At 49.5% G+C, this 115,343-nt stretch carries 107 protein-coding genes, 9 tRNA genes, 3 rRNA genes, 1 other RNA gene and 4 pseudogenes (2 of these 124 only partly in view); 39 read left to right on the top strand and 85 right to left on the bottom strand.

The window, feature by feature from the left end; genetic code table 11:
- The 3 genes from LA360_RS19745 to LA360_RS19735 form a co-directional block, all read left to right on the top strand.
- A protein-coding gene (locus LA360_RS19745) for an alpha-amylase family glycosyl hydrolase (RefSeq protein ID WP_089775519.1) crosses the window boundary here: on the top strand, positions 1 to 428 show its 3' portion. The gene continues 913 nt to the left of window position 1, outside the view; only the last 428 of its 1,341 coding nucleotides appear in the window; its start codon lies beyond the left edge, outside the window; it ends in the stop codon at positions 426 to 428.
- A 1-nt stretch (position 429) separates the two neighbouring features.
- Positions 430 to 2,358 (top strand): 1,4-alpha-glucan branching protein GlgB, encoded by a 1,929-nt coding sequence (glgB, locus tag LA360_RS19740; protein ID WP_022202826.1) that lies wholly within the window; start codon positions 430 to 432, stop codon positions 2,356 to 2,358.
- A 160-nt stretch (positions 2,359 to 2,518) separates the two neighbouring features.
- Entirely contained in the window at positions 2,519 to 3,268 is a 750-nt protein-coding gene (locus LA360_RS19735) for a phosphotransferase (RefSeq protein ID WP_112481501.1), read from the top strand.
- A 58-nt stretch (positions 3,269 to 3,326) separates the two neighbouring features.
- Here the strand turns inward: LA360_RS19735 and LA360_RS19730 are convergent, their stop codons facing one another.
- Both LA360_RS19730 and LA360_RS31500 read right to left on the bottom strand, forming a co-directional pair.
- Positions 3,327 to 3,482 carry a hypothetical protein gene (locus LA360_RS19730; protein ID WP_225537624.1) on the bottom strand — a complete coding sequence of 52 codons (156 nt, stop codon included), beginning with the start codon at positions 3,480 to 3,482 and terminating at the stop codon, positions 3,327 to 3,329.
- A 206-nt stretch (positions 3,483 to 3,688) separates the two neighbouring features.
- A pseudogene (locus tag LA360_RS31500) lies at positions 3,689 to 3,839 on the bottom strand (IS110 family RNA-guided transposase); the annotation flags it as partial.
- A 245-nt stretch (positions 3,840 to 4,084) separates the two neighbouring features.
- On the opposite strand from LA360_RS31500, the gene LA360_RS19720 reads away from it, so the two are divergent.
- The 9 genes from LA360_RS19720 to LA360_RS19680 all read left to right on the top strand — a co-directional run bounded on the left by LA360_RS19720 (position 4,085) and on the right by LA360_RS19680 (position 12,511).
- Complete coding sequence (locus tag LA360_RS19720) at positions 4,085 to 4,579, top strand: helix-turn-helix domain-containing protein (protein WP_089776580.1); 495 nt, start codon at positions 4,085 to 4,087, stop codon at positions 4,577 to 4,579.
- Positions 4,549 to 5,334 (top strand): transposase, encoded by a 786-nt coding sequence (locus tag LA360_RS19715; protein ID WP_112481403.1) that lies wholly within the window; start codon positions 4,549 to 4,551, stop codon positions 5,332 to 5,334. Before LA360_RS19720 ends, LA360_RS19715 begins: the two co-directional genes overlap by 31 nt.
- 146 nt (positions 5,335 to 5,480) lie before the next feature.
- Positions 5,481 to 6,209 carry a BglG family transcription antiterminator gene (locus LA360_RS19710; RefSeq protein WP_089775513.1) on the top strand — a complete coding sequence of 243 codons (729 nt, stop codon included), beginning with the start codon at positions 5,481 to 5,483 and terminating at the stop codon, positions 6,207 to 6,209.
- A gap of 91 nt (positions 6,210 to 6,300) precedes the next feature.
- Positions 6,301 to 7,392, top strand: coding sequence for a BglG family transcription antiterminator (locus LA360_RS19705; RefSeq protein WP_225537623.1), 1,092 nt, complete (start codon positions 6,301 to 6,303; stop codon positions 7,390 to 7,392).
- A gap of 151 nt (positions 7,393 to 7,543) precedes the next feature.
- Complete coding sequence (locus tag LA360_RS19700; RefSeq protein WP_022202829.1) at positions 7,544 to 7,855, top strand: PTS sugar transporter subunit IIB; 312 nt, start codon at positions 7,544 to 7,546, stop codon at positions 7,853 to 7,855.
- Positions 7,856 to 7,883: 28 nt separating this feature from the next.
- Complete coding sequence (locus tag LA360_RS19695; RefSeq protein ID WP_112481499.1) at positions 7,884 to 9,215, top strand: PTS sugar transporter subunit IIC; 1,332 nt, start codon at positions 7,884 to 7,886, stop codon at positions 9,213 to 9,215.
- A 32-nt stretch (positions 9,216 to 9,247) separates the two neighbouring features.
- Positions 9,248 to 9,562 carry a PTS sugar transporter subunit IIA gene (locus tag LA360_RS19690; protein ID WP_027643786.1) on the top strand — a complete coding sequence of 105 codons (315 nt, stop codon included), beginning with the start codon at positions 9,248 to 9,250 and terminating at the stop codon, positions 9,560 to 9,562.
- A gap of 56 nt (positions 9,563 to 9,618) precedes the next feature.
- Positions 9,619 to 11,007 carry a 6-phospho-beta-glucosidase gene (locus LA360_RS19685; protein ID WP_112481498.1) on the top strand — a complete coding sequence of 463 codons (1,389 nt, stop codon included), beginning with the start codon at positions 9,619 to 9,621 and terminating at the stop codon, positions 11,005 to 11,007.
- A gap of 67 nt (positions 11,008 to 11,074) precedes the next feature.
- Positions 11,075 to 12,511, top strand: a complete 1,437-nt coding sequence (locus LA360_RS19680; protein WP_057571284.1) for a 6-phospho-beta-glucosidase — start codon at positions 11,075 to 11,077, stop codon at positions 12,509 to 12,511.
- A 45-nt stretch (positions 12,512 to 12,556) separates the two neighbouring features.
- Here the strand turns inward: LA360_RS19680 and LA360_RS29790 are convergent, their stop codons facing one another.
- The 7 genes and pseudogenes from LA360_RS29790 to LA360_RS19650 all read right to left on the bottom strand — a co-directional run bounded on the left by LA360_RS29790 (position 12,557) and on the right by LA360_RS19650 (position 17,633).
- Positions 12,557 to 12,685, bottom strand: a complete 129-nt coding sequence (locus LA360_RS29790) for a hypothetical protein (RefSeq protein ID WP_263870329.1) — start codon at positions 12,683 to 12,685, stop codon at positions 12,557 to 12,559.
- A gap of 112 nt (positions 12,686 to 12,797) precedes the next feature.
- Positions 12,798 to 12,959 (bottom strand): annotated as a pseudogene (locus tag LA360_RS31960) (tyrosine-type recombinase/integrase); the annotation flags it as partial.
- Positions 12,960 to 12,994: 35 nt separating this feature from the next.
- Positions 12,995 to 13,633 carry an SGNH/GDSL hydrolase family protein gene (locus tag LA360_RS19670; RefSeq protein ID WP_057571283.1) on the bottom strand — a complete coding sequence of 213 codons (639 nt, stop codon included), beginning with the start codon at positions 13,631 to 13,633 and terminating at the stop codon, positions 12,995 to 12,997.
- Positions 13,633 to 14,937 (bottom strand): TRAP transporter large permease, encoded by a 1,305-nt coding sequence (locus tag LA360_RS19665; protein WP_112481497.1) that lies wholly within the window; start codon positions 14,935 to 14,937, stop codon positions 13,633 to 13,635. The genes LA360_RS19670 and LA360_RS19665 overlap by 1 nt, the downstream gene beginning before the upstream one ends.
- Positions 14,930 to 15,433, bottom strand: a complete 504-nt coding sequence (locus LA360_RS19660; protein ID WP_089775502.1) for a TRAP transporter small permease — start codon at positions 15,431 to 15,433, stop codon at positions 14,930 to 14,932. Before LA360_RS19660 ends, LA360_RS19665 begins: the two co-directional genes overlap by 8 nt.
- Before the next feature lie 39 nt (positions 15,434 to 15,472).
- Positions 15,473 to 16,543 (bottom strand): TRAP transporter substrate-binding protein, encoded by a 1,071-nt coding sequence (locus LA360_RS19655; protein WP_027641297.1) that lies wholly within the window; start codon positions 16,541 to 16,543, stop codon positions 15,473 to 15,475.
- Between the two features lie 13 nt (positions 16,544 to 16,556).
- A complete protein-coding gene (locus LA360_RS19650; protein WP_057571280.1) occupies positions 16,557 to 17,633 on the bottom strand; it encodes a substrate-binding domain-containing protein in 1,077 nt (358 codons plus the stop codon).
- Positions 17,634 to 17,917: 284 nt separating this feature from the next.
- Here LA360_RS19650 and nagA point away from each other — a divergent pair, with 284 nt between their 5' ends.
- Both nagA and LA360_RS19640 read left to right on the top strand, forming a co-directional pair.
- Positions 17,918 to 19,102 (top strand): N-acetylglucosamine-6-phosphate deacetylase, encoded by a 1,185-nt coding sequence (gene nagA, locus LA360_RS19645; RefSeq protein WP_057571279.1) that lies wholly within the window; start codon positions 17,918 to 17,920, stop codon positions 19,100 to 19,102.
- Between the two features lie 22 nt (positions 19,103 to 19,124).
- Positions 19,125 to 19,865 (top strand): glucosamine-6-phosphate deaminase, encoded by a 741-nt coding sequence (locus tag LA360_RS19640; RefSeq protein WP_057571278.1) that lies wholly within the window; start codon positions 19,125 to 19,127, stop codon positions 19,863 to 19,865.
- A gap of 516 nt (positions 19,866 to 20,381) precedes the next feature.
- On the opposite strand, the gene LA360_RS19635 is transcribed toward LA360_RS19640, so the two are convergent.
- The 7 genes from LA360_RS19635 to LA360_RS19605 form a co-directional block, all read right to left on the bottom strand.
- Positions 20,382 to 22,760: a sensor histidine kinase gene (locus LA360_RS19635; protein ID WP_002585434.1), complete on the bottom strand. Its 2,379-nt coding sequence runs from the start codon at positions 22,758 to 22,760 to the stop codon at positions 20,382 to 20,384.
- An 8-nt stretch (positions 22,761 to 22,768) separates the two neighbouring features.
- Positions 22,769 to 23,464: a response regulator transcription factor gene (locus LA360_RS19630; protein WP_002566379.1), complete on the bottom strand. Its 696-nt coding sequence runs from the start codon at positions 23,462 to 23,464 to the stop codon at positions 22,769 to 22,771.
- A gap of 43 nt (positions 23,465 to 23,507) precedes the next feature.
- Positions 23,508 to 25,109: a C40 family peptidase gene (locus LA360_RS19625; protein WP_022203442.1), complete on the bottom strand. Its 1,602-nt coding sequence runs from the start codon at positions 25,107 to 25,109 to the stop codon at positions 23,508 to 23,510.
- A 227-nt stretch (positions 25,110 to 25,336) separates the two neighbouring features.
- Positions 25,337 to 26,005: a MerR family transcriptional regulator gene (locus LA360_RS19620; RefSeq protein WP_002585432.1), complete on the bottom strand. Its 669-nt coding sequence runs from the start codon at positions 26,003 to 26,005 to the stop codon at positions 25,337 to 25,339.
- A gap of 93 nt (positions 26,006 to 26,098) precedes the next feature.
- Positions 26,099 to 27,457, bottom strand: coding sequence for a replicative DNA helicase (dnaB, locus tag LA360_RS19615; protein WP_002585431.1), 1,359 nt, complete (start codon positions 27,455 to 27,457; stop codon positions 26,099 to 26,101).
- Between the two features lie 71 nt (positions 27,458 to 27,528).
- On the bottom strand, positions 27,529 to 27,975 hold the full coding sequence (gene rplI, locus LA360_RS19610) for a 50S ribosomal protein L9 (protein WP_002585430.1): 447 nt from the start codon (positions 27,973 to 27,975) through the stop codon (positions 27,529 to 27,531).
- Between the two features lie 44 nt (positions 27,976 to 28,019).
- Positions 28,020 to 30,068: a DHH family phosphoesterase gene (locus tag LA360_RS19605; RefSeq protein WP_002585429.1), complete on the bottom strand. Its 2,049-nt coding sequence runs from the start codon at positions 30,066 to 30,068 to the stop codon at positions 28,020 to 28,022.
- Between the two features lie 273 nt (positions 30,069 to 30,341).
- On the opposite strand from LA360_RS19605, the gene LA360_RS19600 reads away from it, so the two are divergent.
- Together LA360_RS19600 and LA360_RS19595 are read left to right on the top strand one after the other, a co-directional pair.
- Positions 30,342 to 30,686 (top strand): DUF4234 domain-containing protein, encoded by a 345-nt coding sequence (locus LA360_RS19600; protein ID WP_002585428.1) that lies wholly within the window; start codon positions 30,342 to 30,344, stop codon positions 30,684 to 30,686.
- Entirely contained in the window at positions 30,679 to 31,074 is a 396-nt protein-coding gene (locus LA360_RS19595; RefSeq protein ID WP_002585427.1) for a DUF2752 domain-containing protein, read from the top strand. Before LA360_RS19600 ends, LA360_RS19595 begins: the two co-directional genes overlap by 8 nt.
- 10 nt (positions 31,075 to 31,084) lie before the next feature.
- On the opposite strand, the gene LA360_RS19590 is transcribed toward LA360_RS19595, so the two are convergent.
- The 9 genes from LA360_RS19590 to LA360_RS19550 form a co-directional block, all read right to left on the bottom strand.
- The gene (locus tag LA360_RS19590; RefSeq protein ID WP_022203443.1) at positions 31,085 to 31,918 is read right to left on the bottom strand and encodes a carbohydrate ABC transporter permease; all 834 of its coding nucleotides are present in this window, start codon (positions 31,916 to 31,918) and stop codon (positions 31,085 to 31,087) included.
- Positions 31,915 to 32,808 carry a carbohydrate ABC transporter permease gene (locus tag LA360_RS19585; RefSeq protein ID WP_022203444.1) on the bottom strand — a complete coding sequence of 298 codons (894 nt, stop codon included), beginning with the start codon at positions 32,806 to 32,808 and terminating at the stop codon, positions 31,915 to 31,917. The genes LA360_RS19590 and LA360_RS19585 overlap by 4 nt, the downstream gene beginning before the upstream one ends.
- Positions 32,809 to 32,865: 57 nt before the next feature.
- Positions 32,866 to 33,666: an extracellular solute-binding protein gene (locus LA360_RS19580; RefSeq protein ID WP_225537622.1), complete on the bottom strand. Its 801-nt coding sequence runs from the start codon at positions 33,664 to 33,666 to the stop codon at positions 32,866 to 32,868.
- Positions 33,667 to 33,674: 8 nt separating this feature from the next.
- Positions 33,675 to 34,055 carry an extracellular solute-binding protein gene (locus LA360_RS19575; protein ID WP_225537621.1) on the bottom strand — a complete coding sequence of 127 codons (381 nt, stop codon included), beginning with the start codon at positions 34,053 to 34,055 and terminating at the stop codon, positions 33,675 to 33,677.
- Positions 34,056 to 34,076: 21 nt separating this feature from the next.
- Complete coding sequence (locus LA360_RS19570; protein ID WP_022203446.1) at positions 34,077 to 34,808, bottom strand: 6-phosphogluconolactonase; 732 nt, start codon at positions 34,806 to 34,808, stop codon at positions 34,077 to 34,079.
- A gap of 6 nt (positions 34,809 to 34,814) precedes the next feature.
- Positions 34,815 to 35,018 (bottom strand): substrate-binding domain-containing protein, encoded by a 204-nt coding sequence (locus tag LA360_RS31495; protein ID WP_225537620.1) that lies wholly within the window; start codon positions 35,016 to 35,018, stop codon positions 34,815 to 34,817.
- Positions 35,019 to 35,577: 559 nt separating this feature from the next.
- Positions 35,578 to 36,066 (bottom strand): SMI1/KNR4 family protein, encoded by a 489-nt coding sequence (locus LA360_RS19560; protein ID WP_160116308.1) that lies wholly within the window; start codon positions 36,064 to 36,066, stop codon positions 35,578 to 35,580.
- Positions 36,067 to 36,099: 33 nt separating this feature from the next.
- Positions 36,100 to 36,900 carry a helix-turn-helix domain-containing protein gene (locus tag LA360_RS19555; protein ID WP_112481495.1) on the bottom strand — a complete coding sequence of 267 codons (801 nt, stop codon included), beginning with the start codon at positions 36,898 to 36,900 and terminating at the stop codon, positions 36,100 to 36,102.
- A 23-nt stretch (positions 36,901 to 36,923) separates the two neighbouring features.
- A complete protein-coding gene (locus LA360_RS19550) occupies positions 36,924 to 37,229 on the bottom strand; it encodes a hypothetical protein (protein ID WP_112481494.1) in 306 nt (101 codons plus the stop codon).
- A 319-nt stretch (positions 37,230 to 37,548) separates the two neighbouring features.
- Between LA360_RS19550 and LA360_RS19545 the strand changes: the two genes are divergently transcribed.
- The 3 genes from LA360_RS19545 to mobV all read left to right on the top strand — a co-directional run bounded on the left by LA360_RS19545 (position 37,549) and on the right by mobV (position 39,594).
- Positions 37,549 to 37,962 (top strand): cysteine-rich VLP domain-containing protein, encoded by a 414-nt coding sequence (locus LA360_RS19545; protein ID WP_112481493.1) that lies wholly within the window; start codon positions 37,549 to 37,551, stop codon positions 37,960 to 37,962.
- A 111-nt stretch (positions 37,963 to 38,073) separates the two neighbouring features.
- Positions 38,074 to 38,469, top strand: a complete 396-nt coding sequence (locus tag LA360_RS19540) for a replication initiator protein A (protein ID WP_112481492.1) — start codon at positions 38,074 to 38,076, stop codon at positions 38,467 to 38,469.
- Between the two features lie 183 nt (positions 38,470 to 38,652).
- Positions 38,653 to 39,594 carry a MobV family relaxase gene (gene mobV, locus LA360_RS19535; RefSeq protein ID WP_112481491.1) on the top strand — a complete coding sequence of 314 codons (942 nt, stop codon included), beginning with the start codon at positions 38,653 to 38,655 and terminating at the stop codon, positions 39,592 to 39,594.
- Between the two features lie 176 nt (positions 39,595 to 39,770).
- On the opposite strand, the gene LA360_RS19530 is transcribed toward mobV, so the two are convergent.
- Entirely contained in the window at positions 39,771 to 41,009 is a 1,239-nt protein-coding gene (locus tag LA360_RS19530; RefSeq protein WP_112481490.1) for an IS110 family RNA-guided transposase, read from the bottom strand.
- 291 nt (positions 41,010 to 41,300) lie between these two features.
- On the opposite strand from LA360_RS19530, the gene LA360_RS19525 reads away from it, so the two are divergent.
- Together LA360_RS19525 and LA360_RS19520 are read left to right on the top strand one after the other, a co-directional pair.
- Positions 41,301 to 41,492 (top strand): hypothetical protein, encoded by a 192-nt coding sequence (locus LA360_RS19525; RefSeq protein ID WP_112481489.1) that lies wholly within the window; start codon positions 41,301 to 41,303, stop codon positions 41,490 to 41,492.
- Between the two features lie 94 nt (positions 41,493 to 41,586).
- Complete coding sequence (locus LA360_RS19520; RefSeq protein ID WP_112481488.1) at positions 41,587 to 43,098, top strand: recombinase family protein; 1,512 nt, start codon at positions 41,587 to 41,589, stop codon at positions 43,096 to 43,098.
- On the opposite strand, the gene LA360_RS19515 is transcribed toward LA360_RS19520, so the two are convergent.
- Positions 43,082 to 44,005 (bottom strand): LacI family DNA-binding transcriptional regulator, encoded by a 924-nt coding sequence (locus tag LA360_RS19515; protein WP_225537619.1) that lies wholly within the window; start codon positions 44,003 to 44,005, stop codon positions 43,082 to 43,084. The genes LA360_RS19520 and LA360_RS19515 overlap by 17 nt on opposite strands.
- Before the next feature lie 366 nt (positions 44,006 to 44,371).
- Here LA360_RS19515 and LA360_RS19510 point away from each other — a divergent pair.
- Both LA360_RS19510 and LA360_RS19505 read left to right on the top strand, forming a co-directional pair.
- Positions 44,372 to 44,453, top strand: a tRNA-Tyr gene (locus LA360_RS19510).
- A gap of 102 nt (positions 44,454 to 44,555) precedes the next feature.
- A tRNA-Leu gene (locus tag LA360_RS19505) sits at positions 44,556 to 44,639 on the top strand.
- A 178-nt stretch (positions 44,640 to 44,817) separates the two neighbouring features.
- Here LA360_RS19505 and LA360_RS19500 read toward each other — a convergent pair.
- The 21 genes from LA360_RS19500 to LA360_RS19400 all read right to left on the bottom strand — a co-directional run bounded on the left by LA360_RS19500 (position 44,818) and on the right by LA360_RS19400 (position 64,516).
- The gene (locus LA360_RS19500; RefSeq protein ID WP_112481487.1) at positions 44,818 to 46,944 is read right to left on the bottom strand and encodes a glycoside hydrolase family 13 protein; all 2,127 of its coding nucleotides are present in this window, start codon (positions 46,942 to 46,944) and stop codon (positions 44,818 to 44,820) included.
- A gap of 397 nt (positions 46,945 to 47,341) precedes the next feature.
- A complete protein-coding gene (gene ftsH / locus LA360_RS19495; RefSeq protein WP_022203447.1) occupies positions 47,342 to 49,156 on the bottom strand; it encodes an ATP-dependent zinc metalloprotease FtsH in 1,815 nt (604 codons plus the stop codon).
- A 22-nt stretch (positions 49,157 to 49,178) separates the two neighbouring features.
- Positions 49,179 to 49,712 carry a hypoxanthine phosphoribosyltransferase gene (gene hpt, locus LA360_RS19490; RefSeq protein WP_002566394.1) on the bottom strand — a complete coding sequence of 178 codons (534 nt, stop codon included), beginning with the start codon at positions 49,710 to 49,712 and terminating at the stop codon, positions 49,179 to 49,181.
- 20 nt (positions 49,713 to 49,732) lie between these two features.
- Entirely contained in the window at positions 49,733 to 51,142 is a 1,410-nt protein-coding gene (tilS, locus tag LA360_RS19485; protein ID WP_089774592.1) for a tRNA lysidine(34) synthetase TilS, read from the bottom strand.
- A gap of 90 nt (positions 51,143 to 51,232) precedes the next feature.
- Complete coding sequence (locus tag LA360_RS19480) at positions 51,233 to 52,651, bottom strand: SpoIIE family protein phosphatase (protein WP_112481486.1); 1,419 nt, start codon at positions 52,649 to 52,651, stop codon at positions 51,233 to 51,235.
- A 104-nt stretch (positions 52,652 to 52,755) separates the two neighbouring features.
- The gene (locus tag LA360_RS19475) at positions 52,756 to 53,073 is read right to left on the bottom strand and encodes a septum formation initiator family protein (protein WP_112481583.1); all 318 of its coding nucleotides are present in this window, start codon (positions 53,071 to 53,073) and stop codon (positions 52,756 to 52,758) included.
- Positions 53,074 to 53,077: 4 nt separating this feature from the next.
- Entirely contained in the window at positions 53,078 to 53,458 is a 381-nt protein-coding gene (gene yabQ, locus LA360_RS19470) for a spore cortex biosynthesis protein YabQ (protein WP_112481485.1), read from the bottom strand.
- A 7-nt stretch (positions 53,459 to 53,465) separates the two neighbouring features.
- Entirely contained in the window at positions 53,466 to 53,753 is a 288-nt protein-coding gene (yabP, locus tag LA360_RS19465; protein ID WP_002585412.1) for a sporulation protein YabP, read from the bottom strand.
- A 71-nt stretch (positions 53,754 to 53,824) separates the two neighbouring features.
- Positions 53,825 to 54,064, bottom strand: coding sequence for an RNA-binding S4 domain-containing protein (locus tag LA360_RS19460; protein WP_002566400.1), 240 nt, complete (start codon positions 54,062 to 54,064; stop codon positions 53,825 to 53,827).
- A gap of 3 nt (positions 54,065 to 54,067) precedes the next feature.
- Entirely contained in the window at positions 54,068 to 54,343 is a 276-nt protein-coding gene (locus LA360_RS19455) for an HU family DNA-binding protein (protein WP_002566401.1), read from the bottom strand.
- Between the two features lie 100 nt (positions 54,344 to 54,443).
- On the bottom strand, positions 54,444 to 54,824 hold the full coding sequence (locus tag LA360_RS19450) for a MazG family protein (protein WP_022203452.1): 381 nt from the start codon (positions 54,822 to 54,824) through the stop codon (positions 54,444 to 54,446).
- A 9-nt stretch (positions 54,825 to 54,833) separates the two neighbouring features.
- Positions 54,834 to 55,454, bottom strand: coding sequence for a V-type ATP synthase subunit D (locus LA360_RS19445; protein WP_022203453.1), 621 nt, complete (start codon positions 55,452 to 55,454; stop codon positions 54,834 to 54,836).
- A gap of 5 nt (positions 55,455 to 55,459) precedes the next feature.
- On the bottom strand, positions 55,460 to 56,851 hold the full coding sequence (locus tag LA360_RS19440; RefSeq protein ID WP_022203454.1) for a V-type ATP synthase subunit B: 1,392 nt from the start codon (positions 56,849 to 56,851) through the stop codon (positions 55,460 to 55,462).
- Positions 56,852 to 56,866: 15 nt separating this feature from the next.
- Positions 56,867 to 58,633, bottom strand: a complete 1,767-nt coding sequence (locus tag LA360_RS19435) for a V-type ATP synthase subunit A (RefSeq protein WP_022203455.1) — start codon at positions 58,631 to 58,633, stop codon at positions 56,867 to 56,869.
- Positions 58,626 to 59,219, bottom strand: a complete 594-nt coding sequence (locus tag LA360_RS19430) for a V-type ATP synthase subunit E (protein ID WP_002593845.1) — start codon at positions 59,217 to 59,219, stop codon at positions 58,626 to 58,628. The genes LA360_RS19435 and LA360_RS19430 overlap by 8 nt, the downstream gene beginning before the upstream one ends.
- A 26-nt stretch (positions 59,220 to 59,245) precedes the next feature.
- Entirely contained in the window at positions 59,246 to 59,554 is a 309-nt protein-coding gene (locus LA360_RS19425; protein WP_022203456.1) for a V-type ATP synthase subunit F, read from the bottom strand.
- A 4-nt stretch (positions 59,555 to 59,558) separates the two neighbouring features.
- Positions 59,559 to 59,993, bottom strand: a complete 435-nt coding sequence (locus LA360_RS19420; RefSeq protein ID WP_002585405.1) for an ATP synthase subunit C — start codon at positions 59,991 to 59,993, stop codon at positions 59,559 to 59,561.
- Positions 59,994 to 60,024: 31 nt separating this feature from the next.
- Positions 60,025 to 61,965, bottom strand: coding sequence for a V-type ATP synthase subunit I (locus LA360_RS19415; RefSeq protein WP_057571276.1), 1,941 nt, complete (start codon positions 61,963 to 61,965; stop codon positions 60,025 to 60,027).
- 17 nt (positions 61,966 to 61,982) lie between these two features.
- Complete coding sequence (locus LA360_RS19410; protein ID WP_022203458.1) at positions 61,983 to 63,002, bottom strand: V0D/AC39 family V-type ATPase subunit; 1,020 nt, start codon at positions 63,000 to 63,002, stop codon at positions 61,983 to 61,985.
- Positions 63,003 to 63,006: 4 nt separating this feature from the next.
- Positions 63,007 to 63,318, bottom strand: coding sequence for an SPFH domain-containing protein (locus tag LA360_RS19405; protein ID WP_022203459.1), 312 nt, complete (start codon positions 63,316 to 63,318; stop codon positions 63,007 to 63,009).
- A gap of 202 nt (positions 63,319 to 63,520) precedes the next feature.
- Entirely contained in the window at positions 63,521 to 64,516 is a 996-nt protein-coding gene (locus LA360_RS19400; RefSeq protein WP_022203460.1) for an SH3 domain-containing protein, read from the bottom strand.
- Between the two features lie 184 nt (positions 64,517 to 64,700).
- Here LA360_RS19400 and trmB point away from each other — a divergent pair, with 184 nt between their 5' ends.
- The 3 genes from trmB (at position 64,701) to LA360_RS19385 (ending at position 65,854) form a co-directional block, all read left to right on the top strand.
- A complete protein-coding gene (gene trmB, locus LA360_RS19395) occupies positions 64,701 to 65,363 on the top strand; it encodes a tRNA (guanosine(46)-N7)-methyltransferase TrmB (RefSeq protein WP_022203461.1) in 663 nt (220 codons plus the stop codon).
- 36 nt (positions 65,364 to 65,399) lie between these two features.
- Complete coding sequence (locus LA360_RS19390; RefSeq protein WP_002566414.1) at positions 65,400 to 65,561, top strand: hypothetical protein; 162 nt, start codon at positions 65,400 to 65,402, stop codon at positions 65,559 to 65,561.
- Between the two features lie 220 nt (positions 65,562 to 65,781).
- Positions 65,782 to 65,854, top strand: a tRNA-Lys gene (locus LA360_RS19385).
- On the opposite strand, the gene LA360_RS19380 is transcribed toward LA360_RS19385, so the two are convergent.
- Positions 65,855 to 66,007 (bottom strand): hypothetical protein, encoded by a 153-nt coding sequence (locus LA360_RS19380; RefSeq protein ID WP_166433692.1) that lies wholly within the window; start codon positions 66,005 to 66,007, stop codon positions 65,855 to 65,857.
- On the opposite strand from LA360_RS19380, the gene LA360_RS19375 reads away from it, so the two are divergent.
- From LA360_RS19375 to LA360_RS19350, 6 genes are all read left to right on the top strand, one after another.
- The gene (locus LA360_RS19375; RefSeq protein ID WP_225537618.1) at positions 65,994 to 66,581 is read left to right on the top strand and encodes an ABC transporter permease subunit; all 588 of its coding nucleotides are present in this window, start codon (positions 65,994 to 65,996) and stop codon (positions 66,579 to 66,581) included. The genes LA360_RS19380 and LA360_RS19375 overlap by 14 nt on opposite strands.
- 90 nt (positions 66,582 to 66,671) lie before the next feature.
- Positions 66,672 to 66,744 (top strand) — tRNA-Lys (locus LA360_RS19370).
- Positions 66,745 to 66,838: 94 nt separating this feature from the next.
- Positions 66,839 to 67,534: a TIGR01906 family membrane protein gene (locus tag LA360_RS19365; RefSeq protein ID WP_112481484.1), complete on the top strand. Its 696-nt coding sequence runs from the start codon at positions 66,839 to 66,841 to the stop codon at positions 67,532 to 67,534.
- A gap of 101 nt (positions 67,535 to 67,635) precedes the next feature.
- Positions 67,636 to 69,270: a D-alanyl-D-alanine carboxypeptidase family protein gene (locus tag LA360_RS19360; protein WP_022203464.1), complete on the top strand. Its 1,635-nt coding sequence runs from the start codon at positions 67,636 to 67,638 to the stop codon at positions 69,268 to 69,270.
- An 85-nt stretch (positions 69,271 to 69,355) separates the two neighbouring features.
- Positions 69,356 to 70,465, top strand: coding sequence for a sensor histidine kinase (locus LA360_RS19355; protein ID WP_170321115.1), 1,110 nt, complete (start codon positions 69,356 to 69,358; stop codon positions 70,463 to 70,465).
- Positions 70,466 to 70,468: 3 nt separating this feature from the next.
- Positions 70,469 to 71,161, top strand: coding sequence for a response regulator (locus LA360_RS19350; RefSeq protein ID WP_022203465.1), 693 nt, complete (start codon positions 70,469 to 70,471; stop codon positions 71,159 to 71,161).
- A 49-nt stretch (positions 71,162 to 71,210) separates the two neighbouring features.
- On the opposite strand, the gene LA360_RS19345 is transcribed toward LA360_RS19350, so the two are convergent.
- The 9 genes from LA360_RS19345 to LA360_RS19305 all read right to left on the bottom strand — a co-directional run bounded on the left by LA360_RS19345 (position 71,211) and on the right by LA360_RS19305 (position 80,318).
- Entirely contained in the window at positions 71,211 to 71,858 is a 648-nt protein-coding gene (locus LA360_RS19345; protein WP_022203466.1) for a dihydroxyacetone kinase subunit L, read from the bottom strand.
- A 38-nt stretch (positions 71,859 to 71,896) separates the two neighbouring features.
- Positions 71,897 to 72,892, bottom strand: coding sequence for a dihydroxyacetone kinase subunit DhaK (locus tag LA360_RS19340; protein ID WP_022203467.1), 996 nt, complete (start codon positions 72,890 to 72,892; stop codon positions 71,897 to 71,899).
- Between the two features lie 12 nt (positions 72,893 to 72,904).
- Complete coding sequence (locus tag LA360_RS19335) at positions 72,905 to 73,558, bottom strand: class II aldolase/adducin family protein (protein ID WP_002593851.1); 654 nt, start codon at positions 73,556 to 73,558, stop codon at positions 72,905 to 72,907.
- Between the two features lie 22 nt (positions 73,559 to 73,580).
- Positions 73,581 to 74,024: an RbsD/FucU family protein gene (locus LA360_RS19330; protein ID WP_022203468.1), complete on the bottom strand. Its 444-nt coding sequence runs from the start codon at positions 74,022 to 74,024 to the stop codon at positions 73,581 to 73,583.
- Between the two features lie 4 nt (positions 74,025 to 74,028).
- On the bottom strand, positions 74,029 to 75,129 hold the full coding sequence (gene mtnA / locus LA360_RS19325) for an S-methyl-5-thioribose-1-phosphate isomerase (protein WP_022203469.1): 1,101 nt from the start codon (positions 75,127 to 75,129) through the stop codon (positions 74,029 to 74,031).
- A gap of 57 nt (positions 75,130 to 75,186) precedes the next feature.
- Positions 75,187 to 76,410, bottom strand: coding sequence for an S-methyl-5-thioribose kinase (gene mtnK / locus LA360_RS19320; protein WP_022203470.1), 1,224 nt, complete (start codon positions 76,408 to 76,410; stop codon positions 75,187 to 75,189).
- Between the two features lie 17 nt (positions 76,411 to 76,427).
- Positions 76,428 to 77,405: an ABC transporter permease gene (locus LA360_RS19315; RefSeq protein ID WP_022203471.1), complete on the bottom strand. Its 978-nt coding sequence runs from the start codon at positions 77,403 to 77,405 to the stop codon at positions 76,428 to 76,430.
- 23 nt (positions 77,406 to 77,428) lie between these two features.
- Entirely contained in the window at positions 77,429 to 78,964 is a 1,536-nt protein-coding gene (locus LA360_RS19310; RefSeq protein WP_022203472.1) for a sugar ABC transporter ATP-binding protein, read from the bottom strand.
- A gap of 127 nt (positions 78,965 to 79,091) precedes the next feature.
- Positions 79,092 to 80,318 carry a substrate-binding domain-containing protein gene (locus tag LA360_RS19305; protein WP_112481483.1) on the bottom strand — a complete coding sequence of 409 codons (1,227 nt, stop codon included), beginning with the start codon at positions 80,316 to 80,318 and terminating at the stop codon, positions 79,092 to 79,094.
- Positions 80,319 to 80,642: 324 nt separating this feature from the next.
- Here LA360_RS19305 and LA360_RS19300 point away from each other — a divergent pair, with 324 nt between their 5' ends.
- Positions 80,643 to 81,689, top strand: a complete 1,047-nt coding sequence (locus LA360_RS19300) for a LacI family DNA-binding transcriptional regulator (protein ID WP_002585385.1) — start codon at positions 80,643 to 80,645, stop codon at positions 81,687 to 81,689.
- Positions 81,690 to 81,757: 68 nt separating this feature from the next.
- Here LA360_RS19300 and LA360_RS19295 read toward each other — a convergent pair whose 3' ends face one another.
- A complete protein-coding gene (locus LA360_RS19295; protein WP_022203474.1) occupies positions 81,758 to 82,771 on the bottom strand; it encodes a 3'-5' exonuclease in 1,014 nt (337 codons plus the stop codon).
- Between the two features lie 298 nt (positions 82,772 to 83,069).
- On the opposite strand from LA360_RS19295, the gene LA360_RS19290 reads away from it, so the two are divergent.
- From LA360_RS19290 to LA360_RS19275, 4 genes are read left to right on the top strand one after another with little or no spacing between them, the layout of a single operon-like run.
- Positions 83,070 to 83,633 (top strand): hotdog family protein, encoded by a 564-nt coding sequence (locus LA360_RS19290; protein ID WP_057571273.1) that lies wholly within the window; start codon positions 83,070 to 83,072, stop codon positions 83,631 to 83,633.
- 14 nt (positions 83,634 to 83,647) lie between these two features.
- Complete coding sequence (locus tag LA360_RS19285; RefSeq protein WP_022203475.1) at positions 83,648 to 84,199, top strand: biotin transporter BioY; 552 nt, start codon at positions 83,648 to 83,650, stop codon at positions 84,197 to 84,199.
- 9 nt (positions 84,200 to 84,208) lie between these two features.
- Positions 84,209 to 85,423 carry an acetyl-CoA C-acyltransferase gene (locus tag LA360_RS19280; protein WP_022203476.1) on the top strand — a complete coding sequence of 405 codons (1,215 nt, stop codon included), beginning with the start codon at positions 84,209 to 84,211 and terminating at the stop codon, positions 85,421 to 85,423.
- Positions 85,424 to 85,467: 44 nt separating this feature from the next.
- Entirely contained in the window at positions 85,468 to 86,733 is a 1,266-nt protein-coding gene (locus tag LA360_RS19275) for an AMP-binding protein (RefSeq protein WP_022203477.1), read from the top strand.
- Positions 86,734 to 86,756: 23 nt separating this feature from the next.
- Here LA360_RS19275 and LA360_RS30055 read toward each other — a convergent pair whose 3' ends face one another.
- From LA360_RS30055 to LA360_RS31485, 26 genes and pseudogenes are all read right to left on the bottom strand, one after another.
- A complete protein-coding gene (locus LA360_RS30055; RefSeq protein WP_057571272.1) occupies positions 86,757 to 87,149 on the bottom strand; it encodes a linear amide C-N hydrolase in 393 nt (130 codons plus the stop codon).
- A gap of 231 nt (positions 87,150 to 87,380) precedes the next feature.
- Positions 87,381 to 87,451: transfer RNA gene (locus tag LA360_RS19265), tRNA-Cys, on the bottom strand.
- Between the two features lie 15 nt (positions 87,452 to 87,466).
- Positions 87,467 to 87,538 (bottom strand) — tRNA-Glu (locus tag LA360_RS19260).
- A 21-nt stretch (positions 87,539 to 87,559) separates the two neighbouring features.
- A tRNA-Asn gene (locus LA360_RS19255) sits at positions 87,560 to 87,632 on the bottom strand.
- A 170-nt stretch (positions 87,633 to 87,802) separates the two neighbouring features.
- A 23S ribosomal RNA gene (locus LA360_RS19250) occupies positions 87,803 to 90,692 on the bottom strand.
- Between the two features lie 269 nt (positions 90,693 to 90,961).
- Positions 90,962 to 91,034 (bottom strand) — tRNA-Ala (locus LA360_RS19245).
- Positions 91,035 to 91,108: 74 nt separating this feature from the next.
- Positions 91,109 to 91,182, bottom strand: a tRNA-Ile gene (locus LA360_RS19240).
- 7 nt (positions 91,183 to 91,189) lie between these two features.
- Positions 91,190 to 91,307: ribosomal RNA gene (gene rrf, locus LA360_RS19235) — 5S ribosomal RNA — on the bottom strand.
- A 65-nt stretch (positions 91,308 to 91,372) separates the two neighbouring features.
- Positions 91,373 to 92,904, bottom strand: a 16S ribosomal RNA gene (locus LA360_RS19230).
- Together the 16S, 23S and 5S rRNA genes with 5 tRNA genes alongside form the textbook arrangement of a ribosomal RNA operon.
- A gap of 581 nt (positions 92,905 to 93,485) precedes the next feature.
- Positions 93,486 to 94,208: a CvpA family protein gene (locus tag LA360_RS19225; RefSeq protein ID WP_022201084.1), complete on the bottom strand. Its 723-nt coding sequence runs from the start codon at positions 94,206 to 94,208 to the stop codon at positions 93,486 to 93,488.
- An 18-nt stretch (positions 94,209 to 94,226) separates the two neighbouring features.
- Positions 94,227 to 95,054, bottom strand: a complete 828-nt coding sequence (locus LA360_RS19220) for a Cof-type HAD-IIB family hydrolase (protein ID WP_022201085.1) — start codon at positions 95,052 to 95,054, stop codon at positions 94,227 to 94,229.
- Complete coding sequence (locus LA360_RS19215) at positions 95,051 to 97,444, bottom strand: hypothetical protein (protein ID WP_022201086.1); 2,394 nt, start codon at positions 97,442 to 97,444, stop codon at positions 95,051 to 95,053. Before LA360_RS19215 ends, LA360_RS19220 begins: the two co-directional genes overlap by 4 nt.
- A 46-nt stretch (positions 97,445 to 97,490) precedes the next feature.
- A complete protein-coding gene (gene recR / locus LA360_RS19210) occupies positions 97,491 to 98,087 on the bottom strand; it encodes a recombination mediator RecR (RefSeq protein WP_002584483.1) in 597 nt (198 codons plus the stop codon).
- Entirely contained in the window at positions 98,087 to 98,443 is a 357-nt protein-coding gene (locus LA360_RS19205; protein WP_002584484.1) for a YbaB/EbfC family nucleoid-associated protein, read from the bottom strand. The genes recR and LA360_RS19205 overlap by 1 nt, the downstream gene beginning before the upstream one ends.
- A gap of 42 nt (positions 98,444 to 98,485) precedes the next feature.
- Positions 98,486 to 100,168: a DNA polymerase III subunit gamma/tau gene (gene dnaX / locus LA360_RS19200; RefSeq protein ID WP_022201087.1), complete on the bottom strand. Its 1,683-nt coding sequence runs from the start codon at positions 100,166 to 100,168 to the stop codon at positions 98,486 to 98,488.
- A gap of 77 nt (positions 100,169 to 100,245) precedes the next feature.
- Positions 100,246 to 101,325, bottom strand: a complete 1,080-nt coding sequence (locus LA360_RS19195) for a 6-phosphofructokinase (RefSeq protein ID WP_002584486.1) — start codon at positions 101,323 to 101,325, stop codon at positions 100,246 to 100,248.
- Between the two features lie 246 nt (positions 101,326 to 101,571).
- Positions 101,572 to 101,833, bottom strand: an RNA gene (ffs, locus tag LA360_RS19190) — signal recognition particle sRNA large type.
- Between the two features lie 108 nt (positions 101,834 to 101,941).
- Positions 101,942 to 104,125, bottom strand: a complete 2,184-nt coding sequence (locus LA360_RS19185; protein WP_057572347.1) for an alpha-galactosidase — start codon at positions 104,123 to 104,125, stop codon at positions 101,942 to 101,944.
- 17 nt (positions 104,126 to 104,142) lie between these two features.
- Positions 104,143 to 104,579, bottom strand: a pseudogene (locus tag LA360_RS31490) (alpha-amylase family glycosyl hydrolase); the annotation flags it as partial.
- 41 nt (positions 104,580 to 104,620) lie between these two features.
- Positions 104,621 to 107,647 (bottom strand): alpha-mannosidase, encoded by a 3,027-nt coding sequence (locus LA360_RS19175; RefSeq protein WP_225537617.1) that lies wholly within the window; start codon positions 107,645 to 107,647, stop codon positions 104,621 to 104,623.
- 232 nt (positions 107,648 to 107,879) lie between these two features.
- The gene (locus LA360_RS19170) at positions 107,880 to 108,722 is read right to left on the bottom strand and encodes a carbohydrate ABC transporter permease (protein ID WP_022201092.1); all 843 of its coding nucleotides are present in this window, start codon (positions 108,720 to 108,722) and stop codon (positions 107,880 to 107,882) included.
- Positions 108,723 to 108,726: 4 nt separating this feature from the next.
- Complete coding sequence (locus LA360_RS19165) at positions 108,727 to 109,632, bottom strand: carbohydrate ABC transporter permease (protein ID WP_022201093.1); 906 nt, start codon at positions 109,630 to 109,632, stop codon at positions 108,727 to 108,729.
- Positions 109,633 to 109,782: 150 nt separating this feature from the next.
- Positions 109,783 to 111,180: an ABC transporter substrate-binding protein gene (locus LA360_RS19160; protein WP_112481482.1), complete on the bottom strand. Its 1,398-nt coding sequence runs from the start codon at positions 111,178 to 111,180 to the stop codon at positions 109,783 to 109,785.
- Between the two features lie 61 nt (positions 111,181 to 111,241).
- Positions 111,242 to 112,426 carry a trans-sulfuration enzyme family protein gene (locus LA360_RS19155; protein ID WP_112481481.1) on the bottom strand — a complete coding sequence of 395 codons (1,185 nt, stop codon included), beginning with the start codon at positions 112,424 to 112,426 and terminating at the stop codon, positions 111,242 to 111,244.
- A gap of 93 nt (positions 112,427 to 112,519) precedes the next feature.
- Positions 112,520 to 113,203, bottom strand: coding sequence for a FadR/GntR family transcriptional regulator (locus tag LA360_RS19150; RefSeq protein WP_174713905.1), 684 nt, complete (start codon positions 113,201 to 113,203; stop codon positions 112,520 to 112,522).
- Between the two features lie 128 nt (positions 113,204 to 113,331).
- A pseudogene (locus LA360_RS31485) lies at positions 113,332 to 113,855 on the bottom strand (nucleoside deaminase).
- Between the two features lie 171 nt (positions 113,856 to 114,026).
- Between LA360_RS31485 and LA360_RS19140 the strand changes: the two are divergent.
- A complete protein-coding gene (locus LA360_RS19140) occupies positions 114,027 to 114,698 on the top strand; it encodes a Crp/Fnr family transcriptional regulator (protein WP_022200260.1) in 672 nt (223 codons plus the stop codon).
- A gap of 273 nt (positions 114,699 to 114,971) precedes the next feature.
- Positions 114,972 to 115,343, top strand: partial view of a YfcC family protein gene (locus tag LA360_RS19135; RefSeq protein WP_022200259.1) — the 5' portion only. The gene runs 1,035 nt beyond the window's last position; the window shows 372 of its 1,407 coding nt (coding positions 1-372); its start codon is at positions 114,972 to 114,974; its stop codon lies off the right edge, out of view.

The following is a 115,343-nucleotide window of genomic DNA, read 5'->3' as shown; positions in this document are numbered from 1 at the left end:
TCCCATCCGTCTATTACGGCGGCGAATGGGGCATTGAGGGAAAACGCACCAACACCAGCGATGAGGCGCTGCGTCCCGCCATCTCCATAGACCAGGAAGGTGAACTTCACTGTGAGCTTACGGACCTGATTGCACAGCTGGGACAGATTCACAGGCGGCAGGAGGCGCTTCACACGGGCCGTTACCAGGAACTGCTGCTGACCAACCGCCAGTATGCATTTGCCAGACACGGTGAGGACTCTGTCATTATCGCCGCGGTAAACAATGACGATGAGCCGGCCTCGCTGGCCATCCCTGTTCCGATTCAGGCCAGCGAGGCAGTCAATCTTCTGGAACCCGGAGACCGCCTCCCCATTTCAGACGGGAAGGTCCACATAAAATTAAAGGGCAACTGGGGAGCTGTCCTGAAACTCAAGGGAGAGAACTGATATGGTAGCTAAAAAACGCATTGCAGCATCTTCAAAGAAAAAGGCTTCTGCCACAGGCTTCATATCTGACCTGGACTGCTATCTGTTCGGGGCAGGCACACACTATGATATTTACCAGAAATTAGGGGCGCATCCCAAGACATACAAGGGAAAGGAAGGCATCTACTTCGCTGTTTGGGCCCCCCATGCAAAAGAGGTCCATCTGGTAGGTGATTTTAACAACTGGAATCCGGAGGCCAACCCCATGGAACGCATCTCCGAATCCGGCATCTGGGAGATTTTCAATCCGGACATGAAGCTGGGAGAGCTCTATAAATTTGCCATTACCACCCAGTCCGGCAGGATTCTCTACAAGGCAGATCCCTTTGCCTTCAGCGCGGAATACCGTCCGGGCACAGCCTCTGTCACAGCCGATATCCAGGGCTTTTCCTGGACTGACAGCGCATGGATTGAAAAAAGGACCCAGGCGGATGTACAGAAGCTGCCCATGAGCATTTACGAAGTGCATCTGGGTTCGTGGCGCAAACGGGACAGGCCTGAAAAGGACGGCTTTTATACATACACAGAGGCTGCCCATGAACTGGCAGCTTATGTAAAGGAGATGGGCTATACCCATGTGGAGCTTATGGGCATTGCAGAACACCCCTTCGACGGCTCCTGGGGATATCAGGTTACGGGGTACTTTGCTCCCACCTCCCGCTATGGCACACCGGCGGAGTTCATGTATTTTGTCAACTACCTGCATAAGAACGGCATAGGCGTCATACTGGACTGGGTTCCGGCCCACTTCCCCAAGGATGCCCATGGCCTGGCTGACTTTGACGGCGAACCCCTTTTTGAATATGCGGACCCCAGGAAGGGGGAACACCCGGACTGGGGCACCAAGGTATTTGATTACGGCAAGAACGAGGTCAAGGACTTCCTCATCAGCAATGCACTCTACTGGGTGGAGCAGTACCATGTGGACGGCCTCAGGGTGGACGCTGTGGCGTCCATGCTGTACCTGGATTACGGACGTCAGGAGGGCCAGTGGGTCCCCAACATACATGGCGGCAACCAGAACCTGGAAGCCATAGAGTTCTTCAAGCACCTGAACACAGTGGTCCAGGGGCGCAACCACGGAGCCCTTGTCATCGCTGAGGAATCCACCGCCTGGCCAAAGGTGACGGAGCATCCCGAACAGGACGGACTGGGCTTTACCTTCAAGTGGAACATGGGGTGGATGCATGATTTCCTGGAATACATGAAGTTAGACCCCTATTTCCGCAAGTATAACCATCACCGCATGACCTTCGGACTCACCTATTTTACAAGTGAGAACTATATCCTGGTCCTTTCCCACGATGAGGTGGTTCACCTGAAATGCTCCATGATTAACAAAATGCCCGGCCTTGGCAAGGACAAGTTTTCCAATCTGAAGGCCGGTTACACCTTCATGATGGGCCATCCCGGCAAGAAGCTCCTGTTCATGGGTCAGGATTTCGGCCAGCTCCATGAATGGGATGAAAAGGTTTCCCTGGACTGGTATCTCACGGACGAGGATGACCACAGAGAGCTTCAGAACTATGTGAAGGACCTGCTCCATCTGTACAAAAGGTATCCTTCCCTTTACCGCCAGGACAATGACTGGAACGGTTTCCAGTGGATTAATGCCAATGACGGCGACAGAAGTATCTTCAGCTTCATCCGGCGGGATGAGACGGGTAAGAAAAACCTGATGTTCATTATAAGCTTTACTCCGGTGGAGAGACCGGATTACCGGGTAGGTGTTCCAAAGCGCGGCAGGTACACCCTGCTCCTGGATAATCACGGCGCTTATAAGGCAGCAGAAGCTCCGTGCTTCTCATCCTCTAAAAGCGAATGCGACGGACAGCCCTACTCCTTCTCCTATCCTCTTCCTGCATACGGAACAGCCATCTTCCGTTTTTAAACATGTTTTTAAGAAATATGATTCTTTTAGGGCCTAAAAGTACGTTAAAAATTTATCAAATTAGGTATGTACTTTTCAGTCATGTTGTAGTAGAATAAAGGCAGTGCGATGGATTACCTGTCGCAGCACCGTTTATAATGTGTGGAAGGAGAGTATAATTATGGCAAAACAATTAATTTCCAGTAGCGAAACAAAATCCGTATACCGTGACGGAAGCACTGCCATCAAGGAATTCTGCGAAGACTTCCCAAAAGCCGAGGTTCTGAATGAAGCCCTGTGCAACGCACGTGTGGAAACCATTGAAGCCCTGAATGTTCCTAAGGTTCTGGGGGTATCTGTAATCGATGGCAAATGGTCTATTACCAGGGAATTTGTGGAGGGCAAGACCCTTCAGCAGCTGATGGAAGAAAATCCTGACAAGACAGGGGAGTATCTGGAGCAGATGGTTGATTTACACCTGTTGATTTTTGCCCAGGCCTGCCCACTGTTAAACAAGCTGAAGGAAAAGACCATCCGCGCCCTTAAATCCGAGGAACAGCTGGATGAAAACCTGCGCTACGAGCTGCTTACAAGGCTGGACGGCATGCCAAAGCACACCAAGCTGTGCCACGGCGATTTCTGCCCTTCCAATATCATCGTAGGCGACGACGGCAAATGGTATCTGGTTGACTGGGTACATGCTTCCCAGGGCAACGCAAGTGCCGATGTGGCCAGAACCTATCTGCTTCTGAGCCTGAAGGATAAGAAGACAGCTGATATGTACATGGATCTGTTCTGTGTTAAAACGGGCACAGAAAAGCGCTATGTACAGGGCTGGCTCCCCATCGTGGCAGCTGCCCAGCTGGCTTACAAACGTCCCGAGGAAAAGGAACTGCTGGAAAGCTGGATTAACGTATTTGATTATCAGTAAAATCCGCCTGCACATGGAAAAAAGAGGCGCCGGAAGATATCTTCCGGCGCCTGTGACTTTAGCAAATTAATACGACGTTTCTCACAGTCAAGGTATCATATTTTACGATATTTGTGATACCGGGTGAGAGACTGCTTATCTGCTCCACAAACAAAGCCATCAAGCTCTTGATAGCAGTGGTCAGCTCCATGTCCTGTATATCTTCACAGAACATGAAAAACAGCTCTCCATAAGTTTTCTGGCCGTTCTGGTTCCGGCGAGCCATCATAAGTGGTTGCAAAGAGTCTTTGAATGGTATATACTGTTTTCTATAAGACATCATCCTTTGTAGGTTATTTGTTTCTTGACAAAAACAGTATTCTGCTCATTTTATGAGTCGTTGACCTAAGCAACCTGGTCCGGGATTATTATTATTTGCATCTTTTTTGAATCGAATTTGTCATTATGTAGTTTCCTTATATTCATATTTGTGCTATCGGCTTTCGAGAGAATACGTCTCTTGTGCTTCTTTTATTTTTGAGACAGCGAGGTTTCTCGACAGAGGGTCGGCATGGATGATCTTGAAAGGCTTCCAGCCAAAACATAAATCACCGCCGAATGGATTGACAGACTTTCTAAGAGGTTTTGCCATCTGGAGCTTGTTCCCAAGGAGGAAACGTCAATGAGATCGGACTTTGTAACTATTAACCTGTAGTCCCTATCGACTACACCATTATTATACTAGTACAGCATTGCCAAAATAATAATGAATAGACGTTGCTTTTTTATTGTAGTCGGTGCATAATAATTCTATCACTAAAGAATGGATGTGTTATTATGCGAAGGAAAACAATTGATACTATCCCGGTTTTATCTGATGCCATGAAAAACATATTATCTGCTTTTTCAAAAAGCCGCTCCCTTCCGTCAGGACTGGTCAAAAGAGCCAGCATTGTCCTGCTTGCGTCACAGGGGGAACTCAACCAGAATATTGCACCACAGGTCGGGCTTCATTATAATAATGTTGCCACCTGGCGCAGTCGGTTCCTCGCGGCGCTCCCAGCCTTGCGGAGGATTGAAATGGACGACCCGAAAAAGCTTGAAGATGAGATACGGGCAGTCCTGTCCGATAAAAAACGCCCCGGTGCCCCGTCTGTTTTTACGCCGGACCAGATCATGCGGATCATCGACCTTGCCTGCAGCAGCCCAAATGATTTTGGGTACGAAGTAAGCCAGTGGAGTCTCCCGCTGTTAGTGGCAGAAATTAAAAAGCAGGGGATCGCTGAACAGATTTCTGAGAAATCTGTCAGCCGTTTTTTAAAAATGAGGTAGATTTACATCCCCACAAAATCCGTTACTGGCTTCATTCTTCGGAAAAGACGGAAGCCCCGGAATCTTTTGCGCGGAAAGTAAACGAAATCTGCGGCCTGTACCAGAGTGCCCAGGAACAAAGCCGGGAAGGTGCACACATTGTTTCCACGGATGAAATGACCGGGGTACAAGCGCTGGAACATAAATATCCTGACAAGCTCCCATTACCCGGCCAGTGCGCCAAAATGGAGTTTGAGTATATCCGCCATGGCACGACCAGCCTCATCGGGTTCTTTGATGTTGCAACGGGCCGTATGGAAATGCCGTATTTAAACTCCACACGCACAGAAGAGGATTTTGTGGAAGCCGTGAAAGCATTGGTAGGGACAGACCCGCAAGCCCCATGGACATTTATATGCGATGGCCTAAACACCCATAAATCGGAAGCCCTTGTCCGCTTTGTGGCAGAAGCCTGTGCCCTTGGCGTGGAACTGGGCAAAAAAGGGAAAACAGGGATCCTTAAAAGTATGGAAAGCCGAGCGGATTTCCTGCATGACCCTTCCCACCGGATCCGCTTTGTCTATACTCCGAAACACAGTTCCTGGATGAACCAGATTGAGATATGGTTTGGCATCATTAACCGGAAGCTGCTGAAGCGGAAAAGCTACCTATCAATAGAAGAACTGGAAGCAAGCATCCTGCGCTTTATTGAACAATACAATCTTACAGCACACCCATTTAAGTGGACATATGCCGGGATACCATTAGTAATTTAATCACTGATATTTAAGCAATGCTGTACTAGGGCTGCGCCCAAAGCGGCGGAATCGCCGGAGGATGACGAAACGCCCTTAATGAACGGGCCAAACTGGAGAAGCAGCTTGCGCAGATGGAAAGCCTGATTGGAAAAGGATGACTACAAATGACTCAGAAAAAAATACATGAGATGCTCCTGCTTATGAAGCCTGGAATATTTATAACAGCAGAAACTCTTGCTGCTAAGTTATCTGTAAGCGAAAAAACGGTTCGCCTTGCGCTTAATGATTTAAAAAAGGCTGTTATGAAGCATGGCGCTGTAATCCTCTCTAAACCGCATTATGGATATTCTTTGAAAATACAGGAGCCGCAGTGTTTTGAAGAATACTGTAATTCACTTCTTTGTGATTTATGCATTCCGAATAGTCAGAATGAGCGTGTTGACTATCTGATGGCGTACCTGATATTTAAACAGAATTATATAAAGACGGAAGAATTATGTAATTTTATTTATGTATCCAAAACAACTTTGTCCAAATGTCTGAAATCCATTGAAGAAACTTTGAAACAATATCACCTTTCAATCGAACGCAGACCGAACTATGGGATTAGGATTTCAGGAAATGAATTTAACAAGCGACAGTTAATCGTAAATTCTTTTGTAAAACATTGTGGCTTTGGGGGGATTAATATCAGCCGCCAGCTTCAGGAGATTGATTCTCTGGCTCAAAAAATTTACAGCCTGACCTCCAGATATGGTATTTTTCTATCTGAAATTTCGCTTGATAATTTTGTCAGCTATACCTATGTCGCCTATAAGAGAATGAAATCAGGAAACTATCTGTCATTAATCACCCCCCCCCCCAGATTGTCTGCATATAGAAATTACAGATAAGCTGTTTATTAGGGAACTGTTTGACTATCTTTCTGAGCTGGGCGGCATTAATCATACGCAGACCGAGGAAACCTTTCTCCTAATCTGTCTTATGACAGGAAAACGGACTGGCGGCAACCTTGTTGAAAATGCTGTAAATTTTGTTATCCCTGAAAACATCGATCAGCTAAGCCTTCGTATACTTCAGCTGATCAGCAACGAATACCATCTTGATATCCTGAATGACTTTGACATTCGCATGACTTTGAATCAGCACCTCGTTCCTTTTGATATACGGATGCGTTATGAAATACCCCTGAAAAATCCATTACTTCAGGAGATCAAGGAAAATTATTCTCTTGCATACCAGGCAGCCAGAATCGCAGCAAATGTGTTGTCTGATATATATAAAAGACCAATACCAGAAGATGAGATTGGATACTTTGCTCTGATCTTTCAGCTTGCGCTGGAAAAGCAGCAGTGTAAAAGACGTTCCAATATATTAATCATATGCAGTAGCGGAAAAGTCTCATCTCAGCTGTTAAAATACAAATATCAGAAGGAATTTGCCGAATATCTGGACAATATATGGGTTTGTGATGTGGCAGCCTTGGAAAGCTTTAATTTTTCCCAAATTGACTTTATTTTAACAACAGTTCCAATCACCAGAAAGATTCCGGTCCCCATTATTGAAATTGAACATTTCCTTGACGACGAGAACAAGCGTAAGGTGGCAGATACACTGACCCTCAATGATATTGAGCGTGCGATCTGCACTTATTATCGGCCGGAACGTTTTCTTCCACATATATCCGGAAATACAAAGCAAGAGGTTTTAGCCAATATATATAAGGTAATCCAGAGTCAGGAAAAGGTAGATGATGATTTCCTTGAATTAGTCATGGAAAGAGAACAGCTGATTCAAATGAATTATGGCACACAAATTGCGATTCCTCATCCCCTGCATATTGCTTCTGAACATTCCTTTGCTTACGTGGCTATTCTGCCAGAGCCTGTTTCCTGGAACGGCTCTCCTGTACAAGTAGTGCTTTTAATCTCTATTGGACGAACAGGGGATTCAGAGGAGATGCGGCGTCTGTTCTATGAAACAACAGCCCGCTTTTCTTTAAATAAAACAGCGGTAGAAGCTCTGATTGAATCGCCCTATTACAGTACCTTTATACAATTGCTAAAAAATAGATGATTTTTGTATATTGTTTGTTTTTATCCAGAAAATGCCGGATTTATTCCGGCATTTTTTTCGTTGGAGTTTTTGCCATCTCCCTGCTATAGTTGTCTGTATGAAGGTAATCGCGATTATACACAGACATTAAAAATAATATGGAGGTAATAGTATGGTAATTCGTTTGTTCTGTGCTGCCGGAATGTCTACCAGCGTTTTAGTTGAAAAAATGAAAGAGGCTGCTAAAGAAAAGGGAAAGGATGCAGAGATTGCTGCTTATCCGATTAGTGAGATGGAGGCTCGTCTGGACGGTGTAGACGTAGCCTTGTTAGGTCCTCAGATTGGTTTTCAGTTAGGGAAGGCAAAAGGATTATGTGAGCCTAAGGGCATTCCGGTTGATGTTATCCCTATGGCGGATTATGGAACCTGTAATGGTATGAACGTATTAAAATTCGCTTATAAACTGGTAAAAAATTCAAAATAATCTAATCATTTTAGAGGAGTGATGTGCTATGAATAATTGGATACAGGAGAAACTTCTGCCAAAAATCCTGTGGTTTGTAAATACACGGCCTGTTACCGCTGTAAAAGAGGGAATTATTTATACGATTCCTCTGATCATCGTCGGATCTGTGGCTCTGATCCTTTCAAACTTCCCGGTTCCGGCAGTTGTGGCCTTTTTAAGTGACCACGGTCTGATCGACATACTGAACCAGGCATACATGGCTACCTTTAATATCAATGCCATTATTGCCGTTCTCGGAATTTCCTATCAGTACATCCTGATGGAAAAACAGGAGCCTCTCGGCGGGGCAGTGATCGCTCTGGGTTCGTTTTTGATCTTCCAGCCCTCCTCTGTCTCCGTCACTAATGATGCGGGTGAGGTTATTGGAACGGTTTCCAATGTGATCAATCGTACCTGGACTGCCGGACAGGGTATGATCGGCGCTATTATCTGCGGCCTTTTAGTTGGATATATCTACTCATGGTTTTTGAAAAAGAATATCCGTATCAAGATGCCTGCCGGAGTTCCCGTCGGCGTTACCAATGCCTTCTCTGCTTTGGTTCCTGCCTTTGTTATCATTTCCGGCGCAACCGTCCTTCATGGAGTCTGTGATATTGCTGCCGGGACTACGGTGATTGAGCAGATTTACTCAATTATCCAGATTCCGCTGCAGGGTCTTACCGATTCCTTTGGTGCTATAATTATCTATGCCTTTATTGTATCCTTCCTGTGGTTCTTCGGCGTTCACGGCGCTACGATCATGAGCGGCATTATGCAGGGCATCCTGCAGGCAAACTATCTGGATAACCAGGCAATTCTGGATACCGGACTGGAGCTGACAAAGGCAAACGGCGGACACATCGTAACTCAGCAGTTTATCGAGCTGTTTGTAACTGCTACCGGCTCCGGTATCACAATCGGAATCGTACTGTACATGGTTGCCCTGGCAAAATCCAAGCAGTTTAAGGCACTGGGAAAGATTTCAGTAGTTCCTGGGATCTTCAATATAAATGAGCCGATTCTGTTTGGCTTGCCCATTGTTATGAACCCGCTTATGGCAGTTCCATTTATCTTAACGCCAATCGTAGTCGGAATTATAGAGTATGTTGCGATTGCAGCAGGGCTCTGCCCCATGTACAGCGGAGTTTACGTTCCCTGGACGACCCCGCCTATCATTTCCGGCCTGATTGCGGGAGGCTGGCGCACAGCGCTTCTTCAGGTTGTTATGCTGGTTGTCTCCTTTGTTATCTATCTTCCCTTTGTCCGCAAGCTGGATCTGGCGGCTCTGGAAAATGAAAAGGCTGCTGCCGAAAGCGAAGACGATGATGAGGACTGGTAGGAATAAAATAAGGAGACTTGACTATGGCAAAAATGACAGATGAATTGGTTATGAAATGTTTTCAGATCGTTGCTCAGGTAGGAGCTGCCCGCTCTTACTATATTAATGCAATCCAATGCGCAAAGGAAGGCAAATTTGAGGACGCTGAGCGCATGATCAAGGAAGGCGATGTTTCATTCAATCAGGGACACACTGAACACACCTCTCTTCTTTCTATGGAGGCGAGCGGTGAACTGGACGGAAGCGGTCTTTTGCTGATCCATGCCGAGGACCAGTTGATGAGCGCCGAAGGCTTTCGGATCATTGCAAAAGAATTTATCGATGTGTATAAACGACTGAATGTATGAGCTTAAGACTCGTTCTGTTTTATACTGTATACGAATAAACGGAAAGGAAAGAAGAGATGAATGGACCTGTAAAGATCGTTACGATCGGAGGCGGCTCCAGCTATACTCCGGAGCTGATGGAAGGCTTTATTAAGCGATATGATATTATGCCTGTCAGGGAAATCTGGCTGGTGGATATTGAAGACGGTAAGGAAAAATTAGAAATTGTTGGCGCCATGGCGCAGCGCATGTGGGATGCGTCCCCTTATGATGTTAAAGTCCATTTGACATTAGATCGGAGAGCTGCTTTGAAAGACGCCGATTTCGTTACTACACAATTTCGCGTCGGCCTTTTAAATGCAAGAATTAAGGATGAGCGTATTCCGCTGAGCTATGGAATGCTGGGACAGGAAACCAATGGTGCGGGCGGTATCTTTAAGGCCCTGAGAACCATTCCTGTGATTCTTGATATTGTCAGGGATATGAAGGAGCTTTGCCCCAATGCATGGCTGATCAATTTTACCAATCCAAGCGGAATGGTTACAGAAGCAGTTATGAGATATGGCAAATGGGATAAGGTTATTGGCCTGTGCAATGTTCCTATAGGAGCAATGATGAAGGAGCCTGAGCGGATCGGAAAAACCTTAGACCAGCTTACCTACAAATTCGCCGGACTTAATCATTTCCATTGGCATAAGGCTTTTGACGAAAACGGAAAAGAAGTGACGCCGGAGATCATAGATTCCTTATATAAGGGCGAGGACACCGGACTGCCGGCTAACATCTTTGATGTTCCTTTCTTTAAAGAGCAGCTGGATACGATGGGCATGATCCCCTGCGGATATCACAGATATTACTACAGGCAGGAGGAGATGCTGAACCACTGTTTAGAAGAATATAAGGATCCGGAGCTTGGGACACGTGGACAGCAGGTGAAAAAGACAGAGGCAGAGCTGTTTGAATTATATAAGGATCCGAAGCTGGATTATAAGCCTGAACAGCTTACAAAGCGGGGCGGAGCCCATTATTCAGATACCGCCTGTGATACCATTGCTTCCATCTATGCAAACCTGAACAGGCACATTGTTGTTACTACAAGAAATAACGGAGCTGTTCCGGATCTTCCGCCGGAATGCGCGGTTGAGGTATCTGCTTTTATTGGCGCGGCTGGCGCGCGGCCGATCGCCTTTGGAACCTTACATCCTGCTGAAAGAGGATGGCTTCAGTGTATGAAAAACATGGAGCTCTGTGTAGAAGAAGCGGCTGTTACCGGAGATTATGGCATACTTCTCCAGGCATTTATTTTGAATCCGCAGATCGTATCTGGAGAAACTGCCGTGAAGATCATTAATGAGCTGCTCCTTGCGCATAAGAAATACCTTCCGCAGTTTGCAGACAAAATTGCGGAATTAGAGGCTGCGGGCGTGGCGATCAAAGATCCGGTTGCACGTGAGCTTTCCAAATAAACGAATTTCCAGTAACAGTATTCCAACTAAAGCCCTTTTATAAATACAATAATACGGGAGGTATACAATGGCTTTTAGAAAAGGTTTTTTATGGGGCGGCGCAACTGCCGCTAATCAGTGTGAAGGAGGCTTTTCCGAGGGCGGACGCGGACTTGCGAATGTGGACGTATCCCCTGTTGGCTCCGACCGAATGGCTGTTATTTCAGGAAAGAAAAAAATGTTTGATTTTGATGACGAGCATTTTTATCCTTCAAAAGACGCAATTGATATGTATCACCGTTATAAGGAGGATATCCGCCTCTTTGCCGAGATGGGCTTTACGGTTTACCGCATGAGTATTGCATGGAGCCGCATTTTCCCGCACGGAGATGAAAAGGAGCCTAATGAGGCAGGTCTTCAGTTCTATGAAGATGTATTTAGGGAATGCCGCAAATATGGAATTGAACCCTTGGTTACGATAACACATTTTGACTGCCCGATGCACTTGGTCAGAGAATATGGCGCATGGAGAAACCGCAGGCTTATTTCCTTCTATGAGAATTTATGCAATGCGATCTTCCGCCGTTATAAGGGGCTTGTAAAATACTGGCTGACCTTCAATGAAATCAACGTGATCCTGGAAGCTCCTTTCATGGGTGCGGGACTCTGCTTTGAGGAAGGCGAAAATGAGAAGCAGATCAAATATCAGGCAGCGCACCATGAGCTGGTAGCCAGTGCACTGGCAACTAAGATTGCCCATGAGGTGGACCCGGAAAATAAGGTTGGCTGTATGCTGGCTGCCGGAAATACATATCCGCATACCTGTCAGCCTAATGACGTTTGGGCTGCCATGTGCGCAGACCGCCGGAGCTATTTCTTCATTGATGTCCAGTCTCATGGAGAATATCCTCCTTATGCATTAAAGCAGCTTGAGGCAGAGGGGATTATGCCGGTTATGGAAGATGGGGATTTAGAACTTTTAAAGAAGTATACCGTTGACTTCGTCTCCTTCTCCTACTACAACAGCCGCTGTGCAAGCGCTGATCCAAAGGTGAACGAGACGATAGAGGGAAATATCTTCGCTTCTTTGAAGAATCCTTATCTGAAAGCAAGCGAGTGGGGCTGGCCCATTGATCCAATGGGACTGAGGATTACCCTCAATGCTCTCTATGACCGCTACAGAAAGCCGCTCTTTGTCGTAGAAAACGGGCTTGGCGCGGTTGATGAACTGGTAGAGGGCGAAAATGGCGAGATGACTGTTATTGATGATTACCGCATTGAATATATGAGGGATCATATCAAGGCAATGAGAGACGCAGTCACAGAGGATGGCGTAGACCTGCTGGGCTATACCATGTGGGGCCCCATAGATCTTGTCAGCGCCGGTACAGGGGAGATGAAAAAACGGTATGGCTTTATCTATGTAGACCGCGACAATGATGGAAATGGCACATTGGCAAGGTACAGAAAAAAGAGCTTCTGGTGGTATAAAAAGGTAATTGAAAGCAATGGGGAGATTTTATAATAGAATCATAGCTTAAACAAGAATCTGCTTTGTAACCATTCTGTTTCAATCTGCTTCCTGTGAAGCCATGCTTGTCAGACTGGTCATATTAGAATGAATAACTGCCGTTTTGACAATTAGAAATCTCAAAATGGCAGTTATTACTTTCTTTTTTGCTGCCGCTTCTTCCTGCAATCCTGTCCTCCTCAACAGCAAGCGGCTCTTCACGGAGCTTTAACATCTTTTCCCGTCTGTTAGGATGAAACGGATAAACAGCTTGACTTTCCGCCTTCTCCTCATACGAGGGATGGACGTACGTATTGAGCGTGGTGTATATATTTTTATGCCTGGCCCGTATACGGAGAAGTTCGGGATCCCAGCCCGCGCTGTTCAAAAGGCTCAGGGACGTATGCCGGAACATATGCGGGGAATGGCGAAACAGATTTTTTATTTTCTCTGTTTTGACCAAAAATCAATGTGTCCTAACTACGGTACTAAATAGTTTCATGAAATTAACAATTTTTGAATCTCTTTTGCCAGCGCCGCTGCCAGTTTTCGATGATTTTCTGCAGTCATATGCAGCCGGTCTTTCTCACTGGCTTCTGCAACTGAAGCAGCATCGAAGAAATGACAATTCTTCTGTCTAGCTACTGCTTCATATTCCGGCCGAAAACATCGTGACATAGCAGAAGCTTCTTCAGTAAAACAGCCATAGATACTGTCAGAAATTCCTGTCTTAATCAAGACTGGAGAAACAATCAGAATCTCCGGGTCCGGATAAGACGGAGCGAACGGAAAGCTGCGGATCGTATCAACAATCTGCTCCATCGCTCTCCCCAGATCCCAGGATGTCACCTGAAAGCGTTTCTTCAGATCATTGGTTCCCAGCATCACCACAATCAGATCCAGCGGATTATGGCTGGCAATAATGGGTATCAGCATTTTCAAGCCATTTCTTCCATAGGAGATTTCATCTTCAAAAACGGTTGTTCTTCCGCCGCAGCCTTCCTCAATAACGCGATAATCGCTCCCAAGAAGCTTCTGCAGTACACCGGTCCAGCGAACATCATCAGGATGTCGTCCTCCATGAATCGGATCCGTACCAAATGTGTTACTGTCTCCATAACATAAAATATGTTTCATTACAATAACCCCATTAATTTTGGCAGCCCCAGTGAAAGGGGCGGTATAAACGTCAACAGCAGCAACATGATAATCATAGACAGGTAAAATGGAAGAAATCCTTTCACAACCTTCTCCACAGGCACTTTCGCAATACTGCATCCGATGAACAGGGAAGTTCCTACCGGAGGTGTGCAAAGACCGATTCCATAAGCCAGAACCAGAACAACACCGAAATGGTACGGGTTAAAACCAAGTGCTCCGGTTGCAATCGGGAATAAAATAGGCGTCGTCAAAAGAATCAGAATACCCATATCCATGAAGCATCCAAGGACCAGCATCATCAGCAAAAGCAGCAGAACCAGCAGAGTTCTGTTTGAGGTCAGAGAAAGAAGCCAGGTGGATAGATTCTGAGGTACTTTTAAATAGGACATCACATAACCAAATGCTCCGGATGCAGAAATAATCGCCATTGCCATTGTCATCGTAGGCAGACATTTTTTCAAACCTTCCAGATAAAGCTTCAACGTCATATTGCGATATACAAACAAAGTTAAGAACAATGCATATACTGCGGCAACCGCCGCAGCTTCTGTAGCGGAACAAATGCCAAAGGATGTTCCCGCAAGCACAATTACGATTGCACCTAATCCCAGAAGTGCTTCCCAGATAATTTTAATGTTTTCCCTCATGGATCGCTTCACACCCAGAGGATATCTCTTTCGCACAGCTATCACATAAGCGGGAATCATAAGGCCTAACGTTAACATTACGCCAGGAATATATCCGCATGCCAACAGTGTGCTGATTGAAATTCCGCTTGCAGAAGCCAACGCATAAAACAGCATATTCTGGCTTGGCGGAATAATTACACCTTCCACTGATGAAGTTACAGTTACTGCCACACTGTAATCTTCATCATATCCTTCTTTCACCATCGCCGGAATCAACATAGCCCCAATGGAGGATACGTCTGCCGCCGAAGAACCGGAAATTCCACCAAACAGCATACTCACCAAAATGTTGACAATCGCCGTACCGCCACGGATTCTCCCTACGATAATATTACAAAAGGACATAAGTTTTGATGTAATCTCACCATCTGTCATAACCTGCGCCATCATGATAAAAAAGGGTACTGCAATAAAAGTAAAGCTCAGCAAGCTGACTGACATTTTTTGAAATAAATTAAAATACGGAATCCCAAGGTATGTTGCCGTCACCAATGCAGAAATGGCAAGAGAGAAGGCAATCGGTATTCTGATGACCATCAGAATTGCTAATGTTGCAAATAACATAATGGTGCCTATTGCTATCTCATTCATGTCTTTCCTCCTCATTCTTTTCCTGGTTTCTAATCAGATATTCCAATAAATTAACCGCACTGTACAAAGCTGTCAGAATTCCTCCAAAAACAATTGGGAAATACTGCACTCCTTGAGACAGATGAGTAGCCGGCAAACGCTTCATCAGATTAATTTTAAAAACCTGCCAGCCAAAATATACCATCAGACATCCAAATACAGTCAACAGTAAATTACGTAAAATATCACAGGCTCTTCTCACTGCAGACGGAAACAAGTTGTATACACCTTCTATCGCAATATGTGTGTCTCCGTATGCCCCGATGGAAATACACAGAAAACCGAACCAGATCAATATGGTAAGGATAATTTCTTCAGACCACACCAGAGGTTTGCTGAAAACGTAACGCATCACAACCGCACCAAAACATACCGCTAACATGATTACAAGAAACACACAGCAAATCCATTGCTCCAACTTTACAAGATATCTTAAAGACCCCTTTACCTTCGACATGGAACGCTTCCCCTTTCTTTCTTAAAATCTGATTTCCTGTTATTCAGCGGAGCGAATCAGATCTACCAGTTCCTTATACTGCGGATACTTGTCATATACAGACTGTACAGTATCCTGGAATTCTTTCACATCCACATCAATAATCTTACATCCTGATTCCTCACATTTTGCTCTGGATTCTTCCTGATAATCCTGCATTGCCTGTCTCTGCCATTCAGCAGCTTCTCTGGATGCCTTCTTTACTCCCTCTTTCTGTGCATCGGACATCTGATCCCATGTCTTCTTACTGCAGATAACAAGTGCCGGAGGTGCCATGTGGCCATCCAGTGTAAAGTTCTTTGCTACTTCATAATGACCAGAGGTATAATAACTTACGAAGTCATTTTCCGCTCCATCTACAATGCCCGTCTGCAGTCCCTGGAACACTTCACCGTAATCCATTGGAGTTGCCTCTGCACCTAATGCCTGTACCATGGAAATGGCTACCTCCGTCTGCTGCACACGAATCTTCATGCCCTTCAGATCGGCCACGCATGTAATCGGCTTATCCGTTGTATAGAAATTTCTGGAACCAGCCTCATAAAAATCAAGACCTACCATATTATAATTTTCCAGTTCCTTAAAGGCCATCTCTCCTGCAGCTCCATCCAGCGCCTTATATTTTGCTTCTGTATTGGAGAACAGATACGGCATACTAAATGCGCCGAACAAATCTACTACAGGTGCCATGGAATTCGTATTAACACGTGAAAAATCAAGGGTTCCCGCCATTACCTGATCGATGGAAGATGCCTCATCACAAAGAGCTGCATTCGGATATACATCAATGTTTACCGTGCCATCTGTGTACTTGTTTGCCAGATCTGCAAACATTTTCATACCTTCTGTAATCGGATTTCCATCCGCCTGATTTTCTGCCAGCTTGAAGTGAAGTTCATCCCCCATATCTCCACTTGCTGCTTCCGCTGCCGTTGTTTCTTCCACCCTTTCTGCGGCTGTTGTTTCTGGTGTAGCGGAAGCTGCTGTTGTCCCGGCCGGCTTAGAACCGTCACATGCGGTCATTGACACCACCATTGCACATGAAAGTAATGCTGCTAAAGTTTTTTTCATTTATTTTTCCTCCTTAAATAAATTCTTTGAAAAATTGAATGTTATTCTGCAGAATAATTGAAATTTGAACACTGATCGCCTCATTTTTCGGCTTCTCTCCCTTGATCAGATACTCAAAAAGCGTTTTGAAACCAAGATATCCTTTCTGATAGGGATTCTTATAAACGATCGCCTTTAAAACACCGTCATACAGCATCTGCGCACTTTCCGGAAACAAATCACTTCCAACCGCAAATATATCGTTAAATCGTTCGAACTGGATTAAGGCCTCGCACATAGGAATTGTATTTCTAGCTCTCGTGGAATAAGTTCCGATGACATCCGTATTTTCTCTCAAATACTTCAGCATCTGAACGCGGTTTGCCTCGGTATTATTCAAATTCGGCACACTAATCACCGAAATATCCAGATTTTTTTCTTGAAAATATGTTCGAAAGCCTTCTGAATTCAATTTATGAGACAACGAACGTTCATCTCCCTCCGCAATAAGAATGGTTCCTTTTTTTCCCTGCAGTACCAGATTCATCAATTCGGCTGCAAGACGTCCTGTATAGGTATCATTAGGAGCTATACAACACAGCCGCCCACAATCTTTAAAATCATTGTCAATCAGAGCCACCGACACTCCTCTCCCGGAAAATTGACTCAAAAGGCACTGCATCTGAGGACTATTAATATTTGGCATAGTCAAAAGACCATCCAATCGATCTCCCCACTCATCGTATAACTTCTTCAGAATACTAACCTGTTCTTCGCTTCCTTTCGAATCACTCACCGGGAACGTAAAATCCATCACATTCAGATTATAGCCCGATACCTCGCTCTCAGCAGCTCTGCATCCTTTCCAAACATAGCGAAAATAGTATTTCCCTCCATCTTCTGCTTCCGGGAGCACCACGGCCAAATTCACTTGACGACGTTTCAGTGCCGATGCCACATAGTTTGTTGTGTACCCAAGTTCACTGGCCACATTTAGAATTTCCTGCCTGACTGCTTTGCTGACCCCCTCTTTGTTGTTCATCGCCCTATGGACAGAAACAAGAGAATATCCACTGGCCTGTGCTATATCCTTTAGAGTTATTTTCTTCACTTCTATAATACATCATCTCCCGTCTGATTCCGGCATCATACTTCTTTTCACTAAGCACTAAAAGAGTATAAAAAGTACATAATGTCTAAATTTTATTGTTTTCGAAAACGTTTTCTCTAGTCTGATTATAGAATATATTTACGTACCCTGTCAATACGAAAAAAATTTTCTCTAATTTTTAAACAAAAATCCTAAATTTATTGTGCTTTTTTACAATTACATCTTGACTTTTTTATCTTTTTCTACTATTCTGAAAACAATTCAATCAAAGGAGATGAATATCCATGAAGCATATCATTTTCAAAAATGCTCGTGTCATTATGCCGGATGCTGTGTTGAAAAATCACTATGTTTATGTCATAGACGGTTTGATCAAATCCATAGATCAAGAACCTGTTCCAGAAAATCTAACTAGGGAAACCGAAATTATCAATTGCCAGGGCAATTATCTTTCTCCCGGTTTTATCGATACACACTGCCATGGAGGTGGTGGTGCGGATTTCATGGACGGAACCGTACAAGATATTCTCATTGCTGCTCGGGCACATTTAAAACACGGTACTACTGCCTTATGTCCCACAACACTTACCTGCTCAGATCAGGAGCTATTCCGTTTTTTTAAATCCTACGAAGCAGCGAAGGCCGTTTCCGAACATATGCCACATCTGCTTGGAATCCATCTGGAAGGTCCCTATTTTTCTCCTGCTCAGGCGGGAGCCCAACCTCCGGAATATCTGGTTTGTCCCAAGCGGGAACACTATATGGAAATCCTCAAACGAGGGAGCGGCAACCTCGTAAAGTGGTCCATTGCTCCTGAACTTCCTGGCGCTCTTGAATTGGGAGATGAATTAGCTTCCCGTGGTATCCTGGCCTTAATGGGCCACAGTAATGCCAAATTTGATACTGTTAAACTGGCTGTTCAGCACGGATACACACAACTTACTCATTTCTATTCCGCCATGTCCACAATCACACGGGAGAATGGGCACAGGAAACTTGGCCTGGTCGAAGCCGGATACTTATATGACCAGTTAAACATAGAAATTATTGCTGATGGGATTCATCTACCACCAGAACTCTTAAAACTGATTGTCAAATGTAAGGATCACTCCCACATCTGTCTTGTTACAGATAGCATGCGTGGTGCGAATATGCCGGATGGTCCTTCGCTTCTGGGCTCAAAAGCACATGGAACTCCCGTCATTATCAAAGATGGAATCGCCAATATGCCAGCCTTTGACGGATTCGCCGGCAGTGTGGCTACTACGGATCGCTTGGTACGTGTCATGACCCAAAAAGCCGGTTTACCTGTTTGGGATGCCGTTCGCATGGCCTCTCTAAACCCGGCTATTTTTCTGGGCAAGCAAGATCAATACGGAAGCATTGCACCAGGTAAGTATGCCGATCTGTTGATTTTCGATGATGACATCCGCATTTCATCTGTTTATGTTGCAGGAATCAGACAATAGTATTGTAAAAGGAGAGCTTAGCATGAATATTACTGTAAACGTATCATCCACCCCGCAGGAACTGGGCAGTCATGCTGCCGCAGCAATTGCAAAATTATTAAATGATGCCATCAAAGCCCAAGGCTATGCCCGCCTAGTTCTTTCTACCGGCGCTTCCCAGTTTGAAACACTCGACGCACTCGTAAAAGAACAAGTCGAATGGGAAAAAATAGAAATGTTCCATCTTGATGAGTATGTAGCTCTTCCGGAAAGCCACATTGCAAGCTTTCGAAAATATTTAAAAGAACGTTTTGTCAGCAGAGTACCGCTAAAAGCAGCTTATTTCGTAAATGGTGAGGGCAATGTAGAAAAAAATATTGCCGAACTGACCACGAAACTGAGAGAAAATCCGATTGATGTAGGCGTAATCGGAATCGGCGAAAATGGCCATATTGCTTTTAACGACCCGCCTGCAGATTTTGAAACAAACACAGCCTACAAAATTGTCACACTGGATGAACGCTGCCGGAAGCAGCAGGTCGGTGAAGGATGGTTTGAAAACGTAGGAGCTGTGCCGAAGCAGGCCATCACCATGTGCGTAAAACAGATTATGTCCTGCCGCCATATTATCACAGCCGCACCACATGATGTAAAGGCGGAAGCAATTTGTAATACTATCACAAAACCGGTCGATCCAACCGTGCCAGCCACCATCTTAAAAACTCATCCGGACTGGCAGCTGTTTATTGATGACGCTTCTGCATCCCGGCTATTTGCAAATTAATTTTCAGATATGAGTTTTCTATAGATACTGTTAATCTTGAGATTGCCATACGACGGCTTCTTTCTGAAAAAATTGACAGCCATAGACTAAAACTACATCTATGGCTGTCATTTAAATTTTTTGAACCGTTCTTAACACGGCTGAGAGGCAACTGTTCTAGAGTTCCTCGCCGTCGGGATGACTATCCCAAGCATTGCATGAGGTCCATGTCAAGACTGGCGGACAGCATAAAAGACCTATGTCGTGGTAAGGTCAATCCCACGAAAAAATGAGGCTTACCTCTGATACCCTTCCTTCGCCATGGAATGCTTATAGGGCAGCGATGGTGTGCCATCATCAAGGATTCGCTTGCATATCCAAGGCGACGGCTTTCGCCTACCAAGGCTTCTGCTGACTTCTCACAGTTCGTTGTTACTACGGCTAATGGGACCGCCTGTGAGACCTGAGGCGCCGAAAGATATCTTCCGGCGCCTTTTTCCCAAAAATCCTCATGGTCATAATTCCGATAAACAGGACTTATACCACAATATCTTCTTCATAACCAAAATCCTGAGATATGTCTCCCGGTTCCCCAACTGTTTTTTCCGCCTTAAACTCAACTCTCTTTACCGGGAATGACACAACGGCCTTAAACAGATCCCCGTCTATGACAACCTGGAACTCGCCTCCCTGAAGCCGGGTCAAATCCTTGGATATGGACAATCCCAGGCCGCTTCCCTCCGTGGCCCTGGACACATCCCCCCTGACAAAACGCTCTGTCAGCTCATCCGGGCTGATGTTCAGCGATGACTCAGAAACATTCTTAATGGTAAATATGGCCTTGCCGCCCTCGTCCAGCACATCCACATAGACCCGGCTGTGTTCCATGGCATATTTCACTGCATTGGTATAGAGATTTTCCAGGACACGCCACAGGCGGCGTCCGTCAGCCTGGATGATAAGCACCTCATCCGGTATGCTGGAAATCAGTTCCAGCCTGCGCAGGGCAAACCGTTCCTCAAATTCACCGTTGGTCTGCTGTACCAGCTCTACCAGGTCAATATCCGATATATCCAGCTTCATATTGCCCGAACTGGCCTTGGATGCCTCCACCAGGTCCTCTGTCAGAGTCTTCAGCCTCTGGGACTTCTGGTCCAGCACTTCCAGATATGCGGCAATCTTGGGGTCCTGTATTTTCTCCCGCTTCAGCAGGTCCACGTAATTGATAATGGACGTAAGAGGGGTCTTGATATCATGGGACACATTGGTTATCAGGCTTGCCTTCAGCCGCTCGCTCTTAACCTGCTCCTGGATGGCTGAATCCAGACCGCTGCTGATGTTGTTGAGATGCTCTGCCATCTGCCGTTCCTTGCCGGACAGACGGGCAGTATCAATCTGATAGCTGGTGTCCCCCTGGGAGATGCTGCTGACCGCCATGTCCAGAACATCCCTCTGCACTGACTTCTTAAATAACAGGTGGTATATCCACCCATCCAATCCCAGATACAGCACCACGAATACGTAAAACATAATCTGGTAGCTCAGCTTATTTCCCTTATAGAAAAAGAGGAAAATCAATCCCCACAGCATACCCGCGTTGAATCCCAGAAACAGCAGGTAGCAGAACCCGGTCCCCACTGCGTAGCTGACCCTTCCCACATAGTCCCTGGAAGCCTCCAGTGCCCGTTTTGCAAGGCTGTTGCTCCATAAGGTCCTGGCCTTATACCTGCGCAGCAAATCAAAACCGCACAATACAACGCTCCCGTACACAATGACCAGTTTAATCATCTTATTCCAGTAATTCCATTGTTCATTGGGAGCAAACAGGCTGAACAGACGGATTCCCACATATCTTCCTATATGGATGAACACCGCTGTTGCCGCCGCCCACAGAATCAGACAGAGCTCCGTGTGAATATCATCAATGGGGAACAGGCGTATCTCCGCGCTTCCGTCCGTGGTATGGCCTGACATAAGCATCAGCATGGCCAGTGTGACCACACATCCCAGGCCACCCAGTATGACGCTGCCCATACCCATGATGAACTCGTTCCTGGCCTCCTTATATGCCTTGGCTTCTATGGAGTATGCATCCGTGTTGGGATAGCTGGTATCCACGGACAGGACCATATAGTTCTTATCGTTCTTATAGGGATTCCATATCTCAAGGAGTGTTGCCGCATTGGCAGGCACCGTGGCCATGTTGGTATCCATGCGGATGGTATTTCCCGGCACGTAAAGATACTTCCCCGTACCCACTATCTCCTCCATGGTCTTATCCGGCACATTGGTGGATACCTTTATATCACCCTTGTCGCTCTTGTATTCGATACGGAAGCTCAGGTTTGTATCGTTTTCTATGTAATTGTAATATATGGTGTAATATTCACTCAGATGGACCAGTATATCAAGGGCCAGGTCTTCCATGGTCATCCTTGGAGCCTCTCCTGCGTCCGCATCCACAAAATCCGGATTATAGCTCTGGAAATCAACGGTTATTTCTTCCTCCTCATCGTCCATGGAAATGGGCGATCCGGCCAATTGGAAATTCTCATCCAGATAGTAGCCCCTGGTCTTGATATAGCGCACAATCCGGTCCAGGGTCCACTCCGTGCCCTGCTCCCCCGGTCCATTGCTGACCCTTACAATAACCTTATGCATATCCAGCTTTCCGTTGGTCTCAAACATATCCTTATAGCCCACATAGGTAAATATGCGGTCGATATCCTCTGTCAGCTGTTTGTCAAACTGGGCTGAATCCTCATATGCATCCTCGTATATCCACTTTACACCTTTTCCGTAATTGGAGTTAAGGTACATGGCGCTGATCCCGAATACGGACATGGCCACAAAGATAATGTGGAACAGGGTCAGGATCAGCTTCCTCCGTCTGAATTTCCTCTTCTCATCTGTCATACAACCACCTACTGCTTTTCTATCTTATATCCTACACCCCATACCACCTTCAGGTACTTTGGCTCCCTTGGGTTAATCTCTATTTTCTCCCGGATATGGCGTATGTGCACGGCCACTGTGTTGTCCGCGCCGATGGCCTCCTCATTCCATATCTGCTCATAAATCTCATCAATGGAAAACACCTTTCCCGCATTCTTCACCAGAAGAAGCAGGATATTGTACTCGATGGGCGTCAGCTTGATGGCATCGCCGTCCACGGTCACCTCTTTGTTGTCATCATTGATCTGAAGGCCGCCGCACTTATAAATCTGTCCGTCCGCCTGCTGGTTCAGGTTCCCCAGCTGGGTATAACGCCGCATCTGGGACTTGACCCTGGCTACCAGCTCCAGGGGATTAAAGGGCTTCGTGATGTAATCGTCAGCCCCGATGTTAAGTCCCAGAATTTTATCTGCATCCTCGGACTTGGCGGAGAGGATGATGATGGGTATGCTGCTGTTCTCCCTGACCTTCAGGGTAGTGCGGATGCCGTCCAGTCCCGGCATCATCACATCCACAATCAATAAATCCACCTCATTTTTATCCAGATACTCCAGGGCCTCATAGCCGTCATAAGCTTTGATTACCTTAAACCCCTCTCCTGTCAAATAGATATCAATGGCCTCCACAATCTGCTTGTCATCATCACATACCAGTATGGTCTGCATCACCAAACGCCCTCCTTTTTATATTCCAGTGCTTTTATGTTTGTTAGAAAATCCTCCATGCACAGATGAAGTTGTTGGCCCACCACTGGCTCAGGCTTCTGTGCACCACCCGTCCGTTACTGGAAGAAGCGTCAATCACAGTGCCTCCTCCTGCCGCGATACCTACATGGCCTCTTACCACCACGATATCACCGGCCTGGATGTCATTAAAGTTTGTAATCTTAGTGTAGCGTCCCACATTCCTCCAGCCGGAAGAAGTCAGGTAGCTCTGGTTTACGCCAACCTGGTTGAGACACCAGTATACGAAACCGGAACAGTCAAAGGAGTTCGGTCCTTTCGCTCCCCATACATACGGTGACCCGAGTTTGGATGAGGCAGCCGATATAAGGGCTGATGCGCCTCCGCCTGCAGGTATGCTCACAGGCGGTGTGGTATTGCCTGACGGCTTGCCCGTATTGCCTGATCCGCCGTTATTTCCTGTATTGCCGCTGTTTCCTGAACTGCCCGGCCTTGTGGTGGTACCGGAACCGCCGGAATTAGCCGCCGGGCGCCTTACATTGTCGCTGGTCAGCTTGGCCATGGTCTGGACGCCTACCAGACCGTCGGAAGTCAGTCCGTTGCGGGACTGGAAGTTCCTGACAGCGTTCTCCGTGGCTTCGCCGTAATAGCCGGTCACATTGCCGGAAACAAGATATCCGTGCTTGTTAAGAAGCTGCTGCACCTTGGTAACCGCGTCACCGCGCTCACCCAGCATCAGGCCGTTGGCCCTGGCATCCGGGCTGTTAAGCGCAATCCTGGTGGATGGCCCCAGATATCCGTCAACCACCTGGTCATTTCTGGCCTGGAACTGCTTCACCGCCACTACCGTATCCTCACCGTAAGCCCCGTCCGGAGTGGTGGTCAGATATCCCAATTCCTTGAGACGCTCCTGGCAGGCCAGGACCACATCGCTCTTCTCACCGTAAGAAAGGAAGTTAGGTTTAATCTCATCGCTGTACAGCAGGTTGATGGTCCTCTGCCCCACCTTTCCATCCTGCTCCAGTCCGTTGACCTCCTGGAGCTTTAACACAGCTGCTTCCGTGGAATCGCCAAAGTTGCCTGTTACCAAATCAGCGGTTGCCAGGTATCCCAGCTCATAAAGACGCTGCTGGATACGCTCAATATCATCACCCTGGGTTCCCTTGGACACCGCATAGTATTTGGCATCCGGAGACATAATGGCATCCCAGGTAACATTGCCCACAATACCGTCCATAGGCAGCTCATTCTGCCTCTGGAAATGCTTCACTGCCTGCTGAGTCATCTCTCCGAAATAATCCGTAGGCTCATCGTTGTCCATGAATCCCAGATCCATGAGACGCTGCTGCAGTCTCTTGATGATTTCATGGCGCACTCCAATCCTAAGGTACTCGGGAGCCGGCTCCGCGTCCGGCAGGTTAATGTCATTCAGTCCCGGCAGCACCTGTCCGTCCAGCCCCAGCTGGGCAATGGTCTCAGGTACAGCCTGTATGACATTGACCTCAGAGGGCGTGGCATCCCCCGCCTCTGATGAGGATTCCTTGGTGCAGCCGCCCAGGAAAACGCTGAGGGTCAGCACGCCTACGGCTGCCGTATATGTAACATATTTTCTGTATTTTGAATTCATGAAGAACTTATCCTTCCTGCTTCTTCTTATGTCAAAAAGCTCAAATCAAATTCATTCTAACACATTTCTTAAGGAATAGCGATATAAAAATAAAGGTCGTAAGAAAATTGAAAGTACTATAAAATAACCATTTCCTGTTTATTAAAAAAGGAAAAACAACGGAAAAAGGCGCCTGCACCACGGTGTTATTCCCCTGGTGCAGGCGCATTCTCCTGCTGTATCTGCATTTACTTTCCGTCCCTGAGCTTTTTTCCGCTTCGCCCGAATCTGCGCCGCTTAAAAAAGGGAACCTTGGCCGCTGCCGCCTCTGCCTGTCCGCCCTTCTGGCAGCTTCTGAGTGTCTCGTCCAGCTGGCGGAACCGTTCCTCCTCCTTCTGGTCCGAAGCCTGGAACAAAAACTCCAGTTCCTTGCCCATCTTCTCATTGACCAGACAGCTGATATCCTGGCTCAGCTTCTCATTGTTCACCTCCAGGGCACGTCCGATAATCAGGTTCATGATCTGCTGAAACTGTTCCATCTTCTCTTCCATGGCAACCACGGACACGCCATCGCCCTTCACAGTGCTGAGGGACGTTCCGCTGTCTTCCTCTTTAAATTCCTTAAGTGCAGCGTTCATGTCGCGCTCCAGGATTTCGTCGGACAGCTCTCCCTGAGCCTTGCCGTCCTTTTTCAGGACCTGGTTCAGCGCATGCTTGATTGCCTTCAGCTGATACCCCTTCTCCTTCAGGTTCTTGACCTGTTTGAACAGGCGGATATGTAAATCCGTATAGTACCGGTGCCCCATTTCGTTACGGGGAATATCAAGTTCCAGCTCCTCTTCCCAGTACCTTAATACATGGGCCTCCACATCGACCTTTTTGGACGCATCCGATATCAGATAATGTACTTCATCCATAGCCATTCTCTCCTTCACAAGTTAACAGGCATGTCCTGCCTTACTATTAGTGTATGCATTGAGAATGGATATTATGACACCCTGGAAAAATTTTTATGTGTCCTGTCCGCCGCCCTGAGGTCTGGCAGCGTTCACAAACTTGGTGTACTCCGGTTTCCATATCAATGTAACGGTTCCGATGGGGCCGTTACGCTGTTTGGCTATGATTACCTCTGCCTCGTTGGGATGCTCCGTATCCTTATTATAATAATCATCACGGTACAGGAACATTACCACGTCGGCATCCTGCTCGATGGCTCCCGACTCACGAAGGTCGGAGAGCATGGGCCTGTGATCCTGCCTGGTCTCGCAGGCACGGGACAGCTGTGACAGGGCAATGACAGGGGCATGAAGTTCTCTGGCAAGGGCCTTCAGGGAACGGGAGATATCGGAAATTTCCTGCTGGCGGTTATCACCTCCGCCCTTCTTGCTGCCGCTCATGAGCTGCAGGTAGTCAATGATTACGACGCTGAGTCCATACTCCAGCTTCATCTTCCTGCACTTGGAGCGCAGCTCTGATATGGATATACCCGGGGTGTCATCGATTATCAGCTTGGAATTCCCTATGACGCCGATACCCTCAACCACCGCATCCCAGTCAGAATCCGTCAGGGAGCCGGTCCGCAGCTTCTGGGAATCCACATTGGACTCCATGGAAAGCATACGGTTCACCAGCTGCTCCTTGGACATCTCCAGGCTGAACACCATGCAGGGCAGGCTCTTTCGCACCGCCACATAGTCCACCACGTTCAGGACAAAAGCCGTCTTACCCATGGAAGGACGGGCCGCTATCAGGATAAAGTCCGAAGGCTGGAAGCCGGAAAGCTTATAATCCAGGTCAATAAAGCCGGAAGGTATTCCCGTGACAGTTCCCTGGTTCTTATAGGCATCCTCAATCTTCTCCAGCACATTGATGGCCACCTGCTTGATGGGCACAAAATCCTGCCCCCCGCGGTTTTGCAGCAGGTTAAAAACGGACTTCTCCGTGTCTGCCAGAATGTTCTCCAATGGCTCCTTTCCGGCGTAACAGGTATTGGCAATCTCCTCCGTGGTCTTAATCAGCCTGCGCAGTACTGCCTTCTCACCTACAATGGCGGCATAGGACCTTACATTGGCGGACGTAGGCACCATGGTAACGATGTCCCGCACAAAATCCAGGCTGCTCACCTCAGGAGGCACGTCCTTTTCCTTCAGACGGTCCTGGAGGGTTACCAGGTCCACGGGCTTGCCTTCATTGAACAGCTCCACCATGGCGTCGAACATGATGCCGTACTGCTGCTGGTAAAAATCACTTCCCGTAACAATCTCCGACGCGGCAATCACTGCCTCCCTGTCCATGAGCATGGAACCGATGACCGACTGTTCCGCCTCCAGACTGTGGGGAAGCACCCGCTTAATCAGGGCTTCTTCCATATTACTCGTCTCCTGTATCTGAATCTATGAGACCCGCCTGTTGAGGCGGGTCCTGTGTCTGCGCTATGATTTTATGCTTCCACTACCTTGACAGCCAGTCTGGCGGTCACTTCCTTATGAAGCTTAACAGGCACCTCGAAGCTGCCAATGGACTTGATGGGGTCGTTCAGCATAATCTTTTTCTTGTCAATGTCAATTCCCAGCTGGTCCCCAATGGCCTTGCCGATTTCCTTGGAGGATACGGAGCCGAAAGCTCTTCCGCCCTCTCCCGCCTTGATGGTCAGGGTAACGGAGGACTCATCCAGCTTTGCTCCCAGCTCCTTTGCTGCCGCCAGCTGCTCTGCCGCAATCCTGTCATCGTTGGCCTTTTTAAGCTTTAAATCATTCAGATTCTTGGAATTAGCTTCCACCCCAAGCTTCTTGGGCAAAATAAAATTTCTGGCATAGCCGTCATTCACATTCACAATCTGGCCTTTTTTTCCTAATGCCTTCACGTCTTCCAGTAATACTACCTGCATGTCTCATACTTCCTTTCTGATTCTGTGTCTATGGGTATCCCTAATCAGGATACCTCGCCTTCCTCCATCATCTGGCGGATGACGTCTTTCAGCTGTTCCTTTGCTTCTTCCACGGTCACGCCCTGCATCTGGGCACCTGCTATGGTGCGGTGTCCGCCGCCGCCCAGCTTCTCCATCATGACCTGAACATTAACCTCGTCAATGGACCTGGCGCTGAAATAAATGGTTCCGTTATAATCTGTAAGCACCACCGAAGCCTTCATGCCGCGGATCTCCAGAAGTTCGTTGGCTGCCTGGGCACCGATGATGGTGGGACTCTCCAGCCCTTCGGCTGGGCACTCACTGATGGCAAATGCATCCATAAACACCTCCGCCTTCCTGACCGCGTCCGCCTTTGCCTGGTAGTCCTTCATATTCTCCCTGAAAAGCTTGCGCACCCTGGTGATGTCAGCACCGCTTCTCCTTAAAAATGCCGCTGCCTCAAATGTCCTGACGCCTGTCTGATTGGTAAAGTTCTGGGTGTCGATGACAATGCCGGCGTACATGGCATCCGCCTCTGCAGATTTGATTTTAATACCATCTGCGATATATTGCAATACCTCTGCCACCATCTCACAGGTGGATGAGGCATAGGGCTCCACGTAGGAAAGAACCGCGTTATCTATGATTTCGCTGCTGGTCCTGTGATGGTCCAAAACCACAATGGTCTTCACCATCTCCAAAAGAGCCGGTTCATCCGTAATGCTGGGCCGGTTCACATCCACGATAACCAGCATGGTCCCCTGGTCCACCAGCTCGGCTGCCTTGGGGCCTGTGAGCAGCATGTCCTCAGGATATTCGGCATTTCCCGTAAATCGCTCCATCATGGGACGCACCGACGAGGTCACCTCGTTGACCACAATGTTGGCCTTCTTATTCATGGACATGGCAATGCGGTATATGCCCACTGCCGCGCCAAAGGAATCAATGTCCGCCAGACGGTGTCCCATGATAAGGAGCCGGTCCTTGTTCTCCATCAGCTCCCTGAGGGCGTGTGCCTTTACCCTGGCCTTCACCCTGGTGGTCTTCTCCATCTGCTGGGCCTTGCCGCCATAATACTGAATCTTGTCGGAGTCCTTGACCACTGCCTGGTCACCGCCCCGTCCCAGGGCCATGTCAATGGATGTCCTGGCATATTCATAATTCTGGCTGTAGCTGTCGCCGTTCATACCGATACCGATACTTAAGGTAACAGCCATGTCATTGCCTATGTTCACTGTCTTTACATCCTCCAGGATGGAAAAACGCTCTTCCTGTATCCTGGCCATGTACTGCTGCTTGATGGCAAAGAAATATTTATCCTTCTCAATCTTTTTTACGATACCGTTCATGCCGGAGATATATTTGCTTATCTTCCGGTCTATGAGGGCGGTCAAAAGGGAGCGCCGGACCTCCTCCACGCTTTCCAGGGCTTCGTCATAGTTATCCAGGTAAATCAGTCCCGCCACCAGCTTCTGATCATTAATCTGCTGCATGTACTTAAGGGTCTGTGTCTCGTCCAGCAGATAAACAGCCGTAACAGACGAGCCCTGTCCCTCCAGCCCTCCCGCGGTCACTGCCGCGTCAAGGCTGTCCACCATGACCTGCTTTAGATCAATCCGGAACTTCCTGTCTCCCAGGCAGCTGTGAAGGCTCACAACCTCCCCGCCGGTAGCCAGCATTTCCTTTGTAATCTCAGGAAACATGGCCGTGATATTCTTATATGAATTCTTGTCTTCTTCCAGGATTGCCGTAAACTCCCGGTTCATCCACAACAGATGTCCTGAGCCGTCTGCCACCGCATAGGGCATCAGCATCTCTTCCAGCAGGTTCTGTCTGCTCTGGTCATAAGCGGACGAAAATGCGATGAGCCCGGCAAGTATGCCTCTTTTTCTTGAAAAATACAGCCAAAGGGCAATCCCTATATAGACAATGGTAAAGACCGATACTATAATGCCGGCTTTTATGGATACCGCTGCCACAACAGCAGTCAGCACGATTAAAAGGACCGACAAAAAGAGCGGCCACTGCAGGTAGACCTTGAAAATCCCCCGCGTCCTTCCTTTATCTCTCATAGTCTGCCTCCATTCGTATCCGAAAATCAGAATACGCCTATCTTAGTTAGTATAACATATTCGGTCTCATTCGTCCATAAAAATGAGATTTTGCCAGCAATGCCAGTACTGTGCCAGCAATTTCCCCGGAGCCCAAGACATAATCTGTGTAAAAAGGAGATAAAAGAGAGCAAAAAGATGAACATTGTAACGCTTTTTGTTGATAAACGGTTATGCCTATGATAGAATCTAAGCTGTATTACACGAACATACCATACCAAGGAGGATATATGTATGAAACAGCGCAACATCGTAGTATGTATCCTGCTGAGCTTGGTTACCTGCGGAATTTACGGCATCTATTGGATGATCGTACTGAACGACGAAACCAACGCGCTCTCCGGCAGGCAGGGTACAAGCGGAGGACTGGTTTTTCTGTTCTCACTGATCACCTGTGGGATTTACAGCCTGTTCTGGATGTACCAGATGGGCAATGCAGTTGAAACGCTTCATGACCAGCATGGCGAGCCAAGGGGAAGCGCACCGGTGGTCTATCTGCTACTCAGCCTGTTCGGACTGGGCATCGTGGCTTACGCCCTGCTTCAGAATGAGCTGAATAAATATCTCCCTAATGCATAAACGTCTTCGGACAGTATGCATAAAAACAGGCGGGCTCCTGGGAGCCGGCCTGTTTTATGCATTTATCTGTATTCTGGCGGGACGTCCCCTGATTCCCTGCCTGTTTCATACCGTCACCGGACTGTACTGCCCGGGCTGCGGCGTAAGCCGGATGTGTCTGTCCCTTCTCCGTCTGGACTTTGCTTCTGCCTTTCAGGCCAATGCAGCCCTCTTTCTACTGCTTCCCCCGGGACTGTTCATGGCTGTCTGGATGGCCGTACGGTATGTAAGGACCGGAAGCACACGCCTTACACGGGTTCAGGCCTGTGTTTTCTATGTAATGATTGGGGTGCTGCTTGTGTTTGGGGTGATGCGGAATCTGCCTGGTTTTGGGTGGCTGAGGCCTTGATATCTCTCAATTATCCCTTTACAGCCCCCATGGCAATTCCGTCCACCAGTTGTCTCTGGAATATGATAAATATGATTACCGGAGGTATGATTGTCATTGTTATAACCGCACCCAATACTCCAAAATTCCAGCTATCACCCTTTAACAGTGTCAAAGCTACCGCAATGGGCATAGCGCTGTCCTGAGTAGCCAGTGTCTTTCCCATGGTATATTCCCCCCATATATTATAAAAGGAAAATACCAGTACAATTATCATTCCATTCTTAGCCAAAGGCGCCATAACATCTTTCCAAGTCCGGAATACGCTGCACCCATCCATCCTTGCCGCCTCCTCCAATTCAACAGGAAGCCCCAGAAAAATCCCCCGCATAATAAAAATCGAAAACGGCAGTACATTCATTACATTTGGAAGTACTAAACCCATAGTTGTGTTCAAGAGCCCCACATTATATTCCATAATATAAATAGGAATCAAAAGTGCTGCCAAAGGAAAGGTAATGACAAACAGGATAAATGCCATTACCGCGCCGCTCCCTTTAAAAGGAAGCCTTGCAAAGGCATATCCGCTCATGGCACTTAGGATAACTGTTAATATTACCCCAATAAATGTGATTTTCAAGCTATTTACGTAATACCCCAAATACTGTGAGCCGTGCTGGAATACATATAAATAGTTTTCCAGGGAAGGGCTGTTGGGGAAAAATGTCATGGTCGTAGACAAAATTTCTTTCTGGCTCTTAAAAGAATTAAATACACTGTAGAAAATAGGAATTACAAAAACCACTGCAATTAGGGTCAGAACTGCAAACATAATCAGCCTGGGGATGTTTTTCATTACCTTCATTCTTTTTCTCCTTTCGAAACCATCAAATTAATCAGTGAAAACAGGAGAATCAATCCACTGAGTACAAACGCCATGGCTGACGCATAGCCCATATCAAAATATTTAAAAGCCGTGTTATATATATACATATATAGTGTTCTGGTGGCGTTGCCCGGACCTCCTCCGGTCATGACCATGGGCTCCACAAATACCTTTAAAGCGGTAACGATTCCCCATATACCAGTAATGACAAAACTTTCCCTCAAACTTGGCAGAACGATATAAAAAATCTTTTTTATTCCCGTAACACCGTCAACCACTGCTGCTTCCAGGATATCTGTCGATATAGACTGGAGCCCTGCCAAAAACAGAATGGTTATAAATCCTATATTGTACCATAGGTTGGCTGCAATGGTAGTGCCCATGGCTGTATTTCTGGAGGTCAGCCAGGCACGGGTGAGCTGCGGAAGTCCAATCTTTACCAGGAAATAATTGATATATCCGAAATTTTCACTGAACAGCCAGCCAAATATGATACATGCCAGCGATGCCGGTACTACAATAGGAGTAAATACAGCAGTCCTGAAAATACCTGTTCCTTTTTTACAGAAGAAAATAAGCAATGCTATAATCAAAGACAATACCATCAGCAAAATGAAGTCCAAAGAAGCAAATACAGCTGTGTTCTTCATTGATACAAGGAAATCAGGATCAGAAAACAGTGACACATAGTTCTTAATTCCTACAAAAGAGGGAGTCAAGTCATACATAAAGTCATACTCAGACATACTTAGGTACGCTGTATAGCACAGGGGATATGCAACAAATACAGCTATAATCAAAAAACTGGGCAAGACAAATAATATTCCCCAAAATGCCTTCTGTTTCTTTGCGCTCCACGTCCTCTTCATTTTCTGCCTCCTTGCCAAGAAAGGTGCTACACATGATTTGCATAGCACCTTTGCAAATTACTTATCCAACTTATTTACCATATTTTGGAGCTCCTCAGCTGCTGTATTCACATCTGTCCCATCCACAAGGCTGGCTTGGAAAATCTCCTGACATTTTATTACAAATTCCCCCAAATCTTTATAAGGAGGATAGGTGACTGCCTTTTCAATGGACCCCTTAATGTTCTGCCAATTAGGTGATTCTGTCTTATTGTAATACTCCGTAATTACAGGAATCTTACCATACTGGTTCACGATACTGGTCTGTGTATATTCGCCCAGAAGCTGCTCCTGAACAAACTGTACTGCCAAATCAGAACTTGGAGAACACTTGGGAATAATGACGCCATTTACATATCCAACCGATCCATTTTCTTCTCCCCCTGGTATGGGAACAACAGACGCATTTTCCTCTCCAATGGTCGGAATCGCCTCTACCCAGTTGGAACCTGACTGAAGAAGTATGGCAACCTTACCGGCTTTATAACTGTTCTTACCTGCATCGTAGTCAGCAAATGTCTCGGTAGAGAACACTCCATCCTTAACCCCTTTCTGCCAAATTGCCAGTATATCCTTAAATTCCTGAGACTGAAAGTTAACCGTAATGCCGTCATCCTGATACAGTCCACCGCAGGATGCCTGAAGTATTCCTAATACAGTCCCATGTATATCCTTGCTCCACTGAATAGTACATCCCTGCTGTGTGACAACACCATTCTCTGTCTTAGTTAGTTTCTTAGCAAATTCATAAACATCATCCCATGTCTTTGGAACCAATGCCCCGCCGTTCTCATCCACAAGACCTGCGTCTTTAAACATCGCCTTATTTATGTTATAAGGTCCTTTGTAACAAACTGTTCAGCAAAAGAAGCGCCATCTATAACCACCAGGTCACAAGGGGTATCTCCTTTTTGCCAGTTGATGCTGTAATTGGACACAACCGTAGGATCTGCATAAGTCTGAACCTCAACCGTTACATCCGGATGGTCCTTCATAAATGCTTCAGCTGCTTCATTCAGATATAGCTTTGTGACCTGCCATGACTCACCTGCTATACGCAGAGTACGCTTCCCGCCGCTCTGCTGGGCCGTGGTTCCTGCCGGAGCAGCGGATTCTGCTTCTTTAGATGCTTTGGACGCTGCCGAAGAACATGCACCTAAGTTAACAGCCAGAATGCCTGCCAGTAAAACAGATATCATTTTCTTCATTTCAATTCTCCTCCCTCTACACTAACTATCAATAAGCGATGATGACTCTTTATCCAGGAACAAATGCCAGTCCTTATGTGTCTTAAGTAAGGTAGCCGGAACCATGTTTGTAACCTCTTCCGACTTAAGTGTATTTCTGACAGCCTCAGCCTTTCTCTCCCCCGGTACACTGGATACAATTGTTTCACACTGCATAATCTGATAAGGAGTCATTGAAACGGCCTTGAACGGGACTTCATCAAGTGTTGGGAACCAGCCTTCATTCAGCTGCTGTTTCCTGCAGCGTTCTTCCAAAGACACGATTCTGTATGCTTCCCGTGTCTCAAAATCAGCCGGCGGGTCATTAAATGCGATATGGCCGTTTTCACCAATACCAATAACGCCTATATCTATGATGTCTTTTCGAATTTCTCTGGTCAGTTCCTTTAGATTCTCCTCCACATCCCCTTCCGTGTTTACAAAATGCACCTTAACCGGTACTTTGCTGGTAAAACGCTCTTTCAGGTAGCGCCTGAAACTTGCCTTGTGGGTTTCAGGCAGTTCCAAATACTCATCCAAATGAAACATGGTAACCTTTTCCCAGTCAACGTTCTTCTCAACCAGATACTTAATTGTCTCAAACTGTGATGCCCCTGTGGATAGAATGATTCTTGCCTGTCCCCTTTTTTCTATGGCTTCATTTAACTTTTTAGCAATTAAATCAGCTGCCTTCTCTCCCAATTCTTCGGAATTGTCAAGAATATATACTGCCATCTCTCCTTACCTCCTGATTTTACTATGAACCTTCCTTACAGAATTCCTTTCAACCAGAGTAGGCTGCATTGTGATATTAACTATATTCCTGGACTTACCCTCAATTTTATCAATAAGATATTTAGCAGACCGTTTGCCCATTTCTTCTGCCGGTTCATGAATCGTAGTAAGTCTTGGCGTCACCATCTTACTGACAAAAATATCATCCATTAGGTCAGTTTATAAGGAACTACACGCAGACCGAGAAACGGGCTGCTGACAACAAACGGCGGTATGCTCCCGGAGAGGGTAGCATACCGCCTGTTTTGTTGTCCGGGGATTCCAAAGGGGCTTGCCCCTTGGCACACGACTTTGCTTGCAAAGTGTAGTGTGTTATACGCTCTGTCGGCGTTGCCGTGAAAATGCCGTTGCCGCCGGGGAGGGCAAGGGGATTTGAAACGGCAGGAAAACAGGGCTGTGATTGCGTGGCGTGGAGCCGCAAGCGCAGGACTGGTTTCATCAGCAGACAGGGCGTATATGAAAGCCTCCGCCCCTCGTCCCACGCCGTCCTTCGGGACAAAATGTCCCGAACTTGTGGACACACTCACGAAAAAGCAGACGGATTTTTCTCTCAAAATTGAAATGGGCGGGAAGCCATTTTAGGGCTTTCCCGCCTTGATTGCCTGTTAGCAAAGGCGGGCGGGACTGTCAACGGCGGCGCAGTATGCGCCGTTCATCTTGACCGTTGACTGGCTCGGCTGGCTTTGCTATTTCCCCGACAAACTGGAAGTTATAACGTTATAGCAGTATCAATTCCTACACCATTGACCAAAAAATCAGTAAAGGTATCGGCAATTTTATCTGCTTCTTCACCCCCCAAACTACCATCTTCTACCCGATACAAGCCAAGACCGTCTTTTCCTTTTCCATAAAAATAAACCAAGTCCCCCAAATCATTTCCAAAAAACCAAACGCTTTCGATAAATTCAACAAGTTCATTACTAATAAAAAAATCTTCTGTATACATCCGGTGGTAATCTTCGTATTGCGTCAATGCCATCTTAGCGCTCCAAATACATATTGATGAACCATCGTTTTTAACCAAGAACTCTACTCCTACATTTTGAGGACCGACAATGCTTTTTAAGAGTTCTATATAGTCATCTGGTAATTGTATTGGTGATTTGCTTAATACCTGCTCGATTTCCTTCTCTCCACCGCAACCAATGGTTTCCATATCAAAAGATAACCGTTCATTAATATTTTCGATAATGCTCATTTTATCCTCCATCAATTCCAGTTTGTCATTCTCTTACTTTCTCCCCCGCTGTGGGTTTGGATTTTTCAGCAAGTCCGACTTCTCCGAAATCCTTTTGAGCCACTTCTTTTCTTCCTCGGACAGCTTCTTAAAGTTCAGCCGGAGCCGCTTGCAGATAAACGCCAGTGACGCTTGCTCCGGGTCGCTGTCCGGGCTGGCGGTTTCATCAGCGGCTTGCAACAATCCTTTCAGCGGGTTGTCCTCCGGGACGCTGAAAAAATCGTCCTTATGTGCTTCCCGCAGGCCAAGGGCTATGCCGTTTATGTCCTGCTGTATCACATAGCGGCAAAAGTTGTCATCGTCAATGTGGGCGGCGACAAGCTGTCTTAACTGCGGGTCGGTCAAGCCGGGATTGTACTGCTTCATAATCGTTGCGCTCATGGTGTCCACTATGGCGTTTACGGTCTGCACCTGCTTCACCGCCACGCCATTCACATAGATTTCAAGGTCAGCCATGAGCCGGGGAAAATCCGGGTGCGCCGCCAGTTCACACAAGAGGGAATTGTCCACCAGCCCGCTTTTCAGCAGTTCAATCATATCGTCACACAAATGCAGTTCTGCAAGATCGGCGTTTGGGTGATTTTTTGTTTCAGACAGTCCCAGCAGATAATCGGCAGTCACACCGTAAAACTTCGCCAGCTTGATAAGGGCATAGTGGCTGATGTCTTTGAAGTCCTCCGCTTCATAACTGCCCAGCGCAGACTTGGAGAGGTGGGTCTGCTCCGCAAGCTGTTCCAGCGTCAGCCCACGCTCCACACGCAGGTCTTTTAAGCGTTCCTGTATAGATAATTCCATGTGTTATCTCTTTTCTTTAATCTTTAATCAAATTTTATTTCTTCACCGCAATCGAAAACTTTAGCATTAAAAAACCGGGCTATCTCAATCAGTTTTCCTTGAATCTCATCTGATAAACCGTCACAGCCAATCTTTCCGTTTTCATAATAAATCTCATAGTCATTTTTATAGATAACTCTACCTGGAATTTCAAAATACATTGTTGTACGGGTTAAGGGATTTATCCCCTTTCCTTGTTCTGATAATGACAATTCTTTGTCTGATTGCACATATTTTTTCCATTCCTCTAAAGTTATCACTTTCCCTATCCGTTCAACATATATGTCCATACAATCTCCTCCTTTTTGTATTCTACCACAATTCCGAGAGCGTGGAAATAGTGAGTTTTCCGGGCTGATTTCCGACTTTATGGATATACGGGGCAGGCGGTCATTTAGGTGTAGACTTATCTTAGTTCATCGGTGAACAGCACCTTGAAAATCAAATGACCGTCCGAAAAGGAATATCCCGGCATGGGAAGCACCGCAACGAGCCACTTCGGGACAAAATGTCCCGAAGTCCGGGGAGCGTGCCAACGTCGGAATAAGCCGCAGGAATGGGGCAGGAAGCCTTTTCGGGGAGAACGGCAACAGAGAAACGGAGGAACGCATGAAAGAAAATTTATACAAGCGATTGCCGCCCGTAGAGCGCAGGCCGGACGGCTCCCTCTACCGCATGACGCCGGCGCAGAGGAAACAGGCAAACAGCCTGATACGCCGGGAGTGTTGCAACTGCGAGGGCGGGGATTGTATCGCTCTTGATGACGGGGACGCTCACACCTGCCCGCAGATGATTTCTTTCTCCGTCTGCTGTAAGTGGTTTCGCTGGTCGGTCTTGACGCAGGACGGAACGCTGGAAGCAGAGATTTTCCGGGGAAAGAACTTGAAACGTTGTGAGGTCTGCGGCGGCGTGTTCGTCCCAAAGTCCAACCGGGCGAAATACTGCCCGGACTGCGCCGCCAGAGTTCACAGGCAGCAGAAAGCGGAAAGTGAACGGAAAAGGAGGTCGAGCGTGGACAATTAGGCGGGGAAAAGTCCTTGATTTGCAAGGCTTCCAGAGGGCAGAACCGGGGGAAGTGGTATAAAGTATCACCCTCCCCCGGAAATGCCGTTCTAACTGTCCACAAAGCACACTATGACAAACATGATTTATATTCATCAGCCGAAGAAATCGGTCAGCTTCACCCGGCTCTCGAATTTTCTCTTTGAAGCCCCCACATTCACAGCTTTGTCCAATGAAGCAAAGATATTGTACGCCTTTATCCTGCGCCGGACGGAGTTGTCCCGCAAGAACGGCTGGTCGGACCAGTACGGTCGCATTTTCCTGTACTATCCAATCTGCGAGGTGGTCGCCTTGCTCCACTGTGGGCGGCAGAAAGCGGTCAACACTCTACGGGAGTTACAATATGCGGGGCTTGTGGAGATACAGAAACAGGGCTGTGGAAAACCCAACCGTATCTATCCAAAATCCTATGAAGCGGTTTCAAACACCGACTTCAAGAAATCCGGTTCCGGTACGCCGGAGGGCTGAAAACCGCACGCATGGAGTACGATAATCAATCCTCTTGAAGTACGAAAACCGGACGGAAGATAGAAATACAGAGATTAAACAGATTTATTTATATCAATTCCATTCCAATCCTATCAGAGATATTTCCGGCGGGATTTTCCTGTGGAAAAGTCCCGGATAGGAAAGGAATGGGGAAAGGAGTTTATGGCACAACACGCAATTTTGCGATTTGAGAAGCATAAAGGCAATCCGGCAAGGCCGCTGGAAGCCCACCACGAACGGCAAAAGGAACAGTACGCCAGCAATCCTGACATTGACACGAGCCGGAGCAAGTACAACTTTCACATCGTCAAGCCGGAGGGACGCTATTACCATTTCATTCAGAGCCGCATTGAACAGGCGGGGTGCAGGACACGAAAGGACAGCACCCGGTTTGTGGATACGCTCATAACCGCCAGCCCGGAGTTTTTCAAGGGCAAGTCCCCAAAGGAGATACAAGCCTTTTTTCAGCGGGCGGCGGACTTCCTCATTGACCGGGTAGGCCGGGAAAATATCGTGTCGGCGGTGGTACACATGGACGAGAAAACGCCCCACCTACATTTGACTTTCGTTCCGCTGACAAAGGACAACCGCCTGTGCGCCAAAGAAATCATAGGCAACCGGGCGAATTTGACGAAGTGGCAGGACGATTTTCACGCCTATATGGTGGAGAAATATCCTGACTTAGAGCGTGGGGAGAGCGCCAGCAAAACGGGACGGAAGCATTTCCCCACCCGGCTTTTCAAGCAGGCGGTCAATCTCTCCAAACAGGCGAGGGCGATTGAAGCCACGCTGGACAGTATTTCTCCGCTGAACGCCGGGAAGAAGAAAGAAGAAGCCCTTGCCATGCTGAAAAAGTGGTTCCCTCAAATGGAGAACTTCTCCGGGCAGTTGAAGAAATATAAGGTCACGATCAATGACCTGCTGGAAGAAAATCAAAAGCTGGAAGCGAGAGCCAGAGCCAGCGAAAGCGGCAAGATGAAAGACCGCATGGAACGGGCGAAACTGGAAAGCGAATTGCAGGATATTCAAAGGCTGGTTGACCGTATCCCGCCGGACGTGCTGGCAGAAGTAAAGCGGCAACAGCGATACACAAAGGAAAGGTGATTGAATATAAGCAGAATTTCACGCCGCCCCTATGCGGCATTGTACCTTGCTACGAAAATAAAACTCGTAGCCAAGACCTGAACCTTGACAACAAATGTTTTCAACAATCATGAAAGCATCGCTAAAAAGCAGTCACGATATTGGCTGCCAACAGTGAAATATGAATCAAAGATGGGCTAACCTTGGGCTTCTACATGATAACCATGTTTTTCCAATTCCCGTATATACCGGGAAATCTGCTTTTGCTCACAGTTTTTACGCCTGACTTCAAAACAGGCTTCATTAAAAAGAGTCCCTTGTTTTAGCATTGTATAGATGATAACAAGTAGTTTCCTGGCAAGAGCAACAATGGCCTTTTTCGCACCTTTTTTCTGTTTGATTCTCCAATACCAGGCAGAAAGATAAGAGTTTCGTTTTCCGGCAATTACCCAGGCGATTTCACAGAGCATACTTTTTATGTACGGATTGCCTTTCGTGACAGATGTGCTTTTTCGTTTTCCCGCACTCTCATTATTTCCGGGACATAGACCAGCCCATGAACAGATATGCTCTGCGGTTTTAAATGGTTTCATATCAACTCCGATTTCAGCAATAATTGCACAGGAAGCGGTGGTGCTTATCCCATAAATGCTATTCAACTGTTCCACTTGCAGAATAAATGGTTCCATATCTTGCTCGAGATCTTTTTCGATTTGATTCAGATGTTCTTTTAGAGAATCATAATGGTTCATGAGGATTCTGAGAAACGCTTTCTGATGTTCCGAGAGAGTTCCATTTACGGCCATGAGGATTTCATCTATACGGCTTCTTGTCTTTGTTTTTAAGCAGGAGTCCAAAGCAGTCCGATCGATTTGACCATGCTCAATCAGGTGCAGAATGATGTTCCTGCCGGAAGTACCAAAAATATCAGAAATGAAAGAGGACAAACGGAAGCCGGAACTTTGTAAAAATTTCTCAATCCTGTTTTTCTGGGATGTAATATCACGGATGAGGCTCTTACGGTAACGGTTTAAGTCCCGAAATTCCCGAATTCTTTTTTCGGGAATAAAGCTGCCATTCAGCAGCCCGGCACGGAGTAGGGTAGAAATCCACTCGGAATCTCGCATGTCTGTTTTTTTGCCGGGAACATTCTTCATATGGCGTGCATTTACAACCAGCAAAGTAATATCTCCAGAGAATGAGTCTTCCAGTATTTCATAAATAGGCAGCCAGTAAATGCCTGTGCTTTCCATAGCGACATGATGGCAGTTTTGAGAAACGATCCAATCCCGCAAGGCGATCATATCTGGGATTAGGGTGGAAAATTCCCGGATTTCGGAATGTGTTGGCTTACCCAAAGGACCAGACAGGATACATGCAACAATTTTTTCTTTGTGGACATCCAGTCCACAGGAAATTTCCAGAAGGTCTTTCATACAGAACATCTCCTTTGCAATAGAATTGGCAGGAGATTTGCCCGAGATAATACGGACTTTGCTACTCGTGCTATCCATAAAAGGTGCGACAATATGCTGTGCTCAAGGGCAAAACATTTACGTTGACAAACGGGGTGCAAATTCCTCCAAGGTGCAATCAAATTTAATCCTGCCTAAGACTATTGTAAGGCAGAATAAGAAATAAAAAAAGTAGTGGAGCCAATACCCTATTTTCATCATAGGCTGAGATAAGCTTTCATGATTCGTTGAAAATTGAATATGGGAGGTTCTATGGAGCATATCAGATACAAGAAAGAAACAGAGGTCGTGACTTTTCAGGGAAAGGAAATCACGCTGGAAAATCTCTCCCCGGTGTTCACGCCGGAGCAGGAAGCGGCGAAACGCCGGGAGTTGGAGCAACAGCTTTATGAGGTGTTCCGCAAGTACGCCGATAAACGGCAGAATGAGAACGCCGGGGCGTAAGGTTTTCCAAAGCCACCGTTGATTTGCGGGGCTGCTGGCGATATAATATAAGTGTCAGCAGCTCCGTTTCTTTTTTAAGAAAAGGAGCGACAATATGAACAACAGAATAGACGCAATCTATGCAAGACAATCGGTGGACAAAAAGGACAGCATTTCCATTGAAAGCCAGATTGAATTTTGCAAATACGAATTGAAAGGCGGTAACTGCAAGGAATACACAGACAAAGGGTACAGCGGCAAGAACACAGACCGTCCGAAGTTTCAGGAACTGGTGCGGGATATTAAGCGGGGCTTGATTGCAAAGGTCATTGTCTACAAACTTGACCGTATCAGCCGTTCCATTCTGGACTTCGCAAACATGATGGAACTGTTCCAGCATTACAACGTGGAGTTTGTTTCCTCTACGGAGAAGTTTGACACCTCCACTCCTATGGGGCGGGCTATGCTGAATATCTGTATCGTGTTCGCCCAGCTTGAACGGGAAACGATACAGAAGCGGGTGACGGACGCTTATTATTCCCGCAGTCAGCGGGGCTTCAAAATGGGCGGCAAGGCTCCCTATGGTTTCCACACCGAGCCTATCAAAATGGACGGTATCAACACAAAGAAGCTGGTGGTAAAACCGGAGGAAGCGGCGAATATCCGGCTCATGTTCGAGATGTACGCCCAGCCTACAACCTCCTACGGGGACATTACCCGGTATTTTGCTGAACAGGGGATTTTATTCAACGGCAAAGAACTGATACGCCCCACGCTGGCGCAGATGTTACGCAATCCCGTCTATGTGCAGGCAGACCTCGATGTGTACGAATTTTTCAAAAGCCAGGGGACGGTCATTGTCAATGACGCCGCCGACTTTACGGGCATGAACGGGTGCTATCTGTATCAGGGGCGGGACGTGAAGCCGGACAAGGCGCAAAATCTCAAAGACCAAATGCTGGTGCTGGCTCCGCATGAGGGGATTGTCCCCTCGGACGTATGGCTGACCTGCCGCAAGAAGCTGATGAACAACATGAAAATCCAGTCTGCCCGGAAAGCCACCCACACATGGCTGGCGGGGAAAATCAAATGCGGGAACTGCGGATATGCTCTTATGAGTATCTTCAATCCGTCCGGCAAGCAATATCTCCGCTGTACAAAGCGGCTGGATAACAAGAGTTGCCCCTGCTGTGGGAAAATCATCACTTCGGAACTGGAAGCGGTCACTTATCAGCAAATGGTGAAGAAGCTGGACAGCTACAAGACGCTGACGGGCAGGAAGAAAGCGGCAAAAGCCAACCCGAAAATCGCCGCCCTGCAAGTGGAGCTTGCTCATGTGGACAGTGAGATTGAAAAGCTGGTAGACAGTCTGACAGGCGCAAACAATGTCCTGCTCTCCTATGTGAATGTGAAGATTGCCGAACTGGACGGACGCAAGCAGGAACTACTGGCGCAGATAGCGGAGCTGACGGTGGAAGCCATAAGCCCGGAACAGGTCAGCCAGATTTCCGGCTACCTCGACACTTGGGAGAATGTATCCTTTGACGACAAGCGGCGGGTGGTGGACTTAATGCTCACTACCATAGCCGCCACAAGCGACAGCTTGAATATCACATGGAAAATCTGACGGGCGGCACACCTCCCGTCAGATACCTACCCTGTGTAGTCCCTTGTAAACTGCACTTTCCCACAATGGAAATATCATTGGGAACATGGATTCCGCGGTTATGCAATTCATTTATCATCTTAATGGCCAGTGAGTCATTAATCGCAACAATACCTTCCGGAAGATACTCCTCCTCAAACATTTTGTCAATAATCTGGATGGCTCCCTGGTCATCTCCAATATTATAAATATCATAGTTGGAATCATAATTCACAATTCGACGCTTATTAAAAACAATATCATAATCCAACAGCGCCTGCTTAAAGCCCCTCAGTATCTCTCTCCTGTTATGTCGTGTAATTGGTCCTGACGCCAATGCCAGGTCCTTATGTCCGCATTCAATCAGATACTCTGCCGCCATATAACCAGCCTTAAAGAAGTTAAACAGCACCCGGTCTCCGGTATAATTCTCGATTCCCTGGTCCACCAGAAGCGCGGGCATGGTTAGCCGTTCAATCCGTTTGACAAAAGTCTCCTCATTCTGGATTGTTGTCAGCAATATACCTGCTGCCTGCCTTTCTTCCAGCATCTCCAGATACCAGCTTTCCAATCCTGGATTGGAATTGGAGTTACAGATTATGGGAATGAAATTACGGGCTAAACATTCTTCCTCTGACGCTGCCACCTGTGCAGCATAAAACGGATTATTAATTGACGGAACAATAATACCTATCTCAATACTGACGTCACCGCGCAGCATCCTGCTGAACAAATTGGGCTTATATTCCAGTTCGTCCGCAGCATCAAAAACACGTTTTTTCACATCCTGGCTGACAGGATAATCCGTGCGTCTCAGTACCCTGGACACAGTAGCGATTGATACGTTTGCCTTTTTTGCAATGTCCTTAATTGTTGTTTTCTTATTCATTGGGGCCCCTCAAATATAATATAGAAAACGTTATCTATGAGCTCATATTAACATGGACATATTTTACTGTCAATGGGGGGCTATTTTTGTATTCTTCACATTTTTCTATGGTATTTTCCATTTTTTTATATTATAAATATATTTTTATAGATTTGTTCAGACTTTTATAGAAATTTTTTCTATCAAATAACAGTCAACAGCAGAAAAACTTTTTTTATTTACTGTAAAGAAATCAACTGACCGCTAATCCCGCAGTCCATGCTGATGGCAAATCCAGCGACAAATACGGCTGACAAATGTTCACAAAATACTTGATTTTTTTCAGAGTCTGTGGTATTATAAACACTGCTTATCAAAGCAATATCTGGGCGAATTCCCGAGTGGCCAAAGGGGACAGACTGTAAATCTGCTGCTAATAGCTTCGGTGGTTCGAATCCACCTTCGCCCACTAGCGTGCCGTTAAAATATAGCTTAAGGACATCAGTGCAGGGCGCGTAAAGGTCCTGGTTTTCAGCTGTGGCACGTGTTGAAAAGTTCCTGCGGGGCTTTTGCGGGTGTGGTGGAATAGGCAGACACAAGGGACTTAAAATCCCTCGGTAGCGATACCGTGCCGGTTCAAGTCCGGCCACCCGCATTATAAATAGAGTGTTGTAAAAGCATTTGAGTATTCCCGGTGTTTTACAGCACTCTATTTTTACATGCTTACATTTTATGAATCATTCTTGGCTAACCACCCAAAAAAGAGCACCTCCCCGCCTCAGGAAGGTGCTCTTTCCTATCCAAAATCCGTCTGTCCTATATCATCTTTCTGCCTACTTCTCCATGGCAGCTGCCGCGTCGTCCGCAAACCGGGAATCCACCACCGGATAAAATTCATCGGGCCGCGAAACGAACACGGCTGCGCTGTAAGGCGGCATGTTCAGCTTCAAAATCCCGTTCTTTACACGGTAGAGCATAACCCCCGCATTGTACCCTGTCTCAGTGGTCAGAATGGGCCTGCCTAACACCATGTCGTCGGTAACGCCCAGCTGCCATACCGGAATGTCCATAGTCTGGCTGTCCGGACTGTTGGATATGACCGCCACGGCCTGATACTTACCGAACATACGCCCGTAGGCAATCTTCTGGTATCCGGCCAGAAGGGGCTTTAACGCACCCTTTCTGAACACCGGTATCTTGCGGTGGATACCGGTCATATAGCGGTGGAACTCTATGAGCTCTAAGTCCTCTTTCCCCCATGGATAGGTACGCCTGCTGTCCGGATCTGTCCATCCGCAGACTCCGGCCTCATCGCCATAATAAAGCGTGGGAGCTCCCGGCCATGTCATCTGAATCACCACTGCCTCCCTAAACACACAGGGCTTTATGTTATGTCCCGCCTTTTCCGGCCCCGCAGTCTGGATACGTCCTACCATCTGATTGGTCCTGGTAAGGAAACGGGAATGGTCATGGTTGGACAACTGGTTCATGGCCGTCATCACCGTGTTGGTCTGCATGCGGCTCATATGGTATCCCATGGCGTTAAAGAAAGCCTCACCATCTCCCCATATGCCTCCGTTATAACTGTCGCTGTGCTTCTCCATACCGGTCAGAAACCATGTGACCGGTTCCATGAACGCGTCGTAATTCATGATGGAATCCCACTGATCCCCCTCCAGCCAGGAAGCCGGATCCCCGTAGTGCTCCGCCAAAATCAGCGCCTCCGGATTGGCCTCTTTTACGGCCTGGCGGAACCTGCGCCAGAATTCGTGATTGTATTCCGCCGTGTGTCCTAAATCGGCAGCCACGTCCAGGCGCCAGCCATCAATGGAATAGGGGGGCGATACCCACTTCCTGGCCACGTTCAGTATATATTCCACCAATTTTTCAGAATTCTCATAATTTAACTTAGGCAGGGTATCGTGCCCCCACCAGCCGTCGTACGTCCTGTTGTAAGGCCACGCCTCGTCGCTGTCGTCATGGAACTGGAAAAAGCTGTGGTATGGGCTGCTCTTGCTCTCATAGGCGCCTGCCTCATAGTCGCCGGAATGCTCATATATTCCCTCTGCGTCCAGCCACTTGTTAAAGGAACCGCAGTGGTTGAACACCCCGTCAAGAATCACCCGCATCCCCCGCTTATGGACTTCCTCCACAAACCGGGCAAAGAACGCATCGCTGGCTTCCAGATTCTCCTTGCCCGCGCTGCGCTGCACATAGCGGTCAGCCTCCCGGTTATCCGTGGCATCAGGCCTGACCAGGCCGCCTCCGTCCTTCTCGATTCTGGCAAAATGGGGATCGATGTGCTCGTAATCCTGGCAGTCGTACTTATGGTTGGAGGGGGATACAAATACCGGATTCAGATATATGGCCTCCACTCCCAGCCTCTTGATGTAGTCCAGCTTATCCCATATTCCCTGCAGATCCCCTCCGTAAAAGTAGCCCACATCCATGGCAGCCGGGTACCGGTCCCATTCCGTGACCTTCTGAACCGGACGGCCGATGTAGACATACTCATATGATTCCACATCATTGCTCTCATCTCCATTGCAGAAACGGTCCACAAAAATCTGGTACATTACCGCGCCCTTTGCCCATTCCGGCGTGTGAAATCCCGGGGTAATCTTGAAATCAAAACATGGCTGGCCATCCTGTGTAGGGCCCAGACGGTTATAAAGACAGACATCCTGTTCAGATACTACTTTAAAGTGATAAAGCACCTGATCGGTGCCTACTGTGATTTCGTATTCGTAATAATCAAACAGTTCATCGGACCTGGCCTTGGTCATCTCCACCTCGGCTTTATCCTCCACATAATATACATGATCCACATTGCCCTTCGCTGTCCGCATGCGAAGCAGCACATCATCATCTGCGTCCGGTTCCATTGGCATGCGGTAATCCTCTGTCTCAGAGGAAAAAAGGGCATCCCTGTTGATACATCCCTTTATATTATCTTCCACGTTTTATATCCTTTTCCTAATTTGCTCATACTTACAATCCTGTTCCTTTATTGTATCTGAATTTTCTCAAATATACAAGAAAAATTATACCAGAAAAATCTTGATAACATTACACCTTTTCCATGGCTTTCTCACAAAGTGAAAAGCCTGGCGGGGTGGCCAGGCTTCTCAGGAGAAGGTATTTCGTTTCTTATGGGGTGTAGCAAAAACTATATAATGTATTGGGGGGGGTTACGCCTATTATAATAGCATAGGAACGAAAAAAAGTGTGCACAAAGATGCAATATTTTCCAGGCCATTTATGAGCAATATAGACAAGGGAGGGGGCTTTTTAGCCTCCCTCCCCTTCCTGATGCTATTTTCCATCATTCCCGGCCCTAAAAACAGGACCTGAATGCTACTGTGCCGGTGTAAACAGCGTCTCAAACTCAGACTGGCTGATTTTCTCTTTCTCAATCAGCAGGGCGGCGCAGGCATGAAGAACGTAGTCATACTGTTTGATGATGTCCTTTGCCTTCTGATAACACTCGTCAATGATTCGCTTGACCTCGCTGTCAATGGTGTCAGCCACCTCATTGCCGTAGGACTTGGTATGGGCCAGATCCCGTCCGATGAATACCTCGTTCTCGTCACCGCCGTACTGAATCATTCCCACCTTCTCAGACATGCCGTACTGGGTCACCATGGCCCTGGCAATCTGGGTGGCCTGCTTGATATCCTGGGAAGCGCCGGTGGTGATATCGTCAAATATCAGCTCTTCCGCAATCCGGCCGCCTAAATCCACCATGATATTCTGCATCATGCGGCCCCTGGTATTGAACATCTCATCCTTTTCAGGCAGGGGCATGGTGTAGCCGGCTGCCCCGATTCCCGTGGGGATGATGGACACGGTATGCACTGGTCCCACATCCGGAAGCACATGGAACAGGATGGCGTGGCCCGCCTCATGGTAAGCCGTTATCTTCTTATCCTTCTCGGATATTACCTTGCTTTTCTTCTCCGCGCCGATTCCCACCTTTACAAAGGCCCGGTCGATATCGCTCTGCTTGATGAACCTGCGGTTATCCCTGGCGGATATGATGGCAGCCTCATTCATCAGGTTCTCCAGGTCAGCTCCCGTGAAGCCTGAGGTGGTTTGGGCTACCCTGTGCAGATCCACATCCTCGCTGAGGGGCTTTTCCTTGGAATGGACCTTAAGGATTTCCTCGCGTCCCTTCACGTCGGGACGTCCCACTGCTACCTTCCTGTCAAAACGGCCCGGACGAAGGATAGCCGGGTCCAGGATATCCACGCGGTTGGTGGCCGCCATGACGATAATGCCTTCATTGACGCCAAAGCCGTCCATCTCAACCAACAGCTGGTTCAGCGTCTGCTCCCTCTCATCGTGGCCGCCGCCCATACCTGTACCTCTGCGGCGGGCAACCGCGTCAATCTCATCAATAAACACGATACAGGGAGAGTTCTTCTTGGCCTCCTCGAACAAATCACGGACACGGGAAGCGCCCACGCCCACGAACATCTCCACAAAATCAGAACCTGATATGGAGAAAAACGGAACTCCCGCCTCGCCGGCCACCGCCTTGGCAAGCAGGGTTTTACCGGTTCCCGGAGGGCCTACCAGAAGAAGGCCCTTTGGTATCCTGGCCCCCACACTGGTATACTTCTGCGGATTCTTAAGGAAATCCACCACCTCTTCCAGTTCTTCCTTTTCTTCCACAAGACCGGCTACATTGGAGAAATTAACCTTGCTGTCCCGGCTCATCCTGGCCCGGCTCTTGCCAAAATTCATCATTCTGGCGTTGGCGCCTCCGCCGCCCGCGCTCCGGTTCATGACCATGATGATGATGACCACCACCACAATGGACAGCATGAAGGGCAGGATGATGGTCACCAGATAGTTCTCCTGGGGCACATCCATGGTCGTATAAGCCATGTCATGGGCGTCCAGAAGCCTTTGGGCGTCCTTAACATCCGAAACATAAAGCCGCTTCACCTGACCGTCCAAAAGGGTCAGTACCACTTCTCCCGTGGGAGTCTGCGGATTCTGGTGGATGTTCACGTCTGCCGCCTGGCCATCCTCCAGTATCTTGATAAAATCCTGATTTGTAACCTTATCCGCCTGCCTTGCGTAAGGGAATCTCACTGCGGTGGCGATTAAGATCAGCATCAGGAGTATGAATATAAATCCTCTAAATGTCTGCTGCTGTCTCACCGAATTGCCTCCTTAGACCTTCTTATTCTGCATCCAATTCTACTACTCCGATGTAAGGCAGGTTACGGTATTTCTGGTCATAATCCAGTCCATATCCCACTACAAATTCATCCGGTATCGTAAAGCAGGTATAGTCCACCTTCACCTGCTTCTTTACCCTGCGCTCCGGCTTATCAAGAAGTGTACACAGATGGATGCTCTTTGGACCTCTCTGTTTCAACACCTCAATCAGATATGCCAGTGTGCGGCCAGAGTCTATGATGTCCTCCACAATCAGTACATCCTTGCCTTCCAGGGACTCATCCAGGTCCTTCACAATCCTGACCACGCCGCTGGACACAGTGCCGCCGCCGTAGCTGGACACGGACATGAAGTCCAGGGATACCGGAACCGTCATCCTCTTAGCCAGTTCGCAGGTAAAGAATACTCCGCCCTTTAATATGCATATCATGTGGACCTGCTTTCCTGCATAATCCTCGCTGATTTTTGCCGCTACTTCGTTGATCCTTTTATCGACTTCCTCTTCCGTCAATAAAACACGAATTCTGTCAGCCATTACCTTATCCTCCGTTTCACCTATTCTTTTCTCTCTCGAGTCTGGCCTGCCTCTGCCTGCAGCACCCGGACCGTATCCGGTCCTATCTTGTAATACTCGCTCATGCGGTAGCCTATAATCCACATCACATGGCTGCCATCTGCCAGAAGGGGTATCTTATCCCTCATCTGTCTGGGTATCTTCTCATCAATCATAAAACGATTAAGCGCCTTGTGGTTATGGTCCGCCAGGACGATATAATCCCCCGGACACCTGGTTCTTACCACGGGCGTACCCTTTATTTTATCACAGTCAAACCATTTCGTATACACATTTTTAGGAAATTCCATCCCTTTTTTCCGGGAAAAAACCTCCATATCCACAATAGGCAGGTCACCCCATCCTTCTTCTGCCGCCGGGTCTCCTCTTCCCAACCAGATTCCCTCATACTCCCTTATGGCTGCCAGCCCGTAGGGCAAATCCACCTGTTTTCCAACGGACCGCCCGGCCAGCTCCATGACCTGGCTCACATGAACAAGCCCCAGGTCCCTGGAAGCTCCTCCCAGCTCCTTAAGGAGCGACATCACCACATAGGACCTCAGTATCTCCGGTTCCCCCAGAAACACCTCTGCCGGAATGTATGCCCCGGAGTTTTTCCTCACATGGGCCTTAATCCAGGCAGCCGCCTGATTTTCCAGGTACTCGTCTGCCTGTGCCGCCAGATGCCCCAGACGCAATATATTACCGGCCGCCCCCCTGTTTACATACTGCTCAATCTCCGGCAGCAGCTGATTGCGTATCCTGTTCCGTGTGTAGTGAAGGGTATCGTTGGTGGAATCCTGCACATAGGACAGGCCATGGTCCGCCAGCCACTTAAGGATGCAGTCCCGGTCCACGTCCAGTAACGGCCGGATAATCCTGCCTCTCCGGTAGACGATACCCTTCATCCCGGAAAGGCCGCTTCCCCGGAACAGATTGTGAAGTATGGTTTCCACCTGGTCCCCGCTGTGGTGGGCCACCGCGATTTTCACAGGGCGGACGCTGCTGTCAGCCGAACCGCCATCCGGTCCTGTCCGGTCCTCATCTTCCCAATCCGCAGCCTCCCTCTCCAATGCCTCATAGCGCAGGAAACGGCCCGCCTCCTCCTCAGACATGCCCTTTTCAGCCGCGAAGCCGCGCACATCTACCTTTAGGATATGACAGGGGACATGAAACCCTTCACACAATGACCTGACAAAATCCGCGTCCCGGTCAGCTTCCTCCCCCCTGAGCCCGTGATGGACATGGAGTGCCCTGATCCTGACTCCCCACGGTTCCCTAAACGTGCATAACAACGCTAAGAGGCAGACGGAATCTGCCCCTCCTGAAACTGCTGCAACGACCCGGTCACCCGAATCCAGCATATGATATTGTTCCACGGTCTCTCTGACCCTGCGCTCCAGTCCTTCCACCTGTCTCTCCTGTGTCCAATCATGTTTATCTCTGTCTATTTCTTATAATATACCCGCAAACGTCCCTCCTTGCAAGCCTGTCCTTGTAAATTATGAGCGTCTTTTCCAGATTCCAGCTGCCAGGACCGTCATATCATCCCTTGGAGCCGGTATAAAGGACACCGCAAAATCCAGCACCTGGTCCGCCAGTTCCTGGGGTCCCATCTCCTCCACGCTCTCCAGATACTGCTGCATGGCCTGTTCCTTGTCATCTCCCGGCAGAGCATCCAATACCCCGTCGCTGACCATGACAATCCGGTCCCCTTCCCACAGCTTCCTTGACATGAGCACCGGCTCCACCCCATTGAGAATTCCCATGGGAACCTCCCCGGCTTCCATGATTTCCACTCCCTCTTCCCCGATTATGAAGGTTGGCACCGCCCCCAGCTTCATTGCCTCCAGCACGCCGGTATGCAAATCAATGCAGCTAAGGTCCAGGGTGGCCGGATGCTGTTCCGGTCCTGCCAGCAAAAGCACTGTGTTCACCAGCTTAAGGGCCGCCCTTGGGGAAAATCCGGTCTCCAGCAGCTGCTCCGTCAGTTCCACCACCTGTTTGCTCTCCCTGGCTGCCGCCTCCCCGCTTCCCATTCCGTCGGAAAGACTCATGACCACCTGGTTTCCGGGACTCTCGCAAAAGGTATAATTATCCCCGGAATACTTCTCGCCCTTTTTTGGAATCCTGGAAGCGCCATAGAGCATACGGTAGCCTCCCTCCTCCAGAAAACGCACGGTTTCATACTGTTTGGTGATAATGCTGCGGCTGTCCTTGGCCGGACTCCACCTCGTGCCATCCATGACCTCCCCCATGATCAGCGCCGCATCCTTGGAGGTGATGCAGCGGCCGTTGGTGGTCCTGACCGTGAGGAAGGCTTCCTTCTGCCCGTTCTCGTACTCCAGAAGCAAAAGGTTTCCCAGGGCAACATGGTAACGCCTGAAATGTTTTTTCAGTATGTATTCATACTCGTCCGTAATATCCCTTGCGCGGTCAATCTGGCGGGAAAATTCCTCCAGTATCACCGACAGCTCCCTGAACTGGGATATAACCGCGTCCCTGCTCTCCAGGAAACGGTTCTTCCAGGACAGGTTCATGGTAGCCCTTCCCAGGCTCCGGTTCAGTTGGGCAAGATAATCCTCCTTCTTCCGGCAGCCGCTCTGGAACATCTGGGGCATGTCCTCAAAATCAATATGGCCCTTCTGCTCAAATGCCCGCAGAAGATAATAGAGGTAATAGCTGTCCTCCTTCTCGCTGTCCGCATACAGATTACACCTGCTGCAGTTCTCGCACACCAGGGCAGCGCTGGCCTGCATGGCAGCCAGTCCATCATCCTTTGTCAGCTGCCCGTTCTTCTCTATACCGTCGTCAAAGGCCCTGGCCAGCTGGTTTAAGGAATCTGCCATATCCCCCAGTCTCCTGGCCGTATAATAATTTACATCTGTTCTTCCCTTTACTTCCCGTTCTCTGATAAACACAAAAATCCCTCCTAATCCGCGTAACTTTCAGTATACGCACCCAGGAGGGAAATATATGTCAATTCATGCATGGATTTTTAAAAATTATTCGCCCGTTTTCGCCATCACTCCGTAGGCTTCAGCAGAATCTCATCAGGATTCACAAGCCCCAGCTTTTCTTTGGCCACTTCCTCCGCATACTGCTTGGTCTTGACGTAAATCTTGTATTCCTGCAGCTGGGCGGTCCGCTTTTCTTCCTCTTCCTTCTGCTGCTCCAGGTTCTGTTCGCGGATGCTGTATTCCAGGTCCGATTTCTTAAGGTCGGCGCCCTTTATATTGATTGCCACAGCCAAAAACATGACTACCAGGGTAATACCCATGATGGCCATGCGGTTGGTCCATTTGTCACGCCTTACGCGTCTTGATTTACCGTAGGATCTCATCTGCTCAATCACCAGCTCCGTCTTTTTCCGGGCTGCAGACAGCTTTCTGTCTGTGCCTGCTGATAATCATTCTAAGGCATTTGCCGGCTTTTTTCAAGCACTTCAAGAAAATTCTGCTGATAAACCTGTCGTACAGAATCATCCCGGCAAATACCCCTCCTATGACATAGGCCCTGAATACGCCGTCATTCTGCTCATAGAGCAGAATAAAGGTCACAAGCCCCGCATAGAGCCAATACAAAAAATCCTCCACCCCCGTCCAGAAAGGGCCGTGGCGGATAATCAGGCGGAACACCCTGAGGGTGTCATAGGCCAGCATGAGCCAACCGCCTGTGACCAGGCTGAGCACCATCAGCCAGGCTTCATACTGAATCCTGCTGCTCATAGCCTGCCTACTTAAACAGCCGGGTGAACAGGGATTCCCCCGACTTTCTGAGGGCTTCATTGGAACTGTAGACCATGCTGTCTATGGTTCCCTCTATGTCCACCTCTCCCTTTTCCAGGGTAAGGCGGCTTACATGAAGCTCCTTCCCCTTGATGGTAAGCAGCCCCATATCCGTATCCAGGACAACTGCGTTTTCATCAAAGGACACCACATCGCATATGCCGGTGATATTTCCCTTGCTCCGGTTCTGCAGTATAAGCTTATGCTGACGATTGCTTCCAATCTTTTCTTCCATGCAAAAAACCTCCCCGTATATCTAACCTATGTTAAATATATGGGGAGGTTGGCCATTCTATGCCACTTATCTTAAATATAACGGTAAAGTTCCTTAGCCTCATCCTTCTTCACAGTTTCCTGTACGTCCAGAACCTCCACCTTAACAGCCTTGGCTCCGAACTGAATCTCGATGATATCACCTGTTTTCACGCTGACGGACGCCTTTGCCGGCTTATCATTCACCAACACGCGTCCTGCGTCGCATGCCTCATTGGCTACGGTTCTGCGCTTGATAAGGCGGGAAACTTTCAGAAACTTGTCCAATCTCATGGATTATTTATTAACCTCATCCTTTAATGCCTTGCCAGCTTTGAACTTTGGAGTCTTGGAAGCCTCGATGGTCATCGTCTTACCAGTCTTGGGATTTCTTCCCTCTCTTGCAGCTCTCTCAGATACTTCAAAGGTTCCGAAGCCCACTAACTGTACTTTTCCGCCTTTTACCAGCTCCTCAGATACAGCGTCAGTGAAAGCCTTAACTGCCTTCTCCGCGTCTTTCTTAGAAAGCTCTGCCTTCTCGGCAACTGCTGCAATTAATTCTGTCTTGTTCATCAATTTTTCCTCCTAGATATTGTCCGGGAAAGGCCCCGGAATCGTTACTTTTTAATGTCATAGTGTACTTAATCATTTATATCTGTTTTACTATGATTTGTCAAGGTTTTTTGGCTTTTTCCTGCATTTTTATCTGATTCCAGAGGGCGGTCCCTTCCTCCACGGAATTCACCTTTACACCGCCAAATACGTGGGGGTGCCTTCGGACCATTTTCCGGCATAAACCGTCAATTACATCGTCGATAGTAAACCTGCCTTCCTCCTTCGCAATCTGGCTGTTCAGGATAACCTGGAGCAGCACGTCCCCCAGTTCCTCGCACAGGTTTTCCATATCATTGTTGTCTATGGCCTGAAATACCTCCTGGGTCTCGTCAGACAGACATTTTTTCAGGCTCTCAAAGGTCTGCTCCCTGTCCCAGGGGCAGCCCTCAGGCGACCGCAGCTTTGCTATTATTCCCACAAGGTCGTCAAATGTATACATAAAAACCTCCTACACCTTCTCTTTATTGCGCTTGATTACCTTGAGGCGGGTAAATTCCTCCCTCTCCTTTTCCTCCAGCGCATTGGAGATGGACTTGCTCAGGTCCTCATAATGAGGTATGGTGATGTTCTTAAGTGCATTGGCCCGTTTCTGGGTCTTTTTAATGGAATTGGCCAGCCGGTAGGCGGAGTTTTCCACCATGGAAAGCTTGATAGTCAGCTCCTTTACCTTCTCAAAATGGTATCTGGCCTCATCCAGGGACTCCGTGGTGTTATAAAAACCATAGGTCAGGGCTAAAGGCCGCGATTCATGCTGGACCAGGGGAATCTCAGTTCCCATGATGCTTCTGGCCTTAATCTTCACCCGGTCATCCACAGGCACAGACGCTCCTATCTCCTGGACATAGTTGATGCCCAGTTCGATATTTGCCTTCTGGAGGGCCGCATACGCCGCCCGGAAGGTGCTGTCGATCTCAGACTGGATTCCCTTTGCCTCGTCAATCAGCTCCATCAGCTCCCGAATCAGTATATTCCGCTTTTTATCCATGAGTCCGTAGCCCATATAGGCCAGGCCCAGTGAATTCTTTGCAGCTATCAGGTTGCCTTTGGTGGGAAATGTATTTGGATCCATTTACATCACTCCTTCACGGTGTCCACAGTTTTATAATACTGGTCAAGCACCTTGGTGTCGATACGGTCCAGTTCCTCCCTGGGCAGCATCCCCAGAAGCTTCCAGCCAATATCCAGGGTGTCCAGGATAGTGCGGTTCTCATGGGGGGCCTGACCTATGAAACGTTCCTCAAAGGCCTTGCCGAACTCCAGGTATTTCTTGTCAATGGGTGAAAGTTCATCCTCACCTATAACCGATGCCAGGGCCCTGGCATCCCCCACCTTTGCATAGCAGGAGAAAAGCTGGTTGGCCACATCCTGATGGTCCGCCCTGGTGTAGCCTTCTCCGATGCCGTCCTTCATAAGCCTGGACAGGGATGGCAGCACATTGATGGGCGGATAGATGTTCTGCCCGTTCAGCTGCCGGTCCAGAACAATCTGCCCCTCTGTGATGTAGCCTGTCAGGTCAGGGATGGGATGGGTAATATCGTCGTTGGGCATGGTGAGAATGGGTATCTGGGTCACGGAACCAGGCCGTCCCGCCACGATGCCGGCTCTCTCGTAGAGGGAAGCCAGGTCGCTGTAGAGATAGCCCGGGAATCCCTTTCTGGACGGAATCTCGCCCTTGGAGGAGGAGACTTCACGCATAGCCTCGGCATAAGAGGTCATGTCCGTCAGTATAACCAGTATGTGCATTCCCTTTTCAAAGGCCAGATACTCGGCCAGGGTAAGGGCGATTTTAGGGGTGATAAGCCTTTCCACCACAGGGTCATTAGCCAGGTTGATAAACATGGCCACATGCTCGGATACCCCGCTCTCCTCAAAGGTGCGGCGGAAGAAATCAGCCACATCGTATTTGACACCCATGGCGCCGAACACAATGGCAAATTCCTCATCCGAATTCTCTCCCAGGGATGCCTGCTGCACAATCTGGGCAGCCAGCTGGTCATGGGGAAGACCGTTTCCTGAAAAGATGGGCAGCTTCTGTCCGCGAATCAGGGTGGTCAGCCCGTCAATGGCTGAAATTCCCGTACGGATATAGTTTCTGGGGTACTCACGGGTCACAGGATTTAAGGGTTTTCCGTTAATATCCAGCTTCACATCGGATATAATGTCGCCCAGCCCGTCGATGGGCTGGCCGATGCCGTTAAAGGTACGTCCCAGCATCTCCTCGGAAACCTCTATCTCCATGGGATGGCCCGTAAGCCTTGTGTGGGTATTGCGCAGGGCCATGCCGTCCGTGCCCTCAAACACCTGAATGATGGCCCTGTCCCCGTATATCTCAATGATGCGTCCTATCTTGTGGAGACTCCCGGCCACGGTCATTTCCACGATTTCATCGTAAGCCGCATTCTGAACGCCCTCCAGGACCACCAGAGGGCCATTAATTTCACTTAAACCTAAATATTCAATCGCCATATGGACCTCCTTCCTTTATGCGTTCCGTTCCACAACCCTGTCGTAAAAATCGTCAATCATCTTCATATAATCATCAAACATATCCAGGCGGTCATTGGGCACATCGTATTTGATGGATATAATTTTGTCGAATATGTTCTCCTCCTTCAGCACGGACACAGGCATGCCCATGGATACAAGGGAACGTGATTTCTTATACAGGTAAAGAATGACTTCCATCATCTTAAACTGCTTAATCAATGGCACAGACGTGTCATCCTTGTGGAATGCGTTCTGCTGCAGGAATCCCAGACGGATGACCTTTGCGATTTCAAGCACCAGCTTCTGGTCGTCCGGCAGTACGTCGGCTCCAATCAGCTTCACAATTTCCATCAGACTGCTCTCCTGTACCAGAAGGGCCATCAGGCGGTTCCGGTCGTCCACAAACCGCTTATCCACGTTGTCCATGTACCAGGAGGACAGGTCGTTTATATATTCCGAATAGCTGGTAAGCCAGTGGATGGCAGGGAAGTGCCTGGCGTAAGCCAGGGATTTATCCAGCCCCCAGAAGCAGCGCACGAAACGCTTGGTGTTCATGGTCACAGGCTCGGAGAAGTCGCCTCCCTGGGGCGACACTGCGCCGATGATGGTCACGGAGCCTTCGGTCCCATTAAGGTTCTGCATCATGCCCGCCCTCTCGTAGAACGCGGAAAGGCGGGATGCCAGGTAAGCCGGGAATCCCTCTTCGGCTGGCATTTCCTCCAGGCGGCCTGACAGCTCCCTGAGGGCCTCTGCCCATCTGGAGGTGGAGTCAGCCATAATAGCCACATGGTAGCCCATATCCCTGTAATACTCTGCCAGGGTAAGACCGGAATACAGGCTGGCTTCACGGGCAGCCACCGGCATGTTGGATGTATTGGCAATCAGGGTCGTTCTGTCCATCAGCGGATTTCCTGTCTTTGGGTCTATCAGCTCTGAAAACTCCTCCAGAACCTGGGTCATCTCGTTGCCGCGCTCCCCGCAGCCAATGTAGATAATGACATCCGCATCCGACCACTTTGCCACCTGATGCTGGGTCATGGTCTTGCCTGTTCCGAAACCGCCTGGAATGGCAGCCGTGCCGCCCTTTGCCAGCGGGAACATGGTGTCCAGAATACGCTGGCCTGTGATCAGGGGCTTTACTGCCGGAAAACGCTTGGCAGACGGCCTGGCCACGCGGATGGGCCATTTCTGGGTCATGGTCAGGGTTCTCTCAGTGCCGTCCATGAGCTGAAGGGTCAGAAGCGGCTCTTCTATGGTGTACCGGCCATCCGGCACCACCGTAAGGACATAACCTTCCGCATCCGGCGGAGCCATGACCTTATGGGTGATGGCCCTTGTCTCGGGCACCTCCGCGATGATGGTGCCGGGCATGATTCTGTCCCCCTCCTTCACCACCATGTGGGTATCCCACTTTTTATCCGTGTCCAGACTGTTCACGGATATGCCGCGGCTGATATAATATCCGCTTCCCTTGGCAATCTCGCTTAAGGGACGCTCGATTCCGTCAAATATATTGCTCAGGATTCCCGGCGCCAGCGTAACGGACACCGGGGCGCCTGTACCAGTCACGGTTTCTCCCGGCTTAATTCCGCTGGTTTCCTCATAAACCTGGATGGTTGTTTTCTCTGAGTTAAGTCCGATGACCTCGCCCACCAGCTTCTCCTGGCCCACATGCACCATCTCATTCATCTGGAACCCTGAGTCGCCCAGCAGGGAAACGACAGGACCATTTATACCGTAAATCACACCTGTCTTAGCCACTTTGCCTACCTCCTGTCAAGTCAAATTTAAACTCATGGCGGGCCTCGTCCAGCTTAGTCTGGAATGAGTTGTCTATGAGTATATGCTTGCCCGGAAGCACAGCCCTTGTGCCTCCGTTAAAGGAATATTCGCTGACCTTGATGGTAGCGTTGTGATGCATGGCAATGCGCTGCAGCTTATCCACATCCGATGGGTCCATGTAGATAATCAGCTCCTCGTCCCCTGCAAATTCCTTGGCAGCCTTTACCTGGCGGTCCAGAAGCCGCTGGTAATCCTGTGTCTCCATGAAGTTGGCCAGTTTATCGCGCAGTTCCACGAACAGCTTATCCTTAAGCTCCTCCTGCTTGTGGCTGGCCTCCCTCTTTAAATCCAGCTGGCCGATGGACAGCCTTTTATTGATCTCACGTCCCAGCTTCTCTGTCTCTGCCTCCACCTGCATGTCGGCCCGCCTCCCGGCGTCAGCCGCATGCTCCTCAAAGGCAGCTTCCAGGGCGTTCATATAGTCATCCAGCATCCTGGCGCTGCGCTCTCTGGCGTCCGTCATGCAGATATCCTGGAAATGCTTTAGCTTTTCCTCTGTTGTCAAGCTGATTCACCCTCTTTCTATCATTACTACAGTTTCAGTCCGATTGCCTCGTTCACATAAGAGGTGATAAAGTCCGGCTTGCGGCCGGTTCCATGGCGGTCCGGAATCTCCACAATCAGCGGAAGCCTGCGCTCCAGCTTTACGTTGTCGATGATTTCCGGAAATTCCCTGCCAAACTTTTCTGTCAGCAGGATGATTCCGATGGATTTGTCGGCCAGGGCCTTATCCAGTTCTTCCTTCAGTTCTTCCCTCTTATGGACCACAGCCCCCTCGACTCCTGCCAGACGCATGCCGGTCAGGGTGTCGATGTTGTCGCTGATAAGGTACATCTTCATGGGATTACAGCTTTCCTAAGATCATAAAGGATATGATCAGACCATAGAGACACACACCTTCGGCAAGACCTACGAAGATTAATGATTTACCAAGGATGGAGCTGTCCTCGCTGATAGCTCCCAGTGCTGCGCTGGCTGCTGCGGAAACAGCGATGCCGCCGCCCAGACAGGAAAGTCCTGTGGCCAGGGCCGCTGACAGATACCCCATGCCTGCCGCGGATGAACCGGCTGCCTGGGCGCCCGCCTCGGCTGCCGCTGCATTGCCGGAGAACATGACCACTGCCGCAAATATCATGGTGCCGAAGAACAGGAACACATTGGCCGCCAGGGCTGTCTTATAGCGTCCCTTTGTCCTTTCCCCTGCTGCAAATGCTCCGAAAGGTACTGCAATGCTTAAAATAAGTGCTGCGCTCAGTGTAATCTTAACTAATAAACTCATATCTCATATCTCCTTTTTGTATTATATATGCTTACTGCTCTCCGGCAACCTTTCCATACGGTTCAAATGCCCTGCCGCTGCCGCGGTAAAATCGGCTGAACAGCTCATAGTATTCCAGACGCAGTACCTGGATGCCCACAATCAGGCCCTCCATACCGCATACAAACAGGTTGCCGCCAACCACCACGGCCCAGTTGGTATTTCCTCCCGCCTCTGCCCCTGCCAGCATCAGGACCACCTGCATCATGGCTGCGTGGCTCACCGCAAACGCGCCCACACGGACAAAGGAAAGGGTATTGGAAAAATAGCTTAACAGTACCTCAAAGAGTTCAAATATACCCTGGGTGATAAACATTCCCAGTCCGGTTTCCATACGCTCCGCCTTCTTCTCCACTATGGCTGCCAGCGGCTCCTTAAAGAATATCACCAAAAGCGGAATCAGGAACATGATTACCAGAATCACGGTGGCGGGAAGGGGATTACCGGTCATATACAGTACAATCACGGATGCCAGGGCAAAGTAAAATACCAATCCGGCCACGCCGTTTGTGTCAAAATACGCCTTCTCCACATCATGGGAGCGCAGGCTGTTGATGACGTTGAGAATCATACATAAAAGGATGATTCCCATTCCGATGGCAACCGCCGCCACGAATACCGTGTTCAGCCTTCCTATGAAGGGCAGATTTGTCATGGCCTCCTGGGGTCTGAGCCACACCGCATCCATGATATCCTCAAATCCAAAGACGCTTCCGAAGAGCAGTCCGAATATGGTGGAGAACACGCCGCAGCAGGAAATGATTCCGGCCAGACGTATCTTCTTAAACCGGTACAGCAGGAATCCTCCTATCAGCAGGCACAGCCCCTGCCCGGCGTCCCCGAACATGAATCCAAACAAAATGGAGTACGTTATACCAATCAGTATGGTGGGGTCCAGTTCATTATAGGATGGCAGTCCGTACATCTCCACATACATCTCAAAGGGCCTAAACAGTCCCGGATTCTTCATCTTGGTGGGAGGCGTGCTCATGATGTTGTTGTGGTCGTCCTCGATGATGCAGAAGGTATCGCTGTCACGTTCGATTTCCTTCCGGAACTTTTCCGCGTCCTTCTCCGTCATCCATCCGCACAGGATATAGAAGTTGTGGGTGTCATGCTTGGTGACGGCAGCCATCTTCCTCACATCAAAGTTGGTGGAAAATGTCCTGATGCGTCTGCAGGCAGCGGCAAACTCCTCCTTCCTGCTGCTCATGGCCTCCACGATTTTCCTGTCCGCCTCGTCTATCTCCTTCTGAAGGCTTCCTATCCTGTCGTCCAGCACATGTCCGGCCTCCACAGGAGTGCCCTCATACTCGTCCGGAAGGAAACACCTTTCAAAATGCATGGATGCATAGATGGCGTCAATCTTGTCGGCCAGGCTCTCCGGCACGAAGTAGACCACCCATACATAGTCCCCCTCCTCCTCGCATTTGAACATGACCGTGTCTATGGTCTCATACACATAGGATGAGAATTTTTCGTAATATTCCCTGGAAATACGGCCGAACCGGAACTTCATGAACCGGAACTTAAGTATCTCCTTCACGTTGTAGTTAAGCCCCGCAAAGGGTACCACCCTGTCCCTGGACGCCTTTAACTCGTCCCGCTGGTGCACCAGGGCGTTCTTCCGGTCCGTCAGTTCCTTAAGCTGGGTGTCCAGGCTGTTAATGGCCTCAACGGCTTCTTCCAGCTTCATCTTTCGGTCCGTCTGGTCCGAAATCAGGTCATGATAGCTTTCCAGCAGCTCCGAGGCCCTTTCCAGCACATCCTTATATGGATTTGTTTCAATATAAGGCCTCAGGTCTTTTACTGTCTTAAGCTCCGACAGAGCATTTTCCAGGTGTATCTCATATCTGGACAGATAGGTGTCCACCACCCGGTCGATATCCTCCTTTGGACCGGTAATACTTAAGAACTTCATCTTCTCAATCACGTCTTAACCCCCTTTAGTCAACTTGCTCCCAATCCATAACGTATCTTCTCAATGGTAGTAATGATACGCTCGACTTCCCTCTCCTTGAAGTAGAGATAGGAATTCAGTATGGCGATGGAGTATGGGTCTTTTCTGCTTGCCTTCTGGTATATCCTGTCTATTATATCGTGAGCCAGATGGTCCAGGTCCTGATTTTCGTCCAGATGGACCAGACCCGTCCTGCCGTACCAGCTTGCCCTTATGAGTCCGTACAGTATATCCAGGTTCTCCGCCTCCACCATCCGGTTAATCTCTTTCCTGGTCAGATGGAGCTGTATGGGAATCAGCATGGCGTATATCTCCCCCGGCTCCAGCTGGTAAAACTTTTTGGAACGGCAAATCCACTGGAGGTTCAACATATCCATCCTGGCGCCGAAGCACTTGGCGATTATCTTCTGCTCGTTCCTGGACAGGTACTTGTCCTTAATCTTCCACATGGACCTGAAATACAGCATATCCAGCGCTGTCTCACAGGCCGGAAGGGTTACTCTGCCGTTCTGCAGCATCTGATACAATGGCCCGTAATACGCGGACCCCTTCAGATTCCCTATGAACTCTTCCATGCTCTGGGACTGGGAAAGCGTGATTAGATCAAGGGCAGAATGCCTCCCAAAGAAATCACGGAACATGGACAGGTCCTGCCTCTGTTCCCTGTGGCCTGCCGCGTTTCTCAGACAGGTCTTCAGAATGGTAATCTCATAGTGCATGAAGTACAGGTCCAGGAAACGCCTCTGCTTTATATTGGCAAACTGGTAAAGCTTTGCAAAATCCCTGTACTGGGACAGATTCAGATGCTGCTCAATGTTTCCCCTGTGCAGATCCTTATCCTCCACCTGGCCGAATATCTCCCGGTAGGGCGGAAAGGCACGCAGGTACTGCACTGCATCCGCTACGGTTTCCAGGGCCGCCATCTCAAGGAACTGCTCATCTTTTATACGCCAGCGTTCCATTGCCTTCACCTTGGTGGCAATGCCGCTGTAAGCAATCAGGCTGCCCATAATCTCACCCCTTTATCATCTTCTGGAACAGAGCCTCTGCATATTCTTCATGGTGCCGGATATAATTATCTTCCAGTTCCTTAAGCAGGGCCTCTGATTCCGCCTTCTGCTTTGCAAGGAGCCCGTTCATTTCCGCCTCCATTTTCTCCTGAATCTCTGCAATCCTGCGCGCCGTTTCCTGTTCCATGCTCTTATCAAACGCAGCCGTCTTTGCATCCATCTCCTCAGCAAATGCCTTCTTGCGCGCATTCGCTTCTTCCACAATGGCTCCGGCCGCTGCCTCGATTTCCGATAACCGGTTAATCACAGTATCCATAGCTCTCCTCCTTATATATTTTCATATCATTTCATGATACTACTTTTTTAGAAAAAAACCAGAGGTATTTTAGTATTAAAATTAATTTTTCACAATTTCTTCACAGCAAAACGCCAAAAAGAGGAAGAACTTTTTAAATTCTTCCTCTTTTTGCATCCAAAATTACCAATTTTTTCTATACAATTTTCACAAATACACCGGCCTAATTGTCTGTCTGGGCCTCGCTGCCCTCAGTCTCCCCTCCGGTTGACGCCACGGGTTCTACCTTTTCGATAAACTTGCTGGATACATATGCCTCCTGGCCGTCGTAGTTAATAACCGCCCAGTCGTTGTCATACCGCTTCACATACACCACCTCGGTGCCGTTGCTCAGCTGCACCAGAATCCGGCCGCTGGTGGAAGGCTCGCTGCGGACATTGACGCTGTTTCCCTTAATCCTGTAGGTCTCTGCGGGCGGCTCTGTCTCAGGCTCTGTCTCAGGTTCCGGGGGCAGCGTGGGCGCGGGCTCCACAGGCGCCGTGGTCACGGCAGGCGCCGTGGTGGTCTTATCTGCTTCCCTGTCCTTGCCCGGCATGAAAACACGGATAACCACAATCAGAAGTATAACAAGCAGCACCGGAATCAGCAGTCTCAGTATGTATGCTGCCGGCGATACACGCCTGCGCTTCTTCCTGGGACCGCCCTGGCGGGACGGGCCGCTGCGGGTATTCCTGGCAGGTACCCTCTGGCTGTTTCTGCCGGAAGCGCTTCTGCCCCCGCCCGAACCCTGCCTGGGAGCCGGACGGCCTGATGTATTCCTTGCAGCCGGGGACGGCCTGGACGCACGGCCCCCCGCACCTCCTGCAAATTCGTTGGCAAACACATACACTTCCTGGGTCAGCAGCCGGAAGGCCTGATTGGCATCATATGCCGTGTCATCCCCCTCATGTACCGCCTTATTTCCCAGTATACGGATGGTATGGTAATTATCCTTGGTAGCCTTGTTAATCCACTGGCCTTCGTACAGCTGGTCTATGGTATCGGACAAATCCCCTTCCACCACACACGCTCTCTCAGCCATGCACCTTACCATATATTCCAGGACCTGTCTGGCCCTGACCATCACAAGATTATATTCTTTGCGCGCAATCAATCGCTCTGCTTCCTTAACGCCCTGCTGAATCTGCTGCCAGCTGGTCGTCCGCTCCACATTCGACATAAGCCTTCCTCCTTAGTATCGCAGATATCCGCCTATTATGTATAGTATACTAGATTTTTGCTAATTTTGCACTATTAATTATAAAAAATCAGAAAAATAAGAAAAAAGTAAATTTTGTTGCAAATGCATCTTTTGAATGTTAAAATAAGGCCTGCAGCAACTACATCACGAAAGGATGAAACATATGCGATTACGCCACATCCAGGGTGCCGAGGAAACCATTGCCTCCAGCCCATTTGTCATTCAGGAACCAAAACAGCACCGCGGCACATGGAACCAGGTATTCGGCAGCAGCAGCCCCCTTGAAATCGAGGTGGGAATGGGGAAAGGCCGTTTCATCATGGAAAAAGCATCCGCTAACCCGGATATCAATTATATAGGAATCGAACGCTATTCCAGCGTCCTGCTGCGGGGACTACAGAAACGCAGCGAAATGGACCTTGAAAACATTTACTTTATGCGCATCGACGCCAAGGACATGGCGGAAATCTTTGCCCCCGGCGAAGTGGACCGGATTTATCTGAACTTTTCAGACCCATGGCCAAAGGACCGTCATGCCAAGCGCAGGCTTACATCTCCTGTCTTTATGTCTGTGTACGACAAAATTCTGGCTCCCCGGGGAGTCGTTGAATTCAAGACCGATAACCGCGGACTCTTTGAATATTCCCTGGAATCCATACCCTCTGCCGGCTGGGAGATTACAGAGCATACCTTTGATCTTCACAACAGCACCATGGCAGAAGGCAATGTGATGACAGAGTATGAGATGAAGTTCGCCTCCGAGGGCAAGCCTATCTGCAAGCTCATTGCCCGGCGGACAGGCACCCGCGGCCAGGACCCTGCATAGAATACAGGTAAAGGATACCATCAGGAGGCGGACAACATGGCACTCCCTCCGGGAATCACCAAAAAGCTCCTCCAGGCCACCAGCGATAAGACGGATTTAAACAAACAGGCCCTCCGGTTCAACCGTTCCTTCAAGGAAGTGGGCAAACTCCTGGGCTCCGGTTCAGCCAAGGCCAAAAAGGATAAGGACAAAAAATGACATCCCAAAAAGGACATATCCGTCCAGCCGCCTGTTCCCAAGGGTACAGGCGGCTGCGGACACAGGGATTCCGAAAGGGGCTCCCATCAAAAAAGCCATGAAACTCCCAACGAAAAATTTTTCCACAGAATTTTTTCTCGAAAAGTGTTGACATTTTGCTTTTTAGGCGATATAATGGCGAACGTGCTGTTGAGACAGCCGCAAAACAAAATAAGGAAATGCGCCTTTAGCTCAGTTGGTAGAGCAGTAGACTCTTAATCTATTTGTCCAGGGTTCGAGTCCCTGAAGGCGCACTAAAAGGTCTGATTTTGCAGATATTGGAAGCTGCGGGGTCGGACTTTTTTGTTGTCCGCTTTTAGTTTAAAATCAGGGAGACTGAGCACGTCCTCCTCCCCGATGATTCCGCTGGTATTTATGGAGATAAGGTAGCTTATGACCTGTTCCATCTGTTTAAAATTTCCCGGCCATGAATGGTTCCTGAGCATGGTAAGGGCCATCGGCGCCTGCTATGCGGCCCTGTACGTTATCAGCAATTCAGCCGAGGGAATCAATCCCAACCGGGATATGAAATGCAGTATCTGTGTCATGGCCAGCGGCATGCTTGCCGCCATAGGCGGAGCCTACCTGTCCATCGGGGATATCAACATGTTCAGCAAGAACATGGTATCCGGCAGGGGATATACTGCCCTGTCCATGGTCATCCTTGGGAACCGGAAGCCGCTGTGGGTGGCTCTGGGAGGACTGGTGTACGGATTTGCCCAAAGCCTCCAGTTCGGGCTGCAGGGTGTCAACGTTCCGCCTCATCTGGTACAGATGCTGCCCTATATCCTGACCCTAACCTTCCTGTTTTATCCCGAACTGAAGGAGGCTGCCTATAAAATCTCCCGCATCATGGGTGAAAGCATCAAATCAGACCAAATCAGGGGAAGGACACTGCCGGATATCATGGAAAACAACCAGCCCATTGCCCAGAGGGGCGGATACGCCTTTGAGGAGGCGGTGGAAGCCGATGATTTATAGAATGAACTTTTTTCGAAAAAATTATTGACATTTTTCTTAAAACGCATTATAATAGTGGACGTGTCACTAAAAGAAACAAATGAATCACATGCGCCTTTAGCTCAGTTGGTAGAGCAGTAGACTCTTAATCTATTTGTCCAGGGTTCGAGTCCCTGAAGGCGCACTAAAAGGTCTGACTTTGCAGATACGGAAAGCTGCGGGGTCGGGCTTTTCTTTGTTATATAAAACTTATCCCACACTATCATGCAGGAGGAATCATGAAATATTTACACCGAACCGCCGGAATCATAACCGCATTTTGCCTGATGATTATTCTTTTTATCACGTCCGTGGAGGCAGTGGTATACTGGACGCCCGATTATTTTGAAAAGGAATACGCCAAATACAACGTGCTGGACAGCCTGCCGTCCATGACCATGAACGACCTTCTCCATGTGACGGATGAGATGATGGATTATCTCAGAGGAGACAGGGACGACCTTCACGTCACCACGACCATGGGCGGGGAACAGAGGGAATTCTTCAATGAACGTGAGATTGCCCACATGGAGGACGTGCAGGTCCTTTTCCTGAAGGCCCTGTCCATCCGCAGAGCATGTCTGGTCCTTGGCGCCGGTCTCCTCATCCTCATGGCTGCCACCAGAGCCAGGATGGGGCGGGTCCTTCCGCCTTCCCTGTGCATGGGGACAGGACTGTTTTTTGGGCTGATTACAGTCCTCGGGCTCATCATATCCACTGATTTCACCAAATACTTCATTCTGTTCCACCACATCTTCTTCACCAACGACCTGTGGATTCTGGACCCTGCCACGGATATGCTCATCAACATTGTTCCGGAAGGCTTCTTTATGGATACGGCTGCCCGCATTGCCCTGCTGTTTGGTTCCCTGTCCCTGGTCCTCTTTGGAGTCTGCCTGCTCCTCACCGTGAGAAACCGCAGGAAAGAAGGTTGAGTGGACACAGCTTCAAAAATAACGCCCCTCTCCAGCCTTTACTTGAAGCCGTAAATCCTTTATACTGTATCTTAGCAAAGAAGTGAATGGAGAATATTTGGATGAAGCGATTCCTTATGTTGTTTATATGTCTATGCCTGTGCGCCGGACTTTTCCCCATGACAGCAGCGGCAGCCCCCCAATGGCCCTCCGATGTGTCCATCCAGGCCGACGCAGGCATTGTCATGGACTCCGACACCGGGACAGTGCTCTATGGAAAGAACATGGACCAGCCCTATTATCCTGCCAGTATCACCAAGATACTGACAGCCCTGATTGTGCTGGAACAGTGCGACCTGAACGAGATGGTCACATTTTCCCATGACGATGTATACAATGTGGAGGCCGGAAGCAGCAGCGCCGGCATTGACGAGGGAGATGTCCTGACAGTGCGGGACTGCCTCTACGCCCTGATGCTGGCCTCTGCCAATGAGAGCGCCAACGCCCTGGCCTGTCATGTAAGCGGCTCCAGGGAGGCATTTGCCCAGCTGATGAACGAGAAGGCGCAAAGCTTGGGCTGCACGGGAAGCCATTTTAACAATCCCAGCGGCCTGAATGACGAGAACCACTACACCACGGCCCACGACATGGCCCTGATTGCCAGTGCCGCCATCCAGAACCCGGAATTCCTTACCATCAACGGCACCCGCAGCTACCAGCTGGCCCCCACCAAACGCACCCCGGAAGGCGGCTATGTGGCCAACCATCACAAGATGTTAAATAAAAACGAAGCCGTATACTATCCCGGCGCCTTTGCGGGCAAAACAGGCTACACCTCCCTGGCAGGCAACACCCTGGTCACCTGTGCCAAAAAAAATGACATGACCCTGATTGCAGTGGTGCTCAACGGCCACCAGTCTCATTATTCAGATACCAAGACTCTCTTTGACTTTGGATTCCGCAATTTCCAGTCCCTGCGGACTGTTGATTACGAGACCAGGTACAAGTCCCTGGAAAATGACATGACCATAGCGGGCATGACCTCAGGCGACAGCATATCCCTGGAGCTGGACCGGGGCGGCCGCGTGGTGATACCCAGGGACGCCGACTTCACGGACACCCAGTCCGCTCTTACCTATGATTTGGACGGCAGCCATCCCCAGACAGCCATTGCCTGTATCCGCTATACGTATAATGACAGGCCGGTGGGTTCCGTGTACCTGTGTTCTCCCGGATTGAAGGGAAGCGCAGTCTCCCTGACGTCCCAGGATGCCTCCGGGGCTTCTGCTGTTTCCATGGACCAGAACGGGGAGACAGATGTTCCTGCCCCTTTGGATTCCTCAGGTCCCGGAGACGCTTCCGGTCTCCAGGATGGGCCGGAAGCACCGTCTCACGCAGAAGCTCCCCACGGGCAGCAGCCGTCCCCAGGCCCTGCCCCCCGCCAGGATATCACCTCAAAGGAAGGAACCGCCGCCAGCATCCGGATTCCCGCCAACACCCTGGCCATCCTGGGGATTGCATTTTCTCTGGCTGTCATCATTGCTGTTGTGGCGGCTGTGAAGATTCATGTGCGCAAGAAGGAAGAAGAAGATTTATACCTCAGACGCCAGCGAAGGCTGGAACGCCTGGAAGACATCGGCTTTTCCTCCACCGATTTTGAAAAGCTGGTGGCCCAGCGCCGCATCTCCTCCTCTCCTCTGGGAGAAAAAGGAAAAAAAGGCAGGGGACGGAGGCGCAAAAAATCCTTTTTCCGTTGAACTTCCCCCTGGCATACGCTATAATGAAAATTGTTAATTTATCTATGCAGCCGGAATGCATCCAATGCCAACAGGGGAATATGTAATGAAATCATTCCATATAAATAAAACCGACCTTAAGGCTGCTGCCATAAATCTGGTAAGGAATCTGCCCATTACCATCGAATATATGGCTGCGGCCACTTTAATTTCCACCATATTTTTTCACTTCAGCAACAATGTGACAAATATATCCATCATATACACCCTGGCCATCATCATGATTGCCCGTGCTACCAGCTGCTACGGCGCCGGCATCCTGGCCTCTCTTTTTGGTGTGTTCTGGGTAAATTTTGCCTTTACCTACCCTTACCTGACACTGAATTTCACCATGTCCGGTTACCCCATCACCTTCCTGGGCATGGCCCTCATATCCAGCCTGTCCAGCAGCATCTGCATCATGATTACCAAGCAGAATGTCCAGCTTCAGGAAAAAGACCGCATGCTGCTCAATGCGGAAAAGGAAACCATGAGGGCCAACCTGATGCGGGCCATGTCCCACGACCTGCGCACTCCCCTGACCAGCATCATTGGTTCCAGCTCCACGTACCTGAGTCAGGAGGAATATATGTCCCCTGAAGAAAAACGGAAGCTGGTCAGGAACATAGAAGAAGATGCCCAATGGCTTCTCAACATGGTGGAAAACCTGCTTTCAGTCACCAGGATCCAGGACGAAAAAGGCGTAGCCTCAGTGGCCAAGGCAGACGAATCCCTGGAAGAGGTCATATCAGATTCCGTGCGGCGGTTCAGGAAACGGTTCCCGGATGTCCAGGTGCGGGTCAGCATTCCAGATTCCGTCATCATAATACCCATGGATGCGACCCTGATAGAACAGGTAATCAATAACCTTCTGGAAAACGCCCTGTTCCATTCCGGCACCAATGAACCCATTGATCTGGTGGCCGCCGCCGAAAAAAGCGGACTCTCTGTCTCCATTAAAGATTACGGCAAAGGGATTGCCCCCGATCTGCTGGATACGATTTTTGACGGCGGAGGCACGTCGGAAAACCACACAGGAGACGGACACAAAGGAATGGGAATCGGTCTTAGCATCTGCAAAACCATCATCAATGCCCACGGAGGCGAAATCCACGCCGGCAATCACCCGCGGGGCGCCCAGTTTACATTTACCTTACCAGATTGGAGGGAATACTAAAACATGAATACCAAAGCCAACATCATCATCATCGAAGACGAGAAGAACATCTGCAACTTCATAGAGACCGTCCTGTCCCCCCAGGGCTACCAGGTTACCAGCGCCTATACCGGAACAGACGGGCTGAAGCTCATCGAGTCCCTTAAGCCAGATGTGGTACTCCTGGATCTGGGTCTGCCGGACATGGACGGCCTGGAACTCATACAAGAGGTCAGGTCCACCAGTACCCTGCCCATTATCGTGATTTCCGCCAGGACTCTGGAGCGCAGCAAGGTGGCTGCCCTGGACCTGGGAGCAGATGACTACCTCACCAAGCCCTTTGGCACGGCTGAATTGCTGGCCCGCATCCGCACAGCGCTGCGGCACAGCCAGAGAGCGGCCGGCACACAGAGCCTTAAATATGAAGTAGGGAATCTTCTCATTGACTTTGAACGCCGCCTGGTAAAGGTAAAGGGGCAGGATGTCCATTTGACCCAGATTGAATATAAGCTGGTTTCCCTGCTGGCCCAGAACGCCGGAAGGGTCATGACCTATGAGAGCATAATTTCCAAAATATGGGGACCGTTCGCGGACAGCGACAACCAGATTCTGCGTGTGAACATGGCCCATATCAGAAGGAAGCTGGAGGAAAATCCGGCTGAGCCCCAGTACATATTTACAGAAATCGGGGTCGGCTACCGGATGCGCGAGGAATAGCGCCGAATAAAAAGACGTTCAAAAAAGGACCGCCGGAGCGGTCCTTTTTCTAATTCAGATTCCCTAGAAAATATCTGCCCAATCCTTCCAGAAAATACTGTCCCGCCACAGCGCCCTGATCCGGAACGCCCTTGGCTTTGGCTGAAAACACAGCTGCCTTTCCATACTTAGGAAGCATATCCTCGGTTGCTTTTACGCCTTCCTTTGCGCCCTCTGCCGCCCTTCGGAGCATGGCCCCCATATCAGCACCCTCTGCGCAGGCTTCCTGGGCCTTCTTTGCCCCGGCATCCACCGCATCCAGGATGGTACGGTCCCCCAGATGGCATTTTCCGCGATGTGCAATCCCTCTGGCAAAACCAGCGAGGAAATCCGCCAGCTCTTTTGGCCCCATTTCTCCTTTTTTGCCAATGGCCTTTCCGCCTTCCATGATTCCGCTGGACATCAGGGTCCCCATAGTGGACGGAACCAGACCAGCCATTTTCATGCCTGCCTTCATGAGCGTTTTTCCAATATCTCCTTCCGCCTCATTATCCCGTATCAGCTGGGGCAGGGCCCCAAAACCTTTCTGCATGGTCAGGCCCAGGTCCCCGTCCCCCATTCTGGCATCCATCTCGCAGAGCTCTTCCTTTTTCTCCCCAAAGATATCCGCCGCGCCCTGAAAGAGCTCCGGAAGTTCATGGCATGTAATCCGATCCATTCTTTTTCCTCCTTAACCAACCAGTTAAATATTCCCGGTTAAACCTGGGTATAAAACGGCGTATGGACAGGCATGTCAATCCACTGCTTCATCTCCTGATCCGCCATGCGGCAGATGGATATGGAGGCTCCGGCCATCTCCATACTGGTGGCATACTCCCCTACAAAGGTTCGGTACACCCTGATTCCCTTTTCTTCCAGAAGGCGGTGCACACTTCCCGACAGAATGTAGAGCTCCTCCTGGCTGGTGGCTCCCAGGCCGTTAATCAGCACGCAGACCTCCTCACCCGGATTCAGGGGCATATCTTCCAGGATCTCTCCCACTGATTCCTCTGCCAGCTCATCCGCTGTCTTAACCGGTCCGTTCCACACGCCGGGCTCACCGTGGATTCCCATGCCAAAGGCCATCTCGTCCTCTGCCAGGGTAAAGTTGGAATGGCCGATTTCCGGGATAACGCAGGGCGTCAGGGCAAAGCCCGCGGTTCTGGTATTTTCCTTTGCCTTTTCTGCCGCGGCCAGCACCTCCTCCAGCGTTCCCATCCGGGCTGCCCTGGCTCCGGCGCACTTATACATAAAGAAAATTCCGGCTACTCCGCGGCGCACCTGGGCGTCCTTATTGGAGAGCACATCGTCCGCCCCCACAATGCTGGCAGTCCTGATATCATCCATGTCCAGCATCTCTGCCGCCATATCAAAGTTCATAATGTCCCCTGTATAATTCCCATAGAGGAACAGGACTCCTGCACCGGCTTCCGCTTCCTTGGCCACATTGTAAATCTGCTCCGAGGACGGCGACTGGAACACACCGCCAACGCCACAGCCGTCCAGCAGGTTCTCCCCCACATATCCAAGAAACAGCGGCAGATGCCCGGTGCCTCCGCCGGTAATGATAGCCACCTTTCCCTGTTTCTTCTTTGCCGTACAGTAGCAGCGGAGGTCATCCTCCACATATTTCACCATGTCCGGGTGGGCAGCGTAGATTCCGAGCAGCATGTCGTCTGTATAGTGTTCCGGGGCATTGATAATTTTTTTCATTGTTCTGTCCTCCTAAAGAATGATTTCTTTTGGATAAGCCCACTTCTGCAGCTCCTCCACAGGCAGGGCATGTGGTTCGGCCCCGTTTCCGGCGGCCAGGGTGATGTAATACATCTCCGCAATTTCCTCCACGTACTGGGCCTTTAAAAATGCCGCGTCCATGTCCTTGTCTGCTGCAATGGCTCCGTGGCTCTCCATGAGGCAGCAGTCATACTCCTTCATCACCTCAGCCACCTTCCGGGCCAGGTCCACGGTTCCTGCCCTTCCATAAGGAGCCACGGGGACCGTTCCCGTCTTACCCAGGTAGGCGCACTCATAAACAATGGGCATAATAGGCTTGTTCATGATGGAAAACGCCGTTGAATAACGGGCGTGGGTGTGCACGATTGCCCGGATATCTTTTCTTTCCTTATAAATATACAGGTGCATCATGGCCTCGCTGGACGGCTTGACCTCCGCCGCCCTCTCGATTACCTTACCCCAAAGGTCCATGACACAGACATGTTCCGTTCCCAGTACATCCCTGGCCACGCCGCTGGGCGTAATCACCACATACCCTGTCTCCGGGTCAAATATGCTGAAATTGCCTGATTTGTGCCTGCACATGCCGAGGCGCTCCGCCTCCTTTGCCACTGCAACCACCTGCTCCTTTAATGTCTCAAGCATGTAAAATCCCTCCGCTCTGCCTCTACAGGCAGCCTTTTTGTATCATGATGCAGGCGTAAAATGCCGTCTCTGAGGTGGACACCACCGCATAGGCATCCTTTGCCGCATCATAGAACGCGAACCGGTCCAAAAAACCAACCGCATCAGCGCCGCGTTCGTCATGTTTTGCCACAATATCCGTAAACTCGTCCCAAACCGGGCACTCCAGGTCACGGTGCATTTCCATTTTATCCATGATTGTGACGGGTTTCTCCACAAAGCCGTCCAGGGGCATCAATTGCAGGATGGCGTCCAGCATATCTGTGGCCCGGTGCCCGTCGCACCGGATGTTAATATGATTCTTCTCTGCCGCGATGGATGCAGCCGGAAAATTAGCATCCCCGATAACCAGGGTGTCTCCGTGTCCCATCTCATGCAGGACCTTCAACAGCTCAGGCGATATGCTTGCAGGTACTCCACTCAGCATATGCTTACCTCCCTATTCCCAAGGACTCAAACGCCTTGTCATATGGCGCGTGGCACATTCCCTTCTCCGTGATGATGCCTGTAATCAGGGAGTGGTCGGTCACATCAAAGGCCGGATTATATACATTGATTCCTTCCGGAGCCATGCGCTCCTTATACCACATCTCTGTCACCTCATCAGGGCTTCGCATCTCAATGGGAATCTGATCGCCTGTCAATGTATCCATATCAATGGTGGAGGTGGGCGCGCACACATAGAAGGGGATTCCATAGTGCTTTGCCAGAATGGCCACGCCGCTGGTTCCTATTTTATTGGCGGCATCGCCGTTTCTGGCCACCCGGTCGCAGCCCACAAAGATAATGTCAATCTTTCCTGATTTCATCAGTATGGACGCCATATTGTCGCACTGCAGGGTGGTGGTGATACCCGCATTATAGAGTTCAAAGGAGGTGAGGCGGGCGCCCTGGAGAAGGGGCCTTGTCTCATCACAGTAAACATGCATGGCTGTTCCGGGCCATCCCTTTTCCAGGGCAATATACATGGGAGCCGTAGCTGTCCCATACTTGGCCGTGGCCAGTGTGCCTGCATTGCAGTGGGTCAGGATACCTATTTCCCTGCCCTCCTTTTTGAGCTCCTTCAGCAGCCCAAAGCCAATTTCTCCGATACCGCGGCTGATTTGGATATCCTCCTCCCGAATCTTATCCGCCTCCTCAAAGAGCAGCTCCTTGATTGCGGTCACGTCCCTTTCCTTATTGGCCGTAACAGCCGCCTCCATACGGTTCAGCGCCCAAAACAGATTGACAGCCGTTGGCCTGGACGATGCCAGATAATCCTTCAATTCCTTAAACCGGCTGTAAAACGCGTCGTACTGGTCCCCGGCAATGCCGGATGCCAGCAGGGCTATTCCATAGGCAGCCGCAGCGCCGATTGCAGGGGCTCCGCGGACTCTCAGCTTCTTGATTGCCTCCCATATTTCCTCTTTTGTATTCAGATTGATACGCTTAATGGTGCCCGGAAGAAGCGTCTGGTCTATGATGTCCAGCGAGCTTCTGTCCTCTCTCATTCTGACCGTAATCACCTGGTCAAAAAATTCCTCAACCGTCATGGTTTTTATGCCTCCTTCTCTACTTAACCTGTGTAATCCCTCATGTCCCAACCGGCCTTAAAGCGTCTTTTGGGCTGCTTCCTTTGCCCTTAACACTGCCGCAGCGTAATCAGCCCCGGTCCTAAAGGAGCCCTGGTTCATAATATAATCCTTGCCTGCCAGTATATTGATGCGCTCCGCAAGGAGGCGTTTCGTTTCATCCTGAATGGCGGTCACATCCACTACATTGGCCATGCCCACGGTCCTGCGGTGCAGCTCCGTGCCTGCATAACCGGCGGTATCCTTAAGGATTCCGCCAAAATACCACTCCTTAAAGCCCTTTACCTTAGCCATTGGCTCTGTCACTGCCTCGTCATACTTCCTGCTGAACTTTTCAATAAAGAGATCCACTGTCTCCTCAATGGTCTTAAGGCACCAGTCGCAGAATGGTCCGTCGTCCGCGGAAAGTCCGTTGTCATATGCGAATATCAGGTTGGCCACCACATTGCCCACATCATAGCCCATAGGCGCATAGGTTCCGAATTCACAGTCAAATATCTTTGTTGAATCCTGGCGGATAAAGATGGATCCCGTGTGAAGATCGCCGTGCAGAAGCGCCTGGGCATCTGTCATAAACCGGAATTTAAGCTTGCTCACCTCCAGGCGGAGCGCCTCGTCCTCATAGAGCTCCTTCTTCACAAAATCCCGGTTGGGCGCATACACATTGTTCCTGTCATACAAATCCATATATGGCTCCATGAGCACAAGTTTTTCCGTGATATCACAGAGGTCCGGAGAAATGAACTTTTTTACCAGCTCTTTCTTCTCCTTGTGGTCCATAACCACATCGCTGCTCAAAAGAAGGGTGTTCACCATAAAGGTGGATACGTCCTCAGCGAATCTTGGGAAGGTCTCATGCTTTAACATGGCGTCGCGCATGACCGCATAATCAGAGCAGTCCTCCATGCCGCAGGCGCACATGACGGTGTCAAAGAAATACACATGAGGTACCATTCCCGGCGCATACTGGTCCTCCAGCATGAGTATTTCGGACTCCAGGCGGTTTCTGTCCCTGGATGGTTTTATGTCCTTGGATATCCTGGCCTCGGATCCGGCCTGTTTGATGTAGATGGAATGTCCCTTGCCGTCCCATACACGATACACATAGTTCAGGTTGCCATGGGAAGGAGGAACCACTGCCTCCATAGAATCGCGGTCCCATGGAATTTCCGTGGCTTTCTCCAGCGTATACTCAATGACATCCCCCACGTTCATCTGAAAATAATGATCAAATCTTGACATATGTAGTAACCTCCTGATTAATCTTCTTTCTTAGATGCATAAGCTGCAATAAGCGCAAGTGCCAGGACAGAGCCCTTCACTGCCGGCAGAACATAGAACGGAACCGCACAGATGGTAAGGCCGTTCTCCAGTGTGGAAACCAGCATGGCTCCTATCATGGTTCCCAGTGCATTAGGCTTCTCAGCGCCGCCCACGGTACGTCCGACGAAAACAGCTGCCAGTGACGGCATCAAATAGTTATCGCAGCACATAACCTGTGCAGAGCTTCCCCTGGATGCCACCAGGATACCGCCGACGGCGATGAACACGGCTGTAATCATACCGGCCAGATAGCGGTATTTCTTTACATCGATACCGGACAGCTTTGCAGCTTCCTTATTGCCGCCCATAGCGTAGAGATACCGTCCGTGCTTGGTAAAGTTGAGGAAAAGATAGGCCACAAGCACACAACCCAGCATGATGATAATGATCCACGGAGCGCGTCCAATGGCTGAAAATGATTCTGAAAGCGCGGTACGTGCAGGTGCCGCTCCCCAGGAAGTCTTCATGCCGGTGGAGACAGCGCCTCCGCCTATATACCACTGGCCGATTCCCTGATGGACAAACATCAGGGCGCAGGTGGCAAGCATATCCGGAATCTTGCAGACAAGAATCAGGAACATGGTCAGCTGGTACATAACCAGAGTAGCCAGAATACAGATAAGAATTGACATTCCCAACGACTGTCCCAGCCAGAGATACGCAGACACAAACACATAAGCAGAACAGCTGGCCAGTGTTCCGGCTGACATATCAAAACCATCCGGCGCCATGGTGATGGTGGCCGCTATACCAAACACCGTATTAATAGCCATTGCCCTGAGAATATTTACCATGTTGCTTGTTGACATAAAGGAATTGCCCTTATAGGCTGTAAACGCAATAAAGCAAACAAGCAATGCCAGGACCGCAGCCCAATCCACTAAAAACCTCTTAATATTTGTACGACTTTTCATCGCTACCGTATCCCTCCTGTCTATTATTTCCCGTTCTTATTGTCTTTCCCGCCAACTGAGTAGAACATGATTTCGTCCTCCGTGGTCTTAGCGGTTTCCAGCTCTGCCATGACCGTACCGTTGTACATGACATACATGCGGTCCGTGAGAGACAGCAGCTCCGAGTTTTCACAGGAAGCATAGATAACACAGTTTCCCTGTTTCGCAATTTCATTGATCAAATGGAAAATGTCCTGCTTTGCCCCCACATCCACTCCCTTTGTGGGCTCGTCAAATATGTATACATCGCAGTCCGCCGCAAGCCATTTTCCCACCGCCACCTTCTGCTGGTTGCCGCCGGAAAGATTCTTGACCTGCTGCCTCACGCTGGGCGTGGAAATTCCAAGGTCCTTTACAAACCGCTTCGCATTGTCGTCCACTTTCCGCCTGCGGATAAAGGGGCCTGTACAGAACCTGGAAAGACATGCCGCCGATAAATTAAAGCTTACATTCTCATTTACCAGGACCCCCTCCTTACGCCGTTCCTCCGGCACCAGGGCCATCCGGTTCTTTACTGCCCCGGAAGGATTTGCTATCTTTAATTCCTTGTTTTTCAGGAGAACCTTTCCGCCTGTCTTTTTATATGCGCCGAAGACGGTCTTGCAAAGCTCGGATTTCCCGGCTCCCACCAGGCCGGCTATTCCTACCACCTCGCCCTTTTTCACCTGTATGGACACGTCCTTTACCTTGCCGCCTGCGCCGGACAGGTTTTCTGTCCGAAACAGCACCTCGCCAATCTGGCAGGCTTCCTTTGGGAAGTTCTCCTCGAACTTGCGTCCCAGCATCTTCTCCACGATTTCTTTTGTGGTAGTCTCCCCTGTAACCGGAGTGGTGTCAATCATCCTGCCGTTTCGCATTACCGTGTAATTCTCGCAGACCTCCAGGATTTCATTTAACCGGTGGGAAATAAAAAGAATCGCAATATTTTCCGTTTCATGTAAATGCTTGACAATCCGGAACAGCTCCTCTGTCTCGGTATTGCTTAAAGGCGCGGTCGGCTCGTCAAGAATCAGGAAATTACATTCCGACCGAATGGCCTTGGCTATGAGCACCATCTGCTTCTGGGCCAGGGACAGGTTCTGCACCAGTTCATGCTCATCCACCTGATCGCGGCCGATATGCAGCCGGTCCAGGGCCTCGCGCCCCTGCTTATATACTTTTTTCCAATTTACGATATAGCCGCTCTTTCCCATGACCATATCGTTCTGTAAAATGTTCTCCGCAACTGATAAGGTAGGATACAGAGCCATATCCACTTCCTGATACACAATCTGGATTCCCAGTTTCTTGGCATCCACCGGCGTCCTTACCTCCACCTTTTTTCCATTCAGCAAAACTTCTCCGGTATACGTGGAGTTTGCCCCTGCCAGCACCTTCATCAAAGTTGATTTCCCTGCGCCGTTGGCACCCACGACTGCCCGGATTTCACCGGTGGACACTTCAAAGTTAATGTCGTCAAGTGCTTTGACGCCCGGAAATTCAATGGAAACATGTTTCGTTTCTAATCTAATCCTATCCATGGAGTCCCTCTTTTCAGCGATACAATCTTCTTAAAAAAGAGAAACGCAGGCCAAAACCCGCGCTTCCCCCAAAAACGATTGCCTGTGGTTTTGTGTTCAAAAGAAAACCTCGTTTTTTACTGGCCGCTTATTTGTGAATCAAATCCTTTGGCATCCAGTCTGCGGCAGACAGATAATCCAGATTTCCGTAAGTTTCGCCGGCAATATTGCCCAGGTTCTCAACGGTGGAATCTGACTTAAGTGCATCTGCCTTGATTGCGGTGCCGGGAACCTCAACTACATCCACGCCGCTCTCGCCGGTTGCAGGGTCAAAAATCTTATCATACTGGTCTGCCAGCTCCAGCATCAGGATACGCATGCCAATCTCGCCGTTCATGGTCCAGTCGGTTGTTCCTGCTGCGGTCCAGATGTCAGGACGGGTCTGCATGTTGGTTACGTCAACCGGGTCAATATCAACAGATGCCATGGGAAGAGCGTCGCCGTTCTTGCCGTTAAAGTTGTCATTCTCAGCAATTGCGTTGTAAACGCCCTGGCCGTACAGGTCATAGTATGCGATGATGCCGTCCACATCCGCCCTGTTTACGCCCTGCAGATATGCAGCAGTCACTGTGTTAGCCGAGTCAACGGAATCCTGAAGAGGCTGTACCTCGCCTACGGTAACAATCTTACCGGCAGCCTCATACTCCTGCCAGCCAACCTCGCGGCGGTCAAACGGGCTGTTGTAGTTAGGACCTCTCCAAACCTTAATCAGGCGGACGCCCTCGCCGTACTTTTCAATCATCTGGTCCAGAAGTACGGTTACCAAGGACTTATCCTGCTGGAACATCTGGGTAACGCCCGGAAGCTTCTGATACGCTCCGTCGGAGTAGAACTGTGTGTCAAAGGCAACAATCTTCATATCCGGATACTGCTCTGTGATTTCCTTAAGGAATACATAAGAGCCGTCCTGGTTGCCGTGGCTGACCAGCAGTCCGTCATAACCTGCGGATGCGCAGGTACGGATGGTATCCTGCCACTTGTTGAAGTCACCGTCACAGAAGAAGAAATCAAACTTTACATCCAGGGCATCGCAAAGAGATGCACAGGAATCTTTCCACATCTGAAAGATGGTTGCGGATGGCAGAAGCATGATATAGGCCACTTTCTTACCTGCCACCGGGTTCTCTGCTGCAGCCGGCGCCGCCGTGGTGTCTGCCGCTGCCTCTGCTGCCGTGGTCTCCGCAGCCGCCGCAGCGGTGGTTTCTGCCGCCTCAGTCTCTGCTGCCGTGGTGGATGAACCTCCCGAGCCGCCGCAGCCTGCCAGCAAGGATGCTGCCATAGCTACCGCCGCAATTACACTGACCACTTTTTTCATTTTTTCATTGTACTCTTTCCTCCTTTTTTGTTATTGATATTGTTTACTAAACAATATGTGTACCTCGTTTTTTGTGTTAACTAAATAGTACAACGTTTTTTCTTCAATGTCAATATATTATTGGTATTTTTGTTATTATTTTTCGTTTAATATTATTTTTATTGTGCATTTTAATTGTACCAATCAATAAACAGCCGTTTTTTATCCTTCCTGTATTTGTTTTTGTTTAGTAAACATTCAATTTTTTATATTGAATTGACCCGGTTTCAACCCTGTGTTATAATTCAAACTATAGTATGATTAGTAAATCACATGGATTGTTCAATGATGTTTAATTTGACCTCTGCAATCCGGAAAGAGAGATTTCATATGACCGTCAGAGAGCTGGCCAAGCAGATTGGCGTTTCGCCCGCAACCATTTCTATTGTGTTAAACGGGAAAAAGGGAGTCAGTGAGGATACGCGAAAGAAGGTGTTGGACGCAGTAAAAGCCTGCCAGTACACGCCTCCTGCCCGCAAGCCCAAAAGCGGCAAGAACGTACTCCTGGTAAAATACTATAAAAGCGGTATGCTGGTGGAGGAAAATCAGGGATTCATTTCCATGATCATTGATTCCATCGAGGAACAGCTCCGCGCGGAGCAGCTGGGCATGACCATGACCGTGGTCAAAACCGGCTTAAAGTCAGCCCTTGATTCCATTGATTACAGCAAATACTGCGGGATGTTCCTCATTGCAACCGAGGTGATGCGGGATGAATTCTCAGCCCTTGATTCCATTCCCATCCCATTTGTGGTGGTGGACAACACAGTCCCCAACCATTACTGTAGCAGTGTATGCATGAACAATGCCGAAAATGTCTACATTGCCCTCCAGTACTGTAAAGAATGCGGACATACCGAACTGGGCTACCTGGGCAGTACCACAGGAGCAGAAAACTTTAATGAACGGCACGTAGCCTTTCTCAGATATGTAAAAGAATTGAATTTTCAGTTTAACCCTAAAAATGAGTTTCGTGTAAAACCTACCATGTTGGGGGCCCATGACGATTTTTTCAGAATACTGGATCAGAACCCGGTGCTTCCCTCCTGCTTTTTTGCGGAAAACGACACCATTGCCCTGGGCGCCATGAAAGCCCTGAAGGAAAAAGGGTATAAAATTCCCAATAACGTATCCCTGATTGGCTTTGACGATATCCCCTATTCCTCTATCAGCTCCCCCACACTGACCACCATCCATGTGCAGAGGAAGATAATGGGAAAGCAGTCAGTCACCCAGCTGATGCAGCTGATAGAGGATCCCCGGTTCATGCCCATGAAAACCCAGATTACGGGAAAGCTGGTGGAACGCTCCAGTGTGAAACATCTGGCATAATCAAAAAACCCGGCCTCTCAAACCAGAGGGACCGGGAGACTGTGGTTAATCACCTGCTCCGTTTCTTCTTATGAAACCTTATCCGATTGATTCTGTTTGCTTCTCCCCTTCAGGGGCTTTAAAGCCTCCTTGTGATGGGCCTTGGCACTGCGCTTTTTCCGGCTGTCCTCCTTCCTCTGGACCAAAAGCTCCACATCCTGGGCATCCGCCATTTTTGCCGTCTTCACAGCATAAAAGCGGTCATCCTCTGACTTTTTTACCCTGATTTTCCCCTTCACAACCCCATGCTCCGGGCATACGGCCAGGCAGAAATAAAATCTCTGTCCGTAAGGAAACCATCTGAGCTTCTTGCGCAGCATCCTGTTGCATTTCACGCATTTCATATCTGTTATATCCTTATCTTTAAGGATGTCTTCCCTGGAGTCAAATTCTCTGGACACATACTTGGAGTATTCCGGAAAATACAGCCGGTATTCCTCGGCCTTATTCCTGGGAAGTCCGTAATAATCCACCGACACGTAGGTACCATAAGTCTCCATGTCCAGAGCCGAAAGGATACGGCCGGTATAATAGGCATCATCCAGCGCCCGGTGAAACGGCCTCTCCTCTTCCATTTCCTGAAGCTGTACCGCCATATCAAGGGATACCTTGTTTTTTCCGTCCCCGTACTGGAGGCAGTAAAGCTTCTGAATATCCAGATAAAGAAGGGGCCTGGGAAACGGGTTGGGAAGCTTATGATAAGCCATATTCCTCTGAAGCTCCGTCAAATCCATGGAGCCCCAGGTACAGAAGCAATACTCCTCCTCACCGCACCATGCAAGGAAACGGTTCATAACCACATCAAAGGGTTCTCCCTCCTGGCGCAGCTTTGCCATATCCATGTGTGTCACTTCCGATATCTTAAAATGCATCTTTTTATAAACCTTGGGCCGGATCAGCTTGTGAAACGTTCCTGTCTCTTCAAAATTCCCGTTCAGCTTTACTGCTCCGATTTCTATGATTTCAAAAGGAAGATGCTCCACCGAATCTTCCTTTCCATTGGGACTCTGGTTCCATTCCAAATCAAAAACAATGTAATTCATCTTTTCATCCTGTCACTATACAATCTCAATTTACCTACCTATCTTACCATATCGGAAAGAATATGGAAAGGGGCTTTCTATGTCATTGATTCCCAGTATTGCCAATTCTGCATCTGTATCCTACGCTCTATTTTCACCTCATGCCGCCGACGTAATATATGACGGTTAGCGCCTTCCGGTTGCTGCCTTCCCATTGCATTTTTAAATGTTAACCAAAATTTGCTTTTATGTTGACAATTTGCCGTACACTATCTATAATAAGTAAAATGTAATGGTAAATTTCAGAGAGGAGCCCAATATGATGAAACTCATACAAGCCGCCTGCCAATGGGGACAGAAGGATTTTGACGGGTGGGTGATTGGAAAGGCCCGGTACTGTCTCCACAGCCGGTCGGAACCCGCATCCTGTGAATCCATCCCGAAAAAGGCTGCTCCCGGATATGTCCTGTTGGAAACCACTGCATATGATGCAGGCCGTCTGCCCTGCCGGTCTCTTGAAATATGCCTGGTGGACATTAATGTTCTCCGGAATACCGGAAATGTCAAGGGGGCCAGGTGTATGCCGGGACAACTGACCATGACCTTTCTTCCGGAAGACCTTAAGAGCTTCCTGTCTGCTTCCGGGGATACCAACCCGATTCACTATGGACCAAATGCAGTCGTTCCCGGCCTGTGGATACTCAGCCGGCTGGAGGAATTGTACGGCTCCCACAGCCCTGCCGAGACCCTTTCCATACGATTCCTGCACCCCGTCCATACAGGAGGCTCTGTCCGCCTGATACAAAATAACAACATGGTAACAGGAACCGTGGGCAGTACCACCTGTTTTACCATGACCATCCACTCACCAGATCAAACTTAAAAACGGAGGTAATCATGAATCAGAAATTTAATACTGTAGAACTCACCAAAATGGCCCTGCTGACCGCATTAATATGTGTTTCCGCTTACATTGTCATCCCTCTTCCATTCACGCCGGCCAGTCTTACGGCCCAGACCCTGGTTGTCAATCTCATTGCACTGCTCCTGACTCCCAGGCAGGCAGTTTTTACCATGGTCGTGTATATTCTTCTGGGTCTGACCGGTCTGCCTATATTCTCCGGCGGCATGGGCGGTCCCGGAAAGCTGTTCGGCCCAACAGGCGGCTATATCATGTCATGGATTCCGGCTGTCATGCTCATGTCATGGTTAAAGGGAAAAAATTACAGCTTTAAGCGGTATTGTCTGGTGACCATTCTGGTTGGAATGCCTGTGATTTATCTGATAGGAAGTGCCTATATGAAATTCATAACCGGAATGGACTGGACAGCCACCTTCACAGCCGCCGTAATCCCATTCATTCCCCTTGATATTTTTAAATGCTTTGCCGCCGCCCTGATTGCGAAGCCGGTGCAGATAAGTCTGTCAAACGCCCAGCGGACCCGTTAGGAGGCTTTCATGGACAAGGTATTCATACTTGGAGGGCTGCGCAGCTATATCGGCGTAAGAAACAGCGCATACCGCCATGTACCCGCCGAGCATCTGGGCGCCGCCGTGTTAAAGGAGCTGACCGCCCGGTATCAGCCGTCAAAAATTGATATGATTATCTGCGGCAACTGTGTGGGAGGAGGGGGCAACATTACCCGTCTCATGGCCCTGGAGGCAGGACTTTCGGAATCCATTCCTTCCGTTACAGTGGACCTTCAGTGCGCTTCCTCCCTGGAAGCCGTCATAACAGCCGCGGCCAGGATACAGAGCGGTCTGGCTGATCTGGTGATTGCCGGAGGTTTTGAAAGCAGTTCCACTCAGCCCCTGCGCAGCTATAACCCTAACCATCCATATGTCTCCTCCCATACTGATAATCCTTCCGGCAATCCGGCTGACATACATGACGGCAGTCCGGCTGACAATAGCGATGTCCGCAGAACGGGGCTTTCCCTGACGTACAGCACCGCCAAATTTATTCCCGGCCCGCACCGTGAGGACGTAATGCTGCAGGGTGCGGAAAAGACAATATGCCATTACCATATAAGCCCCGGAGAAATGGACGCCTGGGTGCTGGAAAGCCACAGGCGGGCGTACAAAGCTGCCCGTGAAGGCCTTCTTGACAGCATAACTGTCCCTGTATACGGACTTGACCATGATGAGGGAATCCGGCCCCGCCTGAACCAGCGCCTGCTGGACCGGCTGCCCTGTGTCCTGAGGGATGGCCGGTATCTCAATGCCGCCAATGCCTGTACCATGAATGACGGGGCTGCCTTTCTTCTTCTCTGTTCAGAACCGTATCTGAAAAAGCACAAACTCTCTGCCCGTTTCCGCCTTGCAAATGCCTGTACGGTTGGGGCTGACCCACTTATGAGCCCTGCCTCCGTGCTTCCTGCTGTCAAAGGTCTTTTGGAACGCAGCGGACTCTCCATGAATGACATAGGAGCCATTGAGTGCAATGAGGCGTTTGCCGCTATTGATGTTCTAATGAACCGGGCTTATCCGGATCAAGCCTCCCGTTATAATCAGCTGGGCGGCGCCCTGGCCTACGGGCATCCCTATGGGGCTTCCGGCGCCATTATTCTTCTCCATCTGATGAAGTCCATGGAACTGTCAGAAAGCAGCCGTGGCATCTGCTGCGCGGCTGCCGCAGGCGGTATCGGAAGCGCCATTCTTCTGGAACAGTAAACAGCATCATCTCCCCAAATATCATACGCCAAAAGGAGTCACCCATGAAACATTCTATGGATTATCTCTCTCTGATTCAGTCCATTCCGGCTCACAGGACAGCCCTGATTGAGGACGGCCGGTTTTATACATACGGCACGCTTGTCATGGAAGCCTGCCGCATCCGTTCCCTGTCCCCGGAACCGGCTGCGCCTTCCGTGGCATGGATCAAGGCGGCCTCTGTGCACGGCCAGCTGGTACGGTTTCTGGCATTTAGCGGTACATCCCGTGTTCCCGTCATTGTGCCCGCAGACATGAAATATGTTCCCGAATCCCTTATAACAGAGGAAATTCCTGCCGGGGCCTGTATGGGTGTGCTTACCTCCGGTTCTACGGGACAGCCAAAACTATGGTTCCGGACCCTGGATAGCTGGGCCTCCTTCTTTCCTATCCAAAATACAATCTTTGGAATGACTGCCCAAACACGGCTTTTTGCTCAGGGCAGCCTGGCATTTACCGGCAATCTGAATCTGTATCTGTCCCTTCTGTCACTAGGAGCATCCATCATCACCGCTTCCCCTGTAAATCCTTCTGTCTGGTGCAGGGAAATAGAGCTTCATCATGTGGATGCCCTCTATCTCATCCCCTCCAAGCTCCGGCTCCTGGCAAAATACGCTTCCCATTCCAGCCCTGATATCAAGACCATCCTGGCCGGTTCCCAGAGCCTTGGCCGCGGGGATATGGTCCTTTTGAAAGCAGCCTATCCGGACAGCTGCTGTTTCCTCTATTATGGAGCCAGTGAATTGAGCTATGTCACCTGGCTGACAGACCAGGAAATGAATGATAATCCGGCCTGTATCGGCAAACCCTTCCCAGGCGTAGACGTAACCCTTTGTAACGGCGAAATCTATGTGGATACCCCCTATTCCGCCATAGGAATCACAGGGCCTTACAGCGTTGGCGATACCGGCTATATGGACCGTGACGGTTATCTGTACTTTAATGGACGCAAAGACAATGTATACAATATTCACGGCAATAAAGTTTCAGCCGTAAAAATAGAAAATGCACTGAACTCCCTGCCTCAGGTACAGGAGGCCGCTGTCATCTTTGAAAACAATGCTCTGCGGGCCCATGTTGTCCTCCCGGTGCCCACTCCCTCAGGCCAGGACGCAGCTGCCCTGCGCCGCATCATTAAAAAAGAACTGAATGATTATCTGGAATCCTGGGAAATTCCCAGGGATATTGTATTCCATGAAAACCTTCCGAAAAACAATAGCGGAAAGACAGTCATGGGACTGCTCTCCGCTAAAGAATCAATTACTATATAAGCCTGAATTCATGGGCAGGCTTGTCATACTGCCTCCCGGTAATCACACTGGCTGTAAGGTCCGTGCAATTTCTCATAACGGTCCTGTCCGTTTCCAAAATTAAATTTCTTCACTGCCAGCCCCTTTTCATTCACACCGTCCAGAGGGGCATAGGGCACTGCCAGGGTTATGATTTTGCGTTTCAATGTATCCGGCAGCTTATCTTCTCCAAACCCCAGAAATGCCAGGTTGACTGTTGACATGGAACGGTAACCGTTGTCTGGCTCTGTTACCACGAAAAGGGCCGGAGAATACGTCAGGTCAAAATTCCGGCCGAATATGCGATCCCCATCCTCTGTCTGTGCGCTGAAGGTGGAACAGCCTAAGTCGGGAATGGAAAACTCCAGCGGAATTCCTTTTAGCAGACGATTGGTCACAAACTATATAGCACATGTTTTCGGACCCGGATACTCCACTGTACATCATAGGATAAAATGGCCGGTCATGCGGAGGCTTATTTGGCATACCCAAAATCAGGAAAACTTGGAGCCATATATAAAAAGTGCCCTTGCCATAGAACTGGGGCGGGATTTGTTAAAATCCCGCCCCAACTATTGACAAAGAGCCGATAAAATAAAAAGAACCACATATCCGTGACTCTTTTTTAGAGGCGACGACCGGAATCGGACCGGTGATGAGGGTGTTGCAGACCCGTGCCTTACCGCTTGGCTACGTCGCCATATTAACTTATAAATGACCCCAAGGGGATTCGGACCCCTGTTACCGCCGTGAAAGGGCGATGTCTTAACCGCTTGACCATGGGGCCTTGCATATATAAATTAAAAAACTCCCCGAGTAGGACTTGAACCTACGACAGCGCGGTTAACAGCCGCGTGCTCTACCGACTGAGCTATCGAGGAATAGGCTGATGCTCTCCGATTCCTTATTATACATGATAATAAAAAATTCATCAAGTACCTTTTGAAGATATTATATGAAAAACTTGCATTATTTATGCAGGTAATACATACCTTCAAAACCGCATATTGAATTCCGATTGCTTCACAAACCAACTTTTTCCCTTAACCTTTTGGATAAGCCCTCGACCGATTAGTATTAGTCAGCTACGTACATTACTGCACTTCCACCTCTAACCTATCTACCTCGTCGTCTTCAAGGGGTCTTACTCGCTTTCGCGATGGGATATCTCATCTTGAGGGGGGCTTCACGCTTAGATGCCTTCAGCGTTTATCCCGTCCAGACTTGGCTACCCTGCCATGGCCTTGGTAGGCCAACAGATACACCAGCGGTCTGTCCATCCCGGTCCTCTCGTACTAAGGACAGCTCCTCTCAGATATCCTGCGCCCGCGCCGGATAGGGACCGAACTGTCTCACGACGTTCTGAACCCAGCTCGCGTACCGCTTTAATGGGCGAACAGCCCAACCCTTGGGACCTGCTACAGCCCCAGGATGCGATGAGCCGACATCGAGGTGCCAAACCACTCCGTCGATGTGAACTCTTGGGAGTGATAAGCCTGTTATCCCCAGGGTAGCTTTTATCCGTTGAGCGATGGCAATCCCACTTTCATACCACCGGATCACTAAGTCCTACTTTCGTACCTGCCCGACCCGTCGGTCTCGCAGTCAAGCTCCCTTATGCCTTTGCACTCTCTGGATGGTTTCCAACCATCCTGAGGGAACCTTTGAGCGCCTCCGATACCCTTTCGGAGGCGACCGCCCCAGTCAAACTCCCCGCCTGACATTGTCCCCCGCCCGGCTCACGGGCGCAGGTTAGAAACCCAATATCGCAAGGGTGGTATCCCAACATTGGCTCCACACAGACTGGCGTCCATGCTTCTCAGCCTCCCACCTATCCTGTACATGCAATACCGAATCCCAGTATCAAACTGGAGTAAAGCTCCATGGGGTCTTTCCGTCCTGGCGCAGGTAACCAGCATCTTCACTGGTATTTCAATTTCACCGGGTGCATTGTTGAGACAGCGCTCAAATCATTACGCCTTTCGTGCGGGTCGGAACTTACCCGACAAGGAATTTCGCTACCTTAGGACCGTTATAGTTACGGCCGCCGTTTACTGGGGCTTAAATTCAAAGCTTCGCTTGCGCTAACCTCTCCTCTTAACCTTCCAGCACCGGGCAGGCGTCAGCCCATATACCTCACCTTACGGTTTTGCATAGACCTGTGTTTTTGCTAAACAGTTGCTTGAGCCTATTCTCTGCGGCCACATCTCTGCGGCACCCCTTCTCCCGAAGTTACGGGGTCATTTTGCCGAGTTCCTTAACAATGCTTCTCCCGCCGGCCTTAGGATTCTCTCCTCATCTACCTGTGTCGGTTTACGGTACGGGCATGTATCACACGATAGCGGCTTTTCTTGACAGCCGGAATCACACACTTCGCTACTTTTGTTCGCTCCGCGTCACGTATTCGGATTGCACGGCGGTTTTTCCAGCCGTACTCCTACCACGCTTGCCCCGGTATTCCCATTCCCGGGATGTGCTGTCCTTCTGTGTCCCCACAGTTCTGATGATACACGGTACAGGAATTTCAACCTGTTGTCCATCGACTACGCCTCTCAGCCTCGCCTTAGGCCCCGACTTACCCAGAGCAGATCAGCTTTACTCTGGAAACCTTGGATATTCGGCCTGGAGGATTCCCACCTCCATCTCGCTACTCATTCCGGCATTCTCTCTTCTCAGCACTCCACGGCTCCTTACCGGTACCGCTTCTCCGTCCTGAGAATGCTCCTCTACCAATGTCTTACGACATTCCTAAGCTTCGGTGTTGTGTTTCAGCCCCGGACATTTTCGGCGCAGGACCTCTCGACTAGTGAGCTATTACGCACTCTTTGAATGTGTGGCTGCTTCTGAGCCAACATCCTAGTTGTCTTTGAAATCCCACATCCTTTTCCACTTAACACACACTTTGGGACCTTAGCTGTAGGTCTGGGCTCTTTCCCTTTTGACTGCCCAACTTATCTCGTGCAGTCTGACTCCCATACATCATTTACGCGGCATTCGGAGTTTGATATCCCTTGGTAAGCTTTGACGCCCCCTTAGGAATTCAGTGCTCTACCTCCGCTAAACTAATATGAGGCTAGCCCTAAAGCTATTTCGAGGAGAACCAGCTATCTCCGGGTTCGATTGGAATTTCTCCCCTATCCACACCTCATTCCCACCCTTTTCAACGGATGTGGATCCGGTCCTCCACGGAATTTTACTTCCGCTTCAACCTGGACATGGATAGGTCACCCGGTTTCGGGTCTGCCTGTACTGACTTGACGCCCATTTGAGACTTGGTTTCCCTTCGGCTCCGAGCCTTAAGCTCTTAACCTTGCCAGTACCGGCAACTCGCCGGACCGTTCTACAAAAAGTACGCGGTCGCACCTTAACGTGCTTCCACAGCTTGTAAACACAGGGTTTCAGGTTCTTTTTCACTCCCCTCCCGGGGTCCTTTTCACCTTTCCTTCACAGTACTATGCGCTATCGGTCACTAAGGAGTATTTAGCCTTGGAGGGTGGTCCCTCCTACTTCCCACAAGGTTTCTCGTGTCTCGTGGTACTCTGGATCCTGCTGCTTCCTATTGCTTTCGTGTACGGGGCTTTCACCCTCTCCGGCCTGACTTCCCAGACAGTTCCACTAACAATTCGGTTCACGTACGCAGTCCTTAACCCCAGCATGCACGCACGCTGGTTTGGGCTCTTCCCATTTCGCTCGCCGCTACTTTGGGAATCGATGTTTCTTTCTCTTCCTCCGGCTACTTAGATGTTTCAGTTCACCGGGTTCCCCCTGCATGGCTATGGATTCACCATGCAGTGACTGAGGTTTGCTCAGCCGGGTTTCCCCATTCAGATATCTCCGGATCAAAGGATATTTGCTCCTCCCCGAAGCTTTTCGCAGCTTATCACGTCTTTCATCGGCTCTTAGTGCCAAGGCATCCACCCTGCGCTCTTTATAGCTTAACCAAAATGATTCCCCGCGGCGGGTTGCTGCGGTTCCTCTCACGTCCATAGCGTTGGACGCTTTGGTTCTAGGTTTGTTTATAAACGCTTTCGCATTTACAAGTTTGTTTCTTCCATACAATCTCTTGTATGGCCTCGGATGTCTTGATATTCTGATTTTGAATATTCAATTCATTTTTATTCAATATGCGGTTTTCAAGGTACGTATGGTATGCTTCCGTCACTTTCAAGGTTTCAGGACCAGCCTTCTTCCTCACAGTCACTTCAGCAAATGGAGATGGAGAGATTCGAACTCTTGACCCCCTGCTTGCAAGGCAGGTGCTCTCCCAACTGAGCTACACCCCCATAGGATGTGGGTCTTCCCTCTATTTACAGAGGCAATCCCTATTAAATTATGATGTCTGTCCAACACAGACCAGTGGGCTTAAGTGGACTCGAACCACCGACCTCACGCTTATCAGGCGTGCGCTCTAACCGGCTGAGCTATAAGCCCGGTTTAAATCCGGCAGCCACCTGCTCTCCCATGCCGTCTCCAGCATAGTACCATCGGCCGCTTAAGTCTTAACCATCGTGTTCGGAATGGGTACGGGTGTTTCCCCTAAGCGCATCGCCACCGGAATTTCTCTGTGTCCTTTTCATTGAACACTAGACAGTATCTAAAACCCTTACTTCTTCTTCCTTAGAAAGGAGGTGATCCAGCCGCACCTTCCGATACGGCTACCTTGTTACGACTTCACCCCAGTTACCTGCCCCGCCTTCGGCAGCTCCCTCCTTTCGGTTGGGTCACTGACTTCGGGCGTTGCTGACTCCCATGGTGTGACGGGCGGTGTGTACAAGACCCGGGAACGTATTCACCGCGACATTCTGATTCGCGATTACTAGCGATTCCAGCTTCGTGTAGTCGGGTTGCAGACTACAGTCCGAACTGGGACGTTATTTTTGGGATTTGCTCCACATCACTGTCTCGCTTCCCTTTGTTTACGCCATTGTAGCACGTGTGTAGCCCAAATCATAAGGGGCATGATGATTTGACGTCATCCCCACCTTCCTCCAGGTTATCCCTGGCAGTCTCCCTAGAGTGCCCAGCTCTACCTGCTGGCTACTAAGGATAAGGGTTGCGCTCGTTGCGGGACTTAACCCAACATCTCACGACACGAGCTGACGACAACCATGCACCACCTGTCTCCCCTGTCCCGAAGGAAAGGCCACATTACTGACCGGTCAGGGGGATGTCAAGACTTGGTAAGGTTCTTCGCGTTGCTTCGAATTAAACCACATGCTCCACCGCTTGTGCGGGTCCCCGTCAATTCCTTTGAGTTTCATTCTTGCGAACGTACTCCCCAGGTGGAATGCTTACTGCGTTTGCGGCGGCACCGAAGGGCTTTGCCCCCCAACACCTAGCATTCATCGTTTACGGCGTGGACTACCAGGGTATCTAATCCTGTTTGCTCCCCACGCTTTCGAGCCTCAACGTCAGTTATCGTCCAGTAAGCCGCCTTCGCCACTGGTGTTCCTCCTAATATCTACGCATTTCACCGCTACACTAGGAATTCCACTTACCTCTCCGACACTCTAGCAAAACAGTTTCCAAAGCAGTCCCAGGGTTGAGCCCTGGGTTTTCACTTCAGACTTGCTTCGCCGTCTACGCTCCCTTTACACCCAGTAAATCCGGATAACGCTTGCCCCCTACGTATTACCGCGGCTGCTGGCACGTAGTTAGCCGGGGCTTCTTAGTCAGGTACCGTCATTTTCTTCCCTGCTGATAGAGCTTTACATACCGAAATACTTCTTCACTCACGCGGCGTCGCTGCATCAGGCTTTCGCCCATTGTGCAATATTCCCCACTGCTGCCTCCCGTAGGAGTTTGGGCCGTGTCTCAGTCCCAATGTGGCCGGTCACCCTCTCAGGTCGGCTACTGATCGTCGCTTTGGTGGGCCGTTACCCCGCCAACTGGCTAATCAGACGCGGATCCATCTCACACCACCGGAGTTTTTCACACACTGCCATGCGGCACTGTGCGCTTATGCGGTATTAGCAGTCATTTCTAACTGTTATCCCCCAGTGTGAGGCAGGTTATCCACGCGTTACTCACCCGTCCGCCACTCAGTCAATCAAGATTCCATCCGAAAACTTCATCTTAATTGCTTCGTTCGACTTGCATGTGTTAGGCACGCCGCCAGCGTTCATCCTGAGCCAGGATCAAACTCTCATGTTCAAAAGTTGATTCCAGGTTTTCAGACTACTTAGCTTGGCTAGTTATCTTTAACCTTCATTACTTGGTTTTGTTCTGAATTTTCTCAAATTCAAAGGCCTAAACCAGACCTTTTGCTTTTAGAATTTTCAGGGTTTTACATACTGTCTAATCTTCAATTATCAAGGTTCTTTGTTGTTGTTTATCTGTCTCAGCAATAACTTTAGTAGTTTATCATATTTGCAACCGTTTGTCAACAACTTTTTTATTTCTTTTTTGTTGTCTGTCTCAGCAGCAACTTTTATATATTACCATATATGTTACTGCTTGTCAACAACTTTTTCAACTCATTTTTCAGAGTTGTCCCACCGTTTTCCGCGGTGGACCTTTAATATATCACTACTTTCTCAACTTGTCAAGGGAATTTGTGCCATTTTTTTATACAATTTTCAACTTTATTTCCGCACCACTAAATGTGCTTATTTTTTCTGTATTTCTCTATATTTTGTGGTTAATAAAAAAATCGCTGTTTACAGATGTTTCCATCCCCTCCCAGCGATTTGTTTTAATTATATATATTAAAGGAACAATTATATCTTTTTATTCTATAGAATGCCCCGGATGATGCCGCCCAGTACAATATTAATCAGATTATACTGATATAAAAACCGAAGCCAGGTACTTGCGTTAATCTGTTCCTCCAATGTCATTCCCAGAGGTGTGGCTGCAAAGATTCCTACCAAAAAACAGCCAATCCACAGAAACAACAGTCCCTGGATCAATCCCAGGACGGCACCTGCTATATGATTCAATCCATACAGTATGGGAAGCCGCGCTATGAGATCCAGCCACCGCACCACCAGATGTATCAGGATATAGACGACTGCAAACAGGATGATGGAGCTGACTGCGTTGATAAGAATGTCAGCCAGATATGTGCTGACGTATTCCGCAAACTGTTCCACTCCCAGCATATGATAAAACTCGCTGTTATTGTTTTCAAGCAGCGTTTCCTTTACGGATTGGGGCAGATTAAGGTTCTCAATAGCAATGCGCTGCGCCGCCGGAAGCTCCGTGTTTTCCGCTAACGGTTCCTCCCAGCCGGCTGCATTCAGTATGGCCTCTGCCGCGCTCTGGCGTATGGAGGGATTATCCTTGATAAAACCCGTCATATACGGAGTGGCAACCTTTACCAATATGATGGTAAGTATCAGCGCTCCCAGGGATACACACTGCTTCAGCGCCCCCCTGTAATGTCCATACAGTACCATGCCAATGAGAAAAACACCTGCACCGGCAGACAGCCAATGTTCTAATATCATGTCCATATAATTTCAGTCTTTCTTTTAGTTGAATATCAGGCGTTCTATAGCGTCCGCAACCCCATCCTCGTCATTTGTCAGCGTAATCCTATCTGCCGCGTTTTTAGCTATGTCCAGTCCATTTCCCATGGCAATGCCCACTCCGGCCGCCTCCAGCATGGAGATATCATTTTCCCCATCACCAAATGCCATGGTGGCCTCGGGGGCAATCCCAAGATAATCTGCCAGCCACATAAGCGCAACACCCTTTGTGGCTCCCAGTGCATTGATTTCCAGATTATTATACAGAGATGAGCTGATGACAATACCTTGTACGGCTGAAAGCTCCCTGCGCAGCGGCATTGCATCATTCACATCAGCCAGATATACGTTGACCTTCTCCACATCCTTCTTACAATCTGTCACGTAATGCAGGATATTTGGCACAACATCCCTGGTGGAGAGTACCATTTTCTGAATCACAGGACTCAGGCCGTAGTCTTCCATATGTTCGATGAACTCAGGCTGCGAAATCCCTCTTCCATCTATATACGGATCATACATTGCCCTGTACTTTTTCACGATATCCATGACTTCCAACGCCTTTGCGTTGGACAGTGTACACCGCTTCAGACTGACTCCCTTAATAAGGTCTGCCACCGTTCCGCCGTTGGTGGTTATGGCGTAGTTGACCCCCGGCAGGGACCGTACTGCCTGCGTGATACCATCCACCGCCCTGCCCGTGGTCGGCACAATCTGTATGCCCATACGGGCGCAGCGCTCCAGCGCCCTGCGGTTGCGCTCTGACAGGTTTTTCTGGCTGTCCAGCAGAGTACCATCAAGATCCAGTGCAATCAAACCTATGGTCATCATATAAAATGCTCCTCTTTCAATATCAGAAGACCGTCCCTGTCATACTTGGACGAGAATATTCCTGTAATCCGCTTAAAGAAGGATGGATTCTCCGCTTTATCAGCAGCTTCCTCTATCAAGTCCTCAGCATTTACCTTTGTAAGGGGTACGCCGTCTTCCTCCATAATTTCAATCCGCTCATAGAGGGCCAGCATGCTCTTTCCTGAAATACTGCAGTCAATGTCGCTGGCATATTGGCATGCATACTGAGCAAATTCATCAATATCCATCTCCTGCTGGTCATCATAATCCGATTCATCCGGCTGAGGCAGGACCGGAGGGTTTTCCGCCGCCTTAAGGGGGACTTCTTTATGTTCTTCCCTGCGGGCAACCGGCTCCGGGCGGCTCTCTTCCATTTTCCTGCGCACCGGCTTTGGTTTCTGCTCTGTTTCTGCTTTACGATCCGTGTCCGGCTTCTGCTCTGGCTCTGGTTTTGGCAGGCTCCTGGGGGCAGCTGGTTCCGGTACCGGCTGAACCTTACTAACAGCCGGTTCTTCTTTCCGGCTCTGGACCTTCCTGGACACAGCCGGCTCCTCTGCCTTCCGGAGCTGCACAGGGCGCACGGGGCGGTCATCTCCTTCCGGCGCCACATAAGCAACCTCTTCCGGCCCCATCTTCCCTACATATTCAAACCGTTTGGCCAATCCCGGATATACCTTATGGATACGGGCCAGATTACCCGCCACATCTATAAGGACTACATTCATGCCTGTCTCATCCCTGGCCATCAGCTGGTTCAGCTCCTGGAGGGTGGATTCCTCCATGGCGCCGGCCTGTTCAATAATCAGGTCCTTGCCTGTCAATTTGTCCGCAATGGCAAATACGCCTTTACTGTTAAGCTTTTCCCCTGTTATCTTGGCAGCCTGGTTCTTAGCCCCTGTCTCCTTATGAATCTTCTTAAGAAGTTCAATGGCCTGGTCCAGACCCGAACTGGAATACTCGGCTTCTATCATGAAATGATGCGATTCCTGGACAGATGACTCTCTCCCCAAATCCTTGATGTCGGTCAACACCCGTGTCTGGGCAGACGTTGTCTCCGGCCTGTGACGTCCGTCTGATATCCTGGACATCTCCTTGGCCAGATTTGCCTGAACCTCCGCCTCATGCATTCTGGCCCGCACTGCTTCATCCGACAGAATCCGGGGCTTATCCGGCATCCATCGGGACTGTGTTTCCTCTGCAGATTCCTCTTCTTCCTCCGAATCCTCAGGCTCTATGGTAACCTGGGCGTGTGCGCCCTCATTCTCATATGATTTCTCAGCCCCGGCGGCATTCCCGCAGTGTTCCTCCGGGTACCCGGCTTTGGCGCCGTCTTCTGTGTCGTCCTGCGGATTCTGGTCCGGATATTCATTTCCGTAATAGCCCCGCCGTCCATATGCCTCCTCAGAATCATCTTCATCCGTATAGGTATCTTCCTGATATACCTCTGCCTGATATCCGTTTTTTTGATAATCACCTTCTGAATAATCGTCCTCCGGATATTCTTCTTCCGCATATCCAGCTTCCTGATATCCGGTTTGCGCATAATCGTCCTCCGCGTATCCGCCCTCCCGATGTCCGGCTTGCGCATACCCGTCCTCCGGGTACTCTGCTTCCGGCTCCACGGCAAAAGCGGCCTCCTGGCGGGCCATGTAGGACTGGGGAGAGACTTCCGTTTTCCTCTCAGGCATGGGCTCATAGTCCGCAGGCCGTTTTCCGGCGCGGTACTCCTGCTCCACTGCCTTGAGACGTGCCTCATACTTATCCCTGTTTTCCACCAGATCCATCTGATACTTTGTGAGAGGCGCAAACTGTATCTTAAGCTCCATGGCCTTCTCTACATACTTTCCTAGACCGAACATAAGCATAATCTTGTCGCAGGCCATGATGCAGAGTTCTCCCATACCGGCCTCCGCATACAGCTCTGCCAGCTCATAGAGCCATTTTTCATCCAGCTCAATGTTGCAGTACTGCTCCAGGGTATGAATCAGCTGCTCTGCGGGCGCTCCCTTTGCCCCCAGAATCAGGTAGCGCAGGATATACTGCCTGGGATCGTCCGGCGCCAGGTCGCAGAACTCCCTGTAGTAATCCTCTGCCTCCTGAAAGCTGCCCTCCTTGATAGCCAGCTCCGCCAGCTTGAACAGCAGGCGCTTTCCTATGGGCGCCCGTTCAAATGCCAGCAGCAGAATATCCTTGGCCTCCTGGTACTCTTCGTTCTTCTCATAGATGGTTGCCACCATGGACAGGATGTTTACATTCCGCACTCTGCGCCAGTCTATGGTATCGGCTATCTTCATGGCCGTTTCATAGTCCCCGCGGCTTACCATCTTCTTAATCTGCTCAACTTTTATGTTAAACTCGTATTTATCCATCTTTTGCATCTCCCTATCGCTAGTTCCCGGTATGGAAATCTGCTGTCTAAAGTTCCGTCCTGCCTTCCAATGCCCGAAGAAGTGTTACTTCGTCTATGTATTCCAAATCTCCGCCAACGGGTACTCCGCTGGCAATTCTGGTCACTTTAATCCCTGTAGGCTTTATCAGCTTGCTTATGTACATAGCTGTGGTCTCGCCTTCCAGGCTGGAATTGGTCGCAATGATGACTTCCTCTACATCCGACTGGAGTCTCTGCATCAATTCCTTCAGCTTTATATCCCCCGGGCCAATCCCCAGCATGGGAGAAATGGCGCCATGCAGCACATGATAAACCCCATCGTATTTGCCAGTTTTCTCATAAGCAGCCAAATCCCTGGTATTCTCCACCACCATAATGGTCTTATGATTCCGCCTGTCACTGCTGCAGATAGGGCACAGTTCCTTATCCGTCAAGGTGAAGCATTCCTTACAATAGCGCACGTTATTCCTGGCGCTTGTCATGGCACCTGCCAGCTCCTCCACCTGCTCCTTCGGCATGTTGATGATATGGAATGCCAGGCGCTGGGCCGACTTGGCCCCAACTCCGGGGAGCTTAGACAGTTCCTCTATTAACTTGGTAATCTGACTGCTGTAGTAATCCATTAGAAGGGGAAACCTCCGCCCAGTGCTCCGCCTAAGCCGCCTGTCAGCTTAGACATGGCCTCGCTGCTCTCAGCCTCCATCTGGCGGAACGCCTCATTGGCAGCTGCCACAATCAGGTCCTCTAACATCTCAATATCGTCCGGGTCCACCACATCAGGTGACAGCTTAACGGATACCACTTCCTTTTTGCCTGACACGGTCACGCTGACCGCACCGCCGCCGGAAGCAGCCGTGTATTCTTTATTTTCAAGCTCCCTGGTAGTCTCCTCCATCTGACGCTGCATACGCTGCGCCTGCTTCATAAGATTATTCATGTTGCCAGGCATTCCGCCTGGAAATCCGCCACGTTTTGCCATGGTGTATTATCCTCCTATTATTTCCGATTAATCATCTTTATATTATTCATCTTCATATGTAATATCCATATGAATCTTTTCTTCCAATTCTTCCTGGGTCACATAAATCGTATTAAGGCGCTCGCCCCGGCCGGCCAGCCTTGTCTTAAAGTAAATGGATCTGCTGAAATTAGCTTCCACATAGCGCTCCAGTTCCCCTATAACAGTGGGCCGCTTCCCCATATCGTAGTTCATGGGATCCATAAACACAATGGTCAGGCAGCCTTCTCCGCCAGGCTCCACCACGGTGTCCCGCAGATATGACCTGGCACCGCCTCCCATGCTGCGGACTATCTTGGCCCATTCGTTTCTCACCAGCTTCAAGTCTTCCAGCTGGGCCCGGGGAAGGGCCACCTTTTCCGGCATAACCCCCGGCTCTGCCTGAAGCCCCGGAGCATAAGGCGCCGCTGTCTGGGGTGCTGTTCCCCCATCCTGCCCCGGGCCGGCCCCCGCCTGCGGCACCTGTCCGGCAGGAGGGCTGCCTGCGGCCTGATAAGCAGCTGTCATGGGAATGGCCATGCGGCCTGCCTCCAAATCCTCCATCTGCGCTTCCAGATCTCCTAACCGCTGCAAAATGGCATCCAGGTTGGGCTCCATGGATGGACGTGTCAGCTTGATAAGCGCCACCTCCACCAGCACCCGCTTCTGGCTGGCATAGCGCAGCTGGTTGGACAATTCGGAAAAGATACGGATATACCGCATCAGCGTGGTTCCGTCCGCCTTGCCCGCATCGCTTCTCAGCTGCTTTAAATTCTCCTCCGACATATCCACCAGGCCCTCTGCGTCGTCCGCGCTCCGGATTAAAAGCAGGTTTCTCATATACCATATAAAATCAGTGACAAACTGGCCCAGCTCCCGGCCCTGAATCACAATTTCCTCCAGGCTGCATATACAGTCCCTTGTCCTGCCCTCCACAATGGCGCCGAACATCTGGCTGAACACGCTGGAATCCACTGCCCCCAGAACCTCCAGGGCATTGTCATAGGTCAGCACCCTTCCGTAATGAAAGGCCACACACTGGTCCAAAAGGCTTAAGGCATCCCTGAGGGAGCCGTCAGCCGCCTTTGCCACATAGAGAAGCGCCTTGTCCTCCACCTGTATCTGCTCGGCCTGAGTCAGCTCCCTCAGGCGGTCCGCTATGGTCTCTAAGGATATGCGCTTAAAATCATAGCGCTGGCAGCGGGAGAGAATCGTAATTGGAATCTTGTGCACTTCGGTGGTAGCCAATATGAAAATCACATAGGACGGGGGTTCCTCCAGTGTCTTTAACAGAGCGTTAAAGGCTCCAATAGAAAGCATATGGACCTCGTCAATGATATAGACCCTGTACCGTCCCTCTGTGGGAGGATACTGCACCTGTTCCCTTATATCACGTATGTTCTCCACACCGTTGTTGGAGGCGGCATCAATTTCCACCACATTCATGGAGGAACCCGACTGAATGGACCTGCAGGTGGGACACTCGTTACAGGGACTGCCATCCACCGGATGTTCGCAGTTCACCGCCCTGGCAAATATCTTGGCTATACTGGTCTTACCCGTTCCCCTGGTACCGCAGAACAGGTATGCATGGCCGATACGCTCCGACGTTATTTGGTTTTTCAGTGTCTGCACAATCGGGTCCTGGCCTTTTACATCCTCAAAGGAAACAGGACGCCATTTGCGGTATAACGCCGTATATGACATATTAGGCAACTCCTATTATTCTATCTTGTTCATATAAATTTATTTTCAAATTAACGCTCATTTTCATCATCATGCAGTTATTCATCGCCAAAGCTGATGCCCACCATCTTGGCTTCCTTAATCATGGAACACTCCGGGTCCACGGTCTTAAGCCTTCCCGCAACCTCGGAGAGAGGCACCTGGGTGATATCGTTGTTCTTCACTGCCACCATGTAGCCATACCGCTCCTCGGCTATCAGCCTGGCTGCCGCAGCGCCCAGCCTGGTTGCCAGCACGCGGTCATAAGCGCATGGCTCGCCGCCGCGCTGCATATGGCCCGGAACCGTAACCCTTACCTCGCTGCCGATGACTTCCTGTATCTTGGCCCCGATTTCATAGGCCACCGACGGATATACCACTCCGCTTTTCTTCTTTTCCTTCAGTTCCTTCTTGCTCATCTTGGCATCTTCCCTGGAAATGGCGCCTTCGGCCACTGCCAGGATAGAGAAGCGTTTGCCTGCCTTGGACCGCTTGGTCAGGGCGTCGCACACAATATTGATATCATATGGTATCTCCGGAAGAAGTATAATGTCCGCCCCGCCTGCAAGACCAGCATACAGGGTCAGCCAGCCCACCTTATGTCCCATAACCTCCACGATGAATACACGCCCGTGGGACGCGGCCGTGGTATGAATGCAGTCAATGGCATTGGTGGCAACATCCACCGCGCTCTGGAACCCAAATGTCATATCCGTGCCCCACAGGTCATTGTCAATTGTCTTGGGAAGCGATACCACGTTGAGTCCTTCTTCGCTGAGCATGTTGGCTGTTTTCTGGCTGCCGTTCCCGCCCAGCACCACAAGACAGCTGAGCTTCAGCTTTTTGTAGGTGTGCTTCATGGCCTCCACCTTATCCAGTCCATTCTCATCAGGAGTGCGCATGAGCTTGAAAGGCTGGCGGGAAGTCCCGAGAATGGTACCGCCCTGGGTGAGAATTCCTGAGAAATCTGACGATTTCATGATTTGATAGTCCGCATACATGAGTCCTTTATATCCGTCTTCAAATCCAATTATTTCCACGTCGTCAAACATGTTATATAAGGACTTTGCCACACCTCTCATGGTGGCATTCAGTGCCTGGCAGTCTCCGCCGCTGGTCAGCATTCCAATTCTTCTCATATTGCACTTCCTCCTTATAGAGTTTCTTCACTTTCTGTTATGTTTCCTGGGAATGGTTCTATTATACCCATTTTGTAATTATAACGCAAAGGTGTTATCGGGGCAAGTATAAATTCGGACAACCGGCCGGCCGCAAAATCCGGATAACCGGCCGGTCCCAGGGAAGCACGCCATGCGGAAATACAAATGGGACATAAATCCGGTGATACAGTAACGTATCCTCAGATTTATATCCCATTTTTAATTCCACGCACCTTGCTTTGTGCTGCTGCCACGAACGTTACTCATGCAGTTAACTCAATCCAGGCTGCCTCACGGCACACGGGAGGTTCTGCTTAGTGCTGCTGCATTCCTGCCCTGACACGGTTCACAGATTCCCGTTGCGTAAGACCCAGACGTCAACGCCACTTACACAAGGCAGCTTCGCAGCAAACAGCCCGAGGCAAGGTATCACCCCTGCTGGAGCGGATTGCAGGTACAGGGCACCGCTATCTCCCCGGCTGCGTGGAAACTTTATGACATATTTGGCCGTACATACGCAGATGTGTCAACAAATGCCGGCTTGGGGCAGTTGTTGAAAACTGCCTGTTAAGTATAACCTGCCGAGACGCTTTTGTCAAGGCTGTGCCTCCACCAAAAATAACCTGGACAGATAATCTCCCTGGGGCACCGGGCTGGTCCGCACACCGCTGGCACCGTCTGAAAGAATCAGGCCCGCGCTCATAAGTTCGTCCCCATACGCGGTATAGTCTACCCCGCTGACCCGGTACATGATCCCCGGATTCAGCCCCTTGAGTACCAGCCGTTTAAAACCGGCATTCACGGGCTGGAGGAACCGGAAGTAAGCCGCAATTGCCTTGTCTGCGTCTTCCGATACAACAATCCAGGCAGCCTCATTTCCCTCAAAGGGACTTATAAGCCGGTAGAACCTTCCCTGCTGAATCAGCTTCCTGTGCTCCTTCATAAACCGTATCTGTTCCTTTACCTGGTATTGTTCCTCCTCTGCAAGCAGATTCAGATCCAGTTCATACCCAAAGGTTCCGAAACAGGCTGCCGCCGCCCTGGCGGCCAGCGGAACATTCCTCTGTGTCTGATGGTTGGGTATGGCGGACACATGGCTTCCCATGGAGCTGAGCGGATATACCAGGCTGGTGCCGTACTGGATTTTCACACGCTCCACTCCGTCGGTGTCATCGGAAACCCAGCCCTGAGGCGCGTAATACAGAATGCCCGGGTCAAATCTGGCGCCGCCGCTGGCGCAGGATTCAAACAGAACATGAGGAAAGCTCCTGGTGAGCCGGTCATACAGCTTATATACTCCCAGTATCTGTCTGTGGTACACGGTTCCCTGGTACTGCGCATCCCGGCCCGCTGAAAACAGGTCGGAAATACTCCTGTTCATATCCCACTTCACATAAGACACACCGCCGTCTCCCAGTATCTCCTCCATTCTGTCCCCTATGTATTCCACCACCTGGTCCTTTGAAAAATCCAGCACATACTGGTGTCTCCCTGTACACACCGGCCGGTCCGTACTCCCTAACATCCAATCCGGGTGGGCGCGGTAAAGACGGCTGTCCCTGCTGACCATCTCAGGCTCGAACCACAGGCCGAACTTCATTCCCATATCCCTGATTTTTCCTGCCAGCCCTGTAATTCCATCGGGCAGCTTATGCAGGTCCGGATACCAATCCCCCAGGGAAGTGGTATCATCGTCCCGCTTTCCAAACCACCCGTCATCCAGTACGAACAGCTCTATGCCCAGCTCCCTTGCCTTGTCCGCAATGGAGAGAATCTTGTCCTCGTCAAAATCCATGAATGTGGCTTCCCAGTTATTAATCAGGATGGGCCTCTCCCTGTCCCTCCAATACCCCCTGGCAAGCCTGGTCCGGTAGAGCTGGTGGAACACCTGACTCATACCGTTTAAGCCGTCCCCCGAATATACCATCACTGCCTCCGGCGTCTGGAATTTCTCTCCCGGACATAGGGGCCAGTCAAATCCTTCGGGATGGATTCCCATGGTCACCCGGACCGTGTCCATGGTATCCACCTCTGCCTGGGCCAGAAAATTGCCGCTGTATACAAGGCTGATGCCGATTACCTCACCGCTGTCCTCCCCGGCATCAGGCCGTTTCAGACAGATGAACGGATTGAACTGGTGGCTGCTGTGTCCCCTCATGCTGTGTATGCTCTGAACTCCCTGGTGAAGTCCGTGGCAGTCCACATAGCGTTCCCTGCACCAGGCCCCGGTCAAATCAACCATCTGGTAACGCGGATCCGGCAGATCCAGGCTCAGGCTCATGGCCCGCTCCAGGCAGACCGGCTCCGGACCACGGCAGACAAACCGTGCGCTGCGGGTAAGCACAGGCATCTTTTCATAGATTGTATAAAAAAGCACCAGTTCCATACCTGCCACTGGGTCATCCAGATACAGCTTCAGGGTCCACGCCTCCTCATCCTGCTCCACATAAGTGGCTGGCAGGCCCGGCAATTCCGGTTTTCCCCTTTGTATGATGTGGTTTTTGTATACAAAAGAACTGACCCTGCTTCCATTTTCCCTTCTGATTCCATAAGCCGGATACCGCATATCCCCGGTTCCAAAGCCTGGGTATTCCTGCTTGATATGTTCCAGTGAAAATGTGGTGTCATCCTCATAGACACAGGGCGCCATATCCCTGTGCGCAAACTCCAGCAAATGGCCAAAGCTTTCCCTGTGCCGTATCCGCTTTCCATAGTAGAGCTGTCCCATCTGCCCGTTCGGAAGACATGTCATGATATAACTGATTTTATCGTTGTACAGATGGAACTGCCTTTGGGACTCATATCCCGCAAGAACTCATGTATCCTGGGGCCGTTGGCATAATAGGGCAGGCCGTCACCATAGGGTTTTCCTTCTTTTAACACCCCGTCGGGAAAGCGCTGCTCCTTGGACAGCATGGATATCACATCCATCCTGAAACCGTCAATGCCCTTGTCTCGCCACCAGGCCATCATGTCGTATCCTTCCATATATAGTGATCCCTGTAGGGATTGTCAGGAGAACGGCGGCTCTCCACGAACCAGGCATGTTCATCCGATGTATGGTTTACAACCAGGTCCATCACCAGCTTCATTCCTTTTTGATGTATCTCTGCCAGAAGCCTGTCAAAGTCCTCCATGGCGCCGAACACATCCATGACAGCCTTATAATCGCTGATATCATAACCATTGTCATCCACCACGCATTCTTTCCACCATGCCCTCTGTTCTTCCATGTAAATCCTCCCTTATATTCCGATTCTTGATGAGCCGGAACTTACACGCCGGCGGGGCTGACGCGGTATGTCTTAATCTCATAAGGTTTTATGAAATCCTTAAACCTATGTCCATCTGTCTCAATGGGCCTCAGGGTCCTTTCCAGCAAATCACATTCCTCCACATGGGAAATTTTAAATCCAAGGTTTACCGTCATGGACGTCCTTGTATTGCGGTTTTCATAGATACGCAGGATATATCCGTTCCCATCCTCCGCCTTTTTCATCATTTCCACAAAACAGCACGGCTGGTCCACGGATACCATGCTCCAGAATCCGCCCGGTCCTTTGGCGGGCGCCAGTGCGGATACCAGGGGCGAATTCAGGCCATAGGCCATTTCCACGGTCCTTGCTTCCTGCCACCGTCCCTTGTGCGGATAGATGGAATAGGTAAATTCATGAATGCCTATATCCGCGTTCTCATTGGGATAGGTCCCGGACTTAATAAGGGTCAGTCCCATTTCCCCGTCCCTGATGCTGTGTCCATACTTACAGTCGTTAAGAAGGCTGAGTCCCAGGCCGTTTTCCGACAGATCCGCCCATTTATGGGCACATACTTCAAATTTGGCCGTATCCCAGCTGTGGTTGCTGGTAGTCTCCCTCTCCACATTGCCGAACTGTATCTCATAGGTGGCCTTGGCAGCGTTAATCTGGGCCGGAAAATAAACCCTCAGCAGAACATGATGGTCTCTCCAGTCAGCCCGGGTCACAAAATCGATTCTGGGCAGATTGGGGTAGAACACAATATCCTGCTCCACAAGGGAGCCCGCAAACCGGTGAGAGATGGAAACAACAGTCCGAACCGGTCCCCATTCCTTTAAAACCGGCGCCGTCACAAGTTCGGCATGGTATGGCTTTCTCTGATAATACATGTCCACATCCCAATTGTCCCAGTTCATGGGGCGGTCCTCAAAGGTCAGGAGCTGGTTCCCCACACGCCCTTCTTTTAACAGCTGTCCCCCCGTCCCCTTCTCAACCAGCGAGACGATCTCCATCTTATCATTAAACTCAGCTCTGTACCAGTCATTTTCAAAGAGGCCGGACCATGGCCCGGGACATTCTGCGGCAAATCCGGAGTGTTCTGCGGCATATCCGGAATGTTCTGCGGCAGGTCCTGACCTTCCACTATCCTCTGCCCCCATGAGGCTGTACACGGCACACCCGCAGGAAGGAATTCCCTTTGCGTGGAATATAAGTGTGTCCTCCCCTGTATACTGGACCGGGAACCTGTGTCCCAGGCAGTCGCAGGCAAAAGCCGCCTCCCCCCGGGCCACGCCGGACACCGTTACGGTATCCTCCCGCTCATATCCCTGTGTGTTGATTACAATAACCTTCCGGTCTCCCGGCTTTTCCCTGCCGGTATCCTTACCCTGACCGCAGATCCTGTCACCCAGGTCCTCTGCCAGATGAAGGGCTGTCTCTGCGCCGGATTTCAGTATCTCCTCATATTCCCGGTCTGTCTGGTCATAGACAGGCCCAATGGCGCTTCCCGGAATAATGTCATGGAACTGGTTTAACAGGATGATGTCCCATCCCTTTTTTATGACGCCGGCCGGATATGCCAGACCCTTAAGCTCTGCCATGACTCCCAGCGTCTCCAGCTGTTCGTACATCTGCTCGCTTTTCCGGTTATAGCGTTTGTTTTTTCCCATAGAGGTCAGCGTTCCCCTGTGGTACTCAAAATAGAGTTCCCCATCCCATACCGGCATGCCTGGTTTGGACGCAATATCGTGATAAATCCGGTCAAAAAAGTCCCTTTCATTTTCCTGAACCAGTCTGGGAATGCCCGGAAGGCCGTATCTGAGACGCTTTGCCTCCTCTAACATCTCCTTTGTGGGACCGCCTCCTCCGTCGCCATATCCAAAGAGCATTAACGTGTCCTCTGTCAGGTCCCTGTTCTGGAACCGTTTGAAGGTTCCCAGCGTCATATTGGGATTGACAATACCCGTGTATGTAGTGGTGTTCCTGGTGTCTGTAAATGACACATTTAACCCCAGGGTCTTATCAAAGTCACAGGCAGTAGGCATGAATACAAATACCCTGCTGCCGTCGATTCCCTTCCACATAAAGGTATCGTTGGGCAGCTGGTCAAACTGGTTCCAGGCAATCTTAGTTGTCAGGAAATAGGGAATGCCGCACTTTTTCAGTATCTGCGGTATGGCGGCGGAATAACCGAATACATCCGGCAGCCACAGACACCTGCTGGAAATGCCGAATTCCTCCCGGAAGAACTGCTCGCCCTTGATGATTTGACGCACCAGGGATTCCCCCGCGGGCAGGTTGCAGTCCGACTCCAGCCACATGGCGCCGTCTGTTTCCCAGCGGCCTTCCCTCACCCGATCCCGGATGCGCTCATAGAGTTCCGGTTCCTGCTCCTTTACAAACTGGTACAAAATGGGCTGGCTGGACATGAACTTATAATCCGGGTACCGGTCCATCAGCTCCAATACAGTGGAAAAGCTCCGCACGGCCTTCTCCCTGGTCTGGTCCACGGTCCACAGCCACGCAATGTCAATATGGGTATGGCCGATTGCGCTTACCACCGGAGAGGAGGTGTTCACATTTTCGTAGAATTCCTTTTTCACGATTCTCTCCATCTCCTCTATGGACCGGTTGAACCGTGATGAATATGGCTCCCTCAAATCCAGGGCGTCGGCCGCAGGCCCCAGCTTTACCAGAATCCGTCTGTAATTCTCCTCATCCGGCTTTTTCAAAAGCCTGGCAGCCTGGACCGGCACCAGAAAATCGTAGTAAGCCTTTTCCACAGCATCATCCACCTGAACCAGCTCCGTGCGGATTATCAGGTCCCCGGGCACGCTGCCGCTGTAGGCCAGGATGGCAATTTCGTACTGCTCCCCTGCATTGGCCCTGGGACTCATTAAAATTTCCCTGTGGTTTACATCCACTCCCTGGACAATTTTTCCGTTCAGATAAAAAAGCATTTGGGGATTGGTGGCATCCCACTGTCCTTCCCTTCCCGTGGTGATCAGGAATTCCACATGGGCCCCGTCCAGCCGCGGGGGGTCCATTTTCCTTTCCTTCCATCCGCTTATAACAGCTGACCGGAATCCTCACCGGCCTGCGAAGCTGGTCCAGATCAACCGTCAGACGCTCCATCCGTTCCAGTTCAAATAATATGCTCATCCTCTTCCTCCTTATCCCGGCCCAAATCATCTATGTCCTTATTTTACCACTAAGGCCGGCGGACAAATTAAATATCTGTCCGCCGGCCCCGGCCGCTTCCTGTGCGGGACAGCACGCTTAACCTTTAACCGAACCTGCCGTAAGCCCTTCTATCATATATTTCTGGGCAAAGGCAAATAGACACATGGTAGGTACCAGTGACATGACGGTTCCTGCCGCCATCTCGCCCCATTTAATATCATATTTAAGAATCAGGCCGTTAAGTCCCACTGGTATGGTCTTGAACTTATCCACATCTATAAACATGACTGCCATGAAAAGTTCATTCCATGAGTTGATAAATGCAAATATAAATGTAGCCGCTATGCCGGGCATGATGACCGGCACCACCACCTTAAACAATGCCTTGAAATAGCCGCATCCGTCTATCCAGGCAGCCTCCTCCAGGGATTTTGGCACGCTGTCAAAAAAGCCGCACAATGTCACCACGGAGAAGGGAATCATCATATTTGTGTAGAGCATGGCCAGGCTGCGCAGGTCGTTTAGCATCTTCGCCTTTGCCAGGAGCTGGTATAACGGCGCCAGCATGATGAACATGGGAATCATCTGCGTTACCAGGAAAAACAGCAGAAGTACGTTCTTAAACCGGAAGTGGAACCTGCTTATGACATAGCTGGCCAGTATGGCAATAAACACCGCACAGGTGGCTGCCACCGCTGAGGAGAAAAAGGAATTCAGCATATACCGGCCGAAATTGCCCTTCCACAGCATGGCCACATAGTTGACAGCGGATGCCGGATTGGGCAGATACCGGACCGGAAACGCATAGATTTCCCCCTGGGACCCCTTTAAGGATGTGAGAAGCATCCACACAAAGGGAAACATGGTCAGTACAAGGAAACATGCCAGTACAAAATATTTTAACAGGCTTTTAAGCCTTCTCTTATTTTTCATTGTCATGATATCATGCCTCTTCGTCCGTATACTTGGCGGCAACCAGATAAATGGCTGCAAATACAATGAGGAACAGGATACACAGCACGCCCACCGCTGACGCCAGACCGTAATCCAGACTCTGGACCAGCTGCATCATGTAGGACGTAATGATGTTGGAGGACCCCGCAGGCCCGCCCTGGGTCATGGAGTAAATTAAATCCGGGAAATTGAATATCCAGATAACCCGCAGCAGAACCGTCAAAAGCAGCACGGAACGAATACAGGGCACTGTGATGTTGGTAAACTTCTGATACGGGCTGGCGCCGTCCACATCCGCGGCTTCGTACAGGTCTTCCGACACTCCCCTTAAGGCAGCCGTTATCATAATGGTGAAAAATGGTATCCCGTACCATATATTGGCTATGATGCAGGAGTAAAGGGCCGTGTTCTTGCTGGCCAGCCATCCCACGGGCTGGCCGATTAAATGTATCCTCATAAGCAGGTCATTGATGACGCCTGAGGTTCCGTTGAACATCCAGCGCCACATAATGCCGATAATAAATCCCGATACAGCCCAGGGGAAGAAAATCAGACCCTGGTAAAGGCCGGAGCCCTTAAATTTCTTCTTCAGAAGCAACGCCATGGCGAATCCCACCGTAAACTGGACAAACAGGGAGATTCCCACCCATTTAACCGTGTTGAGCATGGTGGAATAGAAGGTATTGCTGGTGTTGTGGGCAAACAGCTTGCTGAAATTATCCAGACCCACCCACTTGATATTCTTGACATTCATCAGGTTGTAGCTCTGAAATGCCATCAGGGACCCCTTTATCATCGGATAGTAGGTAAATATCATGGGAAACAGTATGGCAGGAAGAACCATGATAAAGATGAACCGGGCTCTCCTCATTTTTAATTTCGACGTTTGTTTCATGCCATCACCTCCTTGCCGGCTGCGTGTGCCGGCTTCCCCGGCACGGCGCGCACAGCTCTATATCCGGAAGTGCCGGGAGCAGGTCCCCCGCTCCCGGCGCCCTCCGGTCCTTACTGATTGTGTTTCATACGTTCTTCGGTCAATCCGTCCTTACCACTTCTGGCCCTCATCCTTGTAAGCCTGGGTCCAGAACTCATCTAACCACTGTAACAGCTCATCATCCGTAATTTCATCGGTCAGGTATTTCTGATACATGGTATCAACCTCTGTCTTGTAGGTTGCAAATGCCTCGTACATCTGCGGGTATGCCGCATGGCGGTATACATCCGGTTCCTTTGCCATATCCATATACATCGCGAAACGTCCCTCGGAGAAATATGTATCCTTCTCGGCAGCGTTGTTGTGAATCGGGATTGTGGAGTAGTTCTTTGCAAAGTAGGTATTATTCTCGGAATTAGATAAGTACAGCAGGAAATCCGCGGTCTCATCCGGATGCTCTGTAAAGGATGTCATGCCCCAGCCCGCAAATCCGTTGGGGAGTACCGCCTGGCCGGACGGTCCCTTGGGGAACGGAACCAGTGCCCACTGGTCATCCTGCATGTCGGCGGAACAGGTGGCGATTACTTCCGGATCCTGAATCAGCATGGCTGTGGTGCCGCCCACAAAGCCCTGGACCATCTCTGAGAATCCCCACGCAATGGAGTCAGTTGGGCAGGTGTTTTTAAACAGGTCTTTGTAGAAATGCAGTGCCTCCTTTACCTCTGGCAGGGTAAAGATCGTGGCGCCGTCCCCATCCTTTAAGAAATAAGCCGCGTTGGGATCCGCCACCTTATCCGTACCAATCCAGCTCCAGTAAATGGTATCCGCATACTGATAGCCGCTGGGGCCGCCGCGGAAGGAGTAGCCAAACCTGCTGTTAGCGGGGTCTGTAATGGCCAGGCCTGCATCGTAGATATCCTGCCATGTTTCCGGCTGATCAAGCCCTTTCTCCTCAAACCAGTCCGCGCGGTAGAACAGTCCTCTCTGATAGAATCCGTAAGGAATCAGATAAGCGCCTCCCTTGAGATAATGAATTACCTCGTCGGCCGACTCTGTCAGGGTGTCCTTCTCATCCCACGCGTCAATGTACTTCTGAAGATCGGCAATCCATTCATTGGTGGCATACTGGGTCACAGTGGAATCACGCACCTCCACGATATCAGCTCCGCTGCCGTTCATGAGCATCTGGGTAATCTTGGCATCCGCATTCTCCAGAGGCGGGGAAATGATGTCAATGGTAATATTTGAGTGCTCAGCCTGATATTTGTCCGCAATTTCCCTCAGGACAGCCGTCCTCTCAGGGCTGGTAAGGGATTCCACCAAGGTGATGGTGACGGCTTCCCCGGATGCCGCTTTCTGGCTGCCGCCCTCTTTTCCGCCTGCGTCTGCCGCCGTGGTGGCCGCCCCTCCGTCTGCTGCTTTTGTGGCATCCGGAGCAGCGCTGCCGCCTCCGCATCCCGTCAGCATCACTGCCGCCAATGCCATTGCCGCTAATTGTTTCTTCTTCATCTGTTCTCCTCCTTTTTACTGCTTGATTTTCACTGCTTTTTGTTGCTGTACCTCTACGCTTCTATATCTTAGCAAGAGCTGATTCCAAATCTGAAATCAAGGCCTCTGTACCTTCCAGTCCGCAGTGGATGCGGATAACATTCTGTGCTGCCCCCAGTACCCGGCATGTCTCCTCATCCAGTCTGGCGTGAGGCAGGAACACAAGGCTCTCAAACCCGCCCCATGATACACCTATCTTGAATATCTTAAGGCTCTCCGCCACCTTTATTGCATCCCCCGTGGTTCCATGAATCTCAAAGCTCATAAGTCCGGTGTTGCCGGTCTGCTGCTGCTTCATCAGCTCATACTGGGGATGAGAGGGAAGTCCGGGGTAATTGACCCGGCGTACCTTGGGATGGGCCTCCAGGAATTTTGCCACCTCCATGGCCGCGGCCTGGTGCGCCGCCAGCCTGACCTCCATGGTCCGCAGTCCCCTTATCATAAGCCATGCCTCCATAGGACCCACGATTCCGCCCAAAAGCTCCCTGTTGGCAGTCAGCTTTTTCATGAGTTCCTCGTCCTTTACCGCCAGCATACCTCCGATGATATCGCTGTGTCCTCCAATGTACTTGGATGTGGTGTGCATCACGATATCCGCCCCCATATCCAGGGGCTGCTGATAAATCGGGGTACAGAACGTATTATCTATGTAGACCAGCGCATGGTGTTCCCTGGCAATCCGGGACACGGCCCGTATATCCTGAAGGGAAAACACCACTGAAGACGGACTCTCCAACACAATCAGGTCCGTGGCATCTGTCACAGCCGCCTCAAATTCCTTCACCGTATCGCCGGTCACATAAGAGAGGGTAATATCCAGGTGTTCTCTGCAGTATTTGCTGAGGAAGTCCTTTAAGGGGCCGTATGCATTGTGAAGGCATACCACATGGCTGCCTGCCTTGCAGGCTGTAAGGACTGCCGTGGTGGCAGCCGCCATACCGGATGCAAAAGCCAGGGCACCCACGCCGTGCTCCAGGGCCGCTATCTTGTCCTCCAGTATGCGCACCGTAGGATTCTGCACCCTCCCGTAGCAATATTTGTGCTTGTCTGTACGGTCAAAATCATAGTAATCGTCAAGGGTCTCAAATACATTAAGCGAATTCATGAATACCGGGGGAACGATAGCATTGTAATAATGCTCGTACTCTTCCCCATAGTGGGCCGTGATTAGCTTTGTACTTTTTAGATACTCATTCTGATTTGTCATATCATTACCTCTCTCTCCCCTGGTTAATTGTAAATAATATACAATCCTATATGCTATATGCTATAATATAGGTTAGGGTATAATTATAAAATACTAGCGTTGATTACGGATATCTCTGTACACAGCATCCAAAAGCCTTTCATTGATCGTCTGTGCTTTTTTGACATTCTTTTCGCAGATGGCATTATAAAGCTCCTCGTGAAGAGGAAGGCTTTCCAAAAACGGGTCCTCCATGTTCAAGGGAAATTCCCAGAACTTATCCATAACGCCGCTGATGGACAGAATCAGCTGATACATAACCTGGTTATGGGACAGGCGGTAGATGGTATAGTGGAACTTCTTATCCTCTGCGGTCTGCTGCTCTCCCCGGCGGAATTTTGCCATCAGCACCCTGGTTATAGCTCCCAGTTCTTCTAACTCCTCCTGGGTAACGGAGTGGATCACCATGCGGAGTATCTCACGCTCTAATATCTTGCGTACCTCCAGGGTGTCCAGGAGAAGTTCCTTCTCCCTGGCAAAATCAATCAGCCTCAAAAGGTTATTGACCTCCTGACTTCCCACATAGATGCCCTTGCCGTTCTTTGCTTCCAGTACGTTCCTGGCTTCCAGCGTCTTCATGGCTTCCCTGAGGGACGTCCTGCTGACCCCCATCATCTCTATCAGTTTTTCCTGTGAGGGGAGGCGGTCACCTGGTTTTAAACCATTTTCCTGGATATAATTCTGTATATATCGGATTATCTCTGATTGAAGAGATGTACGCTGTATTTTACTGTTCATTCTGCTCACTCTCATGATGTTTTTGTTCAAGCTCATTAGATTAACCTTATCATATATGGGGCTTATTGTCAATAATGGATTGTATTGTTATATTATATCCGCATTATATATACACATTGCACAATCCGCTACTTCTTTTTGCGTTCACGCAGGTTCTGGAAGAAATACGACATCAGCTTTGAACATTCCTGTTCCAGCACCCCCTCCGCCACCTCTGCCTGATGATTAAATCCCGGCACATGGAGCATATCCAGTACGGACCCCGCGCAGCCGGCCTTGGGATTCATGCATCCCACCGCAATCCTGAGTATACGCGCCTGCACAATCGCTCCGGCACACATGGGGCATGGTTCCTGTCCCCGCAGACAATCACGCATCCGATGGGCACGTCCCCGATGGCGGCCGCCTTTTTAGCCTGGCGAAGCGCCTCCCTCATAAACCCTTCATCCCGCTTTCTCTGCTTCAAACGCTGCTCCTCTGCCGCAAGGGCCGCAAGACGCTGCTTCTCCATTCTCTTTTCATAATTCCTGCGCCGTGTTTCCTGCCCCTTTAGACGGGCTGCTTCTGTTTCTGCTGCCTTTCTGTCGCGGGGTTGGCGGTTTGGTTCTGTGGGTTCCTGGTTCGATGCCATATCTTCCTGATTTGATGCCATATTTTCCTCTCCTATATCAATTGGCCCTTTTGTGCGCAATGACTCAAAAAAGAACCCCCTTTACAGGTGAATGAAGCTTGTGCTATAATCTACAGCAATTAGTTAAACAAAAAAATATTAATTATAGCTTCAATAAAGGATATGCCATTATTATACTTGGAGTGAGTGGAGATGCAGTTAGATAATTCTAGTTTTACTCTGCCAAATAAAAGAAATGCGGTATTAGAACGACTCATTGAATGTCATGGGGAAACATGTGTATATCCTGCAAGGAAGATTTTTCTGACACCAGGTCAAAAGCTTCAGGGGGTATATTATATAATCACAGGCAGAACACGCCACTACATGATAGGGACAGACGGAACTGAAAAGATTCTATATACTCTTTCTGATGGGTGGTTTTATGGCGAAACACCGTTGTCACTTCGGGAATCAACAGGATTATTTTCTCAGGCAGAAGTGGAAACTCGTGTTCGCATCATTCCCTATCAGGATTATGAGATACTGCTTGATACAAATAAGGTTTTCCGCGAAGCCATTCTTGAGAGTTACTCAAAAAAAATGTTAATTATGCGCCATGAAATTGAGAGCTTGGCTTTTAATTCCTGTAAGGATCGCTTAAAACGCTTATTCTGTTCCACAGCTGATACGTCCTATCTATTGGAAAACAAGTGGTATAATCTAAAGGTTCATTATACGCAACAGGAATTGAGCGCAATTATCGGTAGTTCCAGAATCACAATAAGCAAAACCATAAAGGAATTATGTAATGAGGATTTTATCCGGATTTTAAATCGCAATACGCAGATTAATGCTGCTGCATACAATAAGGTGATGGAATAGCAGAAACTGTCGAACTTTTATAAATATTTTGTATAGTAAATGTAAAATTATATTAAATTATATATCCAAGGACTCATGGACTTTATCATGAGTCTTTTTTGTTTAAACTGTTTTTAAATTAATGTACAAAAAGATGTATTTTATATGTTTTTTCATTGTAAATTAGGAAGCAGTAACATTACTAAAAATATGCTAGACTTATCTTAATAATTATTTGACAGAAAGGTGGGTAGGATTAATAATTTCAAAAATTAGTTAATAGGAGGAAACGGTATGAAAGAACGCAATAAAAAGTCATGGTTCCCTAACGTATACACAATCTTGTTTTTATTAGCAATTGTATCAGCCATTTTGACATGGATTGTCCCTGCTGGAAATTATGAACGTGTGACAGAAGATAATGTAACAAAGGTTGTGGCTGGCACTTACCATGTGATTAGTCCGAATCCTCAGGGACCTTGGGAAATTTTTCAGGCATTGGTAACAGGTTTTAAAAATCAGTCCAGCCTGATATACATGATTTTGTTTGTAGGCGCAGCAGTTTACATGATTACAGAAACAAAAGCAATTGACACAATTTTTATGAAATTGGCAAAAGCTGTAAAGGGCAGAGAAGAAATAGCTATTTTCTGTGTTATGTTTTTC

This window comes from Enterocloster clostridioformis (genome assembly GCF_020297485.1).
Classification (GTDB): domain Bacteria; phylum Bacillota; class Clostridia; order Lachnospirales; family Lachnospiraceae; genus Enterocloster; species Enterocloster clostridioformis.
The sequence above is the reverse complement of the archived record's forward strand: the minus strand, read 5'-3'. Positions and strand labels throughout refer to the sequence as shown.

Coding starts and splice junctions, on each gene's coding strand:
- glgB (WP_022202826.1), top strand. CDS start 430: ATGGTAGCTAAAAAACGCATTGCAGCATCTTCAAAGAAAAAGGCTTCT.
- LA360_RS19735 (WP_112481501.1), top strand. CDS start 2,519: ATGGCAAAACAATTAATTTCCAGTAGCGAAACAAAATCCGTATACCGT.
- LA360_RS19730 (WP_225537624.1), bottom strand. CDS start 3,482: ATGTTCTGTGAAGATATACAGGACATGGAGCTGACCACTGCTATCAAG.
- LA360_RS19720 (WP_089776580.1), top strand. CDS start 4,085: ATGCGAAGGAAAACAATTGATACTATCCCGGTTTTATCTGATGCCATG.
- LA360_RS19710 (WP_089775513.1), top strand. CDS start 5,481: ATGACTCAGAAAAAAATACATGAGATGCTCCTGCTTATGAAGCCTGGA.
- LA360_RS19705 (WP_225537623.1), top strand. CDS start 6,301: ATGACAGGAAAACGGACTGGCGGCAACCTTGTTGAAAATGCTGTAAAT.
- LA360_RS19700 (WP_022202829.1), top strand. CDS start 7,544: ATGGTAATTCGTTTGTTCTGTGCTGCCGGAATGTCTACCAGCGTTTTA.
- LA360_RS19695 (WP_112481499.1), top strand. CDS start 7,884: ATGAATAATTGGATACAGGAGAAACTTCTGCCAAAAATCCTGTGGTTT.
- LA360_RS19690 (WP_027643786.1), top strand. CDS start 9,248: ATGACAGATGAATTGGTTATGAAATGTTTTCAGATCGTTGCTCAGGTA.
- LA360_RS19685 (WP_112481498.1), top strand. CDS start 9,619: ATGAATGGACCTGTAAAGATCGTTACGATCGGAGGCGGCTCCAGCTAT.
- LA360_RS19680 (WP_057571284.1), top strand. CDS start 11,075: ATGGCTTTTAGAAAAGGTTTTTTATGGGGCGGCGCAACTGCCGCTAAT.
- LA360_RS19670 (WP_057571283.1), bottom strand. CDS start 13,633: ATGAAACATATTTTATGTTATGGAGACAGTAACACATTTGGTACGGAT.
- LA360_RS19665 (WP_112481497.1), bottom strand. CDS start 14,937: ATGAATGAGATAGCAATAGGCACCATTATGTTATTTGCAACATTAGCA.
- LA360_RS19660 (WP_089775502.1), bottom strand. CDS start 15,433: ATGTCGAAGGTAAAGGGGTCTTTAAGATATCTTGTAAAGTTGGAGCAA.
- LA360_RS19655 (WP_027641297.1), bottom strand. CDS start 16,543: ATGAAAAAAACTTTAGCAGCATTACTTTCATGTGCAATGGTGGTGTCA.
- nagA (WP_057571279.1), top strand. CDS start 17,918: ATGAAGCATATCATTTTCAAAAATGCTCGTGTCATTATGCCGGATGCT.
- LA360_RS19640 (WP_057571278.1), top strand. CDS start 19,125: ATGAATATTACTGTAAACGTATCATCCACCCCGCAGGAACTGGGCAGT.
- LA360_RS19635 (WP_002585434.1), bottom strand. CDS start 22,760: ATGACAGATGAGAAGAGGAAATTCAGACGGAGGAAGCTGATCCTGACC.
- LA360_RS19630 (WP_002566379.1), bottom strand. CDS start 23,464: ATGCAGACCATACTGGTATGTGATGATGACAAGCAGATTGTGGAGGCC.
- LA360_RS19625 (WP_022203442.1), bottom strand. CDS start 25,109: ATGAATTCAAAATACAGAAAATATGTTACATATACGGCAGCCGTAGGC.
- LA360_RS19620 (WP_002585432.1), bottom strand. CDS start 26,005: ATGGATGAAGTACATTATCTGATATCGGATGCGTCCAAAAAGGTCGAT.
- dnaB (WP_002585431.1), bottom strand. CDS start 27,457: ATGGAAGAAGCCCTGATTAAGCGGGTGCTTCCCCACAGTCTGGAGGCG.
- rplI (WP_002585430.1), bottom strand. CDS start 27,975: ATGCAGGTAGTATTACTGGAAGACGTGAAGGCATTAGGAAAAAAAGGC.
- LA360_RS19605 (WP_002585429.1), bottom strand. CDS start 30,068: ATGAGAGATAAAGGAAGGACGCGGGGGATTTTCAAGGTCTACCTGCAG.
- LA360_RS19600 (WP_002585428.1), top strand. CDS start 30,342: ATGAAACAGCGCAACATCGTAGTATGTATCCTGCTGAGCTTGGTTACC.
- LA360_RS19595 (WP_002585427.1), top strand. CDS start 30,679: ATGCATAAACGTCTTCGGACAGTATGCATAAAAACAGGCGGGCTCCTG.
- LA360_RS19590 (WP_022203443.1), bottom strand. CDS start 31,918: ATGAAGGTAATGAAAAACATCCCCAGGCTGATTATGTTTGCAGTTCTG.
- LA360_RS19585 (WP_022203444.1), bottom strand. CDS start 32,808: ATGAAGAGGACGTGGAGCGCAAAGAAACAGAAGGCATTTTGGGGAATA.
- LA360_RS19580 (WP_225537622.1), bottom strand. CDS start 33,666: ATGTTTAAAGACGCAGGTCTTGTGGATGAGAACGGCGGGGCATTGGTT.
- LA360_RS19575 (WP_225537621.1), bottom strand. CDS start 34,055: ATGAAGAAAATGATATCTGTTTTACTGGCAGGCATTCTGGCTGTTAAC.
- LA360_RS19570 (WP_022203446.1), bottom strand. CDS start 34,808: ATGGCAGTATATATTCTTGACAATTCCGAAGAATTGGGAGAGAAGGCA.
- LA360_RS31495 (WP_225537620.1), bottom strand. CDS start 35,018: ATGGATGATATTTTTGTCAGTAAGATGGTGACGCCAAGACTTACTACG.
- LA360_RS19560 (WP_160116308.1), bottom strand. CDS start 36,066: ATGAGCATTATCGAAAATATTAATGAACGGTTATCTTTTGATATGGAA.
- LA360_RS19555 (WP_112481495.1), bottom strand. CDS start 36,900: ATGGAATTATCTATACAGGAACGCTTAAAAGACCTGCGTGTGGAGCGT.
- LA360_RS19550 (WP_112481494.1), bottom strand. CDS start 37,229: ATGGACATATATGTTGAACGGATAGGGAAAGTGATAACTTTAGAGGAA.
- LA360_RS19545 (WP_112481493.1), top strand. CDS start 37,549: ATGAAAGAAAATTTATACAAGCGATTGCCGCCCGTAGAGCGCAGGCCG.
- LA360_RS19540 (WP_112481492.1), top strand. CDS start 38,074: ATGACAAACATGATTTATATTCATCAGCCGAAGAAATCGGTCAGCTTC.
- mobV (WP_112481491.1), top strand. CDS start 38,653: ATGGCACAACACGCAATTTTGCGATTTGAGAAGCATAAAGGCAATCCG.
- LA360_RS19530 (WP_112481490.1), bottom strand. CDS start 41,009: ATGAAAGACCTTCTGGAAATTTCCTGTGGACTGGATGTCCACAAAGAA.
- LA360_RS19525 (WP_112481489.1), top strand. CDS start 41,301: ATGGAGCATATCAGATACAAGAAAGAAACAGAGGTCGTGACTTTTCAG.
- LA360_RS19520 (WP_112481488.1), top strand. CDS start 41,587: ATGAACAACAGAATAGACGCAATCTATGCAAGACAATCGGTGGACAAA.
- LA360_RS19515 (WP_225537619.1), bottom strand. CDS start 44,005: ATGAATAAGAAAACAACAATTAAGGACATTGCAAAAAAGGCAAACGTA.
- hpt (WP_002566394.1), bottom strand. CDS start 49,712: ATGGCTGACAGAATTCGTGTTTTATTGACGGAAGAGGAAGTCGATAAA.
- LA360_RS19475 (WP_112481583.1), bottom strand. CDS start 53,073: ATGAGATCCTACGGTAAATCAAGACGCGTAAGGCGTGACAAATGGACC.
- yabQ (WP_112481485.1), bottom strand. CDS start 53,458: ATGAGCAGCAGGATTCAGTATGAAGCCTGGCTGATGGTGCTCAGCCTG.
- yabP (WP_002585412.1), bottom strand. CDS start 53,753: ATGGAAGAAAAGATTGGAAGCAATCGTCAGCATAAGCTTATACTGCAG.
- LA360_RS19460 (WP_002566400.1), bottom strand. CDS start 54,064: ATGAGATTGGACAAGTTTCTGAAAGTTTCCCGCCTTATCAAGCGCAGA.
- LA360_RS19455 (WP_002566401.1), bottom strand. CDS start 54,343: ATGAACAAGACAGAATTAATTGCAGCAGTTGCCGAGAAGGCAGAGCTT.
- LA360_RS19450 (WP_022203452.1), bottom strand. CDS start 54,824: ATGTATACATTTGACGACCTTGTGGGAATAATAGCAAAGCTGCGGTCG.
- LA360_RS19445 (WP_022203453.1), bottom strand. CDS start 55,454: ATGGATCCAAATACATTTCCCACCAAAGGCAACCTGATAGCTGCAAAG.
- LA360_RS19440 (WP_022203454.1), bottom strand. CDS start 56,851: ATGGCGATTGAATATTTAGGTTTAAGTGAAATTAATGGCCCTCTGGTG.
- LA360_RS19425 (WP_022203456.1), bottom strand. CDS start 59,554: ATGAAGATGTACCTTATCAGCGACAACATCGACACCCTGACCGGCATG.
- LA360_RS19420 (WP_002585405.1), bottom strand. CDS start 59,993: ATGAGTTTATTAGTTAAGATTACACTGAGCGCAGCACTTATTTTAAGC.
- LA360_RS19410 (WP_022203458.1), bottom strand. CDS start 63,002: ATGGGCAGCCTGATTGCTTACAGCGGCATTGCCACCAAGGTGAAGGCA.
- LA360_RS19405 (WP_022203459.1), bottom strand. CDS start 63,318: ATGGATACTGTGATTAACCGGTTATCGGAAATCGAGGCAGCGGCCGGA.
- LA360_RS19400 (WP_022203460.1), bottom strand. CDS start 64,516: ATGTCGAATGTGGAGCGGACGACCAGCTGGCAGCAGATTCAGCAGGGC.
- trmB (WP_022203461.1), top strand. CDS start 64,701: ATGCGATTACGCCACATCCAGGGTGCCGAGGAAACCATTGCCTCCAGC.
- LA360_RS19390 (WP_002566414.1), top strand. CDS start 65,400: ATGGCACTCCCTCCGGGAATCACCAAAAAGCTCCTCCAGGCCACCAGC.
- LA360_RS19375 (WP_225537618.1), top strand. CDS start 65,994: ATGACCTGTTCCATCTGTTTAAAATTTCCCGGCCATGAATGGTTCCTG.
- LA360_RS19380 (WP_166433692.1), bottom strand. CDS start 66,007: ATGGAACAGGTCATAAGCTACCTTATCTCCATAAATACCAGCGGAATC.
- LA360_RS19365 (WP_112481484.1), top strand. CDS start 66,839: ATGAAATATTTACACCGAACCGCCGGAATCATAACCGCATTTTGCCTG.
- LA360_RS19360 (WP_022203464.1), top strand. CDS start 67,636: ATGAAGCGATTCCTTATGTTGTTTATATGTCTATGCCTGTGCGCCGGA.
- LA360_RS19355 (WP_170321115.1), top strand. CDS start 69,356: ATGAAATCATTCCATATAAATAAAACCGACCTTAAGGCTGCTGCCATA.
- LA360_RS19350 (WP_022203465.1), top strand. CDS start 70,469: ATGAATACCAAAGCCAACATCATCATCATCGAAGACGAGAAGAACATC.
- LA360_RS19345 (WP_022203466.1), bottom strand. CDS start 71,858: ATGGATCGGATTACATGCCATGAACTTCCGGAGCTCTTTCAGGGCGCG.
- LA360_RS19340 (WP_022203467.1), bottom strand. CDS start 72,892: ATGAAAAAAATTATCAATGCCCCGGAACACTATACAGACGACATGCTG.
- LA360_RS19335 (WP_002593851.1), bottom strand. CDS start 73,558: ATGCTTGAGACATTAAAGGAGCAGGTGGTTGCAGTGGCAAAGGAGGCG.
- LA360_RS19330 (WP_022203468.1), bottom strand. CDS start 74,024: ATGCTGAGTGGAGTACCTGCAAGCATATCGCCTGAGCTGTTGAAGGTC.
- mtnA (WP_022203469.1), bottom strand. CDS start 75,129: ATGACGGTTGAGGAATTTTTTGACCAGGTGATTACGGTCAGAATGAGA.
- mtnK (WP_022203470.1), bottom strand. CDS start 76,410: ATGTCAAGATTTGATCATTATTTTCAGATGAACGTGGGGGATGTCATT.
- LA360_RS19315 (WP_022203471.1), bottom strand. CDS start 77,405: ATGAAAAGTCGTACAAATATTAAGAGGTTTTTAGTGGATTGGGCTGCG.
- LA360_RS19310 (WP_022203472.1), bottom strand. CDS start 78,964: ATGGATAGGATTAGATTAGAAACGAAACATGTTTCCATTGAATTTCCG.
- LA360_RS19305 (WP_112481483.1), bottom strand. CDS start 80,318: ATGAAAAAAGTGGTCAGTGTAATTGCGGCGGTAGCTATGGCAGCATCC.
- LA360_RS19300 (WP_002585385.1), top strand. CDS start 80,643: ATGATGTTTAATTTGACCTCTGCAATCCGGAAAGAGAGATTTCATATG.
- LA360_RS19295 (WP_022203474.1), bottom strand. CDS start 82,771: ATGAATTACATTGTTTTTGATTTGGAATGGAACCAGAGTCCCAATGGA.
- LA360_RS19290 (WP_057571273.1), top strand. CDS start 83,070: ATGATGAAACTCATACAAGCCGCCTGCCAATGGGGACAGAAGGATTTT.
- LA360_RS19285 (WP_022203475.1), top strand. CDS start 83,648: ATGAATCAGAAATTTAATACTGTAGAACTCACCAAAATGGCCCTGCTG.
- LA360_RS19280 (WP_022203476.1), top strand. CDS start 84,209: ATGGACAAGGTATTCATACTTGGAGGGCTGCGCAGCTATATCGGCGTA.
- LA360_RS19275 (WP_022203477.1), top strand. CDS start 85,468: ATGAAACATTCTATGGATTATCTCTCTCTGATTCAGTCCATTCCGGCT.
- LA360_RS19225 (WP_022201084.1), bottom strand. CDS start 94,208: ATGGACATGATATTAGAACATTGGCTGTCTGCCGGTGCAGGTGTTTTT.
- LA360_RS19220 (WP_022201085.1), bottom strand. CDS start 95,054: ATGATGACCATAGGTTTGATTGCACTGGATCTTGATGGTACTCTGCTG.
- LA360_RS19215 (WP_022201086.1), bottom strand. CDS start 97,444: ATGGATAAATACGAGTTTAACATAAAAGTTGAGCAGATTAAGAAGATG.
- recR (WP_002584483.1), bottom strand. CDS start 98,087: ATGGATTACTACAGCAGTCAGATTACCAAGTTAATAGAGGAACTGTCT.
- LA360_RS19205 (WP_002584484.1), bottom strand. CDS start 98,443: ATGGCAAAACGTGGCGGATTTCCAGGCGGAATGCCTGGCAACATGAAT.
- dnaX (WP_022201087.1), bottom strand. CDS start 100,168: ATGTCATATACGGCGTTATACCGCAAATGGCGTCCTGTTTCCTTTGAG.
- LA360_RS19195 (WP_002584486.1), bottom strand. CDS start 101,325: ATGAGAAGAATTGGAATGCTGACCAGCGGCGGAGACTGCCAGGCACTG.
- LA360_RS19175 (WP_225537617.1), bottom strand. CDS start 107,647: ATGGACCCCCCGCGGCTGGACGGGGCCCATGTGGAATTCCTGATCACC.
- LA360_RS19170 (WP_022201092.1), bottom strand. CDS start 108,722: ATGACAATGAAAAATAAGAGAAGGCTTAAAAGCCTGTTAAAATATTTT.
- LA360_RS19165 (WP_022201093.1), bottom strand. CDS start 109,632: ATGAAACAAACGTCGAAATTAAAAATGAGGAGAGCCCGGTTCATCTTT.
- LA360_RS19160 (WP_112481482.1), bottom strand. CDS start 111,180: ATGAAGAAGAAACAATTAGCGGCAATGGCATTGGCGGCAGTGATGCTG.
- LA360_RS19155 (WP_112481481.1), bottom strand. CDS start 112,426: ATGACAAATCAGAATGAGTATCTAAAAAGTACAAAGCTAATCACGGCC.
- LA360_RS19150 (WP_174713905.1), bottom strand. CDS start 113,203: ATGAACAGTAAAATACAGCGTACATCTCTTCAATCAGAGATAATCCGA.
- LA360_RS19140 (WP_022200260.1), top strand. CDS start 114,027: ATGCAGTTAGATAATTCTAGTTTTACTCTGCCAAATAAAAGAAATGCG.